The following is a 108,567-nucleotide window of genomic DNA, read 5'->3' on the forward strand; positions in this document are numbered from 1 at the left end:
GTTGATGCCCCTGCCGGTTGCCGTGCTGTCGCCGGTACCGGCACCGGTGCCGTTCGCGGGCCGCCGGAGCGTCTGCGCGACGGGCCCGGCGTGCTCGTCCGCCCGGAGGCAGGCGGCGTCCAGCCGTTCGAAGAACAGGGCGCGGTTGGGCAGCCGGGTCAGCGGGTCGTGCAGGGCCTGGTACTTGAGCCGGTCCCAGAGCCGGCGCTGCTCGGTGATGTCCTCGACCATGGCGAGGGTGTACATCGGCCGGCCGGCGCCGTCCCGGATCAGTGAGAGGGTGACCTTGCTCAGCACCGTCCGCCCCTCGCGGTGCTTGAGCCGCTTCTCCATCCGGAGCCGGTCGCGCTCGCCGCGGACCAGCTCGCGGTACAGCCGGCGCGGGGTGTCCTCGGCCTCGATGATGTCGTGGATGTGAGTGCGCACCAGTTCCGAGACCTCGCGCCCGATCATCGCGGCCAGGGCCGGGTTGGCCTCGATGACCCGGTCGGTGGAGTCGATCAGCGCCATCCCGATGCCGGCGTCGGCGAACGCGGCCCGGAACCGGGACTCGCTGGCCCGCAGGGCGTCGAGCAGTTGGTCGGTCCCGTCGGCCGGTGGCGCCGAGCAGGTGGGACAGGCGGTCATCAGGGGGCTGCCGGTGGTGTCGGGCGCCGTTGCGCCGTCCGTCGTGATGCCGTTCATGGCGGTGCCGTTCCCGCCCGGTGCGTCGCCGTGATGCGGCCACCGGCGCCGTTCGTCGATGTGTCGAAGTCCCTCGTGCCGCGCGCTCTTGGGGTGAGCGTCGGCCCCCTCGGTCTGGCCCGGCACGGCATGCTCCCGTCCGCTGCTGACGCTGGTCCGGCCGACTGTCAGTACCGCGGGGGCCGGAAAACCCGCACACCTGTCGTGGCCGCCGGAGCCTGGTGCCGGGTGCTCGCTGCGGAGCACCCGGCGGGGAACGGGGGTGCTGCGGCCGATCATAAAGCGCGCACGGATCGGGCGGTGACCGCCGCTCGGGTGAGTCGCCCTGGTTTTGGAGCAGTTGTGCCGGTACGTCAGCACACGCGAACGCCCCCGACACGCGTCGCAGGAGGCGCGTCAGGGGCGTGTGCGCAGGTCGCGCGCTCCCCGGTCGAGCCGGGTGCCCCGGTCGGGGCCCGTCGGCGCGACGGCCGGGGAGCGCGCGGGCCGTCAGGCCAGCTTGGCGGTCAGGGTGATGGTGGTCCCCGTCAGGGCCTGGCTGACCGGGCAGTTCGCCTTGGCGTCCTCCGCGGCCTTGATGAAGCCGGCCTCGTCCAGGCCCGGTACGTCACCGGTGACGGTGAGGTGGATGCCGGTGATGCCGGTACCCGGCTGGAAGGTCACGTCGGCCTGGGTGTCCAGCTTGGCGGGCGGGTTGCCCGCGCCGGCCAGGCCGTGCGAGAGCGCCATCGAGAAGCACGCGGAGTGCGCGGCCGCGATGAGCTCCTCCGGGCTGGTCTTGCCGTTCGGCTCCTCGGAACGGGCCGGCCAGGACACGGGGTACGTGCCGATGCCGGACGAGGCGAGGGTCACCTCGCCCTTGCCGTCGAGCAGGTTGCCTTCCCAAGCGGTGCGGGCGGTGCGAGTGGTTGCCACGATCGGTACCTCCAGTGCTGAGCGACTGCTGATCGGTTACGTCCGGTCATGCCGCGTACAGCCTAAGGGCACGCCCGGCGGCGGTTGCGGGCGGCACTCTGAGCGCTTACACAGCGTCATATCCGCCAGGGCCGGTGGTTTTCGGCCGGTCCGGCGGCGGGCCTGCCGGTGCTCCGGCCCGGGAGCGGGGGCCGGAGCGGGCGAAGGGCGGCTGCCGGAGCAGGTGCCGGGGCAGGTGACGGGCCCGGCGGCACGGTCCGGGGCCCGGGGCGGGACCGGTGGTCGCGCGGGTGCGGCGGGTGGGGGCCGGCGGGTGCGGCGGGGGCCGGCGCCGCGCCTGCCGGGGCGACCCGGTGGTGGTCCCGCGCCCGGCCGCCGCCGCCCGTCGCCCCGGGCGGCCCGCGTCCCACCCGTCCGTCCGCATCGCGGACAACCAGCGCACATGATGGAAGCCCGTGCGGGCCGCCCTGTTAGATTTGCCCGGGCCCGAGCCCGACCACCGGTCCGGCCGGGTGCCACCCCGCCCGCCCGCACAGCCCCGGAGCCGCCCCGATGACGGACCACGCCACGACCCCCGACGCCGGAACGCCCGAGGGGATCGACGATGCCGTCCGGGCCGAGCTGACCAGCCTGCGGGAGAGCATCGACAACATCGACGCCGCCGTGGTCCACATGCTGGCCGAGCGTTTCAAGGCCACCCAGCGGGTCGGCCGCCTCAAGGCCGAGCACAAGCTCCCGCCGGCCGATCCGGCCAGGGAGCGGGACCAGATCAAGCGGCTGCGCGAGCTGGCGGCCGGGGCCCACCTGGACCCGGTCTTCGCCGAGAAGTTCCTGAACTTCATCATCGCCGAGGTGATCCGCCACCACGAGGCCATCGCCCGGGCCTGAGCTGCGACGCGCGCCCGGGCGGCCCAGCCCGCGCCCGCCGGCCGGGCCGCCCGGGCCCGCCCGGCGGCCGTTCGTGTCGGCTGCGGCTAAATGTTTGATTTCGTGGCACCTGAGGGTTGGCGTTAGCGTGCTGTTTCCCTGGATCGGCTGATCCGGTGGATCGCGGTACCCCGCGCAGTCAGGGTGCGGGGGGACCGGCCGCGGTCCGGAGAGGCGGTTCGCGATGGCTTCGGCGATGGCACAGCGGTGGCGGGAGCCCCGGCGGCGTGATGGGGCCGGACCGGTGTCGCACCGGGCCGCGCGCCCCTGCGGTCCGGCGTCCCGCCCGGCGCGGACGGCCGCGGCCCGGGGGTGTACCCGATGACGACCGAGCTGACCGGCCCGCGCCGGGCCGACCGCCGCCGCAGAGCCGCCCCGGACGGCCGCCCGCGCCGGGCCCGCCGCGCCGCCGGGCGGACCGGGCGCCGCCGCCGCTGGCCCTGGTGGGCCGAGATCCCCGCGATGGTGGTGGTCGGCCTGCTCGTCGCGCTGCTGATCAAGACCTGCCTCTTCCAGGTGTTCACCATCCCCTCGGGGTCGATGGAGAACACCCTGCGGATCGGCGACCGGGTCGGGGTCAACAAGCTCTCCCCGCTCTTCGGCTGGGAGCCGAAGCCGGGTGAGCCGGTGGTCTTCAAGGACCCGGGGGACTGGCTGCCCGCCCAGGCCACCAGTGGCGGCAACCCCGTCACCGACGCGGTCGGCGACGTCCTGTCCTTCGTCGGCCTGGTGCCGCCGAAGGACGACAACTACCTGGTCAAGCGGGTGATCGCGACCGGCGGCCAGACCGTGCAGTGCTCCGGCACCACCCTGAAGGTCGACGGCGCCCCGGTCTCCGAGCCGTACCTCTTCCGCGGGGACGACTCCTGCGCGGGGATGAACTTCGGGCCGGTCACCGTCCCGGAGGGCTACGTCTGGGTGGAGGGCGACCACCGCAGCGACTCCGCGGACTCCCGCTACCACCAGCAGGAGAAGGGCGGCGGCGCGGTGCCGGTCGAGAACGTGGTCGGCCCGGTCTCGGCCGTGGTGTGGCCGCTCGGGCACATCGACTGGTTCGGCTGGTCCGGCCACTGAGCTACGGCGTGACGGCCTTTCGGCCGTACTCCGGCGCGGGCCCGGTGGCGGCCGTGAGGCCGGCCGGGCCGGCCGGGCCGCCCGTGAGGTCCGCCGGTACCGGCCCGGCCGCCGGCGCCGCGCCCGGGGCGCCCGTGGCCCCGGTGCCGGTGTCCCCCTCCGGTTCCCCGGTCACGGCCCCGGCGGCCACCACCCCCGCGGCCACCACGGCCGCGGCCGCGGCGCCCGCCTCCCCGGCCGGTTCGCCCGCCCCGCCGGAGGCCTTGCCGCCGGACGCCTTGCCGGTCTGCGCCGCGAAGGCCCCGGCCAGCACCAGCAGGCCGCCGGCCAGCTGCGGGGCACCCAGGTGCTCGCCGAGCAGCACCCAGGCCAGCACGGTGGCGACCACGGCCTCCAGGTTGGCCACCACACCGGCGACCGGCGGCGAGAGGTGCCGGACGGCGACCACGCCGGTCAGGTACGCCAGGACGGTCGCCACCAGGACCATCCAGGCGGCCGGGAGCAGCGCGGGCAGCACCTGCCCGTTCATCCGGACGTCCCCGCCGAGGATGCCCCAGTCGGCCTGCCAGGGCCGGGTGACGACGGTCAGCACCAGTGCGCCGATCAGCAGCCCGTACGCGCTGACCGCGATCGGGTCGACCGGGCGCTCGCCCCGGCTGCCCGCGTCGGCCAGCACGAAGTAGCCGACCTGGCAGCAGGCGGCGCCGAGCGCGAAGAGGACGCCGAGCGCGTCGAAGCTCAGCCCGTTCCAGACCTCGACCACGCAGGCCAGCCCGGTGACCGCGACGCCGGCGCCGATCGCCGCGCCCCGGCCGACCGGCCGGCGCTGGACGAACTTGACGTAGGCGAGCAGCAGCGGCGGCCCGAGGTACTCGATCAGCAGCGCGACCCCGACCGGGATCCGGGATATCGCGGCGAAGTAGCAGGCCTGCACGCCGGCCACGGCGAGCAGGCCGAAGCCGAGCAGCAGTCCGGGCCGGCGCAGCACCGCGGCGCGGTGCCGGTAGGCCAGCGGGAGCAGCACGAGGGCCGCTCCGGTCACCCGCAGCCAGACCACGTGCAGCGGCGAGAGCCCGGCCTCGATCAGGGGTTTGGCCGCTGTGCCGGAGCCGCCGAAGGCGCAGGCCGAGACCAGTGCGAGGGTCAGGCCGAGCGACCGGCCGGACGCGCTGCGGGGGAGGGGCTGAGAGCTGTGCATCGGGGCATTCTGCCAGCCGAGGGGCCATTTCGGTAAGGTGCTACTCGGACTTTTGCTCCTCACCCGTCGGTGGCCGGCGGACCGGGCCGGGGCCGCCGGCGCCGGGCCGGTCGTACCCGTCCCGCCCGTGCCCCGCCCGGCTGGTCCCCCCGGTCGGTCAACCCCCGTCGCCCGCTGCCGCGTTGGCGGCCGCCCCGGCGGCGGCGCCGCCCTGCTGCGCCGGGTCGGGCGCCGGGGGCGAGGGCTGGGCGGGGGCCGTCGACGGCGTCCGGCCCGGCCGCTGGGTGGCGGCCGGGGCGCTGCCGGCCGGACCGGCCGGCGTGCTGGAGGCGCCGCCGGGGCGGCCGGTGGAGCCGCTGCCCTGGCCGCCCGGTTGGCCGGAGCCGGTCCCGGAGCCCTGCTCCGAGGGGTCGGACGGGCCCGTCCCGCCGGTCCCCGCGGTCGGGGCGCCGCTCCCGGCGGCCGGCGTCGAGGGGGCCGGCGAGGGTGAGGCGCTCGCCGAGGGGGTGCTGCCCGCCCCGCGGCCGGAGCCGCCGTCGGCCTGGCCGGCCACGACGGGGAAGCCCGTCACCGGCGTCCCCTTGAGGGCGGCCTTCATGTAGGCCGTCCAGATCTGGGCGGGGTACTGCCCGCCGGCCGCGCCGTCCGTCCCGCCGGTGCCGCTGAGGCTGACCTGCGCGCCGGTGGCCGGGTCCTGGCCGAACAGCGCGACCGCGGTCACCAGCTCCGGGGTGTAGCCGACGAACCAGACGGACTTCTGGTCGTCGGTGGTCCCGGTCTTGCCGGCCGCCGGGCGGCCGAGCGCCTGGGCCCGGAACCCGGTGCCGCCCGGGTCGTCGACGACGCCCCGCAGCATCGCGGTGACCCGGTTCGCGGTCTGCTCGCTGACCGCCTGGTTGACCTGCGGCGCCGGCAGCGCCACCGGCCGGCCCTCGTGCTCCAGCGACTGCACCAGCCACGGGGTGATCTGCCGTCCGCCGTTGTCCAGCGTGGCGTACACCCCGGCCATGTCCAGCACGCTGGGCGTGGCCACGCCCAGCGGCAGGGACGGCTGGGCGCCGAGGCTCGGGGTGCCGGCGGGCAGCCCCAGCGCGACCCCGGTGTCCCGGACCTTCTCCAGCCCGGTGTCCTGGGCGAGCTGGGTGAAGACGCTGTTCACGGACCAGTCGGTGGCCTGCTGCAGGGTGATCTGGCCGTAGTCCTTGCCGCCCTCGTTGGGCGCCGCGTACGGCGTTCCGGTGCCGCCGCGGACCTTGCGCCCGCTGGTGCCGTCGTAGACCGTGCGCGGGCCGATCGTCTGTCCGGACTGCGTCCGCGCGTTGCTGTCCAGGGCGGCGGCCAGCGCGATCGCCTTGAAGGTCGAACCGGCCTGGTAGTCGCGCCGGGTCGCGTTGTCGACGAAGTGCTTCGTGTAGTCGGTGCCGCCGTACAGGGCGAGCACCGCGCCGGTCTTCGGGTCCACCGAGACGGCGCCCGCCTGGGCGGCGGCGTCCTTGGGGCGGGACCCGGGCTTCAGGTCGGCGGTGAGCCGGCTCTGCACGGCGTCGGAGAGGTCCTGCTCGCGGGCCGGGTCGATGCTCAGCTTGACGGTGTAGCCGCCCTTGGCCAGGGCGGCCTCGCTGAGGATCTGGTGCGAGACCAGGTAGTCGGTGGCCGCGTTCACCAGGTACCCGGCCTGGCCGGAGAGCCCGGGCGCCGCCTGCGGCTCCTTGACCTCGGGGAAGGCCACGGCGGCCCGCTCGTCGGCGGAGAGCCAGTTCTCCTTGACCATCCCGTCGAGCACGTAGTTCCAGCGGTTCATCGCGTTCTGCTTGCCGGTGGCCGTCGCGGTGGCGACGTCGTAGGCGCTGGGGGCGTTGAGCAGCGTCGCGAGGTAGGCGCCCTGCGCCGGGTCCAGCGCGGCGGCGTCGACGCCGAAGTAGGCCTGGGCGCCGGCCTGGATGCCGTAGGCGCCGCGGCCGTAGTACGAGGTGTTGAGGTAGCCCGCGAGGACGTCGTCCTTGGTCTCGGTGGCGTCCACCTTCAGCGCGATGAACAGTTCCTTCACCTTGCGGCCGACGCTCTGCTGCTGGCTGAGGTAGGTGTTCTTCACGTACTGCTGGGTGATGGTGGAGCCGCCCTGGGTGCCCTCGCCCTTGGCCGTCTTGACCGCGGCCCGCAGCAGACCTGGCACGTTGACCGCGCCCTCGTGGTAGAAATCGCGGTCCTCGGCGGCCAGCGCGGCGTGCTGCGCGGCGGGGGAGACCTTGTCCAGGGCGACGTTCTGCCGGTTGGTCTGCCCGGTCCTGGCGATCACCGAGCCGTCCTGGTAGAGCCAGGTGTTGCTCTGCGCGGTCGCCGCCGCGTGCGCGTCGGGGACCTGCACCAGGGAGACGGCGAGGACGAAGCCGCCGGTCCCCAGCAGCAGCGAGGTGACCAGGCCGGCCACCGTGACCCGCCAGCCGGGGATCAGCCGCCGCGGGCCGGTGCGCCGGGGGCGCTTGCCGGACGGGCTCTTGCTGGACGGCGCGCTGCGCTCACTCCGGGAGGTACGTGGCAAAGCAGCGGGCCTTTCCTGCGGGCGGATCGTGCCAGCCTGCACAGGCGGTCGCATAAAAGGTTAGGGACCTTTGTCCCATTTTTGCCCGATGTGGCGGCTCTCACGTCCGCCGCCCGCCCGACACGGTCGTCGTCGGGGCAACGCGAAGAGGCCCCCCGCTCTCGCGAAGGGCCTCTCGGCTGTCTGTGCGCCGCCAGGGACTCGAACCCCGGACCCGCTGATTAAGAGTCAGCTGCTCTAACCAACTGAGCTAGCGGCGCCTGCTGACCTGGAGAACAATACACGCTCCGCCCGGCCGCGACGAAACGCCCGCCCGCGCGCGGCGGGAGCCGCCCGTTCCGTGCCGGTCCCGGGGCGGGCGCCCCGCGCCGTGCGGGCGCCGGGGCTCAGCCCGAGTTGGCGGCGGCCGCGTCCGAGCTGGTCACCCGCTGCACGGCCCGGGCGATCGGCAGCTCCCGGCCGAGCGGCCTCAGGGCGCGCCGGACGTCCGCCCCGGCCGGCCCGGGGAAGACCTGCCGGGCCAGCCCGCCCGCCGCCAGCAGCCCGGCCAGTTGCCGGTCGCGCTCCGCGGCGGTGGCCGGGGAGAGGGCGGCGGCCCGGAGCCGGGCGGCGATCTCCTGGCCCGCCGCCGGCGGCACCACCCGATGGCGCCGGTACGGGACGAGCCCGAGGAAGCGCCGCCGTTCGGTGCTCAGCAGGCCGCGGGCGGTCAGCGAGGCCAGGACGGGCCCCACGGCGTCGCGGCCGATCCGCCGCACCGCCAGGTCGAGGGAGGGCGGGCGCCGCCGCTTGCCGGCCTCGCCCAGCCGGGCCAGCACCCCGGCGGCCACCGGGTCCTGACCGGCGAACGGCTGGTACTGCGTGATGTGCCTGCCCTCCACCGCGATCGCGCCGCCGACCAGCATCTCGGCGAGCACCGCACCGGCCAGGACCCGGTGGAATCCGCCGCGCATCCGGACCACTCCGCCGGCCGGCTCGGCGCACACCAGCACCAGCTCCTCGGGGATCGTTCGGGCGTACGGCTGGGTCACGGGCGTCTCCTGTCCGGTGCCGGGCACGGTCCTGCCGCCGGCCCTTGCCCGGTGCGGAGGGCGGGGAAACGCCGAGAGGCCCTCCGCTCTCGCGAAGGGCCTCTCGGCTGTCTGTGCGCCGCCAGGGACTCGAACCCCGGACCCGCTGATTAAGAGTCAGCTGCTCTAACCAACTGAGCTAGCGGCGCCTGCTGACCCGGAAGACATTACACGCCGGTGAGCGGATCCGCCGAATCGCCACCGTCCGGTCACACCGGGTAGCCGTTAGGGCGGGGCCGGACGGGCGGGGCGCCCGGGTGTCCCGCCCGCGGTCAGCGGTCGCGCGGGCCGATCCGCCAGGCGGCCAGGACGACCAGGAAGGAGGCCGCCGAGAACCCGGTGCACCACCAGGCGGTGGCGGTGCTGCCCGCCATCCAGGCGTTGGTGGCCACCGTCAGCGCCCACAGCTGGCCGATCACCACGGTGATGGCGACGGCCACCCTGGCGGTGAGCATCGCGGAGCGTTCGGGCTCCTGCTCGGTGCCGGCGCCGGGGCCGGGCCCGGTACGGCGCACCCGGGGGTCGGCGTAGCCGCTGGTGGCGCGGATCTGCGGGTACCGCTCGGGCACCGGCCGGTTGAGGCGGGGCTCGGCGCTGCTCGGGGTGTACTCGGGCGGGTAGCTCATGACCGCCTCCCGCAGCCGGCCCGCTCGGCCAGCGCCGGGTCGCGTTCCCGCAGGCCGCGGCAGAGGCCGGCCTCCTCGCTCTCGCCCGAACGCGCCGTGCCGATCGCCCAGACCGCGCCCTGTTCGTCCTCCACCACCAGCACCTTGGGCAGCGGGCGGGGCGGTGGTCCGGAGGTGACCTCGCCGGTCCGGGCGTTGAACACGCCCTCGTGGCACGGGCAGTAGAGCCCGTCCTGCTCGGCGTGGTTGTCCCGCCAGAGCACGCCGCAGGCCAGGTGGGTGCAGACGGTGGACCAGCCGACCAGGCTGCCGTCGGCCAGCCGGATCGCCATCGCGCGGTCGTCCTCGCCCGGGTAGTCGAAGGTGACGGCCTCGCCCGGCGCCAGCCGGTCGGCGACCTTCAGCGGGGCGGCCGTGCCGTCCCCGTGCCGGTGCAGGACGCCGGCCGAGACCAGCGTCGAGCCGACGGCCAGGCCGCCGGAGACGGTGGCGACGATCCGCAGGTAGTCCCGGCGGGTGGTCAGGGAGTCGGCACTGATCCGGTCGACCAGGGCCCGCTCCTCCGGTGTCGGTCCGCTCACGCCGGTGCTCCGTTCCCGGGCGTGGGCCGCCCGTTGACCTCGATCACCCTGAGCAGGCCGCCGGCCGGCGGCCCGCCGTCCGCCGGTCCGCCGTCCGGCCGCCCCCGGTCGGCCTGTCCGCCCGCGGGCCGCCCGTCCGAGCGGGAGCCGTCGCCCACCGTGCCGGCCAGCACGTCCGCGACCAGCAGCCCGCCCGCGGGCAGCCCGCCCGGCAGCGGCGCGGCCCGCTGCTCGGCGGGCACCACCATGGCGACGCCGGTGCTCACCGTGACGTCCCCGAAGGCGAACATGGTGGAGACGTCGACCCCGGGCCGCTCGGCCTGCAACTCCTCCAGGGACCCGTAGAACAGGGCGCCGGTCGGGCAGACCGTGGCGCACATCGGCGCCAGCCCGTACGAGGTGCGGTCGTAGCAGAGGTTGCACTTCATCTGCAGCTTGGATTCCAGGTCGATCTTCGGGACGCCGAACGGGCAGGCGTTGACGCAGTTGGCGCAGCCGATGCAGCGGGTCGGGTCGGCCTCCTGGACGACGCCGTCCGCGGTGATCAGGATCGCGTCGGCCGGGCAGACCTCGGCGCAGGGGGCGACCGGGTCCTCGCAGTGCATGCAGACGGTCGGCAGCGAGGCCACCGAGCGGCCCTCGTCCGGGTAGTCCAGGTGGATCATCGACTTGCCGCGGTGCGAGTCGCACTCCCGGCAGGCCGAGACGCAGGCCTGGCAGCCGATGCAGCGGCCGGGGTCGATGAAGATGGTGCGTCCGAGCATGCCGGTCAGCCCCTCTCGGCGGTGCCGCGGCCCTGCGGGGCGGTCGGCGGCAGCGGGTCGCTGCGGGAGTGCTGCGCCTCGGGGTAGGCCTCGCGGCCCGGCGGCATCGGCGGCGCGGGGACGGGGTCGAGCTGTTCCGCGCGCTCGATCCGCACCGCGCAGACCTTGTACTCGGGGATCTTGGAGCGCGGGTCCAGGGCGTCGTTGGTCAGCGCGTTCGCCGCCACCGGGTGGGGCCAGTGGTACGGCACGAAGACGTGGTCGGCCCGGATCGCCTCGGTCACCAGGGCCGGCAGCACGGACGCGCCGCGCCGGGTCACCACCCGGACCGCCTCGCCGTTGCGGAACCCGTGCGAGGGGTGGACCTCCACCCAGGGCCGCGGGGTCTGCTCGACCAGCGCGCCGAGCCGCCGGGTCTGGTTGCCGGACAGGAAGTGCGCGACCGTCCGGCCGGTGGTCAGCGTCATCGGGTACTCGTCGTCGTACGGGTCGGCCGGCGGGTGCCACTCGACCACCTGGAGGTGCACCTTGCCGTCCGGGTGGTACGTCCGCCCGTCCTCGAACAGCCGGGGGGTGCCGGGGTGCGCGGTGTCCGGGCAGGGCCAGGCGATGCCGCCGGTCTCCTCCAGCCGCTCGTAGGTGATGCCGTAGTAGTCGATCACCGTGCCGGCCGAGGCCCGGCGCAGCTCGTCGAAGACCTCCCGGGAGCCGGCGAAGTCGAACTTGTCGCCGACGCCCAGCCGGCGGGCCAGCTCGCACATCACCCAGGTGTCGGTGCGCACCCCGCTCGGCGGCTCCTGGGCCTTGTTGTGCTTGACCACCCGGGCCTCGGCGTTGGCCATCACGCCCTCGTCCTCGGCCCAGGTGGTCACCGGGAAGACCACATGGGCGTTGGCGGAGGTCTCGGAGAGGAAGAAGTCGAACTGGGCGTGGAACTCCAGCTTGTCGTACCCGTCCTTGACCACCGCGTAGTTGGGCAGCGAGACGAAGGGGTTGTTGCAGATGCCGATCAGCCCGCGGATCTCACGGCGCTGCATCTGCCAGACCATCTCCATCATCGAGGTGCCGGCCTGCGGGAGTTCGGTCTCCTCGATGCCCCAGATCCCGGCGATCTGCCGGCGGTGCTCCGGGTCGTTGATGGAGCGGCCGCCGGGCAGCAGGTCGGACTTCTGGCCGTGTTCGCGGCCGCCCTGCCCGTTGCCCTGCCCGGTGATGGTCCCGTAGCCCGCGCCCGGCCGGCCGAGGTTCCCGGTCGCCGCGCAGAGGTTGATGACGGACAGGCAGTTCTCCACGCCCTGGGTGTGGTGCTCGATGCCGCGCGCGTGCCAGGCCATCGCCCGCCCGGCCGTCCCGAACAGCCGGGCGACCTGGACGATCTGTTCGGCGGGGACGCCGCAGATCGCGGCGGACCGCTCCGGCGGGTACTCGGCGACCTTGGCCTTCAGTTCGGGCCAGCCGGTGGCGTGCGCGGCGAGGAAGGCCTCGTCGGTGAGCCCGTCCTGGACGATCACGTGCAGCACCGCGTTGAAGAACGCCGAGTCGGTGCCGGACTTCAGCGCGACGTGGACGTCGGCGGTGCGGGCGACCGCGGTCTCCCGCGGGTCCACCACGATCAGCTTGGCGCCGCGGTCCCGGGCGCCCCAGACGTACTGGGTCATCACCGGGAAGCACTCGCCGACGTTGGAGCCGGCGATCAGCAGGCAGTCGGTCCGCAGGATGTCCGAGAAGGGGTTGGCCGCGCGGTCGATGCCGAAGGCCAGCTTGTTGGCCCCGGCGGCGCTCACCATGCACAGCCGCCCGTTGTAGTCCACGTGCCGGGTCTTCAGCGCCACCCGGGCGAACTTGCCCACCAGGTACGTCTTCTCGGAGAACAGGCTGGCGCCGCCGAGCAGCCCGAAGGCGTCCACCCCGTGCTCGCGCTGGATCCGCCGGACCTCCTCGACGGTGTACGTCAGCGCCTCCTCCCAGCCGACCTCCCGGAACGGCTCCTCGCGGGAGCGGCGCAGCAGCGGCGCGGTCAGCCGGTCGGGGTGGTTGACCTGCTGGTACGCGTTGATTCCCTTGGGGCAGAGCCGCATCCGGTTGATGTCGTGGTTGCGCGGCTCCACGCCGAAGACCTTGCCGGCGGCGTTCACCCGCAGGTACATCCCGCACTGCACGCCGCAGAAGCAGCAGTGGGTGGGGACGAGGGTCTGCTCGGCCTGGTCGGCCCGCCAGCCGGAGGCGGGCAGGCCGCCCGCGTCGCGGAAGTCGCGGGTGCCGGGCGGGGCGACCGCCGGGTCGAGCGGGACGGCGGCGCCGAGCAGGACGGGCGGGTCGAGCGGGACGGGCCGGTCGGTCATCTGAATCCCCGCTTCACCTGGGAGAGGTACGCGGTGCCGCGCAGCACCCGCTTGCAGCGCGGGCAGTACTCGGCCCAGTCGTCGAAGCCGAGCCTGAGGTCCCGCATGGTGGCGCGCAGGTTCTCCACGTAGGGGGCGGTGTCGACCGGCTCGCCGCACCTGCGGCAGGCGAGCAGCTCCCCGCCGGGGTGCCGGCGGGCGGTGTACTTGAACAGCTGCATCCCGACGGCGGCCGGGCGCTGCACGATGTGGAAGAACTTGCCGAACGGCAGGTAGACCAGGGTCAGCACCACCGAGGCCATGTGCAGGACCGACAGGAACTCGTACCCGCCGCCGTCCAGGGCCACTTCGGAGAAGGTCAGCAGCAGACCGGTCACCGAGACGGTGAGCAGGGCGATCAGCGGCACGAAGTCGTAGCCGAAACGCTGGCCGGTGATCGCCCCGCGGTCGCGGAAGCGCCGGTGGAGGAAGTACCCGGCGCCGGCGATCACCAGGACGGCCGCGAGGTCCAGGCCGTGGTACATCGCCCAGCCGAGGAGGCTCGCGGAGTCGAAGCCCAGCACCGTGAAGCCCCAGAGCCGCATCTCGTAGCCGGGCCCGGCGGCGCTGGACGCGGTGAAGGTGAACCAGCCCCAGGTCAGCGGGAAGGTGATCGCGGCGGCCAGCAGGCAGCCCCAGAACATCAGCTGGTGGGCCGCCCAGCGGGCGTGCGAGCGGGCGCCGAGGAACTTCTGGAAGCCCAGGTAGGTGGCGATCATGCGGGGCAGCGCGGTCGGTGCGTCGCGCAGGTTCCGCCAGGACAGGGCGGCCTGCCGGCCCTTCCGGAAGAGGCGGCGGGAGGCCGGCGCGGACACCCAGACGGTGTACCGGTAGGCGACGCCGAAGGCCAGGAACAGGGTGGCGACCGTGTAGGGGACGAGCGCGGAGTCGAAGTCCCGCAGGCCCCGGCTGCCCAGCACGATGGCCACCAGCAGGAGCCCGGTCACCCCGCCGGCCACCAGGGAGGCCCGGAGGGCCACCGGCCGCCCCGGCTCCGGGGCGGGCGGATGCTCGTGCGGCGGGGCGTCCGCCGGCTCGGTCACTGCCACCGGGGCTCCTCCGTGCAGGCGTGGGGGCGACTGCTCCGGACGCTACTGACGGACCGTCGGGTCCGCGCGCCGGGCGGGGCGAACGGGTGACCCGGGGCCACGCACCGCGCGGCGGGACGTCCCCGGCGGTCCCGCCGGGCGGTGCGTCAGCGGACGTCCGGGTGGTGGCAGGCGGCCGTGTGGTCCACGCCCGGCGCGGCCTCGGCCGGCACCGGCGACCGCTGCTCGCAGACGGTGCGGCGGCCGTCGGCCAGTGCCGCGTACACCGGGCAGCGGGTGCGGAACCGGCAGCCGGTGTGCCGCTCGGTGGGCGAGGGCGGGTCGCCCGGCAGCAGGACGCGCTCGCGGGCGCGTTCGGCGGCCGGGTCCGGCAGCGGGACGGCGGAGAGCAGGGCGCGGGTGTAGGGGTGCCGCGGGCGGTCGAAGACGGCGGAGACCTCGCCCTGCTCGACCGTCCGGCCGAGGTACATCACGCTGACCCGGTCGGCGAGGTGGCGCACCACCGACAGGTCGTGCGAGACGAACAGGTACGCGATGCCGAGGTCGGCCTTCAGCCGCTGCAGCAGGTTGAGCACGCCCGCCTGGACCGAGACGTCCAGGGCGGACACCGGCTCGTCCAGCACGAGCAGCCGGGGCCGGACGGCCAGGGCCCGGGCGATCGAGACGCGCTGGAGCTGGCCGCCGGAGAACTGGTGCGGGTAGCGGGCGGCGTGCGCCGGGTCGAGCCCGACCTGGCGGAGCAGCTCCGGCACCCGCCGGGCGACCAGCTCGCGGGGGGCCCGCCGGGCGCGCAGCGGTTCGGCCACGATGTCGCCGACCGGCAGCCGCGGGTCGAGGGCGGCCGTCGGGTCCTGGAAGACGATCTGCAGTTCGGCGCGGAGCCGGTGCGCGGCGGCCCGCGAGAGCGCCGCGGTGTCCTGGCCGAGGAACTCGATCCGGCCGGACTCGGGCTTCGCCAGGTTCAGCAGTTCGAACAGGGTGGTCGACTTGCCCGAGCCGGACTCGCCGACCAGGCCGAGGGTCTCGCCCGCCCGGATGTCCAGGTCCACGCCGTCGACGGCGTACACCTCGCCCGTCCGGCGCCGGAACACGCTGCCGCTCAGCACCGGGAAGGTCTTGGTGAGCCCGGTGACCCGGAGCACCGGCGCGCGCTCCTCCCGGGGCGGCGCGGGGGGTGCGGCGGGCACCGGCGGCATCGGGTAGATCTCGGCCGGGGCGGGCCCGCGGGCGGCCAGTTCGTCCGCCCGGACACAGGCGGAGAGGTGGCCGCCGGTGCCGGCCGGCGGCGGTTCGGCGGTGCGGCAGCGGTCCTGCACCAGCGGGCAGCGTCCGGCGAACGGGCAGCCGGCGGGCAGCGCGGCCATCGGGGCCGGGGCCCCGGGGATCGGCACCAGCGGCCCGCCCCGGGCGTCCACCCGGGGGACGGCGCCGATCAGCCCGAGGGTGTACGGGTGCCGGGGCCGGGCGAACAGCTCGTCCACGCCGGCGCTCTCCACCACCCGCCCGGCGTACATCACGGCGACCCGGTCGGCCATCCCCGCGATCACCCCCAGGTCGTGGCTGACCAGCACCAGCGCGGCGCCGGTCTCCCGCCGGGCGGTGCGCAGCACGTCCAGCACCTGGGCCTGGATGGTGACGTCCAGGGCGGTGGTGGGCTCGTCGGCGAGCAGCAGGTCCGGGTCGTTGGCGACGGCCATCGCGATCATCGCGCGCTGGCGCATGCCGCCGGAGAACTCGTGCGGGAAGCTCTCCAGGGCCCGGCCGGGGTCGGGGATGCCGACCAGGTCGAGGAGTTCGGCGGCGCGCTTGCGGGCGGCGCCGCGGTCGGTCCGCCGGTGGATCCGGAGCGCCTCGACGATCTGGTCGCCGATCCGGTGCACGGGGGTGAAGGCGGACAGCGGGTCCTGGAAGACCATCGCCATCCGGCGGCCGCGGATCGGGGCCAGCGCGTCCCGGGGGAGGCCGACCAGCTCCTGGCCGTCCAGGCGCACCGAGCCGCGGACGGCCGCGGTGCCCGGCAGCAGCCCGAGCACCGCCAGCGCGGTGACCGACTTGCCCGAGCCGGACTCGCCGACGATGCCGAGGGTCTCGCCGCGCCGCACGGTGAGGTCGACGCCGCGGACGGCGGGCACCGGGCCCCGGCCGCGCGGGCCGGCGAAGTCGACCCGCAGGTCGCGGACGGTCAGGAGGTCGGTGCCGACGGCGGTGCTCAACTGCTGCTCCGGTTGCTGCGGGGGGTGGTGGGGCCGGGGCGTCGAGGCCCGCTCGCCTCCGGGGCGCCCGCGGGGAGGGCGGGGCGGGCGGCCGGCCGGGCCCGCCGGGGCCGGCGGGCGGGGCGGGCGGCCTCGGCGGTGGGGTCGAGCGCGTCGCGCAGCCCGTCCCCGATCAGGTTGACGGCCAGGACGAACAGCACCAGCAGGCCGGCCGCGAAGTAGAACAGCCAGGGGAACACCGGGGCCTCGGACGTCCCGGCGGCGAGCAGCGTGCCGAGCGAGACGTCCGGGGCGCGGACGCCGAAGCCGAAGTAGGACAGGGCGGTCTCGCTCATCACCGCGCCGCCGACGGCGATCGTGGCGTCGGTGATCAGGAAGGAGGCGGTGTTCGGCAGGATGTGCCGCAGGATGATCCGCAGCGGCCGCACCCCCATGAACTGCGCGGCGCGGACGAATTCGCGCGAGGCCAGCGAGATGGTCATCGAGCGGACCACCCGTGCCGTGATCATCCAGTTGAACAGGGCGAGCAGCGCGACGAAGGCGATCCAGCCGGAGCCCTTCAGCTGCGGCGAGACCATGGTGATCACCAGGAAGCTCGGCAGTACCAGCATCAGGTCGACCAGGAACATCAGCAGCCGGTCCGTCCAGCCGCCGAAGTACCCGGCGCAGGCGCCGACCAGGGCGGCCAGGGCGGTCGAGAAGAGCGCCACCAGCAGGCCGATCACCAGGGACTTCTGCAGGCCCCGCAGGGTCTGCGCGAAGACGTCCTGGCCGATCCCGTTCGTCCCGAACCAGTGTGCGGCGGACGGCGGTTGCCGCAGCGCGGTGTAGTCCGGCGCGGCGTAGTCCCACGGGGTCAGGTAGGGGCCGCCGAAGGCGAGCACGAACAGCAGCAGGACGGTCACCGCGCCGGCCACCGCCCAGCGGGCGCCGAGCAGCCGGCCGAGCACCAGCCGCCCGCGTCCGGGCGGGCCGGGCGGGCGGCGTGCCGCTACGGGCGCCGGGGCCGGGGCCGTCAGGCTCTCCGGGACGTCGGTCATCAGCGGCGCACCCTCGGGTCGAGGGCGGCGTGCAGGGTGTCGGCGAGGAAGCCGGAGGCGAGCACCACCACCGCCGCGAAGAGGTTGACGGCGACCACCGCGTTGACGTCCTGTTCGTTGATGGACTGGATGAACCACTCGCCCATGCCGTGCCAGCCGAAGATCGTCTCGGTGAAGGCGGCGCCGGTGAAGATGCCGAGGAAGCTGTAGGCGAACATCGTCGACATCGGGATCACGGCGGTCCGCAGGCCGTGCCTGAGCAGCGCCCGGTTGCGGGTCAGGCCCTTGGCCTCGGCGGTGCGCAGGTAGTCGGAGCCCAGCACGTCGAGCATGGTGCCGCGCTGGTAGCGGCTGTACGTGGCGAGGCCGCCGAGGGCGAGCGAGAGGGTCGGCAGCAGCAGGTGCAGGCCCCAGTCGGCGAGGTGGGTGCCGAGCCCGCCGGTCAGCCCGGGCGTCTCGTAGCCGGTGAACGGCACCACCTCGTGGCCGGCCACGTCCTTGGCGGCGATGGCGCCGTTCTTCAGGAGGAGCGCCAGCAGGAAGACCGGGGTGGAGAGCAGCACGAAGGAGACCACGGTCAGCGCGCGGTCGGTGATCCGGTACTGCTTGACGGCGCTCCAGGCGCCGCCGGCCACCCCGAGCAGCATGCCCAGCAGGCTGCCGATCAGCAGCAGCCGCAGCGAGACCCAGACCCGGCGGCGGAAGTCGTCGTTCACCGGGGTGTCGTGGATGGTGCGGCCGAGGTCGCCGTGCAGCAGGACGCCGTCGGCCCAGTGCCCGAAGCGGACCGCCACGGGGGTGCGGTCGTTGATGTTGAGCGCGGTGAGCTGGCGGTCGACCGAGGCGGCGGCCGGCCGGGGCACCTTGGACTCGAAGTAGGTGCGGGGCTGCAGGGCCCCGGAGGCGAGTGCGTAGGAGAGGAAGACGGCGGCGACCAGCAGCACCGCGTAGTAGGCCAGCCGCTGCGCCAGGTAGCGGAGCATCAGCCACCGCCGGGGGCGGTGGCGTCGTTCGTGCACCTGGTGGACATGGTGATTTGCCTTCGCTCAAGGGGTGGTTGCAGCAGCTTCGTGCATCGCCGGATCGGCACGGCCGGTGGGCCGCGCCTCGGGCGCGGGGCGCGCCGCTTCGCCCGGGTCGGGGAAGCGGCAGGTCAGAGTGTTGCACCGGTCCGCAGCCGGGGTGTTGCGGCAGTGTTGCGGCCCGTTTCATTCCGATCAGATCTGAACATCCCCCTCTGGTCGCGGAACTGATCGGCTGTTACGTTCGGCTGGTCGGCACCGACTTGGCTGCCCACGCTCAAGTGCCGCCACACCTGGTGGTGCCGAAATCGTCGAAACTCCCGGGGAGACCCCTCATGGACGCAACCGCCACCACCCGCCGGATCAGCCGGGCGGCCGCCCTCGCCGCCGCCCTGGCGCTGGCCGTCACCGGGTGCGGCTCGGGCGGCGGCGGCTCGGCCGACGGTGCGGCCAGGAGCGAGCCGCCGCGCCAGGGCGCCAACGACATCAACCCCAGGCCGGCGGCCCAGGTGAAGGACGGCGGCGAGGTCCGCTACCCGCTGTACCAGTGGATCACCCAGTGGAACCCGTACCAGGTCGACGGCACCTACGGGGGCGCCGTCGAGATCATGCGGGCCCTGGAGCCCAGCCTGTTCCGGGTGGACGCGAGCGGCACCTTCCAGCCGGTGGCCGACTACCTGGTCGACGCGAAGGTGACCTCCACCTCCCCGCAGGTGGTCACCTACAAGCTCAACCCGAAGGCCAAGTGGTCCGACGGCAAGCCGCTGAGCCACCTGGACTTCAAGGCGGTCTGGCAGGCCAGCAGCGGCAAGGACCCGGCGTACAACATCGCCAACCCGGCCGGCTACGAGCTGATCTCCGGCGTCGAGCAGGGCGCGGACCCGGGCGAGGTCAAGGTCACCTTCGCCGAGCCGTACGCGGACTGGCAGAACCTGTTCCGGCCGCTGGTCCCGGCGGCCGGCATCGCCACCCCGGACGACTTCAACAAGGGCTGGGTCGAGAAGGTGCCGATCACCGCCGGCCCGTTCCGGATCGGCGTCGCGGACAAGACGGCGCAGACCCTCCAGCTCGTCCCGGACCCCGACTGGTGGGGCGAGAAGCCCAAGCTGGACAAGGTCACCTACCGGGTGATGACCCAGTCGGCCACCACCCAGGCCTTCCTCAACAACGAGATCGACCTCGCGGCCGCGGGCACCGCGACGGCCTACGGCCAGCTGAAGGACGCCAAGGACGCGGTCGTCCGCTCCGCCAGCCCCTGGGACGAGGTGCACATCTCCTTCGGCGGCGGCGGTGCGCTGGCGGACCAGAAGGTGCGCCAGGGCCTGGGGCGGGCGCTGGACCGGCAGTCGCTGATCAAGATTGCCAACAACGGCGTGCCGGTGGACTTCAAGCTGCTCGGCAACCACATCTTCATGCCCAACCAGACCGGCTACCAGGACAACTCCGGCGACTGGGGCAAGTTCGACCTGGCGGCGGCGAAGAAGCTGCTCGACGAGGCGGGCTGGAAGGAGGACGGCCCCGGCCGGCCGCGCACCAAGGACGGCCAGGCGCTGGAACTCCACTGGATCCTCAACGACGGCACCACCCAGGCCCAGGTCGACCTGGCCACCGCCGCCCAGAACATGTGGCTGGCGGTCGGCGCCAAGGTCGACATCGACAAGGTGCCGAGCAACGACTTCTTCGCCAAGTACGTCAACCAGGGCAAGTTCGACATCGCCAGCTGGCGCAACACCGACTCGTTCCCGCTCTCCACCAGCCTGTCCAACTTCCGTCTGCCGCAGGGCGACAACGTGTTCGGCAACTTCTCCAAGCTGGGGTCGCCGGAGATCGACGCGCTGCTGAAGAAGGCCGCCGGCACGGTCGACCCGGCCGGGGCCGCCAAGCTGTACAACGAGGCCGACGCCAAGATCTGGGAGCTCGGGCACACCGTCGAGCTGTACCAGCGGCCCTCCGTGGTGGCCGTCCGCAAGGGCCTGGCCAACGACGGCGCGTTCGGCCTGGCGAGCTCGGATCTCGCGCTGACCGGCTGGGAGAAGTAGGCCGGCCCCGCCCCGGGGGTCGCCCTGGCCCGGTGGTCCCCGGCCCGGAAGTCCCCGGCCGACGGCGGGCGCTGACGAGCAGCGCGGTGATCACGGGGCCGGTGGCGGGGGCGCGGGTGGTACGGCATCGCCGCCCCCGCGTCCCACCACCGGCCTTGACCTTCCGCGTTGCCCGCAGGGCGCCCGGGTCGTCCTTCCAGGTGATTCCGATCGGGGACGAATCTAGCCGTGAGCCGGAGAGGGACAGGACATGCCGCACGGGGCGCGCCCGGAACCGGCCGAGCTGTCACCCGGATCGCGCACCGCACCGTCAACTATGGCTGACGACAGGGCAAAACGGGTGAAACCGGCCCGTCCGGCGTGCCGCACGGGGGCGTGCGGGGCGCCTCCGGCCGCTGGCCCGCCACACGGGCGGGCGGCCGGTGAGATGCGTGCGCGCGGGCCGGCCCGTGTCAGGATCACCGGGACAGCACCCTCCCGGAGGCCGAGCCATGACCAGCGGACCCGCCGCACCCCGCCCGCAGCACCCGTACCCCCGGCCGGTCCAGCGGATGGTCCCGCGCAGCCGGGACGAGCCGCACCGCGCCGCGACCCCGCTGGAACTCTTCTTCGACCTCTGCTTCGTGGTGGCCGTCGCGCAGGCCGGGCGCGAACTCGCCCACGACCTCGCGGAGGGGCACCTGCACGTGGCGCTGGTCGGCTACCTGTTCGCCTTCTTCGCGATCTGGTGGGCCTGGATGAACTTCACCTGGTTCGCCTCCGCCTACGACTGCGACGACGTCCCGTACCGGATCACCACGCTGGTCCAGATCACCGGCGTGCTGATCCTCGCGGCCGGCGTGCCCCGGATGTTCGCCGACCAGGACCTCACCCTGGCCGTCACCGGGTACGTGGTGATGCGGCTCGCGATGGTCACCCAGTGGCTGCGGGCGGCGGCCGGGGAGGAGGGCGCCGCCCGGACGGTCGCCCTGCGGTACGCGGCCGGGATCACCCTCGTCCAGGCCGGCTGGGTGCTGGTGCTCCTGGTGCCCGCCGACGTCCGACCGTACGTCGTCCCGCTGGGCATCCTCGCCGAGCTGGCCGTCCCGGTGGTCGCCGAGCTGGCCACCCGGACCAGCTGGCACCCGCACCACATCGCCGAACGGTACGGGCTCTTCACCCTGATCGTGCTCGGCGAGACGGTGGCCGCCGCGACCGTCGCCGTGCAGTCCGCCGTGGACGAGCACGAGGCGCTGGGGGAGCTGATCCCGATCGCGGTCGGCGGCATCCTGCTCTGCTTCTCGGCCTGGTGGATCTACTTCGCCCGTCCGGTCGAGGACATCCTCACCTCCAGCCGGCAGGCCTTCCTCTGGGGCTACGGCCACTACCTGGTGTTCGGGGCCGCCGCCGCGATCGGTGCCGGGCTGGAGGTGGCGGTCGAGCAGGCCGTCGGCAAGGCCCACATCTCGGCCGCCGCCGCGACCGCCGCCGTCACCGTCCCCGGCGCCGTCTACCTGTTCACCGTCTGGCTGCTGCACGCCCGCCACGGCAAGTCCGGCGCCGCCCAGGTGGTGCTGCCGGTCGCCGCGGTCGCCGTGCTGGCCTGCACCTTCCTCGGTGGGTCGGGCGTGCTCGCGGCCGGTCTGGTGGCGGCGGCGACGGTGGCGGTGGGGGTGGCCCTGCACGCCCGGGAGGGGTGAGAGGCGGCTGCTCCGCCCCGCCCGGCCCGCTCGGGGGCCGGGTGCCACCCGGCCCCGGCCCCGGCCCCGGCCCCGGCCCCGGGCCCGGACCGGCTGCTGCCCGGGTCGCTCCGGCGGCATTGTCGGTGCCCCGTGCGACGATGCCGGGGCCAGCACCAGCACCAGCACCCGATCGTGAGGCCGCGCCATGCCCTCGTCCGTACCCGACCAGCTCGCCGACCTGCCGTACGGCCACCTGCTCCGGCGGCACGACGGGCCGCTGCGGCGTGACGAGCGGTACGACACGGTGCACTTCGACGGCGGGGAGTACACCGACCAGGCCGCCACCGGTGCGAGCTTCCTGGAGTGCGCGTTCACCACGGTCGCGATGAGCGGGGTGAAGCTGCGGCAGGCCCGGTTCAACGAGGTGTGGGTGCAGGGCAGCCGGTGGGTGGCCTGCGACCTGTCGGACAGCGAGTGGCAGGACGTCTCCGTGCTCGGCGGGGTGCTGGCCGGGGTGGCGGCGCACGGGTCGGCGCTCCGCCGGGTGGTGCTGCGCCAGTGCAAGCTGGAGGCGGTCAACCTGCGCGCGGCGGTGCTGCGCGACGTGGTGTTCGAGGACTGCGTGCTGCGGGACGTCGACTTCGGCGACGCCAGGCTGACCGGCGTGACCTTCCCCGGCTCCACCCTGGAGGAGGTCCGGCTGCGCGGCGCCACGTTGAGCAGGACCGATCTGCGCGGCGCCGTCCGGCTGGGGCTGTCCGACGGGCACGAGGGGCTGCGCGGGGCGCTGATCAGCAGCACCCAGCTGTTCGAGCTGGCACCGCAGTTCGCCCAGGCGCTGGGCATCACCGTCAAGGACCGCTGAGCCCGCCCGGGCGTTGTGCCCGGGGCAGCACGCGCATTGCCCCGGCCGTTCATCTCCAGGCCGTTCACCGACAGTTGGACGAACAGTCCGACAATCATGCGGCACGAGTCTGGCCTCCCCGGCCTGCCCTGCGTGAGGATGCTCCGCGACCGACGTTGTCCACAACCTGTGTGTACAACATCGCTAGCGAAGGGACGGGCCGGGCAGATGTCCGAGCTGAGCCGTAGGAAGTTCATGGCACTGTCGGCGAGCGCGGCGGCCGGTGCGGCGGTGGCGGGCGGCGCCGCCGTCGGCGCCGCCGCACCCGCCTCGGCGGCGGCGCCGGCGAGCACCGGCACCATCACCGACGCCCAGCACATCGTGGTGCTGATGCAGGAGAACCGCAGCTTCGACCACTACTTCGGGACGCTGCGCGGCGTGCGCGGGTTCGCCGACCGCAGCGCGATCCAGATCGCCGGCGGCTACAGCGTCTTCAACCAGCCCAACGGCCTCGGCCGGCAGTACCCGTGGGCCTTCAGCGCCACCAAGCCGGCCGGTGGCGCCGACCCCGAGCGCCTGGCCCAGTGCAACGGCGACCTGGCGCACTCCTGGAACGACCAGCACACCGCCTGGAACGGCGGCAAGCTGGACTCCTGGGTGCTCGCCAAGGGCAACGTCCGCACCCTCGGCCACCTGCAGCGCGCCGACATCCCGTTCCACTTCGCGCTGGCCGAGAACTGGACCATCTGCGACGCCTACTTCTGTTCGACGCTGAGCGCCACCGGCCCCAACCGGACCTTCCACTGGAGCGGCACCATCGACCCGGCGGGCACCGCCGGCGGCCCCGCCTACAACGGCGGCGACGAGTCCGGGCTGCGCTGGCAGACCTACGCCGAGGCGCTGGAGAGCGCCGGGGTCAGCTGGAAGGTCTACCAGAACGCCGCGGACAACTACGGCGACAACGCCCTCGCCTACTTCAAGCAGTTCACCGACGCCCCGGCCGGCAGCGCCCTGGCCGTCAAGGGCATGGGCTCGGTCCCGAAGGTGACCGGCCGGACGCCGGACGACATCGCCGCCGCGATCCGCGCGGACGTCCTGAACGGCACCCTCCCGCAGGTCTCCTGGGTGGTCGCCGACGAGGCCTCCTCCGAGCACCCGTACGCCACGCCCAACGACGGCGCGCACTTCGTGCACATGGTGATGGACGCGCTCAACGCGGACCCGAACGTCTTCAACTCCACCATCATGTTCCTCAACTACGACGAGAACGACGGGTTCTTCGACCACGTCCCGCCGCCCTCGCCGCCGGCCGGCACCCCCGGCGAGTTCTACAGCAACACCGCGATCGGCCTCGGCTTCCGCGTCCCGATGATCGCCATCTCGCCGTGGAGCCGCGGCGGCTGGGTCAACTCGGAGACCTTCGACCACACCTCGGTGCTGCGCTTCCTGGAGCGCTGGACGGCCGCCATCGGCAAGCCGGCCGCCTGCCCGAACATCAGCGCCTGGCGGCGCAAGGTCACCGGCGACCTCACCGGCGTCTTCGACTTCGCCCACCCGGTGTACGGGATGCCCGCGCTGCCCAACACCGACGCGGTGATCGGCCTCTCCGCCTGCGGCCCGCTGCCCAACCCGGCGCCGGTCACCAACGCGCTGCCCGCCCAGGAGAGCGGCACCCGCCCGGCCCGTGCGCTGCCGTACCAGCCGAACGCCAACCTGGACCACCTGGAGTTCGGCTCCGGCGGCGTGACGAAGGTCTGGCTCAAGATGTCCAACACGGGTACCGCGGCGGTGAACGCCTCGCACTTCGCCGCCTACGCCAACGCCTACCGCAGCGGCGGGCCCTGGCAGTACACGGTGGACGCCGGCGCCGAGCAGAGCGACTTCTTCAACTGCGGCCCGGGCTACGGCAACGGCCCGTACGACCTGAGCGTCACCGGCCCCAACCGGTTCCTGCGCCGCTTCAAGGGCGACGCCACCAAGGCGGGCAAGACCGCGGCGGTCACCGCCTCGTACGCGATCGAGCCGGGCAGCGGCAAGCTGGCGATCTGGTTCAAGCTCGCCAACGCCGGTGCCTCGGCGGTGACCTTCACCATCACCTCGAACAACTACCGCACCGGCACCTGGACGTACCAGGTGCCGGCCGGCGGCAACGTCAGCGACTTCTTCAACGCCGTGGCGGGCCAGAACGGCTGGTACGACTTCACCGTCACGGTGAACTCGGACAGCAGCTGGTCGCAGCGCTTCTCCGGTCACCTGGAGACCGGCGCGGCGAGCGTCACCGGCTGACCGGCCGCTCCGGGTTCCGGCCACCCCGGGTGGCCGGAACCCGGAGCGGTGCGGGTCGGCGCCCGGCCGGCCGGGCGCGCCGGGGAGGGGCTCAGCGCAGCCGGTACCAGCGGGCCTGGCAGAACGAGAAGCACCCGTACAGCGCCAGCCCGGCGCCCACCGCGACCAGCAGGGCCGGGCCCGCGGCCGTGCCGGCGAAGGAGCGCAGCGTCTCGTCCAGGCCCTTCGCCCGGGCCGGGTCGAAGGCCACCGCCGCCAGCAGGACGAACACGCCCGCGCCGGCGAAGACCAGCCCGCGCACCCCGCCGCCGACCACCCCGAGGGTGCGGACGGCCGTCCGCACCCGGCGGCCCATCGCGCCGGTGTCCAGCTTCTTCTCGAACTTCCGCAGTACGGCGCGCACGCCCAGCACCACACCGGTGACGATCACTACGAGGCCGGCCGCGCCGACCAGCCACCGCCCGCCGGGCCAGGCCAGCACCGTCGCCGTGTACTCCTTGGACGACTCGTCGCCGGAGCGCGTCCCGCCGGAGCCCGTCAGCAGGGTCTGCAGCACGCCGGAGCAGAGGAAGGCGTTGAAGACCGCCCGGCCCAGGTCGGCGGCCCGCTTGGTCCAGCCGTCCTCACCGGTGCCCCGGCCGAGCACGGCGACCGACAGCCGCCACAGCGCCATCCCGGCGAGACCGGCCGCCAGCGCCCACAGCATCACCTGGCCGAACGGCTGCTCGCCGATGGCGGCCACCGCCCCGGAGCGGTCCGCCTCCTTCCCGTCCGACCCGCCGAGGGCGATCCGCACCGCCAGCACCCCGACCAGGACGTAGATCACCCCGCGGGCCGTGAACCCGGCCCGCCCGGCGGCCCGGACGACCGGGCCGCGCCCGAGCCGTCGTCCCCAGGAGGGGAGGGAGCCGCGTCTACCGCTGTTGATGGCCATGGGCCTCGCCTGCCCCGGCCCGGTGGGGGGAAACGGCCCGGGAGGACGCCGGGAGGACCCGGGGCGGCCCCGGGCGCCGGCCGGGCGCGCCGGCGGGGGTCGGCGGCGGGGTCGGCGGCCGCGGGAACCCGGACCGGGACGGTGGGACATCGTGACGATCCCATGATCCGTTCGTTTGGCAGTGGGTCAGGCGGGTCCCGACCGGAATCCGGACGGGCGCCGGCGCGGCGCACAGCAGGGGAGTCTCCGCATGAACGGCCGGGAAGCCGCCACCTCCGTGGCACCGATAGCGCTCGAACCGACCGGCCCGGAGCAGCCCCCGGAGCCGCCCCCGCGGCAGGCCGCGCGGGAGCCCCGGCGGCCCGCCCCGGACGCGCCCGCGCGCACCCCGGCCGCCCGCCGGCTCCCCGGCGCAGCCCGGCGCGCCCGGCTCAAGGAGCACGAGGCCGCCCTGGTCGGCGGCTACCGCGAACTGGCCAGGCTCGCCTACCTGGTGCTGCCCGGCGGCACCGACCGGCACCACCGGGTCCTCGCCGCCCACGCCGTCGTCCAGCAGGCCCTGCGCGGAAGGGGCCAGGACGGCCCGCCCGTCGACCCCTCCACCGGTCCGTACGAGGGCCGCGCCCAGGAGGCCGTCCGGCTCCAGGTGCTGCGCGGCGCGCTGGCCCGCCCGCTGCGCCGCCGGCTGCTGCCGCTGCCCCGGCTCTGGGGGCTGCGCCTGTTCACCGCCGCCGGCAGCCCGGAGGACCTCGCCCTCGACCAGGAGCTGGCCTGGGCCACGCCGCACACCCGGGCCGGATACGCCCTGCGGGTCCTGGAGGGACTGCCCTCCGACCGGGTCGTCGCGCTGCTCGACCGGGCCGGCGTGCCCGACCCCGGCGGGGCCCTGGCCGAGGCCGAGCGGATCCACGCCGGGCACCGCGCGGCCGGGCGCGACCTCGACCGTTCGCCCGAGTTCGACCCCTGCGCCGTCCGGGCCCAGCCCACCGACCTGCTCCGGCGCCGGGCCAAGGGCCGCCTGCTGGCGGCGGCGGCCGCCGCCGTGCTGGCCGCCGCGGTGGGCCTGGCACCGGCGCAGGGCCCCGCGCCGTCGGCGCAGCGGGCCGGCTCCGCCGCCGACCCGGCCGGGCGGGCCCTCCCGCCGCCGCGCCGGGCGGCCGACGACGCCTGGCGGCAGATCGCGCGGCTGGACTTCGGCGTCTGGCCCGCCCGCGGCGACCTCACCACCGACCAGGCCCTGCTCGGCCGGGCGGCGGCCGCCTGGTCCGGCCCCGCCCCGCAGGTCCGCCGGACCGTCGAACCGGGCACCCCCGACGGCCCGCCGGGCGCCGCCCAGCTGCTCTACGCCGGGCGGCCGGACGGCGCGGCCGTCGTCGTCCTGTACGGCGAGGGCCGGCTGGCCCGCTACACCGAGGGCCCGCAGCCGGAGCTGACCCTCGCCCGGGCCGACGACGCCGACGTCACCACGGCCGCCGCGCTCGCCCTCACCCGCACCCCCGAGGGCGCCCGCTACCTGCTCGCCCCCTGGGTCGACGCGGCCGACACCCGCGACCTGCGCACCCCGGACGCCGCCGCCCGCCCGGTGCCGCACCCCGACGGCCTCACCCCGCCGCTGGCCCTGACCGCCGACGCCTCCTGCGCCCGGCGGCCCGTCCTGCAACTGCGCTCCTCGCCGGTGGTGGCCGAGCAGCACGCCTTCCTGCTGGCCGACGTCGGCGGCCTGCTGCCCGCCCACCTGACCTGGACCCCGCCCCCGGACGGCACCCCGGCCCGCCCGCCGCGCGAGGCGACCGGCCCGGAAGCGCTGGCCGCCTGGGCCCGGACCTCCTGCGGCCTGCCCGGGGCCGGTCCGGCCGACGCCGGCCCGGGCACCCGGGCGCTGAACACCTGGGCCTTCGCCACCCAGCAGCTCCCGGAGGGGGAGGGGGCCGCGACCTGGGTCTGCGTCCGGCGGGACCGCTGGGACGGCGGCGGCTCGGCGGCCACCGCGCTGCTGCTGCCCGACCCGCGCCGCACCGCCCCGGAGCCGCTGCGCACGGCCGGTGCCCCGGAGACCCGGGCCTGCAGCCGCTTCGACCAGAACGTGCTGGCTGCCACCTGGTGGCGCGGCAGGTCCGGCAAGTCGTACCTGCTGATGGCGGGCAGCCGGCGGCTGGTGAGCGTGTCCGCCACCGGCGCGCTCACCCTGCCGGAGACCAGGACGCCGGCCCGTGCGCTGGCCGTGCCCGGGGCGGGCCAGGGCGAGGTGCGGCTGACCGGCCTGCTGGACACCGGCGCCCGGATCGGCACGCTCCGGTGACGGGGAGTGCGGGCCGGGCGGCCGGGCCGGAGCCGGTGGCCGGGGCGGGCGCCGGTGACGGGGGCGGCTGGTGCGGGTGGGCCTGCTCCGGCCTGCGGATGCGGCCGGTGCGGCGCGGTGTGAGAGTGAGGACAGCCCGGTAACCACCCGGAGGAGGAGACATGGGCATCTTCGACAGGTTCCGCCACAAGGCGCACGATGCCGGCGAGGAGGCCAGGTCCTCCCTCGGCGGGACGCAGGAACAGGATTCCACCGCCATGACGGACCAGGCCCGGCGCGCGGCCCTCGCCCATGACGAGGCGGCCGACGCCTTCCCCGACCGGACGGAGCGGGCGCGCGAGCCGGAGCAGCCGCCGTCCGCGATGTCCGCCCAGGAGGAAGAGGAACGGGCCCGGGAGAACATGACGGCCGAGGGCGATCCCTGGGACTGACCGGTCCCGGCCGGACCGGATGAGCCTTCCGGCGGCCGGGCCGGGCCGGGCGACCGGCACGGACCGCCGGAACGAGTACCACCCGAATGGATGAGGGGCGCGCCTGCCGGGGCGCGCCCCTCCCGCGCGTCCGTCCGCCCCTCGCGCTCCGGCCCCTCGCGCTCCGGCCCCTCGCGCTCCGGCCCCTCGCACACCCGCCGGCCGCCCCTGGTGAACCCGCCGGCCGGCTCCCGCCGCCGGTCAGCGCGGCGGCAGCGGCGGCCGGCGCAGGTCCGGGCGCGGGATGTCCTCCGGCGGCGGCACCGCGGCCGGGCTGTCCTCCAGCAGCTCCAGCGCCAGCCCGACGGCGCAGGACAGCTCCGGATGCCGGCCCCGCGCCCAGTCGTTCGGGGTGCGCAGCACGTGCACGTCCGGCTCCGCGCCGTGGTTCTCCACCGACCAGCCGAGGCCGCCGGTGAACCAGGAGGCGTTCTTGGGCACCGAGATCTGGGTGCCGTCGCCGAGCTGGTGCCGTCCGGTCATGCCCACCACCCCGCCCCAGGTGCGGGCGCCGATCACCGGCCCGAGGCCGAGCAGCTTGATGGCGGTGATGATCACGTCGCCGTCCGAGCTGGTGGCCTCGTCGGCGAGGGCGACCACCGGGCCGCGCGGGGCGTCCCTGGGGTAGCGGACCGGCTGCCGTCCGCGGCTGAAGTCCCAGCCGAGGACGCGGCGGGTGAGCTTCTCCAGCACCAGCTCCGAGACGTTGCCGCCGGCGTTGCCCCGGACGTCCAGCACCAGCGCCGGCTTGTCGAGCTCGCGGCGCACGTCCCGGTTGAACTGCGCCCAGCCGGAGCCGCCGAGGTCGGGGATGTGCAGGTAGCCGCACCGCCCGTCGCTGAACTCCCGGACCAGCTCCCGCCGCCGGCCCACCCAGGCCTGGTAGCGGATCGGCCGCTCGTCGGTGAGCGGGGTGACGGCGATCCGGCGCACCCGCCCCTGCGGGCCGCTGCGCAACGAGAGTTCGACGCTGGTGCCGCCGGTGCCCGCCAGCAGCGGCGCGGGGCCGCGCACCGGGTCCGGCGGGCGTCCGGCGACGGCCAGCAGCTCGTCGCCGTCCCGGACGCCGTGCGCCGCGAGCGGGGCGCGGGCCCGCGGGTCCGAGGATTCGCCGGGCAGGACCCGGTCCACCAGCCAGTGGCCGTCGGGGGAGCGCCGGGCGTTGGCCCCGAGCAGCCCGAGCGGCTGCTGGACGGGGGTGGGGCCCTCGCCGCGCCGGGCCGGGGTGACGTAGGCGTGCGAGGTGCCGAGTTCGCCGAGGAGTTCGCGCAGCAGGTCGGCGAAGTCGTCGGGGCCGGCGATCCGGTCCAGCAGCGGCTCGTACTGCGCGGTCAGGGCCGGCCAGTCCAGGCCGCACATGCCCTCGTCCCAGAACTGGTCGCGGACGATCCGGGCGGCCTCGTGGTACGCCTGGCGCCACTCCTCGGCCGGGTGGACGGTGTGGGTGATCCGCCGCAGGTCGACGCTGAGCCCGCCGCCCGGGCCCGGCACCGGGACGATCCGCAGGGTGCCGCCGGAGTACACGGAGACCGAGCCGCCGTCGCCGGAGACGGCGTAGCCGTCCAGCTTGTCGACCAGGGTGCTGCGGGTGCCGCGGGCCAGGTCGAAGTACTCCAGGGAGGGGCGGCCCGAGGTGTCGTCCGGATTGGCGAAGGTCTGGCCGAGGGCGCCGGAGATCGGCCAGCGCAGCCAGACCAGGCCGCCGCGCACGGCGTCGGTGGCCGAGTACTTGGAGGCGATCACCGGGAACTGCACCAGCCGCTCCGAGATGCCCTGCGGCTCGACCGTGACGGTGCCGTCGCCGGGCGCGGCGCCGGCCGCCGGCACCGCCCCGCCGGGCCGCCCCTCGGCCGGGGCGGCGAAGGGGGACGGCGTGTCGGCGGCCAGCGGGACGAGGTAGGGGCGGCAGCCGAGCGGGAAGGACATGTCCCCGGTGTGCACGTCGTGCACCGGGTCGAAGCCGCGCCAGGAGAGGAACACCAGGTAGCGGCCGTCCCGGGTGAAGACCGGCTGCTCGTCCTCGAACCGGCCGTCGGTGACGTCGGTGACCGGCGCGAGGGTGTCGGCCCGGGTCATCCGGATCTTGCGCAGCGAGCGGCCGGCCACCGGCTGGGACCACGCGACCCAGAGCGAGTCGGGGGAGAAGACGGCGCTGCTCACCGGCCCGTAGGTGGAGGCGGCCAGTTCGCGCACCTCGCCGTCGGCGGTGCCCACCAGCAGCAGCCGGCCGTCCGAGGTGGCGGCCGCCAGGGTCCGGCCGTCCGGGGCGGCGGACAGCTCCAGCACCCGGCCGATCAGGCCGCCGGCGATCCGCCGGACCCCGGGGTGCTGCCCGGACCGGTGCTCGTGGTGGTGCTCGCTGCCGGGCAGCGGGGCGATCTCGACGGCGTCCTCGCCCTCGGCGTCGGTGATCCAGCAGACCTCGTCGGTGTGGCCGAGCACCACCGGCAGCCTGGTCCGCACGCCGGGCGTGTCGGCGAGCGCCCGGGCCGGCCCGTCCCGGTGGGTCAGCCAGTACTGGCTGCCGCGGACGGTGATCACACCGGTCCGGCCGGTGGCGTCGCAGGCGAGGTCCTTGACGTGCGAGGCGGCGTTCACCTGGTACGGGCGGCGGCCGGCCCGGGCGCCGCCCAGCGGCACCCGCAGCCGGCGCGGGGCGGGGGCGCCGAGGCCGTCCAGCAACCAGATGTCCCCGGCGTGCTGGTAGACGATCCGGGTGCCGTCGGTGGCGGCCTCCCGGGCGTAGTAGGAGGCGTGGTCGGTGTGCCGGCGCAGGCCGGAGCCGTCCGGGCGGCAGGAGTAGAGGTTGCCGATGCCCTCGTGGTCGGACAGGAAGGCGATCCGGGGCCCGTCGGGGCCGTCCACCGGCATCGGGGAGGCGAGGTGGCCCTCGTGCCCGGGCAGCAGGCGCTGCCCGTCGATCCAGAGCCGTCCGGTGGCGCCGCCCCGGTAGCGCTTCCAGGCGGCGGGCTCGTGCGGGGCCGAGCCGGTCAGCAGGACGGTGTGCTCGCGGCCCACCTGGGCGTCGCCGACCGGCCCCCAGGGCATCTTCCGCCCCGGTGAGCCGTCCAGCGGCAGCGCGTGCGCCCAGGTGTAGTGGGCGAACGGCTCGTGGTACGAGGTGACGGCGAGCACCTCGCCGTCGGGGAGCCAGCCCCGGACCCGGGTGTCCTGGCTGCCCCAGTAGGACAGCCGGACGGCCTCGCCGCCGTCCGAGGGAGCGGTCCAGACCTCGGGGGTGAGGGTCAGCCAGCTGGTCCAGGCGAGGGTGCGGCCGTCGGGGGAGAGCCGTGGGTGGCTGACCCGGGTGCGGTCGCAGCTGACCCGCCAGGCGCGGCCGGTGCCGTCGCCGTCGGCCAGCGGGGCCACCCAGACGTCGTCCTCGGCGGTGAAGGCGATCAGGCCACCGCGCAGGTGGGGGTGTCTGAGGTAGCCGGGCGCCGTCACCTCTTCATGGTTCGGCGGTGGCCTACCGGTCGCAACCCGGGCCGTGCCCGGCCGGCGGGCCGTCGTGCGGCTGCCGGGGCCCGCCGGCCGGCCGTGCCGGGGGCGCACGGCAGGCCCGCCGGGGACCGCCGGCCGTGCCGGGGAGGGGCGCGGGGAAGCGGGGCGGGGCCGGGCGGGCGGGCCGGCGGGGGCGGCGCCGACGGGCCGTCCGGGGGCGTCCGGACACCGGCGGCCGGGCCGCGGAGGCAACTCTCGGTCGCCTCGGGGGCATTGACACAGAACCGGCGGATCCACTTCAGTGGTCTAGTCCAACTGGTTGACGGAACGGCCGCACCCCCCACCTGGCCGCAGCTTCCCCATGCCCTCGGACACCCCCCACATCCCGCGCCCCAGCAGGAGTCCCCCGCATGCGCAGAACAGCATCCCCCACGAAGCACCGGGGCAGGCCCGGCCGCCTCGCCGCCATCGGCACCGCCTGGGCCGTCGCGGCCGCCGGCGCCGTCGGCCTGGCCCTCGGCACCGCGCCCGCCGCCTCGGCCGGAGAATTCCTCACCAACGGCGGCTTCGAGAGCAACGCGCTGGCCCCCTGGAGCTGCGCCGCCGGCACCGGCAGCGTCGTCACCGGCCAGGCCCGCACCGGCAGTTACGCCCTGGCGGGCGCCGCCTCGGCCAGCTCCTCGGCCCAGTGCTCGCAGACCGTCACCGTCGCGCCCAACACCACGTACACGCTCAGCGCGTACGTCAAGGGCAGCTACGTCTACCTCGGCGTGGACGGCGGCACCAGCACCTGGACGCCCGGCACCGGCGGTGCGTACCAGAAGCTCTCGGTCAGCTTCACCACCGGCGCGGCCCAGACCAGCGCCACCGTGTACACCCACGGCTGGTACGGACAGGGCACCTACTACGCGGACGACGTCTCGCTGGACGGTCCCGGCGCCCCGAGCCCGTCCCCGTCGGCCACCGCCACCGTGAGCCCGACCGCCACCGCCTCGCCGACGGCCACCCCGACCGGCACGGCCACCCCGACGGCCACGGCCACGCCGACCAGCACCGGCACGCCGACCCTGCCGCCGCCCGGCAACCACGCCCTGGTCGGCTACCTGCACGCCAGCTTCGCCAACGGCGCCGGCTACACCAAGGTCGCCGACATCCCCGACTCCTGGGACTTCATCAACCTGTCGTTCGGCGAGCCGACCTCGGTCACCTCCGGCGACATCCGCTTCAACCGCTGCCCGGTCGCCGAGTGCCCCTCGGTGGAGTCGGACGCCGACTTCAAGGCGGCCATCGCCGCCAAGCGGGCCAAGGGCAAGAAGGTGCTGATCTCGATCGGCGGCCAGAACGGCCAGGTCCAGCTCACCACCACCGCCGCCCGGGACACCTTCGTCTCCTCGGTCTCCGCGATCATCGACAAGTGGGGCCTGGACGGGCTCGACATCGACTTCGAGGGCCACTCGCTGTCGCTGGCCACCGGCGACACCGACTTCAAGAACCCGACCACCCCGGTCGTGGTCAACCTGATCTCCGCGCTGAAGACCCTGAAGGCCAAGTACGGCGCCGGCTTCGTGCTGACGATGGCCCCGGAGACCTTCTTCGTCCAGCTCGGCTACCAGTACTACGGCTCGGGCCCGTGGGGCGGACAGGACCCGCGCGCCGGGGCCTACCTGCCGGTCATCTACGCGATGCGCGGCGACCTCACCCTGCTGCACGTCCAGGACTACAACTCGGGCTCGATCATGGGCCTGGACAACCAGTACCACTCGATGGGCGGCGCCGACTTCCACGTCGCGATGACCGACATGCTGCTCAAGGGGTTCCCGGTGGCGGGCAACACCGCCAACATGTTCCCTGCGCTCAACCCGTCGCAGCTGGCCATCGGCATGCCGGCCACCACCAACGCGGGCAACGGCTACGTCAGCCCCGCCGAGGTGAACAAGGCGCTGGACTGCCTGACCAAGCTGACCAACTGCGGCACCTACGTGCCGAGGGCCGGCGCCCAGCCGAACCTGCGCGGCCTGATGACCTGGTCGATCAACTGGGACCAGTTCGGCGGCCGGGAGTTCTCGAAGAACTTCGACAGCTACTTCGGCTGATCCCGCCCGCTGCGGCCGGCCCCGCGAGGGCCGGCCGCAGCGCACGGCCCGACCGCGGCACCCGAATCGCGGCCGCACCTGAAATGCGGCAGCGCCTGGTCCGTGGCAGCACCTGATCCACCGCTCCACCCGCCGGCCGGCGGGCACGTGTCCCGGGCCCGCCGGCCGGCGGCGTTCCCGGGCCGCTCAGGCGTCCGGGGCGGGGAGCTTGGCCGCGAGGCCGGTCAGGATGAGGTCCAGCCCGAACTCGAACCGGTCGTCGCCGCCGCCGGACGTCAGGATGTCGGCGTTGGCGCTGGTACAGGGGAAGGTCTCGCTCGGCAGCGAGGCGTAGAACGTCCGGACCTGCTCGCGGAAGGCCGGGCCGAACTCGCGCATCGGCAGGCCGCTCTCGCGCTGACGGGCCATGAACTGGGAGCCCTCGTAGGCGTCGGCGCTGATGTAGAGCAGTATCCGGTCGACCGACCAGGCGGCCTGCTGGATCGGCACGCCGCCGGCCACCAGGACGGCCAGCAGTCCCTCGGTGACCCGGAGCATGTTCGGGCCGGTCGGGATGGTGGCGAGCGCGATCCTGGCCACGTCCGCGTTGGCGGAGAAGACCCGGTAGATGGCGCGGGCGACGTCCCTGGCCTGCTCCTGCCAGTCGTCCGGGTCCGCCTTGGGCACGTCGATGCCGGCGGCCACCCGGTCGAGCATCAGGTCGAGCAGCTCGTCCTTGTTGATCACGTGCGCGTAGATGCTCGACGGCCCGGTGTCGAACTCCTGGGCGATCCGGCGCATGGTCAGCGCGTCGATCCCCTCCGCTCCGGCGATCCGGAGGGCGGCGTCCACGATCAGGTCGGCGGACAGCGGCACGCGCTGGGGCGCGGGCTGCTTGCTCGCGCGCCCCTTTCGCCATGGTGCGGCAGGGATCCCCGGGGTGTCGTGGGACCGGGAAACGTCCATGGTTCGTGAGCTCCTTCCTGGCGGCGACTCCCCGGAGGGGCTCGTTCCGGACCAGTGTACCAACAGACGAACACTGTACTTGACGAGAACGGTGTTCGGGTGCTCGAATGGCGTTCTCCACTCAGCGATCACTGTTCGTCGGGGGCCTGGCCGTTCGTCGGACGTCACTCCGCACACACCTGATGGGTTCAGCCAATGACGACATGGCAGCAATCACCGACGGAGGCCGACGAGGCCCCGTACAAGTGGCGCTGGCTCGCCTTCTCCGCGATCCTGGCCGCCTCGATCATGAATCTGCTCGACGCGATGATCACCAACATCGCGGCCCCCTCGATCCGCGCCGACATCGGCGGCGGCCTGGTCCTGATCCAGTGGCTCGGAGCGGGCTACACCCTCGCCCTGGCCGCCGGCCTGATCACCGGCGGGCGGCTCGGTGACATCTACGGGCGCAAGCCGGTCTTCCTGATCGGCGCCGTCGGCTTCACGGTCAGCTCCGTGCTCTGCGCGGTCTCGGTCTCGCCCGGCACGCTGATCGCCGCCCGCATCGCCCAGGGCCTGTTCGGCGCCCTGCTGCTCCCGCAGGGCCTGGGCACCATCCGCTCGATCTTCCCGCCCCGGGAGCTGGCCACCGCCTTCGGTGCGTACGGCCCCGCGATGGGCCTGGCCACCGTGGCCGCCCCGGTCGTGGCCGGCGCGCTGATCAGCGGCGACCTGTTCGGCACCGGCTGGCGGATGGTCTTCCTGATCAACGTCCCGATCGGGCTCTTCGTCATCATCGCCGGGTTCAAGTACATCCCCAGCAAGCAGGCGCCGAGCGCGGCCAAACTGGACGTCCCCGGAGCCCTGCTGGCCGGTGTGGCCGCGCTGCTGATGATCTACCCGGTGGTCCAGGGGCGCTCGCTCGACTGGCCGGCCTGGTGCTTCGTCCTGATGGCGCTCTCGCTGGTGCTGTTCGTGGTCTTCGCCAAGGCGGAGAACCGGATCCAGGCCCGCGGCGGCGACCCGCTGATCGTGCCGACGCTGTTCCGCAAGCGGGCCTTCTCCGGCGGCCTGGTCACCGGCCTGGCGGTCTACACCGCGCTGACCGGGTTCGGCCTGATCTTCACCCTCTTCCTCCAGCTCGGCCTCGGCTTCTCGCCGCTCAAGGCCGGCCTGTCCGTCCTGCCGCAGGCCCTCGGCAGCGTCTCCGGCTTCGTCGCCTCGGGCGCCGGGCTGACCCAGAAGCTCGGCCGCAGGTCGCTGCACCTGGGCACCACGCTGATGGCGGCCGGCGCGATCGGCATCTTCCTGATCGTCCGCGGCGTCGGCACCGACGTCTCGCCGTGGCACACCGCGCCGGCCCTGGCGGTCTACGGCGCCGGGCTCGGCCTCTTCCTCGCGCCGTTCTTCGACATCGTGCTGGCCGGCGTGGAGTCCCACGAGTACGGCTCGGCCTCGGGCACGCTCACCGCGATCCAGCAGTTCGGCAGCGCGCTGGGGGTGGCCATCATCGGCACCGTCTTCTTCGGCATCCTCGGCGCCCAGGTCACCCAGGCCACCGACACCCCGGACCTGCGCGCCAGGCTGACCGCCGTCCAGGTCACCGGGGCCGCCCAGGACAAGATCATCACCGGCCTCGGCGACTGCGGCCACGACCGCGCCACCGCCACCAACCCCGACGCGGTCCAGGCCAGCTGCGTGCAGCTGGAGACCGACATCAAGGCCGCCGCGAGCTCGTCCGGCAACCCGCTGGGCGTGGCCGCGGCCGTGCAGAGCGGAGCCACCGACTCCTTCAAGCAGGGCTTCAACCAGACCCTCCAGCGCACCATCTGGGTCGTGGTGGGCCTGCTCGCCCTGGGCTTCGCGCTCGCCTTCCTGCTGCCCAAGCACGCCCGGGGCCACAAGCCGCCGTCGGGCGGCGGCGGCGACGGCAAGGACGAGCAGCCGCAGGAGGAAGCAGCCCTGCTCTGAACCAGCCGGCCGGAGCGGGGTGCGCCCCGCGGCGCACCCCGCCACCCCGCCCGATCGTTTCCACCCCCGACGAGCCAGTTGTCATTCCACGAGAGGTAACGACATGTCCACCGCGATCGTCTTCAACGAGTACGGCAAGCCCGAGGTCCTCGTCCCGGTCGAGATCCAGGACCCGGAGGCCGGCGCCGGCCAGGTGCGGGTGCAGGTGCGCGCCGCCGGCGTGCAGCCCTTCGACACCGCCTGGCGCCGGGGCGACTTCGCCCAGTGGAACCCGGACACCTTCCCGGTGCGGCTGGGCAACGAGGTGGCCGGCGTGGTCGACCAGGTCGGCCCCGGCGTCACCGGCGTGGCCGTCGGCGACGAGGTGATCGGCTTCCTGGACGGTACCGGGTACTCCAGCGTCGTCCTGCTGCAGGCCGACCAGCTGGTGCAGAAGCCGGCCGGGATGCCCTGGGAGGAGGCCGGCGTGCTGTCCGCCTCCGGCCAGACCGCGCACACCGCGCTGGACGAGCTGCGGGTCGGCGCCGGCGACGTGGTGCTGATCCACGCCGCCGCCGGTGGTGTCGGCTCCAACGCCGTGCAGATCGCCAAGGCCCGCGGCGCGGTCGTCATCGGCACCGCCAGCGAGCGCAACCACGACTACCTGCGCTCGCTCGGCGCCATCCCGGTCACCTACGGCGCCGGCCTGGTCGAGCGGGTCCGCGCCGCCGCGCCCGACGGCGTGGACGCGGTCTTCGACGCCATCGGCGGCGAGGCGCTGGACGCCTCGGTCGAGATCCTCGACGGCAACACCGAGCGCGCCGTGACCATCGCCGACTCCTGGGGCGGCCCGCGGCTCGGCGTGCGCCGGATCGGCACCCAGCGCTCCGCCGAGCGGCTGGCCGAGCTGGTCCGCCTCTACACCGAGGGCCTGCTGAAGGTCACCGTCGCCAAGGCCGTCCCGCTGGAGAAGGCGCCCGAGGCGCACCAGGAGGTCGAGACCGGCCACGTGCGCGGCAAGGTCGTGCTCACCGTCGGCTGACGCCCGCCCGCACCCCGCTCGTCCGCTCGCCGCTCGCCCGGTCGAGTCCGAATCGAGCGCACCGGTATTCCCTGGGAGGCCGGTCGCCCCGCCGCATCCGCGGTGGGCGCGGCCGGCCTCCGGCCGTACCCGCGGCCGCGGGCCCACCCACACTGCGGAGGAAAAGATGTCCGATCTCGCGTCGTCCGGTGCCGGCTTCATCGCGATCGTCACCCTGGGCACCGAAGGGCCGGAGGTCCAGCGGGAGCTGGTCGAGCTGCTGGTGAAGGACGTCGAGGAGTGGGTCCGGCACTGCCCGGGCTTCATCGCGGCGAACTACCACGCGAGCGTCGACGGCCGGCACGTCGTCAACTACGCCCAGTGGCGCGACGAGGCGGCCTACCGGGACTCGTTCCGGGACAACCCGCGCGCGGGGGAGCTGCGGGCGACCATCACCGCCATGCCGGGGGTCACCGCGCCCTCCATGGTCGGGTACACGCTGGTCCGGACGGTGCCGGCGGCCTGACCCGGCCGTCCTTGAGCTGTCGTCAAGCGAGTCTCGACGGCCCGCCGAAATGCTGACGGTGTCGCGGGGTGGACAGTCACCCCGCGCTCACCACTCGCACTTCGCGGAAGGACTGGCATGTCGACAGTTAAGAGCTGGGCCAAGAGAATCGCAGCCGTCGGAGCCGTCGCGGCGGTGGCGATCCCCGTCTCCGTGGGGTCCGCCGGCGCCGAGACCACGGCCGAGGCCCAGGCTCAGACGGCGGCCACCGCCTCCGTCCCGGTGGGGTACAACTGCTACGTCGAGTTCCCGGGCGGCCACAACGTGCTGCCCTACAGCCTGACCTTCGCCACCAAGGCCCCGGCCAAGGTCGCGCCGCACAAGAAGTTCACGGTCGAGCTCGACCCGCCGGTGATCACGCCCAACCCGCAGTACAACAGCGGCGTCAAGGACGTCCAGGTGCAGTACCAGCTGCCGGCCAACGCCTCGCTGGTGAAGTACGAGCTGGTCGGGGGCAGCGGCCTGGCCGGCACCCACGCGGTCGTCACGGTCGACTACGGCACCAACACGCTGACCTACAAGCAGGCCGGCACCCTGGCCGCGGGCCAGCCCTTCGACCTGCCGACGCTGAAGCTCAAGCTGGAGTCGGGCGCCTCCGGTGTGATCAACACCGGCACCGCCGGCACCTCCTTCGACGACCCGGCGTTCACCTGGGTCCGCCTGGACCTCCAGGGCGCGCCGGCCCCGTTCAAGTGCGTGGCGAACCCGCAGACCACGTTCACCACCACCACCGTCCGCTGACCCGGTCCGGTCCGGGGCCCTCGCCGGGCCCCGGACCGGAATCCCTTCCCGGACCGGACCGCAATCCCGCCGTCCGCGTGGAACACCGAATCCGACCGGCGTTTGGGCGAATGGCGAAAGGAACGACATCCATGTTCCCCGTGATAGGAGGCAGCCGGTGAACCGGCGCGTCGTGATTACCGGAATCGGAGTGCGCGCACCCGGCGGCTCAGGGGTGAAGGCATTCTGGGACCTGCTGACGGCCGGGCGCACGGCGACCCGGCGGATTTCCCACTTCGACGCCTCGCCGTTCCGGTCCCGGATCGCCGGCGAGGTCGACTTCGACGCCCCCGCCGAGGGATTCTCGCCCCGCGAGATCCGCCGGATGGACCGGGCCACCCAGTTCGCCGTCGCCTGCACCAGGGACGCCGTCGCGGACAGCGGCCTGGACATGTCCGCGCTGGACCCGCACCGCATCGGCGTCAGCCTGGGCAGCGCGGTGGCCTCGGCGACCAGCCTGGAGAACGAGTACCTGGTCATGTCCGACGCGGGCAAGGACTGGCTGGTCGACCCCGGCTACCTCTCCCCGCACATGGCCGACTACCTCAGCCCCGGCATCATGCCCGCCGAGGTCGCCTGGACGGTCGGTGCCCAGGGCCCGGTCACCATGGTGTCGGACGGCTGCACCTCGGGCCTCGACTCGGTGGGCTACGCCGTCCAGCTGATCCGCGAGGGCACCGTCGACACCGTCGTCGCGGGCGCCTCCGACACCCCGATCTCGCCGATCGTCGTGGCCTGCTTCGACGCCATCAAGGCGACCACGCCCCGCAACGACGACCCCGAGCACGCCTCCCGGCCCTTCGACGGCTCGCGCACCGGGTTCGTGCTGGCCGAGGGCGCGGCGATGTTCGTGCTGGAGGAGTACGGGGCGGCCGTCGCGCGCGGCGCCGAGATCTACGCCGAGGTCACCGGCTACGCGACCCGCTGCAACGCCTACCACATGACCGGCCTGAAGAAGGACGGCCGGGAGATGGCGGAGGCGATCCGGGTGGCGCTCGACGAAGCCCGGCTCGACCCGACCGGCATCGACTACGTCAACGCGCACGGCTCCGGCACCAAGCAGAACGACCGGCACGAGACCGCCGCCTTCAAGCGCAGCCTCGGCGACCACGCGTACCGGGTGCCGGTCAGCTCGATCAAGTCCATGGTCGGCCACTCGCTGGGCGCCATCGGCTCGATCGAGATCGCCGCCTCGCTGCTGGCCATCAAGCACAACGTGGTGCCCCCGACGGCCAACCTGCACACTCCGGACCCGGAGTGCGACCTCGACTACGTACCGCTGACCGCCCGCGAGCAGCGGGTGGACACCGTCCTGTCCGTCGGGAGCGGCTTCGGCGGCTTCCAGAGCGCCATCGTGCTCCGCCGCCCCGAGGGGGTCTCCGCATGACCGTCCGGACCGTCGTCACCGGGGTCGCCGTCGCGGCCCCCAACGGCCTTGGCACCGAGGACTACTGGAAGGCGGTGCTGGCCGGCCAGAACGGGATCTCCGAACTCGTCCGCTTCGACGCCACCGGCTACCCGTCCAGGCTGGCCGGGCAGATCCTCGACTTCGAGGCCAAGGACCACATCCCGAGCCGGCTGCTGCCGCAGACCGACGTCTCCACCCGCTACGCCATCGCGGCGGCCGGCTGGGCGCTGGAGGACGCGGCGGTCGGGCCGGACACGCTGCCCGACTACGACATGGGCGTCAGCCTGTCGACCGCCCAGGGCGGCTTCGAGTTCACCCACCAGGAGTTCCAGAAGCTCTGGAGCAAGGGGCCCGAGTACGTCAGCGTCTACGAGTCCTTCGCCTGGTTCTACGCCGTCAACACCGGCCAGGTGTCGATCCGCAACGCGATGCGCGGCCCGGGCATCGCCCTGGTCGGCGAGCAGGCCGGCGGGCTGGACGTGGTCGGCCACGCCCGCCGGGTGATCCGCCGGGGCACCCGGCTGGTGGTCAGCGGCGGCGTCGACTCCGCGCTCGACCCGTGGGGCTACACCTCGCAGCTCTCCGGCGGCCTGGTCAGCACGGTGGACGACCCGGCCCGCGCCTACCTGCCCTTCGACCGCGCGGCCTCCGGCCACGTGCCGGGCGAGGGCGGCGCCGTGCTCGTCCTGGAGGACGCCGGCTCGGCCCGCGACCGGGGCGCCCCGAAGGTCTGGGGCGAGATCGCCGGGTACGCCGCGACCTTCGACCCGCGGCCCGGCTCCGGCCTGCCGCCGGGCCTGCGCCGCGCCGCCGAACTGGCCCTGGCCGACGCCGGACTGGAGCCGGGCGACATCGACGTGGTGTTCGCCGACGCGGCCGGCAGCACGGCGGGCGACCGGGCGGAGGCCGACGCGATCCGGGAGGTCTTCGGGCCGCGCGGGGTCGCGGTGACCGCGCCCAAGGCGAGCATCGGCCGGCTCTGCGCGGGCGGCGGCCCGGTGGACCTGGCCACCGCGCTGCTCTCGATCCGGGACGGCGTCGTCCCGGCGACCGCGCACACCTCGGACGTGCCCGAGGAGTACGGCATCGACCTGGTCACCGGCGAGCCGCGGACGCTGGCCGTCCGCGCCGCGCTGGTGCTCGGCCGCGGCCGCTGGGGCTTCAACTCGGCGGTCGTGGTGACCGCCGGCTGACCACCCGGCAGGTCCGGCCGCCCGGGCACGGGCGGCCGGGCCCACCGTACGAACCACAACAGCGAGCAGGACGAGGGGACAGACATGGCAACGATGGAGATCGACGACCTGCGGCGGATTCTGGTCGCCTGCGCGGGCGAGGACGACGGCATCGACCTCACCGGGGAGATCGAGGACAGCACCTTCCAGGAGCTGGGCTACGACTCGCTGGCGCTGATGGAGAGCGCCGCCCGGATCACCCAGGAGTACGGCGTGGTGCTCCCGGACGAGGCGGTCAGCGACGCGGCCACCCCGCGCACGGTGCTCGCCGCGGTCAACAGCATGGTGACCGCCGCCGCCTGACCGTACGTCGCGCCGGCCGGGCCCAGGCCCCGGCCCAGGACCGCCGTTGGACACCCGCACCGAGGAGAGCGCACCGTCATGACCGAACCCCGGCAGCACCCGATCGAACACCGCACCGAACACACCCTGGTCGTGGCCGCGCCGGCGAAGGCGCTCTACGGCCTGGTCGCGGACGTCACCCTGTGGCCGGCCGTCTTCGGCCCGAGCGTCCACGTCCAGCACCTGGAGCGCGGGGAGGACACCGAGCGCTTCGAGATCTGGGCCCTGGTGAACGGCGAGGTGTCGCACTGGACCTCCCGCCGCACCCTCGACCCGGAGCGCCTGCACGTCACCTTCCGCCAGGAGCGCAGCCGGGGCCGGATCGGCTCGATGGGCGGTGAGTGGATCTTCAACGAACTCCCCGGCGGCCGGACCGAGATCGTGCTGGTGCACCTGTTCACCCCGGCCGACGACGACCCGGGGACGGTCGACTGGATCAACGCGGCGCTGGACCGCAACAGCCCGCTGGAGCTCGCCGCGCTCGGCCGGATCGCCGAGCTGGGGCACCCGGTGGAGGACGTGGTCTTCTCGTTCACCGACACCCTGCCGCTGCAGGGCTCGGCCAAGGGCGCCTACGAGTTCGTGAACCGCGCCGACCTCTGGGCCGAGCGGCTGCCGCACGTCGGGCGGGTCAGCCTGACCGAGACCGTGCCGGGCATCCAGGAACTGGAGATGGACACCGTCACCGCCGACGGCTCGGCGCACACCACCCGCTCGGTCCGGGTCTGCCGCGCGCCCGAGTGGATCGCCTACAAGCAGCAGCTCACGCCCCGGCTCCTGCTCGGCCACAGCGGCCTGTGGACCTTCACCGACGGGCCGGACGGGCCGGTGGCCCACGCCCGGCACACGGTGGCGATCGACCCGTCGGCCGTCACCGGGGTGCTCGGCGCCGACGCCACCCTGGCCGACGCGCGGGCCTACGTCCGGGACGCGCTGGGCCGCAACAGCCTCACCACGATGGAGCACGCCGCGCGCGCCGAGGCGCTCTGAGCGCGGCGCACAGCCGAGGGGCCCGACGGAAGCGCTGCCGTCGGGCCCCTCTCGCACGTCCGGCCCGCACGTCCGGCCCGCGCGGGCCCCGGCCGGCCGGCGGCCGGCCGGCGGCCGGCCGGGGCCCGGGTCGGTCAGCGCAGGGCGAAGACCTCGTCCGCGTAGGCCTTGGCCGCCGGGTCGAACTGCAGCACGATGTGGCTGGCCGCCGAGTTCGCGTCCCGCCAGTGCCGCTGCAGGGCCGAGGAGTCCTGCTGGGCCCGGGTGCCGCCGGCCCGGAACAGGCGGTTCACGGCGGCCAGCGCCAGGTCGGCCGCCAGGGCGCAGTCACGGGTGCTCCGGGCCACGTCCAGGGCGGTGACGCGCTCCTGGTCGGCCGCCCGGGCGGCGCGGTCCAGCAGCAGGCCGGCCGCCTCGATCTCGCCGGCGGCGCGGGCCAGCACGACGGCGGAGGCGGCCGGGATCCCGCCCGGCGCGCCGGCCGCCCGCAGGGCCGTCTCGTCGGTCCAGGCGTCCAGTGCGCCGCGGGCCGCGCCGAGCACCGGGGTGGCGAAGCAGAGCCCGTTCACGGCCTTGAGCGGCACCCGGTGGCAGGCGGCCTCCGCGCCCTCGGCCGCGCCGCCGGTGACGGTGTCCCGGCTGAACGAGCGGGCCGCGGGCACCGGCACGTCCTCGATCACCAGGGTGTTGCTGCCGGTGCCGCGCATGCCGACGCTCTCCCAGGTCTCGACGATCCGGTACGAGGCCCGCGGGACGGCGAAGAACCGGGCCTGGCGCGCCTCGTCGGTGGTGACGGCGCAGACCAGGGCCCAGTCCGAGTACTCGATCACGCTGACGTACGGCCAGCGGCCCGATATCCGCCAGCCGTCGGCGTCCGGCTCGGCCTTGCCGAGCGGCATCAGCGCACCCACGATCAGCGGGTCCGGTCCGTCCTGCCAGAGCTCCTCCTGACCCGCCGCGGGCAGGTAGGCGGCCATCCGGCCGAGGCTGGCGGTCAGGGAGGCGGCCCAGGCCGCCGAGGTGCAGCCCTGGCCGACCGTGGCGACCGCCTCGGTCACGGCCGTGAAGGTGCCCGCCGTGCCGCCCCACCGGGCCGGCACGAAGTGGCGGGCGAATCCCGCGTCCAGCACCGCGCGCACCACCCGGGCGTCGAGCCGGCGGTCGCGCTCCGCCTCGGCGGCGAGTCCCGCCGCGGCCTTCGCCACGTCGGCGGCCGCCTCGACGAGGTCCGGGCCGCTCGTCACGCTGTTCGCCATCCTGTCCAACTCCTTGAATCCGGGGTGCCCCTACGCTGACGAACCAGGCTCCCCGGCGCCGCTCGACCGGCGCTGGAGGCCCGCCGGACCCGCCGCGCGGGCGGCCGCCCGGCGGGATTCGAGTGAGGCTAGAGCCTCCCCTGCGACCGTGGGCCGCAACGACCAGCAGGCGTGAGATTGGGGAGCAGACCGTGTCAGTACCGACCACGGAAACCGACGAGGGCCGGTGGGTCCTCGTCCTGGGCGCGACCGGCAACCAGGGCGGTACCACCGCACGCCACCTGCTGGCCCGGGGGACGGCCGTGCACGCCTTCGTCCGGGACCCGCAGGCCCCGCGCGCCCGGGAGCTGAGCGCGGCCGGCGCCACCCTGGTCCGGGGCGACCTGGAGGACGCGGACTCGGTGCGCGCGGCGATGCGCGGCGCGCACGGCGTCTTCAGCGTGCAGACCCCGCTCGGCCCGGGCGGCGTGCCGGCCGAGGAGCGGCACGGCCTGCTGCTCGCCGACATCGCGGCCGAGACGGGTGTGGCGCACTACGTGCACAGCTCGGTGGGCGGCGCGGAGGAGCCGGCCGGGGTGTTCTGGCGGGAGGCCAAGCTCCGGATCGAGGAGCGGGTGCGCGAGCGCGGACTGCCCGCGACCTTCCTGCGCCCGACCTACTTCATGGACAACCTCAACCAGTACCCGCCGCTGCTGGAGGACGGCGAGCTGGTCTACCGCCGCGGCCTGGAGCCCGGCAAGTCGCTCCAGATGATCGCCAGCGAGGACATCGGCTTCTTCGCCGCCGAGGTGTTCGCCGACCCGGAGCGCTTCATCGGCGCCAAGCTGGAGATCGCCGGCGACGAGCTGACGGGCGACCAGATCGCGGCCGCCTTCGAGAAGCACACCGGCATCACCACCCGCTACGACGCCGTCCCGATGGCGGAGCTGCGGGCCACCAGCGAGTGGCAGGCCACCGCCTACGACTGGCTGAACCGGATCGGCTACCACGCCGACATCGCCGACCTGCGCCGCCGTCACCCGGGCCTGCTCACCCTGGAGGGCTGGCTGGCCAGGACGGGCTGGGCCCCCGCCGAGCACCACGTCGCACCGGCCGCCGCGGGCGTGCCGAAGGCCGCCGGCTAGCCCGCCGGGCGGGCTCGGACCCGGGCCCCCGCTGTGGCGTGTGCCGCCACAGCGGGGGCCCGCGCTCGTTAGTCTGCTGGGGGCGGCTCCACGCCCTGCGTCGTTGCGGCACAAGCATCTTGAGGAGCAGGACATGGTATTCACCGAGGTCGAGCTCGCCTATCTGGCGGGCCAGCGGCTGGGCCGGCTGGCCACCGTCGCGCCCGACGGGGCACCGCAGAACAGCCCGGTGGCGTTCCGCTGGAACCCGGAGACCGGCACCATCGACATCGGCGGCCGCGCACTCGGCGACAGCCGCAAGTTCCACAACGTCGAGGCGAACCCCAAGGTGTCGTTCATCGTCGACGACATCGCCTCGTTCCAGCCGTGGCGGGTCCGCGCGGTGGAGATCCGGGGCCGTGCCGAGGCGCTGCGCGGGGCCGAGTCCACCGGGTACTTCAGCGGCGAGATGATCCGCATCCACCCCCGCCGGGTGCTCTCCTGGGGCCTGGACCCGGAGCTGTCCGGCATCCAGGCCCGGACGGTCGGGCAGAGCGGCCGGGTCTGAGCGGCCGGGTCCGGGCGGGCCGGTCCGGGGCGTCCGGTCCCGGGCGGCCGGGGCCGAAGTGCCGGCCCGGGACGGCGGCGGGGGAGGAGCCGGGCGCCCGGTTCCTCCCCCGCCGCCGTCACCGGCCCGTTCCTGCGGCTCAGTCGGCGGCCGAGACCCGCACGGCCGCCCGCCGGACCCGCAGCCGGACGCCCTGGCCCCACACCGGATCGGCGAACATGCCGAAGCCGAAGGAGAACTGACGCGGTTCCACGTCCTCGTCGGGCCCCTCGGTGGAGCGGGCGAGGTAGGTGTCGTCGGCCAGCCGGCGGCCGATCCGGTCGACGGTGAAGGCCTCGGTGCCGTCCACCGACCAGGTGGTGCGGCCCGCGCCGGCGTCCACCGAGATGGCGAAGCGGTGCTGCTGCCCGGGCGTCCGCTCGGCCACCGGTACGGCGTACGAGAAGACGCCGTGCGCGGCGCCCGGCCGGGGCAGCCGCTCGTACAGGGCCCAGACGACCTTGTTGGTGAGCGCGAAGTCGAAGACGATGCCGCTCTCCAGGTCCACGCAGACCATCGCGCCCATCCCGCAGCGCAGGGTGGCGTCCGGGTCCTGGACCTCGTCCCCGTACAGGTGCAGGGCGGTGTTGAACAGCTCGGCGGAGAGCTGCAGTTCGGCGGTCAGCCGGCCCTTCTCGGGGACGTCGAAACCGAGCGTGCCGCCGAGCGAGGTGCGGTTGGCGAAGGAGACCCAGCGCAGGTGGCCGGGGCCGCCGTCCAGGGCGAAGGCCGGCAGGCCGGTGGTGGGCTCGGTGGAGGTGGGGGTCACCACCAGGCCGGCCGGCGAGGAGGAGACGACGCCGTCCCCCTCGGGGCGGCCCGCGCCGGGTCGCAGTTGCCAGCGGGCCTGCGGCCCCTCGTGGTCGAGGCCGGCGGTGAAGTCGTCCTCGAAGATGAGCCGTTCGGTCCCGGCGGCTCCCGCGGGTGTGTCCTGGGCCGTCATGAGTGTGCTGCCTTTCGGTAGGTGGCGTGGGTGGGGGTGGGCGGGGCCGGCCCGCGGTCAGCTCGCGACGCCCGCGAGGTCCAGGGCCTCGGCGGCCCGGCGCAGGATGGCCAGCCGGCCCTCGTGGTCGGTGGCCGCGGCGGAGACCATCACGCCCAGGGTGGTGACGCCGGCCTCGGCGAAGGCCCGCATCCGGTCGGCGATCCGGGGGACGGGGCCGGCCAGCGAGGTCCGGTCGATGAAGTCGGCCGGGATCGCGGCGCCCGCGCCGGCCCGGTCGCCAGCGGCCAGCCGCTCGTGGAACAGGGCGATCTCCTTCTCGTGGCCCATCTCGCGGGCCATCGCGCAGTAGAAGTTCTGCGCCGGGTCGCCGATCCCGAGCATGTAGACGTAGTGCGGGCGCAGCTGGTCGAGGGCGCCGCCCAGGTCGTCGGCCACCGCGGTGGGCAGGCTCGGCAGGACGTCGAAGCCGGCCATGCCGAGCCCGGCCAGCTCCCGTCCGGCCCGGATCTCGCCGACCGACTTGGCGACCGCCTCCGGGGAGGTGAACACCCCGATCCAGCCGTCCGCGATCTCCCCGGCCAGCCGCAGGCTGCGCGGGCCGACGGCGGCCAGGTAGACCGGGATCCGGGGGCGCGGCAGCTCGGTGAACAGGTGCAGCGGGGCCCCCTCGCCGCCCGGGCCCGGCAGGGTGAAGTGCTCGCCCCGGTGGTCGACCGGCCCGCCGGCCACCGCCTTGCGGACGATCTCCACGTACTCCCGGGTGCGGCTCAGCGGGCGGGCGAAGTCCACCCCGTACCAGCCCTGCGAGACGCCGGGGTTGGAGACGCCGAGGCCGAGCCGGAACCGGCCGCCGCTCAGCGAGTCCAGGGTCGCCGCGGTGAGGGCGGCCAGGCCCGGCGGGCGGGCCGGGATCTGCATCACGCCGGAGGCGAGGCCGATCCGCTCGGTCTGCCCGGCGACCAGGCCGAGCACGCTGGCGGCGTCCGAGCGGTAGCCCTCCGGGGCGAGCACCACGTCGTAGTCGAGGCCTTCGGCGGCCCGGGCCAGCGCGCCGGCGCCCTGGTAGACGAGATTTGCGCCAAGTCGCACGGTTTCTCCAGAGGTGACGAATGGTCAGATGAGGTGGGCGCCGCCGTCGACCAGCAGGACCTGGCCGGTCGAGTAGGTGGCGCCCACCATGGCGAGCACCGCCTGGGCGACGTCCTCGGGCCGCCCCACCCGGCGCAGCGGGGTGCTCTCCCTGACCCGCTCGGCGATGGTGGCGAAGAAGTCGCTGCCGGCCGTCCAGGGCGTCTCGACCAGGCCGGGGGCCACCGCGTTCACCCGGATCTCCGGCCCGAGGGTGTTCGCCAGCAGCCGCGTCATGTGCTCGATCGCGGCCTTGGACACGGCGTACGGGACGGAGCTGCCGGCGGGCCGGCTGCCGGCCACCGAGGAGATGTTGACGACGGCCCCGGAGCCGGTCGCCCGCAGGTGCGGGACGGCCGCGACGGTGGTCTGCCAGGTGCCGAGGACGTTCAGGTCGAAGATCTCCCGCCACACCTCGGGGCCGGCCGCCTCTAGGTCGGCGTGCGGGACGGGCCTGGTCCGCCCGGCGTTGTTCACCAGGATGTCGAGCCGCCCGTAGTGCTCCACGGTGGTGGCGACGAGCCGCCGGGCCTGCTCCTCGTCGGAGACGTCGGCCTGGACGTACAGGGCGTCGGGGAGCGAGGCGGCGAGCTTCTCGCCGGCCTCCACGGAGTGCGCCGAGTTCACCACCGTCCGGATCCCCTCGGCGGCGAACCGCTCCACGACGGCCCGGCCGATCCCGGAGGAGGAGCCGGTGACGACGGCGACGCGCGGGGTGCCCATCAGTAGTTCCCCAGGCCGCCGCAGACGTTGAGCGCCTGCGCGGTGACCGCGGCGGCGTCGTCGCTCACCAGGTACTCGACCATCGCGGCGACCTCACGGACCTCCACGTAGCGGCCCAGCGGCACCCGGGTGGTGATCCGGTCGTGGGTCTCCTCCTCGGTCACGCCCCAGATCGCCGCGTAGTGCTCGCGTACCCGCTCGGCCATCGGCGTCTCCACGAAGCCCGGGCAGACCGCGTTCACGGTGATGCCGGTGCGGGCGAGCTCCAGGCCCAGGGCCTTGGTGAAGCCGACCACGCCGTGCTTGGAGGCGGAGTAGGGGGCGGCGTGCACCACGCCCTGCTTGCCGCCGGTGGAGGCGATGCTGATGATCCGGCCGCGCTCCTTGGCCAGCATGCCGCCGGCGTTGAGCACCTCCTTCGTCATCAGGAAGACGCTGTTCAGGTTGGTGTTGATGACGTCCAGCCAGAGTTCGTCGGGGATCTCGGCGGTGGCGCCGCCCCCGCTGCGGCCGGCGTTGTTCACCAGGATGTCGACCGGCCCGAAGCGCTCCACCGCGGCCGCCACGTAGCTCTTGATCTGCGCGTGGTCCGCCACGTCGCAGGCCGACCCGTCGACCTCGAGGCCCTGCTCGGTGAGCTGCTTCACCGTCGCGGCGAGCTCCTCCTCGCGGCGCGCGCAGATGTACACGCGGGCGCCGAGCCCGGCGAGCCGGGTCGCGATCTCCAGGCCGATGCCGCTGGTCGCGCCGGTCACCAGTGCCACCGGCTTCGCTGCCACAGTCATGCTTCCTCCAGTGCTGTCGTCCGCACGTCGTCGTCGGGCCCGCGGCGAGCATGGCCGCGGCGGCTAGAGCCGGGGTGGAAACCTGATGGAGCGCAGGCCGGAGGGTGCCAGGACCCGTTCTCAAGCCTCGTTCGAGCGGCCCCGGTCACCGTGAACGTGACCACCCGTCTTCCCTGGAGGCCCGATGACCACCGCGCCCGTCCGTACCGACCTGTACGCGCAGGTCCAGCACTTCTACGCCCACCAGATGCAGGCCCTGGACGGAGGCCGGTTCGAGGAGTACGCCGCGACCTTCACCCCCGACGGCAGCTTCCAGCACTCGCCGGGGGCCGAGCCGGCGGTCGGGCGGGCCGGGATCGTCCACGAGCTGGTGGAGTTCCACAAGCGCTTCGAGGGCGACCCGGTGCAGCGCCGGCACTGGTTCAACCACATCGCCCTGGAGCCGCAGCCCGACGGTTCGGTCCGGTCCACGGTCTACGCCCTGGTGGTGACCGTCCGGCCGGGCGGCAAGCCGGAGATCGCTCCCAGCTGTGTCGTGCACGACGTCCTGGAGGTGGACGGCGAGGGGGTGCTGCTGCGTTCGCGGCTGGTCACCCACGACCAGATGTTCTGAGGCCGGCGGCGCCCGGCGGTCCGGCGGTCGGCCCGGTTGTGCGTGTGCGGCGGTCCGGCCGTGCCGCCGTCGGGCCGGCGCCGGACCGACCGTGCGGCGCCTGTGTGACCGGACCGCCGTCCGACCGGTCCGGCCGACCGGGCGGTGCGCCCGGGCCGTACAAGGGGCGGGACGGCGGGGCGGTGCGCCCGGGCCGGCCGGCGGGCCCGGAGAACAGGGCGGGGCGACGGCCCTTCGGCCGTCGCCCCGGTTCCTTCCCGTCGCGTTTCGGTGCGGTGTCCGCCGCAGGTCCGGCCGGCTCCCCGGTGCCCGGGCCACGCTGCCCTGGGGCTCCGGGGAGCCGGCGAAAGGTCAGCTGGCCAGCTGCCGGAGCAGGCTCTGGCCGGGCAGGTCGAGCGCGGGGTCGTTGGCCAGTACGGCCCGGTGCAGGCGCTGCAGCCGGGGGGAGGGCTCGACGCCGAGTTCCTCCCGGAGGGTGGCCCGCAGCTGGCGGAACACCTCCAGTGCGCGCCAGGGACTGCCCGAGCGGTAGAGCGCCAGCATCAGCTGGGCGCACAGGTTCTCGTGCATGGGGTGCTGGGCGACCAGCATCCGCAGCTCGCCGAGCAGGACGGTGTGCATGCCGAGGCGCAGGTCCGCCTCGATCCGGTGTTCCAGGACCTGCATCCTCGCCTCGTCCATCCCCAGCACCTCCATGCTGAGGATGCGTCCGACCGGGACGTCCACCAGGGCCGGACCGCGCCACAGGGCGAGTGCCCGGCGCAGCTGGTCCGAGGCCTGCTGGTCGTTGCCGGCCTCCAGGGCGGCGGCGCCCTGGGTGGCCAGCCGCCCGAACTCGGCGAGGTCGCTCCGGTCCCGGCTCGCCCGCAGCTGGTAGCCGCCGAGCGAGGTCGCCAGTACGTCCTTCGCCGACTCCCCCGAGTCGGCGCCGAGCACACTGGTGATCTTCTTGCGAAGTTGAAGAATGTACGTCTGCAGGGTGGTGGCCGCACTCCGCGGGATGTCGTCGCCCCAGGCTTCCTCCATGAGGGTGGCCACCGGGACGATGCGTCCCGCGCGCAGGGCGAGGAGTGCCAGAATCTGGCGGGGTTTGCCGGCGCTCGGTACCACCGAGACGCCGTTATTTCTGATGGAGAGTGGCCCCAGAACTGCAATTTCCACAGTGGATCCCCCGGTTTGTGGTCGGTTGCTACTCTGCTTCGAGGATGGCAGCAAGGCTCCTTTCCTGACAAGTGAGGATTTCACGAGAAAGGGCTCGAAGGTTTGACGCGTGAACGGTCGTGTGGTTCACGTCACGCGATATCCGGAATCAATGGTTCCGGATATCCGGATCAGATCAGCCAGCCGGCCTCGCGGGCAATCCTGACGGCGTCCAGCCGGTTCCGCGCGTTGAGTTTGGTCACCGTGGAGGTCAGGTAGTTGCGTATGGTACCCACGGACAGGTGGACCCGGGCGGCGATCTCGGCGATCTCGGCGCCGTCCGCGGCGAGCCGCAGCACGTCGATCTCCCGCGGGGTCAGCACGGGGCACCGCCGGTCCCGCGCGACGCGCACCAGGTGGGGGTCGACCACGCGGTGGCCGGCCGCCACCCGGCGGACCGCGCGGGCCAGTTCCACCGGTGGCGCGTCCTTGAGCAGATAGCCCCCCACCTGTGCCGCGAGTGCCTCGCGGGCCACCGCGGGGTGGTAGAGGTTGGTGAGGATCAGGGTCTTGCAGGAGGGCAGTTCCTCCTTGAGCCGGACCGCGGTGCTGATGCCCTGGGACCTCGGTTCGCCGACCGCGATCACCGCCACCTCCGGGTGGTGTTCGAGCGCTGCGGCCATCGCGCCGTCGCACCCGACGTCGGCGACGACCCGCAGGTCCTGTTCGAGCTCCAGCAGGGCCACCAGGGCGCCCCGGATCATGTGGAGGTCTTCGGCCACCACGACACGTATCACGATTTCCCCCCGTTGCGTGGCAGCATGATCTTGCTCGTGCCGCACCCCTGGGTCGATACTACTGAGCCCGGGCTTTGCCGGCATGCACGATTGTGTTGCGGCCACGTAATCAACAGTCGTCGGGTAATCGTCCTGGGGCACCCTTCGAGCAAGTCTCCAGTGGGATCACCGATCATCAGGGATAAGTGATCGGAAAACCACAGGGAGCGACCATGTCCGGGTCAAAGCAATCCGCCGCCGGCCGTACCGAGGAGATCGCCGACGGAATTTATGCCTATGTACAGCCGGATGGCGGATGGTGCCTGAACAACGCAGGTGTTATAACGTCGGACGGGCAGAGCGCGCTGGTGGACACCGCCGCGACCGAGGCCCGGGCGCGCCGGCTGCGCGAGGCCGCGCTGTCCGTCGCGCCGGCCGCCCCCCGGGCGGTGGTCAACACCCACTTCCACGGCGACCACACCTTCGGGAACTTCGTCTTCCCTGAGGCCGTGGTGATCGGCCACGAGCGGCTGCGCACCGAGATGGCCCAGGCGGACCTGCACCTGACCACCCTCTGGCCCGACGTCTGCTGGGGCGACCTCGAACTGGTCCTGCCCACCGTCACCTTCGCCGACCGGATGACCCTGCACGTCGGCAGCGTGCGCGCGGAGCTGATCCACCTGGGCCCGGCGCACACCACCAACGACACCGTGGTCTGGCTCCCCGAGCAGAGCGTGCTCTTCACCGGCGACCTGGTGATGTCCGGCGTCACACCGTTCTGCCCGATGGGCTCGCTCGCGGGATCGCTGGACGCGATAGGGCGGTTGCGCGCACTGGGCGCCCGCACCGTCGTCACCGGTCACGGGCCGGTCGCCGGCCCGGAGGTGCTCGACACCGCGGAGCGGTACCTGCGCTGGGTGCGCGACCTGGCCCGGGAGGGGATCGCGGCCGGCCTCAAGCCGGTCGAGACGGCCCGCGGCTGCGAACTCGGCGAGTTCGCCGGACTCCTCGACTCCGAGCGGCTGGTGCCCAACCTGCACCGGGCGTACGCCGAGGAGCTCGGCGCCGCACCCGGCGACCCGCTCGACATCGGTGCCCTGTTCGCCGAGATGATCGAGTTCCACGGCCGGCTGCCGGCCTGCCACGCCTGACCCGGGCCGGCGCCGCCACCCGCGAGGGTGCCGGCGCCGGCATGCGGTCGGCGCGCGGTCGGCGCCCGGTCAGCGCGCGGGCGCGGCGAACGCGCCGGAGCCCTCCCAGGCGGAGAAGGCGCCCCGGTGGTAGAGCATGGGCGGGCGCCGGAGCACCTCGACCCCGTCCACCCGCGCGAAGAAGACCACGTGGTCGCCCGCCTCCACGGTCTGCACCACGTTGCACTCCGCGTACGCCAGCGCGAGCGAGCGCAGCACGGGGGCGCCGCCCGCCACCTTCGAGGGCTGCCAGTCGACCTCGGCGAACTTGCCGTCGGAACGGCTCGCGAACACCAGCGCCGCGTCCTGCCCGCCGTCCGCCAGCACGTTCACCACGAAGGACTTCGAGGTGCTCATCGCCTCCAGCGTCTGCGAGCGCAGGTCCACGCAGACCAGCAGCAGGGGCGGGTCGGCCGAGACGGCGGACATCGCGTTGCAGGTGAAGCCGCGTGGCTCCCCGTCGGGGCCCAAGGCCGTGACGATCGAGACGGCCGTCGGGAAAGAGCCGAACAGTTCACGAAAGCTGCCCGAGTCCACTGCCATTCCGCTTCACCGCCACCGTTCCGGTACTGGTTCCTGGGTTCACCAGGAGGCTGCCGGAGCCGGCTGGAACCCCGGTGGACCGATGCTGGAGGCCCCGTGTCCAGGGGGTTTCGAGCCCGGCTTGAGCCGGGTCGCGGACGCTCGCCCGGTACGGCCGAGCACTCTCCGAGGAAGGGCAGCCATGAGCATCGTCGAGGAACGGCCCCTGCGCGAAGACGTCCTGCCGCCCGTCGAGCCGGCCCCCGACGAACTGCGGGACCGGACGGCCGCGCTGGCCGGCCTGCACCGCCTCGTGCAGGAGGGGCCGGGCGAGCGGGCCACCGCGGCCCAGCACGCCAAGGGCAAGCTGACGGTCCGGGAGCGGATCGGCCTGCTCTTCGACGAGGGGTCGTTCACCGAGGTGGAGGCGCTGCGCCGGCACCGGGCCACCGGCTTCGGCCTGGAGCACAAGCGGGTGCACACCGACGGCGTGGTCACCGGCTGGGGCACCGTGCACGGGCGGACGGTCTTCGTCTACGCGCACGACTTCCGGATCTTCGGCGGCGCGCTGGGCGAGGCCCACGCCGAGAAGATCCACAAGATCATGGACCTCGCGGCGGCGGCGGGCGCGCCGCTGGTCGGGCTCTGCGACGGGGCCGGCGCCCGGATCCAGGAGGGCGTCACCGCGCTGGCCGGCTACGGCGGCATCTTCCGGCGCAACGTCCGGAACTCCGGCGTCATCCCGCAGATCTCGGTGATGCTCGGGCCCTGCGCCGGCGGCGCCGCGTACTCCCCGGCGCTGACCGACTTCGTCTTCATGGTCCGCGGCACCTCGCAGATGTTCATCACCGGCCCGGACGTGGTGCAGGCGGTGACCGGGGAGGTGATCACCCAGGACGCGCTCGGCGGCGCGGACGCCCACGCCGCCGCCTCCGGGGTGGCCGCGTTCGCCTACGACGACGAGCGGACCTGCCTGGAGGAGGTCCGCTACCTGCTGTCGATGCTGCCGTCCAACAACCGGGAGCTGCCGCCCGCCGCGCCCACGGGCGACCCGGCGGGGCGGCGGGCCGACGCGCTACTGGACATCGTCCCGGCCGACCCGAGCCGCTCCTACGACATCCGCCGGGTGATCGAGGAGATCGTCGACGACGGCGAGTACCTCCAGGTGCACGAGGCCTGGGCGCAGAACGTGGTCTGCGCGCTGGCCCGGCTCGACGGCCGGGTGGTCGGGATCGTCGCCAACCAGCCCGCCGTGCTGGCCGGCGTGCTGGACATCCACGCCTCCGAGAAGGCCGCCCGGTTCGTCCAGTTGTGCGACGCCTTCAACATCCCGCTGGTCACCCTGGTCGACGTCCCCGGCTTCCTGCCCGGCGTCGACCAGGAGCACGGCGGGATCATCCGGCACGGCGCCAAGCTGCTGTACGCGTACTGCAACGCCACCGTGCCGCGGATCCAGGTCATCCTGCGCAAGGCCTACGGCGGCGCCTACATCGTGATGGACTCCCGCTCGATCGGCGCCGACCTGTCGCTGGCCTGGCCGGCCAACGAGATCGCGGTGATGGGCGCGGAGGGTGCGGCCAACGTGGTGTTCCGGCGCGAGATCGCCGCTGCGGACGACCCGGCCGCCACCCGCGAGCGGCTGGTCAAGGAGTACCGGAGCGAGCTGATGCACCCGTACTACGCCGCCGAGCGCGGCCTGGTCGACGACGTGATCGACCCGGCCGAGACCAGGTCCCGGCTGATCGGCGCGCTGGCCATGCTCCGGGCCAAGGACGCCCCGCTGCCGAGCCGCAAGCACGGCAACCAGCCGCAGTGACGGCGGACTTGACCTCAAGTCCGCTTCAAGGTGAATAGTCGGACCAGGTGTCTCACAGCGAAGGGGAATTCAAGTGAAGGTCGAGATCTGGTCCGACGTGGTCTGCCCGTGGTGCTACCTCGGGTCCCGCAGGTGGGCCGCCGCGCTGGAGCGGTTCCCGCACGCGGACCAGGTGGAAACCGTGTGGCGCGCCTTCGAGCTGCGCACCGACGCGCCCAAGGTGCAGGGCGTCACCCTCACCGACCTGATGGGCCGGCGCGGGCTGCCGCCCGAGCAGGTGACCACGATCTTCGCCCGGATCCGCGGCCTCGGCCAGGAGGCGGGCATCGACCTGCGGCCGGGCGAGGTCCGCCCGGTGAACTCCTTCGACGCGCACCGGCTGCTGGGGCTGGCCTCCGGCCTCGGGGCCGGGCAGGCGATGGCCGACCGGCTGTTCCGCGCGTACCACTCGGAGCTGCTCAACATCGCCGACCACACGGTGCTGGCCGGGCTGGCGGCCGACGCCGGGCTGCCGGCCGGCCCGGTGGCGGAGCTGCTCGCCGGGGACGACCGGACCGCGGAGGTCAGGGCGGAGGAGGCGCGGGCCGCCGTGGTGGGGGTGACCGCGGTGCCGTCCTTCGTGCTCGACGGCCGGCCGGCGGTCTCCGGCGCGCTGGACACCGACGAACTGCTGGCGCTGCTCACCGACGCCTGGGAGGCGGACACCGCGCGGGTCTGACCGGCGGGCCTGCGGCGTCCGTCCGGGCGCCCGGACGGACGTCGCGGTGACGACCCCGCGGAACGGCCTCGCGGAACGGCCTCGCGGGAGGACCTCCCAAAACGGCCTCGCGGAAACGACCGAGGGCCTCCCGCCGTCGCGGAAGGCCCTCGGTCTGTCTGTGCGCCGCCAGGGACTCGAACCCCGGACCCGCTGATTAAGAGTCAGCTGCTCTAACCAACTGAGCTAGCGGCGCCTGCTGACGCGGAGAACATTACCTGGTCAGCAGGCGAATCCGCCAATCGGTTCGGAGCGGGCCCGCGGCTCAGGGGGTGAGCACGACCTTGCCCCGGACGTGGCCGCCGGCGACCAGCCGGTGGGCCTCGGCGGCGCGCTCCAGCGGGAAGGCCTCGGCGATCTCCAGGCGCAGGCCGCCGGCCGTCCAGAGGTCGGTCAGCTCGGCCAGCCGGGCCGCCGAGCGGGGGCCCCGCAGGAACTGGACGCCCAGCCGCTGGGCGCCCTGGAAGTCCGTGATGGTGCCGATCCGGGCCCGGTCGGCGACCAGCTCGACCGAGGCGTCCAGGGCGCCGTGCCCGGCCGCGTCCAGGGCCGCGTCCACCCCCTGCGGGGCGAGCGCCCGGACCCGGTCGGCGAGCCCCGGGCCGTACGTCACCGGGACGGCCCCCAGCTCGCGCAGGTAGTCGTGGTTGCGCTCGCTGGCGGTGCCGATCACGGTGGCCCCCCAGGCGCGGGCCAGCTGGACGGCGACGGTGCCGACCCCGCCGGCCGCGCCGTGCACCAGGACGGTGTCGCCGGCGCCGACCTTCAGCCCGCCGAGGGCGACGTGCGCGGTCTGGCCGGAGGCGGAGAGCGATCCGGCGTGCTCCCAGGGCATCCCGGCCGGCTTGGCGACCAGCTGGGAGGCGTCCACGGTGACGTAACCGGCGTGGCTGCCGAGCAGCCGGAAGCCGAGCACCTCGTCGCCGACCTCCCAGCCGGAGCTGCCCGCCCCGAGCCGGTCGACCACGCCGGCGAACTCGTTGCCGAGGATGACCGGCAGCTCGACCTGGGCGCCGGGCGGGGTCCAGCCGCCGCGCACGGCGAGGTCGGCCGGCTGCAGGCCGGCCGCGTAGACCTGGACCCGCACTTCGCCCGGTCCGGGCACCGGGTCCGGCACCTCGGCGACCCGCAGCACCTCGGGGCCGCCGAACTCGGGGACGGTCACTGCCTTCATGGGGTGCTTCTCCTGTCGTCAGGTCTCCGCACCATCATGGAAGTTGAAGCGCCCTTGAGGTCAAGTGCCCGGCGGCGTGTCGGGCAAGGATTGAACGCATTGTCGGATTTATCCTGACGCGGGGCCGGGGGTCACCCCGCCGGGGCGACGGCCCCCGGCGACCGGACGCCGAGAGGACACCTCCCCGTGGGCCAGCTGCCCCTGTTCTTCCTGGTGCTGCTCGCCTCGGTGGTCACCATCCCGCTGGCCCGCCGCACCGGGGTCCCGCAACCCGTCCTGATGACCCTGCTCGGCCTGGGCATGGCGCTGGTGCCGCAGATCCCCGACATCGCCATCGACCCCGAGCTGATCCTGCCGCTGGTCCTGCCGCCGCTGATCTTCGCGGTCGCCCGGCGCTCCTCGGTCCGCTACTTCCGGGCCAACGTCCGCTCGATCCTGCTGCTCGCCGTCGCCCTGGTGGTGGTCACCACCGTCGCTGTCGCCGGCACCGTCCACTGGCTGCTGCCCGCCCTGCCGCTGGGCGCCGCCATCGCGGTCGGCGCACTGGTCAGCCCGCCCGACCCGGTGGCCGCCGTCGCCGTGGCCGGCGCGGTCGGCCTCCCGCGCCGGCTGGTCTCGGTGCTGGAGAGCGAGGGCCTGTTCAACGACGTCACCGCCATCGTGATCTACTCGCTCGCCATCGAGGCGGTGGTCAGCGGCGACTTCTCGGTCGAGCACGCGGTGCTGCGCTTCGTGCTGTCCGCGGTGGTCGCCGTCGTCGTCGGCATCGGCCTCGGCTGGGTCAACAGCAAGCTCGCCGGGATCCTGGAGGACCCGACCCAGCAGGTCGCCCTCAACCTGCTGGTGCCCTTCGCCGCGTACGCCCTGGCCGAGGAGATCCACGGCTCGGGCGTGCTCGCCGTCGTGATCTGCGCCCTCTACCTGGCCGAACGCGCCGCCGACGCCGACGAGGTCGCCTACCGGCTGGTCGGCAACGCCTTCTGGGAGATCGTCGAGATCCTGATCACCGGCTTCGCCTTCGGCCTGATCGGGCTGGAGCTGGCCACCGTCATGAAGGAGGCCGGCACCGGCTGGACCAGCATGCTCGGCGACGCCGCCACCGTGATCGCGGTGGTCGTCCTGGTCCGGCTGCTCTGGCTGCTCCCGGCCGGCTGGCTCTCCAAGCGGCTGGGCGCCGACGACGGCGAGGACACCCCGATCAGCTGGCAGGAGAGCGTGGTGCTCTGGTGGTCCGGGATGCGGGGCGTGGCGACCGTCGCGCTGGCGCTGGCCGTCCCGCTCACCGTGCACTCCGGAGCGGCCTTCCCCCAGCGCGGCCGGCTGGTCTTCATCGCCTTCGGCGTGGTGCTCTTCACCCTGCTGGTCCAGGGCCTCTCGCTGCCGATGCTGGTCCGGCTGCTGCACCTGGACGCCGACCACGACGCCCACGAGCAGGCCGTCCGCGAACTCTGGTGGCGGGCCGCCAAGGCCGGCCTGGACCGGCTCGTCGAGCTGGAGGAGCAGGAGGACCTCTCGGTCGAACTGGTCGACCGGCTGCGCGACCGCCAGCACTCCCGGCTGGCCCGGCTCTGCCCCGAGAAGTACGCGGCCGAGGAGGCCGCCGAGGCCCGCCAGCGGGCCTCCCAGTGGCGCGAGGCGCACACCGTGGAACAGGAGATGATCGCCGCCTCCCGCCGGGAGATGATCACCGCCCGCAGCGAGCCGGGCGCCGACCCCGAACTCGTCGACCAGGTGCTGCGCGGGCTGGACCTGCGCTCCGAACGCACCTGACGGCCGGCGCCGGCCACCACCCGGCGGCCGGGCGGCGACCACGCGGTGACGCCCCGGCGACGACCCGGTGCCCGGCGGCGACTCGGCGTCCGGGAACGAGGCAATGTACGCGGCGCCCCGTGACGTTGCATAGGCTGTCGCCCGGGCAGCCCGTCAACGGAGTCGGCGCACCACTCGTACCGCCGGACCTCGCGCAACCACCCTCCCGCTGGGCTCTGCCGGTATCTGCACCCAGATCAATCGAGGAGCATTCCGATGTCGGAACTGGACGCCCGCCCGGGGGCCAACGGCCGCACCCCGCTGGACCGCACCCCCGAGTGGGCCGCGCTCGGCAAGCACCGGTCGGAGCTCGGCGAGCTGCACCTGCGCGAACTGTTCGCCGCCGACCCCGAGCGGGGCCGCCGCTACACCCTGCAGGTCGGCGACCTGCATGTCGACTACGCCAAGCACCTGGTGACGGACCGCACGCTCGACCTGCTGCGCGCCCTTGCCGAGGCCACCGACGTGGCCGGCCTGCGCGACGCGATGTTCCGCGGCGAGAAGATCAACACCACCGAGGACCGCGCCGTCCTGCACACCGCGCTGCGCGCCCCGCGCGACGCCGTGATCGAGGTGGACGGCGAGAACGTGGTGCCCGCCGTGCACGCCGTCCTCGACAAGATGGGCGTCTTCGCCGAGAAGGTCCGCTCCGGCGAGTGGACCGGCCACACCGGCAAGCGGATCCGCACCGTCGTCAACATCGGCATCGGCGGCTCCGACCTCGGCCCGGCGATGGCGTACGAGGTGCTGCGCTCCTACACCGCCCGCGACCTGGACGTCCGCTTCGTCTCCAACGTGGACGGCGCCGACCTGCACGAGGCGGTCCGCGACCTGGACGCCGCCGAGACGCTGTTCATCGTCGCCTCCAAGACCTTCACCACCATCGAGACCATCACCAACGCCACCTCCGCGCGGGACTGGCTGCTCACCGGGCTGCGGGCCGGCACCGACGCGGTGGCCAAGCACTTCGTCGCGCTCTCCACCAACGCCGAGGGCGTGGCGGACTTCGGCATCGACGTGGCCAACATGTTCGAGTTCTGGGACTGGGTCGGCGGCCGCTACTCCTACGATTCCGCGATCGGCCTCTCGCTGATGATCGCGATCGGGCCGGAGCAGTTCCGCGAGATGCTGGACGGCTTCCACCTGGTCGACGAGCACTTCCGCACCGCCCCGCCGGAGCAGAACGTCCCGCTGCTGCTCGGCCTCCTCGGGGTCTGGTACGGCGCCTTCTTCGACGCCCAGGCGCACGCGGTGCTGCCGTACTCGCACTACCTGTCGAAGTTCACCGCCTACCTGCAGCAGCTGGACATGGAGTCCAACGGCAAGTCGGTGGACCGGGACGGCAACCCCGTCGGCTGGCAGACCGGCCCGGTGGTCTGGGGCACCCCCGGCACCAACGGCCAGCACGCCTACTACCAGCTGCTGCACCAGGGCACCAAGGTGATCCCGGCCGACTTCATCGGCTTCGCCGAGCCGGTCGCCGACCTGCTGCCGGGCCTGGTCGCCCAGCACGACCTGCTGCTCGCCAACTTCTTCGCGCAGACCCAGGCGCTGGCCTTCGGCAAGACGCCGGAGGAGGTCGCGGCCGAGGGCGTGCCGGCCGAGCTGGTGCCGCACAAGACCTTCAAGGGCAACCACCCGACCACCACCGTGCTGGCCGGCTCGCTGACGCCGTCGGTGCTCGGCCAGCTGGTCGCGCTGTACGAGCACAAGGTGTTCGTGCAGGGCGCGATCTGGAACATCGACTCCTTCGACCAGTGGGGCGTCGAGCTGGGCAAGGTGCTCGCCAAGCGGATCGAGCCGGTGCTGCTGACCGGCGAGGGCACCGAGGCGCTGGACAGCTCCACCGCCGAGCTGGTCGCGCGCTACCGGGCGCTGCGCGGCCGCTGACCCGGAGGGGCGCGCGCCGGCCGGCCAGGGGCCGCGCGGCCACCGGCCCGGAGGGGCGCGACCGGAGGTGCACGAGGAGGGCTCCCGCTTCGGCGGGGGCCCTTTTCGCTGCCCGGGTCCGGGGCCGGGTCCGGACCCGGTGCCGGCGTCGGTGCCCGCTTCAGGGTTGACGGTGCCGGTGTCCTGTTCAGGGCTGCCGGGGGCGGTGCCGGAGGGGCGGCCGGGGCGAGAAGGGGCGACTGGGGGAGCAGTGCCGAAAAAGTATGGATACCGGATAGCATCAGTGTCTATTATGAAGACAGGTTCCGGCCCCTGCCGGTGAAAGGCTGTGATGACCGTGCCCACCCTTCCCTGGGTCACCCCGAACCCGCCCCGGCCCGGCACCCAGGTGCTGGTGATGGCCTCCCGCCTGGAGGTCCGCACCCTGCGCGACGTGCCCCGGTTCTTCCTGAAGGCGATGTCCGCCTGGCGGCAGGTCCGCCGGGCCCCCGGCGTCGTCGGGGCCTCGCTGGTCGCCGAGCCGTTCCGGAGGACCTTCTGGACCCTCTCGGCCTGGGAGGACCGGGCCACCCTGAACGCCTACGTCCGGGCCGAGCCGCACTACTCGATCATGACCTCGCTGCGGCCGGTCATGAAGGACTCGTCCTTCGTCTTCTGGGAGGGCCCGGCCGAGGAGCTCCCGGTGAGCTGGGCCGAGGCCAGGCGCCGTCTCGCGGAGCAGGCCTGACGGGCCGACGGGGCCCGCCCGTGGCGGAGCCCGGAACGACGAGAGGCCCTCCGCTCTCGCGAAGGGCCTCTCGGCTGTCTGTGCGCCGCCAGGGACTCGAACCCCGGACCCGCTGATTAAGAGTCAGCTGCTCTAACCAACTGAGCTAGCGGCGCCTGCTGACAGGGAAGACTGTAGCAGCGGCCCCGGGCCGGGCCAAAATCGATAAACCGGCCGACCTGACGAGCCGGGCGGCCGGCCGATTCGACCGCACGGTCCGAGGTCCGAGGTCCGAGGTCCGAGGTCCGAGGGCGGGGGCGGGCACGGGTCGGGCGCCGTCGCCAGCCGCCGGAGCCGATCGTCAGGCCGACGGAATCGGCTGGAGGTGGGCGTCCGGCCGCCGTCCGGCCGGACGGGGCTCGCGCCGGCGTGCCTGCGGGGGCGCCCCGGCCGGGCCCGCCGTCCCGGTTCGCGGCGGCGGGCCGCCGACGCCGGGCCCCCGCGACACCCGGACGCAGGCCCAGAGCAGCACGGCGGCGCCCGGCAGCCACGGCTCCCTGGTGTCCGGGGCGACGATCCACCGGCCCGCCCCCAGTCCGGGGGAGTCGGGGGTGTTCACCATCCGCTGCACGGGCGGCACCGTCACCGCGTCGCCCTGCCCGTGGCAGAGCAGCGGCGGCACGTCCCCGGCCCATTCCTCCCAGGCCAGCAGGGAGCGCAGGCGCGGGGCGGCGCCCGGCTGTGCGAACAGCAGGATCCGGCCGCGGTGGCTCGCCACCGGGCCGCAGCCCGGGCCGGAGGTCCAGAGCTCGTCCAGCACCCTGCGGCCGAACAGCGACGGCATGCTGATCACGTCGAAGGCCCGGCCGCAGGGCAGGACCGAGGGCGCCCACGGGCGCGACTGCCACAGGGCGCGCATGCTGCGCGGGTACTCACTGGCGGAGGCCAGCCAGGCCTCGCCGGCCACGGTGACGTACTCCACCGATTCATACGTCCAGATGTCCACGGGGAGCAGCCTGCGGTGTCGCGAGCGTGGCACGGAGGGAAAGCGCGGTTTGCCGGACAGGGTGCGCCGGGTCGGCGTACCCTGTCCTGCGCATATGCCACAGGCGATCGAATCCCGCTCCACCGTTCGGTCGGACGGGTGCGACCGGTGCTCCGGGACGGGTGCCCGCTGCCGCCGGTGTGCTGCGGCCGGGCCGCCGGCGGCCGCCGGGCGGGCCGACGGGCTCAGTCGCCCTGGCGCTGCGGACGCAACAGGCCGCGACCGTACTCGACCATCTTCTCCGCGTAGTCCGGGGTCCAGTCCGCGCGGGCCGCTATCTCCACGAAGGAGAGCGCGTCGAACCTGCGGGTGTCGGCCAGCTGGGCGGCCGCGACGGCCTGGAAGTCGGTGGCCCGCTCGGCGGCGGCCCGGAACGCCAGGGCCAGCTCGGTGGAGCGGCGCAGCAGTTCGGCCGGGTCCTCGATCGACTCCAGGTCGAAGAAACGCTCCGGCTCCGGCTCGCCGGCCGGCGGCTCGAACAGCAGCTGGGCCGGGCGCAGCCGGCGGGCGGGCTGTTCGGGTGTGCCGGGCCGGCCCGGACCGGCCGGTGCGGGGGAGCCGCTCTGGTCGGACGGCCTCGGGTGGGAGTCGGGCATGGGTGGACACCTCCGGGAGGGTGGGCGGTGGGCGCCGGCGGCCGCCGGGGCCGGGGTGCCGGGCCCGGCCGTCGTCCATTGTCGCAAGGCGGCAGCCGGTAACGGAACGGTGCGATCACGGGCGCTATTCCCGGGCCGCGCGCCGGGGTGGTGCCTCGGCCGCCCCGGCCGCTCCCGCCGCCACTGCCGTCCTGACCTGCCCGGGCCCAGGACGGCGGTGCGGTGGGGACCGGCACGTTCCCGGGCTTCGGCTCGGCCGTGGGGCGGTGCGGGGGTGGGGGCGGCGCGGCGGTGGGGGCGGTGCGGCGGTGGAGTCAGCGCAGCGCCACCCGATGGCCGGCCAGGTGGGCGAGGACGGCGTGGTGCGCCTCCCAGCCGTCCGGGAACTTCACCGTGACGCCGAGTTGTACGGGTTCGGTCGCCGGATGCTCGTCCAGCAGTTCGGCGATCCCCGCCCGGGCGACCACGATGCAGGCGTGCCGGTGCCGGGAGGCCAGCACGCACAGCCGGCCGGTCTCCAGGTGGAAGGCGGTCGCGTCGGGCCGCCCGGAGAGCGGGTGCAGCACCACGGTGACGTCGTACTCACGGCCCTGCAGCCGGTTGGCGGTGTCCACCGAGACGGCCGGCCCCGCCGTCGGGTCGACCGGCACGCCCAGCCCCACCAGCGCGGCCCGGACGGCGGCGGCCTGGTCCCGGTGGGCGGTGCCGACCGCGATCCGGTCGGCGGACAGCGGCGTCGAGCCCTGCTCGGAGTGCGCCGTCAGGCCGCGGTCCAGCAGCCGGCGCACGGTGGCCGCGACCACCGACACCGCCTGCGGGTCCGTCCGGACGGTGTGCCGGGCCGGCAGCTCCAGCAGGGCCCAGCCGTGCTCCGCCGCCTCGTCGACGGCGGCGTCCACCGCGGAGCCGTCCGGCCGCACCGCGGCGGTCAGGGTGCGGTCGCCCGGCCCGGTGCCCGACCGGAACGGCGTGTACGGGTAGAAGGCGGCCGACACCAGGGGCGCGGCACTGGCCGGGAGCCGCCAGGAGACCGGCAGCCGGTGCGGCTCGATCTGCGGGTTGTGCGCGAGCAGGGTCACCACCGCGCTGTTCGAAGGGTCGTACGACAGTCCGGCCCACTGGTCGGTGCCGACCACCGTGAACGGGTCGAGCTGGCCCGGGTCCCCCACGAACAGGGCTCGCTCGAACAGCCGGGCGACCGCCAGCAGCGCGTCCGAGCGCATCTGGTAGGCCTCGTCGACGATCGCGTGCCGCCACGGCGCCTCGGTCTTCACCCACTGCCACTTGGCGGAGGTCGAGATCACCACGTCCTGCTCGGCGAGGTCGGCCACCTTGGTGGCCGCGGTGACGTTGGGGTGCCGCAGCGCCTCGGCGGCGGGCCGCCCGTCCGAGGCGTGCAGGCGGCCGACGGTGAGGTCCGGAGCCTTCGAGGCCAGCCGGTCGACCAGGTCGTCGACCTGGTTGTTGGTCTGCGCGACGATCATCAGCCGCTCGCCCGCGGCGACCAGCTCCCGGGCGGCCCGCACCACCAGGGTCGACTTGCCGGCGCCCGGCGGGGAGTCCACCACCACCCCGCGCGGGGCGCCCACGGCGGGTCGGACGGTCGCGTCGAGGATCCGGTCCACCACCGCGTCGGCGGCGGCGCCCGGGGACGGCTCGGGCTCGGGGTGCGGCGCGGTCACGGGGTCGGTCACTCCCATTCCTCGGAGGCGTCGGGTGACTGCGGTACGGCGGACGGCCGGGGCGCGCCGGCCACCAGGGGGGCGGCCGGCGGGGCGCCCGCGCCGCCGAGGGCCCGGGCGTGGTCGGGCGGGCCGGGCGGCCCGCCGTGCGTCCACGGGGTGTCGTCCGGCTCGGGCAGCGGCGCGGACTGGCGGGCCGTCAGCTCGAAGAGGGTGAACGTCACCCGCTCGCCCGGCTCGGGGAGGCTGCCCGGCTCCGGCTCCTTCTTGCGCCCCATGCCCGACATCACCCGCAGGGTGATCGTCCCGGCCTCCTGGTCCACCGCGGCGATCACCGCCTTCTGCGGTGTGGCGGTGTGGGTGCGGTGCGCCTCGCGGCCGAGGTCGGCGTGCGGGTGGTCGGCCGTCCGTACGGTCACCAGCGGCCGTGGCTTGGGCGTCCGGCCCGAGGTGTCGTGGTCCGGCACGACCTCGACCACCTCACCCGTGAACGCCTCCCCGGCCAGCCGGCGCTCGGCCATCGCCAGCGGGTCGTCCAGCGCCTCCTGGACGTCCAGCCGGACCTGCTCGCGCTCGCGCTGGGCGAGCTTGCGGGCCGCCGTCACGGCGTCGTCCTGGCGGGGCTGCGGCGGCTCGCCGGCCGCCAGCCTGTCCCGGTGGCCGGTGTACGACCAGCGGTCGCCCTCCCAGCGCTCCGCCAGATGGGCGGCGGGCGGCAGCGCGCGCAGCAGGTCCAGCCCGTGCCAGACGTCCCGCCAGGTGGGCAGCAGGACGTTCTCCAGGGCCTCGGTCAGCCTTTCGACGGTCCGGTCGACGTACCGCTGGGCCCGCTCGCGCTCCTGCGGCCCGGCGTCCCGCAGGGCGGTGACGGCGGCGTCGTAGCGGCCGATCGCCGGGGCGAGCACCAGTTCGTCGAAGCGCGGGTCGGTGGCCGGGCCGGCCGGCGGGTGCAGCAGCTGGCCGTGGCCGTCGCGGGCGGTCTCGGCCAGTTCGGCGGCGGCCGCGCCGGCCGGACCGCCGTCCGCCCGTCCGTCCCGGAGGGCCTCCGGCCGCGGGTGCCAGGCCAGCAGGGCCGCCAGGTGCTGGTCCTCCAACTGGCTCTGGCCGGTCGCCCAGTGCCGGGCGAGCAGGCCGGTCATCGGCAGCAGCAGGCTGGAGCCGGGCACCTGCGCCCGGTCGGTGAGGTGCGTCAGCCAGCGGCCCAGCAGCGGGACCCGGGCCGGCGCCGGGTAGGGCCCCGGGTCGGCGTCCTCCGCCGTGCGGCGGAACCGGGTCGAGCGGCCGAGCAGCGCCAGGTGGTGCACCCCCGCGCCGTTCGGCACGATCACCTGCGGCGCGTCCGCGCAGAGCTCCCGGAGGACCTGGGTCTTCTCGCCGGTCTCCGGGTCCTTCTCGGACCCCTCGACCTGCTCCACGTCCGCGCCGAAGGACTCCAGGTACGGCAGCAGGTCGGCGGCGAAGCCGGCCAGGTGGTCGAAGCGCAGCGTGCGGTTCAGCGGCTGCGGGACGATGTGCAGCCGCGGCGCCGCCCGGTCGGTGCCGAGCATCACCGCCAGCGGCGCGCCCGACTCGCCGGCGGCCGTGAGCGGCACCACCACCATCGGCCGGTCCGAGAGGTGCCGGTGCCGCACCGTGGCCAGCGGCTCGGCCCGGCCGCTGCGGACCGCCTCCAGCCGGGCGAGCGTCCCGAGCAGGCTCATCCGGCGCACCCGCCCAGCGCCTCGGCGCGCAGCGCCGCCGCGTACGACAGCCGGGCGGCCGCCTCGTCCGACTCCCGGTCGCCGGCAGCTGCGGCCGGGCCGGCGGCAGCCAGGGCCCCGGCGACGGTGCGGATGCTGCCCAGCTCACCCCGGACGCCCCGGCCGAGCTGCTCGACCCGGTCGTCGCAGCGGGCCTGCGCCCGGCAGTGGAAACCCAGCTCGCAGGAGGAGAGGCACTCCGGGCCGTAGGCGGCCGGGACGCTCTCGACCGCGTCCGCCAGCTCCGCCACCGGCCTGGTGGGCAGGCCCGCCTGATCGGGCGCCAGGTCGAAGCTGGTGCCCGGCGCCAGGGTGTCCAGGAGTTCGTCGACGGCGGTCATCCGGGCCAGCTGGCGGCGCGTGGTGGCCAGCTCCCGGCGGATGTCGACGGAGACGGCGGTCGGCCGGTTGCTGAAGTCCTTGGGGCAGACCAGCAGCACACTCAGCTCCGGACTGCCCGGCAGCGCCTGCACCGCGTACGGGCCCGGTGCCACCGTGGTGCCGGCCAGCGCGGCCGCGGTCTCCTGCAGCGCCAGCACGTACACCGCCGCCTGCCGGGCCGCCGCGCCGACCTTGGCCGGATCGGCGCTGCCGTCCAGCACCGGGAAGGACTTGATCTCCACCACCGTGCACCGCCCGCCGTGCACCACCACCGCGTCCGGCTCCAGGTAGGCCGGGGAGCCGGCCACCGTCAGCCGCAGCAGCGGGTGGTCCAGCAGCGTCCAGGCCGAGGGATCGGCGGCGGCCTCGGCGAGCGCGGCCGCCGTGCGCTCGGCCCGGACCGCCGGGCCGGAGCGGCGCAGCAGGTCGGGCACGGCGAGCGGGGCCGCGCCGTCGGAGGGCAGCCCGAGGTGGCGGCGCAGCGGCTCCAGCAGCACGGCGTAGTCGTCGGCCTTCAGCCGGGACTCGAACATGGTGCCGCGCGCGATCGCGAACGGGGACTGGCCGAACGGCGCCGGGCGGCCCAACCGCTGGGCGACGGCGCCCTTGTCGATGCCGGCGGCGTCGAGCACGGCGCGTCGGCGGCATCCGGGGTTGGCGGCGAGCGCGGCGAGGGCACGGGCGTTCAGGCTGCGCTGCGGCGCCGGGCCGCGCAGCTCGGCGAGGCGCTGCGCGAGCGGCTCGGGGGGCCCGATGTGCGAGACGTTCATGGTGCGGCCCAGTGTTGCATCCGGGTCCGACAACCGGGTGCGGACGGTGGCCGCGGCGCACCCCGCCGTGGCGGCCGGTGAGGCTCGCCGGGCCCGCCGCGCCCCGCCCCGGACCGTCCCCGCGGGCCCCGGCGGGAGGACGACCGGCCAGGCCGAGAGAGCCGGAGCGGGATGGGGGATCATGGAGACCGGTGCTCGATGGTGAGACCGGCCGCTGTCACCGCCCGCTGCGAGGAGTTCCCCCATGCCCGCCCGAATCGTTCTCGTCCGGCACGGCGAGACCGCCTGGTCGGCCACCGGCCGCCACACCGGCCGCACCGACATCCCGCTCACGGACGAGGGACGGGCGATGGCCCGGGCCCTCGGCGCTCGGCTCGCCCAGGCGCCGTGGAACGGGCTGCCGGAGGCCCTCGTCTACACCAGCCCGCTGAGCCGTGCCAAGGAGACCGGTGCGCTGGCCGGGTTCGGCGACCGCGCCGTCGACCGTCCCGAGCTGCTGGAGTGGGACTACGGCAGCTACGAGGGCCGGACCGGCCCGGACATCCGGGAGACCGACCACCCCGGCTGGCTGATCTGGCGGGACGGCGTGCCCGGCGGCGAGAAGCTCTCCGACGTCGCGGCCCGGGTGGACTCCTTCATCGCGGAGCTCAACAGCCACCACGGTGTGCCGCACCCGGAGACCACGACCATGCACTGCGCCGACCGCGACGTGGTGCTGTTCGCGCACGGGCACCTGCTGCGCATCCTCACCGCCCGCTGGCTCGGCCTGCCCCCCGAGTTCGCGCAGCGCTTCAAGCTGGGCACGGCCGCGCTCTCGGTGCTCTCCTGGGAGTACGGCCTGCCCGCCGTGGAGGTCTGGAACGACGTCAGCCACCTCGAAGGCCTCGGGCACTGACCCGCCGGGACCCGCCGGTGACGGCGGGTCCCGCCACCCCCGGCCCGGCCCTCGTCCGGCCGGGCCCGGCGGGCCGGACGTGCGGGGCCGGACCGGGCGGGCCGGTCAGGAGGCGCTGGCGCGGTCGTACACCGCGAGGAACCCGCCGACCTCGGGCACCGCGGAGCACCCGCGCAGCCGGGCGGCCGTGTCCGCGAGCATCGCCGTGATCCGGGCCGAGCGGACCCCGCCGAGCAGGGTCACCGCGGCGGACCCGTGGTTGCCCGCCCCGGCCAGGTCGCCCCTTCCCAGCCGGTCGTGGGCCAGCTCCGCGGTGTAGAGCGCCCGGTTCCGCACGAAGTGCGGCTCCTGGAGGGCCACGGCCCGGCCCGCCCGGTCACTGGCCCGGTCCCACTCGCCCAGGGCGGACCAGCACTGCGCCTCCAGGCCGGCGATCTCCGCCTCCCCGTAGAAGGACATCCACTCCGGATCGGCCTCCGACTCGCCCCGGTCGAAGAGGGTGTACGCGCGGCCGAGGGCGCGCTCGCAGGCCGCCCGGTCCCGCATCAGCGCCCAGCCGCCGGCCTCGCGCATCGCGAGCAGCGAGAGCAGCCGGTCCGAGTCCAGCTGCCGGGCGGCGCTCTGCCCGGCCTGGGCGGCCCGCAGGGCCTCGCGGGGCCGGCCGCCGTCCCGCGCCAGGAAGGCGCTGTTGCAGAAGACGTGGGCCTCCAGCGCGCTGTCGTCGGCCATCCGCGCGGTGGCCAGCGCCTCGGCGTAGAAGGAGCGCGCCTCGGCGAGCCGGTTGGAGTCGTGGGCCAGCCAGCCGACCGAGATCGCCAGCTCGCCCGCCCCGGCCTGCAGCCGGCGCTCGGTGGCGGTGCTGTACTCGCCGTCGTTCAGCAGCACGTACGCGGTGCGCAGGGACTGCCCGGCCCGCTCGAAGAGCGTCTCGGCGCCGTGCACGTCGTCGAGCAGCCGGATGTCGCGCACCGCCTGCTCGACCTGCTGCAGCTCGGCGGCGCCGACCCGGCGGGGCGGTGGCGGGACGGGCCCGGCCTGCCGGGGCAGTGGCCAGGTGGGGGCCGCGGCCGGATCCGGCCGGTCAAGGCCGATCACGGTCGCCAGGGCGGTCGGGCCGCCGCTCAGGAACGTACGGCGACGCACGTCGTCGTTCTCCTCGTCCAGATGGTGCGAATCGTCGGGCCACCAGGGCACCACCGGTGCCGGCGCCCGGTCGGCGAGGTCAGCGTAGCCGTCGTCAACTCTCGTGCTGCGTGCGGCTGTTCCGTTGGCCCGGCGGCGAACGGTGCGGCGCGGCGCGAAGCCGAGATCCTGCAGGCCGCGGTCCGGCCACATGTGGCGGAAGACGCGCTCGTAGGCGTAGTTGGGGCAGCGGATCTCGCCGGCCTCGACCCGTCCGACGTAGCGCGCGTCGCAGGACACGTGCTCGCCGATCTCCCGGGCGGCCCGGCGTACGGCGGTGGCGAACTCACCGGGGGAGAGCGCGCCGCGCAGCTCGCGCATCGCGCGGTTGGGCGTGGGGAGGTCCGGCGCGGCCGGTGTGGTGGCTGCCATGCTGCACTCCGTGGTCGTGCGTGGCCGTACTCGTCGGTGTCGGTGCCCGGCGTGGCTGCCCGGCGCTGGTGGTCGGTCTTCGGGGTCGGTGGTGGGGGCCGGCGACGGGGGGTGGGGGTGGGGGTGGGGCCGGTGGGGGCTGGTGAGGGGTGGGGGTGGCTTTGTGGTGGGGGTCCCGGCGGCCGTGGAGCGGCCGGGGGTGCGGGTAGGGGGGTTGCCGCGGTTGCGGACGGGACCCCGGTGGGCCCGGCGGGCTGCCGCGGCGCTGCGAAGACAGTACCGGGAGTCACCACTCGAACACGGCTGGTTTCAGGATGATGTGCTGTCAATTCATGTCATTTCGGGCACTGTTGCTGAGATCTGCCATGAAATGCCATGGCTTGCTGTAAGCCGCCCCGTGGCCTGGAGCACCCTCGTCGCGTTGTCCTGATACGCGGAAGCCAGGCCGACGCCCGACCCGCCGCCGACTCGCCCCCGAGCCGGTCGCGGCCCCCCACCCGCCGGGCGTCGAGGCTTCCGATCTGGACGAGGTGACAGGAGGGCCCGAGATGGCCACCGGAGTACCGCAGTACCACCGCCTGGCCGCCCGAGGAGTCCTGCCGGGCGTGGCCCCGGCGCTGCTGCCCGAAACCACCGACGGCCGCTCCTCCTGGGCGGGCGGCGGCCCGCTGCCCACCCGTCGGCCGCAGGCCGAGCAGTCCACCACCGCGGCCGGGTACGACACCGTCACCGTCTCGATGCGGCACGGCCTGGAGGCGGTGGACATCCTGCGGCTGCGCCGGGCCTGCGGCGCGGTGCTGCAGAGCGTCACGGGGACGACCGTCTCCTTCCTGGTTCCGGCCGGGACGGTGAGCGGTTGGCACCTGCCCGGCAGTTCGTGTTCGGCCGGCGCCGTGGTCCTGCCCGTGACCGACCCGCGCTGGGTGATGCCGCCGGCCGGGGCCGGGGCCACCGCCCGGCCCACCGACCCCTGGGTGCTGCGTTCCGCGCTCTGCGAGGCCGCCTGCACGCTGACCGCGGGCGGCCTCGGCCCGTTCTGAGTTCGCGCACCCCGCGGCGGACCGTGTCCCGTCCGGTCCCGCCGCCGTCACCGGCCCGTCCCCGCGTCCTCCGTCCCCGGCCGCGTTCCGCCCCCGCCCTCCTCCGGTCCCGGCCTGCTCCGTCCCCGGCCGCGTTCCCCTCCCGCCCTCCTCCGGTCCCGGCCGCCCTTCGCCCCGGCCTCCGGCCGCCTTCCGCTCCGGCCGCGCCCGCCGGCCGGGCGCCGGCGCCCGACCCGGGGACGGCTCCCGAGCTGCGGCGATAATGGCCCGCATGGGACGAAGCAGCAGGGCCGGCAAGAGCTCCGACCGGGGCCGCGGCGCGGCGGACGCCACCGCGGTCACCGACCAGGGCGGCCGGACCCACGCGCAGGGCCCGTTGGCCCGCCCGGTCGACTCCGGGCTCGCCGAACTCGTCCCGGACCGGGACCGCGCCCGGGCCTGGTCCCTGCTGATCGACGGTGCGCCGCAGTCCATGGTCGACCTCGCCGACCCGGCCCACCTGGGCTTCGAGTACCAGCGCCGGCTGGGCCACCTGATCGACCTGGTGGCCCCCGCCGGCCGGCCGCTCACCGTGCTGCACCTCGGCGGCGGCGCCCTCACCCTCGCCCGCTACGTCGCGGCGACCCGCCCCCGCTCCCGGCAGCAGGTCGCCGAGATCGACACCGCGCTCACCGAACTCGTCCGGGCGGAGCTGCCCCTGGAACGCGGTTGGCAGGTGAAGGTGCGGGGCGCCGACGCCCGCGCCGTCCTGGAGCGCACCCCGGAGGCCGCGGTGGACCTGGTCATCGCCGACGTCTTCTCCGGCGCCCGGGTGCCCGCCCACTGCGCCACCGTCGAGTTCGTCACGCTGGCCGCCCGGGCGCTGGCGCCGGGCGGCTGGTACGCCGCGAACATCGCCGACGGCGCGGCCCTCGCCTTCGCCCGCGCCCAGGTCGCCACCCTGGGCGCGGTCTTCCCGGAGACCTGTCTGGTCGCGGACCCGGCGGTGCTGCGCGGCAAGCGCTTCGGCAACCTGATCCTGGCTGGCGCCCACACCCCGCTGCCGATCGCCGACCTGACCCGCAAGGTCGCCGGCGACGCGGCCCTCGGCCGGGTCGAGCACGGCCGGAGCCTGACCGACTTCACCGCCGGGGCGGTCCCGGCCACCGACGCCACCGGCGGCCCGTCACCGGAACCCCCGCCGGGCGTGTTCCGGTAGGGCCCGCCCGAGGCGCCCACCGGCGGTTCCCGGCGTTCCACGACGGCTGCCCGGCCCGGGGAGGACGGCGTTCAGTGCCCCTTGGGCAGCCCGCGGTGCTTGTACATGGCGGCGCCGGTGAGCAGCAGCCCGGCCGTGATCGGGACCAGCACGGCGGCGCTGGTCCCGGCGCTGCCGGCGCCGACCGGGCTGCCCGCGACGGAGTCCGGGCCGCCGTCCGGATCGCGGGCCGGGTCAGCGTCCCCCGCCGGGCGGGGCCGGGCCTGTCCGGGCGGCGGCCCGGCGCCCGGCTCCTGGGCGGAGGCCGGCCGCCGTTCCGCGGCGGGTACGGCCTTGGTGCCGGCGGGCGGGCTGCCGGGGCGGGTGGGCGTCGGCTCCGCGCCGGCCTCCTCGCCGGCCGCCGCCCCGGACTCGTCGGCGGGTGCGGTCCCGTCCTCCACCACCTCGGCGGGGGCGTCCCGGGAGGCACGGGGCTCGTCCTCCGCGCGGGGCTCCGGCGACGCCGCCGGCAGCAGGACGGCGGCGATCGCGAAGGCGTCCGGGACGGCCTTGCCCTGGCCGGGCAGCGGCAGGTCGCCGGCCCGGATCCGTTCCTGGAGCAACCGGTCGACCGGGGCGGCCTGGTCCTCCAGGGCCGGCACCCCGTCGGTCAGCTGCCCGACCGGATCGCCGGAGTGCCCCTCCCCGGACCGGTCGCCCGGGGTGGCCGCGCCGCCCCCGCGTTCCGGCGCGGGACCGGGCGCAGGGGAGGCGCCCTGGTCGGCGGGCCGGTCCGGCGCCGTCGGCGGACGGCGCTGCGCCGGGACCTGGACGGAGGCCGGCCCGGTCGACCGGTGGGCACCGGTGGGCGCCGGACCCGGGGTCACGGTGGTGGCCCCGGCGCAGCCCGCGCCGAGGCCGACGCCCCAGAGCTGGACGAGCAGCGCCCCGCCCGCCGCGACGGCGCGGGGGCGGGGCAGCCACCCACGTCCGGGTCGGCCGCCGTCGCGACAGGCGGTGGCCGGGGCCTGGGGGTGGGTGGGTTGTTTGGCTCGCACGTGAGGGCCCAACGAGCGGACGGGGTGTCAGGTCACGCGGGCCGTCACGGACAGTCATCGCCACCGGCGGGCCGCGGGGTGTCCGCGGGCGGCGGCGACCCCGGCCGGGGCGTCAGCCCAGGCCGCCGCGCCGGATCACCTCGGAGTACCAGGTGGCGCTGGCCTTCGGGGTGCGGGCCAGCGTGGTGTAGTCGACGTGCACGGCCCCGAACCGCTTGGCGTACCCGTAGGCCCACTCGAAGTTGTCCATCAGCGACCACAGGTAGTAGCCGCGGACGTCGGCGCCCGCCTCGATGGCGCGGGCCACCGCGACCAGGTGGTCGTGCAGGTAGGCGATCCGGTCGGCGTCGTGCACGATGCCGTCCGGGCCGGGTACGTCGTCGAAGGCGGCGCCGTTCTCGGTGATCAGCATCGGCAGGCCGGGGTGCGCCCGGTGGACGTCGAGCAGCAGGTCGGTCAGGCCGGTGGCGTCGATCGGCCAGCCCATGGCGGTGACCTCGCCGGGTGCGAGGTGGAAGGCGACGTCGTCCGCGCCGGGCCACGGGGAGTGGGCGCTGGCGCCGTGGATCTCGCTGTCGGCGGCCGGCTTCGCGTTCTCGGCGGCGGAGACCAGGGTGGGCGTGTAGTAGTTGATGCCCAGCAGGTCGATGGGGCGGGAGATCTCGTCCAGGTCGCCGGGGCGGACCAGGGTCTCCCAGTCGACGATCCGGCCGGTGTCGGCGATCAGGTCGGCCGGGTAGGCACCGTGCAGCACGGGGCCGGTGAAGATGCGGTTGCCGACGGCGTCGATCCGGCGGGCGGCCTCGGCGTCGGCCGGGTGGTCGCTGAGCGGCCGCACCTGGTGGAGGTTGAGCGAGAGCGCGATCTGCGCGCTCGCCGGGAGCGCGGCGCGCAGGGCGCCGACGGCCAGGCCGTGGCCGAGGTTCAGGTGGTGGGCGGCCTTGAGCGCCTCGGCGGGGGAGGTGCGCCCGGGGGCGTGCACGCCGGAGCCGTACCCGAGGAAGGCGCTGCACCAGGGCTCGTTGAGGGTCGTCCAGGTGCTGACGCGGTCGCCGAGGGCCTCGGCGGCGAGTGCGGTGTAGTCGGCGAACCGGGCCGAGGTGTCGCGGACGGTCCAGCCGCCGAGGTCCTCCAGGTGCTGCGGCAGGTCCCAGTGGTAGAGGGTGGCGACGGGCGTGATGCCGTACGAGAGCAGCTCGTCGGTCAGCGCGCGGTAGAAGTCGAGGCCGCGCTCGACCGCGGGGCCCCGGCCGGTGGGCTGGATCCGGGGCCAGGAGAGCGAGAAGCGGTAGGAGGTGAGCCCGAGGTCGGCCATCATCCGGACGTCCTCGCGGAACCGGTGGAAGTGGTCGACCGCGATGTCGCCGGTGTCGCCGTTGGCGGTCCGCCCGGGGGTGTGGCTGAAGACGTCCCAGATGGACGGGGTCCGCCCGCCCTCGGCGGCCGCGCCCTCGATCTGGTAGGCGGCGGTGGCGGCGCCCCAGGCGAAGCCCGCCGGGAAGGTGTGGCCCGGCAGGGCGCCCCGGGGCGCCGGGACGACGTCCTGGGTGGTCTGTTCCGATACGGCTGTCATGCGGGAGCGCTCCCATGAGAGATTCGAGAGGACGGTACGGAAGGTGGTGCGGGCGCTCGGGCGAGGGCACCTGGACCGCCGCCCGGCAGAGCCCAGGAGGCATGCCGTTCAACGCACCGGCAAGGACTGCGCAGCCGGCGCGCTTGGTGCTGTTCCTTGGCGGGATTGCCCACTAGAGTGTGGGAGCGCTCCCATCGTGCATGCCGAAAGGTTCCTTTGTCCCGGGGGCGAGTGTCAAGACACGGGATCGGATCGGCCGTCCGGAGCCCGGGACGCCGCCCGTTCCCGCCCCGCGGGCCCGGCCGGTGCCCGCCCGTCCCCGCGCCATCCGGACGGCGACCGCCGCCCGGATGGCTCTCCGGGCGCGGGAACCGGCCACAATGAACAGCACCACAATGAAGAGCAGTGAATGAACAGCAGCGGATGAACAGCTGTGAATGAAGAGCAGGGCAATCCGCAGTGCACCGAGCACTGCAACCAACAGCACCGACCAGCGACCGGGCGACAGCCCGGCCGAGGATGATCTCTCCACGAGGTGAGCGATGAGCCAGACCGCACAGCGCCCCACCGGGCCGAGCGACTCCGGGGCGAATGCGCGGGGCTCGGCACGCCCGACCCTGGAGGAGGTGGCCGCGCTCGCCGGCGTCGGCCGCGGCACCGTCTCGCGCGTGATCAACGGCTCGCCCCGGGTCAGCGACCGGGCCCGCGAGGCCGTCCAGGCCGCCATCGCCGAACTCGGCTACGTGCCCAACCGGGCCGCCCGCACCCTCGTCACATCGAGGACGGACTCCATCGCGCTGATCGTCCCCGAGGCCGAGACCCGGCTCTTCTCCGAGCCCTACTTCTCCGACATCATCAGCGGCGTCGCGGCGGAACTCTCCGAGACCGACATGCAGCTGCTGCTCATCCTGGTCCGCAACCGGCGTGAGCGGGATCGACTTTCGGCCTATCTGACGGCCGGCCGGGTCGACGGCGTCCTGCTCGTCGCCGTGCACCAGGACGATCCGCTGCCGGCGCTGCTGGAGAGCCTGGAGATCCCCTCGGTGCTGGCCGGGCGGCGCGGCGACCAGGAACCGCTCAGCTACGTCCACGCGGACAACGCCGGCGGGGCCCGGATGGCCGTCCGGCACCTGCTGCGCCGCGGCTGCGAGCAGGTCGCCACCATCACCGGCCCGCTCGACATGGAGGTCGCCCGGGCCCGGCTCGGCGGCTACCGGACCGCGCTGGAGGAGGCCGGGCGCCCCTACGACGAGGAACTGGTGATGCTCGCCGACTTCACCGAGGAGGGCGGACGGCTGGCGATGCGCGGACTCCTCGAACGCCGGCCGGACCTGGACGCCGTGTTCTGCGCCTCCGACGTGATGGCGGCCGGCGCCATGCAGGAACTCCGGGCCGCCGGTCGGCGGGTCCCCGACCAGGTGGCGGTGATCGGCTTCGACGACTCGATCGTGGCCCGGCACACCGACCCGCCGATGACCAGCGTGCGCCAGCCCATCGAGGAGATGGGCCGGACCCTGGCCCGGGTGCTGCTGGACGAGATCACCGAGCGGGGGCGGGCCCGCCGCCAGGTGGTACTGGCCACCGAACTGGTGGTGCGGGACTCGGCCTGACCGGCGGGACCCCCGGTTCGGGCCGGTGGGATGCCCGGTTCGGACCGGTCGGATGCCCGACTCGGACCGTCGGGATCCCCGGCTCGGCGGGGCTCGTCGCGCGGGCCGCTGAGCCTCGTTCAGGAGGCGGTTCGGCGAATCGTGCGACTGGCTCGTGCGACGAGTTCGTGCGACTAGCCGGGTACGACCGGCCCGTGCGACCGCTGGTGCGACCGCGTGTGTGACCGGCCGTCCGAGCGGCCCGGCCGACCGGGTCGGTCAGCGCGACGGACCACCGATCCGCCGGGCCGGCGTGGGCCCCGCCGACCCGGGCCGCCGTGCGGCGGCCCCGAGGCCGGTGGACCCGAGGCCGGTGGGCTGGCGGGTCTTGCGAAGTCAGGCTTGAGGGCAGGGCCTGAGGGCGGACCGGCGCCCGGACGGGTGGCCGGCCCTGTGGCGGGCGTGTGGCCGGACTACGGGTCGGCTTGCGGGTCGGCTTGCGGGTCGGCCTGGGCGGCCGCGGGCCCGGGCGTCCGGTGTTGCCGTCGTGCCATGGTGGCGTCCGTCGGGCGGCCCTCCGGCCGGTGAGGCCCGGGGAGCGGCGTACGCAGGACACCGTCCGGCGGGGGCCGTGAGCGCCGGGGCGCGGGGCGCGCCGAGTGCCCGGGTAGCCCCAGTCCGCTACCGTTCTCGCCCCCGTCCCCACCCCGGGCCCAGGCCGTCCGTCAGGAGTTGGGGCGCAGCGTCCAGATGACGGTCATGACACCGGTGACGGCGCCGTCCGCGCGGGTGATCTCGATGGTGACCGGGAACTCCGGGCGCTCGCCCTTGTCCAGCTCGGCCACGATGTCCGCGGCCGGGCGGCCGAGCACGGCGGTGGCGGTGACCGCGCCCATCGCCAGCTTCTTGTAGGAGATCTCGGCGCTCACGGCGAGCGGCACGGCGCGCGAGAGCTGGTCGGCGAAGGCGCCCAGCACGATGCAGCCGCTGGCCGACTCGGCGAGGGTGAACATCGCGCCGGCGTGCGGGCCGCCGAGGTGGTTGTGGTACTCGGGCTGGTCGGGGAGCCGCAGGACGGCGCGTTCCGGGGTGGTCTCCAGGTATTCGAGCTTCAGGGTGCGCGCCATGGGCACGGTCGAGTCGAGCAGCTGGCCGATCGAGGCAGTGGTCATGGGGTCATGTTACTAGTCGGTAGCTTTCGGGGGCAGGGGTGGCCTGCCGAAATCTCCAGCTCGCTCGGACGCAGTGCGCGGGGGGCGGGAGAGGGCCGGGGTGCTGCCGCGAAGGGGGCCGGAGTGGCTGCGCCGCTGTCCGTCCCCGTCCCCGTTTCGCTGTCCGGACGCGCGCCTGCGATCGGGTCGCCCGCGCTGCTGCCTGCGCCAGGGGTGCCCGGGTCCTCGGAGGGACGGCGCCCGGTGTCCGTCCGGTGCCGGAACGACAAAAACGCCTGAGGGCCTGATCTCCAGAAGAGATCAGGCCCTCAGGCTCTGGGGTGAGTGACGGGACTCGAACCCGCGGCCACCTGGACCACAACCAGGTGCTCTACCAACTGAGCTACACCCACCATCTGTCCGGTGCGTTCCCGCTCCGACAGGAAGAACTCTACAGGATCCGGGAGGGTGCTCGCGCCAGGGTTTCCGGCAGGCGAGGGCCGCCCCCCGGGTGGCTGCCCCGAACCCGGGGACGGCGTTCCGTCCGGCTCGGGAGGGCCTGCCCCGGGATTCCCCGGCGGGCAGGGCCGGCCGGGGAATCCGAGGGTCAGTCGGAGGGCAGCTGGTACTTCGCCGCGATGGCGCGCGCGGTGTCCGTGTCGGGGCCGGGCTGCTCGACGAACACCGCCTCGCGGTAGTACCGCAGTTCGGCGATGCTCTCGCGGATGTCGGCCAGTGCCCGGTGGTTGCCGCCCTTCTGCGGGCTGTTGTAGTAGGCCCGGGGGAACCAGCGGCGGGACAGCTCCTTGATCGAGGAGACGTCCACGATCCGGTAGTGGAGGTGTCCCTCCAGCGCGGGCATGTCGCGGGCGAGGAAGCCCCGGTCGGTGGCCACCGAATTCCCGCAGAGCGGGGTCTTGCCGGCCTCCGGCACGTGCTCGCGGATGTACGCCAGCACGAGGGCCTCGGCCTCCGCCAGCGTCAGACCGTTCTCCAGTTCGTCGAGCAGGCCGGAGGAGGTGTGCATGGTGCGCACCACCTCGGGCATGTTCGCCACGGCCTCGGCGGGCGGGCGGATGATGACGTCCACGCCGTCGCCGAGGATGTTCAGCTCGGAGTCGGTCACCAGCGCGGCGACCTCGACCAGCGCGTCCCGGTCGAGGTCCAGCCCCGTCATTTCACAGTCGATCCATACCAAACGGTCATTCACGTCACTCACCCTACGGCGCGATCCCGCGCCGCGGGCACCGCAAGGCCCTCGCGGGACGCGGAGCCGCCGATCCCGTCGTCCGCGGGCGGGGCGGGCGCGGGAACGCGGTCCGCCGCCGGGGCGTGGGTCGACGCCCCGTTCGGAGCCCCGCGGTCCGTGGCCGTCCGGCCCTCGGCCACGCCGTCCTCCGGAGCGTGCCCGGCCGGCGTGTGGCCCGCCGCGTGGTCCGGTACGTGCTCCGCCGCGGCGTACCCGGGCCCGGCCGGCCCGTGGCCGTCCTGGTCCGCGCTGGTGTGCTCGGCGGTGCCGCGGCCGGTGGCGGAGCGGTCCGCGGCGGCCCGGTCCGGGGTGCCCCGGTCGGGTCCGGACCGGTCCATGGCGGCCCGGTCGGTCGGCACCCGCTCCGCGGACGCCCGGCCGGCCCGGTGGCCCTGCCCCTGACCGCGTGCGCCCGGCTGCGGCTGGCCGTCCTCGGCCGGGGCGTGCTCCACCGTGCGCGGAGGCCGGGGAGAGGCCGGACCGGCCTGCGCCGGGACGAGCGCCCGGCCGCCGTTCCGGCCGCCCGCCGGCTGGCCGGCGTGGTTCTGGTACGGCTGACGGGCGGGCTGGCCCTGGTGCGGGACGCCACCCTGGGCGGCCTGGCCGGACGGGACGGCGGTGCCGTGCCCGGAGTGCCCCGGAGCACCCGTCCCGGAGGCGTGGCCGGTCCCGGCCGCGCCGGCTCCCGGGGCCGGATGGGCATGACCGGGGTGGCCGTACGGCCCGGGCTGGCCGACGGCCTGCCCGGCGTGGCCCGCCTGGCCCGGCTGCGGGCCGCCCGACCCGCCGGCGAAGCGCTCGGACGTGCCAGGGGCCGGGCCCGACGCCTGCGGACCGGGCCGCCGGGCCCGGTAGCTCGTCCGGTAGGCGGCCGGCGAGACTCCCAGCTGACGGCGGAAATGCCCGCGCAGCGCCACCGGCGAGCGGAACCCGCAACGGCGCGCGACGTCGTCCACCGACAGTTCCGAGGTCTCCAGCAGGCGTTGGGCCTGCAGCACCCGCTGGGTGATCAGCCACTGCAGCGGCGCGCTGCCGGTGAGCGTGCGGAACCGGCGGTCGAAGGTACGGCGGCTCATGTAGGCGCGGGCGGCCAGCACCTCGACGTCGAACTGCTGGTTGAGGTTCTCCAGCGCCCAGGTCACGACCTCGGCCAGCGGGTCGTTGCCGATCTCTTCAGGTAAAGACTGATCGATGTACTGGGCCTGTCCGCCGCCGCTCCGGCGGCTGGGCACCACGAGTCGGCGGGCCAGCGCGTTGGCCGCCTCGGCACCGTGGTCGCTGCGCACCACGTGCAGGCAGAGGTCGATCCCGGCCGCGGTACCGGCCGAGGTGAGCACATCGCCGTCGTCGACGAAGAGTTCGCGCGGGTCGACGTGGACCCGCGGGTAGCGCTTGGCCAGCGTCGGCGCGTACATCCAGTGCGTGGTGGCGGGGCGCCCGTCGAGCAGCCCGGCGGCCGCGAGGACGAAGGCGCCCGTGCACAGGCCGATGATCCGCGCGCCCTCGTGGTGCGCCTTCCGCAGGGCCGCGATGGCCTCCACCGGCGGGGGCTGCGAGATCGAGCGCCAGGCGGGCACGACGATGGTGCCGGCGCGGGCGAGCGCCTCCAGGCCGTACGGGGCGGTGAGGGTCAGTCCGCCGGTGGTGGCGAGCGGGCCTTCCTCCCCGGCGCAGACGAGCAGGCGGTAGCGGGGCACGCCGGCGTCCTGGCGGTCGACGCCGAAGACCGAGAGCGGGATCGAGCTCTCGAAGATCGGCGCGCCGCCGAAGATCAGCACGGCCACGGTCTCGCGGCGCCGCCGGCCGGAGAGCTTGCGGGGCGGCGACGAGGTCAGCGGTCCGGCCGTGGCCGGCCCGCCTGTCGCCTGGCCCACCGGCGGTACACCGGACGGACCGCCGAGGACGGCGGAGCCGGACGCCGAGGGTGCCCCGTGAGCGGATACGGTGGCGTGGGCGAGAGCCTGGAAGGGCTGGCCCGCCGATCCGGTCGCGGCCTGTCCTGCCGTCAGGAACTGTCCGGTCGTCAGGGCCGGTCCGCCGGGGCCGGGCTGGCCGGGCAGGCCGTACGAGGCGCCGTACGAGGGGCGGCCGAGCGGGGCCCGGGTGACGGTGCGTCCGACGGCGTCCGGGGTGGCGGAGGCGGCGGCCGAGGTGTCGGATTCTCTCGACACCTGGTCCGTGAGACCGGCCACGGCCTGGCCGTTGTCAGGACCCGCGTCGCTCCTGCTCACCCTGCTCAAGGCGCTCAAGCCCCCTCGGTGGTGTGGTGTGGTGGTGCGGCACTGCTAGCCAAGATCGAATCTACTGGGTGGACCGTTGCTGTTGTGACAAGTTCACCATCCGACGCTATGTCGACATGGCAATTTGGCGTGAAGCATTCGATCACGAAGCGTGGCACCCGTCGAGCCTTCTGGGAAGGGGGCGGGCGCAGCGGTGGCTTGTTGTCGCACGACCTTTCCAGGGGCGGTGGACCCTGCCGGGCCCGGCCGGCTGCCGTGGGCTGCGACTTTGCCCAAGAGGGTTCGACGGGCACGAGATTGACCGAAAATAGGCGGTGCACACGAGGGGCGCGCACAGTAGAAGTGTGCGCCCGTCCGACCCCCTGGGGACAGTGCCGAAGGGGGTGGGACGCCTGTTGGGCCCGCCCGGTTATGGTCCAGCGGTGGAGACGTACAGCCGCCTCGAACAGGCCAACGACAACGCCGCCGACTTCTGGCTCGCCCAGGCCCGGGTGCACGACTGGCAACACCTCGACCGGCCTGGCTTCACCGCCGTCCGGTGTGCCCGGACCACCACCGACGCCCACCGCGTGGTGGTGACCCGGCCGTACGGCGAACCGGCCGATTTGGAGAAGGAGTTGGCCGAGCTGCTCCGGACCTGGGGCACGACCCGGCTCTGCCTGGAGGATCCGTACGGGGCCCTGGACCTTGCCCGCCTCGGGTGCGTGCACGGCCTCGGCATGGCGGTGATGGTCCGCGAGCCGGGCACCCTTTCTAGTGGGGTCGGTGGTGCTCGTGGTGCTGGCGGTGCTCGTGCTACTGGTGGTGCGGAACCTGGTGCGACGCCGAGCCTCGGCGGCCGGTGGCGGTACGGAAACGAACTGACGGTTGATGAGGCATGCGACGGCGACTTGCTGGCATCGGTGGAACGGACGGTCGTCGAGGGATTTCCCGTCCCCGCGCACCAACCGGTGACCCGGGGCGGGATGCTGCCGGAGAGCCTGCTCGGTGAACCGGGCATCCGGGCCTGGCTGGCCCGGGTGGAGGGGCAGGACGCCGGTGCCTGCCTGACGTACGACAACGGTGGGACGGTGGGGGTGTATTGGGTGGCAACCCTCCCCGCCCACCGCTCCCGCGGGGTGGCTCGGGCGCTCCTGGAGACGGCGTTGGCGGCGCACCCGGACAGGCCGGCCACGCTGGTCTCCACCCTGCTCGCCGAGCCCCTCTACCGGAAGCTCGGCTTCGTGGAGCACGGTGTCACTCGCTGGTGGGGCTACCCGGCGGCCTCCGAGGCGTAGTCCGCGGACGGCTCGAAGGGAAGCGGGCCCGCGTCGGCACGACCGGCCCTCGGTCGGGCGGCCCTGGGCGCCCGGGCCCCGGGAGCTACGGCCTGGAGGACGGCAGGGGCGGCGGCGGGGCTGGGGGCGGGGGTAGGCGTCGGGCCGGCCGGGGCGACCGCACCGGCCGGGGGCGCTGAGGTCGCTGAGGCTGCGAGGCCGGCCCGGACAGGTGCCGCGCCGCCCGGTGAGGGTGCACCGCCGGAGGGCAGGGCCGAAGCCGTCGGGACGAGCCCGCCATGGGCCGGCAGCAGGGCCGCCGCGGGCGCGCCGACGGTACCGAGAACGGCGGCACTGGACGCCGGTACGGCAAATCGGGTCCGGGGCCTCGGCCCTGCCGTGGCCGACGATCCGGCCTCCGGGGTACGGCTGGTCCCGGCCGCGACACCCACGGCGGTAGCCGGCCGGTTTCGGACAGCCGCGGGCCCGGGGGCGCTCGACGTGGTGATTGCCTCCACTTCCTCGGCGATTTCCTCGGTGAACGGGGTGAGCGGTGCGTCCACAGCCGTTCGGGCGGCCGCAGCGGACGCTCGCCGGGCGACGGGCCGGCCGGCCGGACGGCTGCCCACCCGGGGACCGGGGGCGTTGGCGGCGCTCAGGACGAGCCCGACGGCCTCCGGGAGCCCACGGGCGCTGAGCGTCGGACGGTAACCGGGCTCCGACCAGGGACGGTCGTGGTGCAGCCACACACTGCGCAGGCCGGCCAGCTCCGCTCCCGCGATGTCGGCGGGGGCGTGGTCGCCGATCATCCAGGTGTCCGAGGCCCAGTCCCCGGTGGGCGCCACGCCGCATCGATGGGCGGCGATCTCGAAGATCAGCGGATCCGGTTTGAGGCACTGGGCCTCTTCGGAGATGACCCAGCCGTCCACCAGCGGGCCGAGTCCGGTGTTGCGGATCTTCTCCAGCTGGGGGCGGGTGCCGCCGTTGCTGACGATCCCCAGGGTCCAGCCCGCGGCACGGGCCGCGCGCAGGGCATCCATGTGCCGGGTGGGGCAGTGGATGTGGGAGTTGATGCCGCGTCGGTAGTGGGCGAGCAGGGAGTCGATGGAGTGGTCCAGCCCGTAGCGACGCCGGGCCGCTGACAGTACGGTGCTCCGCGGCACGTACCCGCCGCCGTCGATGGTCGCGAGCCAGTCGAGCTCGGCGGGGGGCAGCCCCAATTCGGTCAGGAAGTCGTGGGCCCAGGCCCTGAAGGCCGCGTCCCGCGGCAGCAGGGTGTTGTCGAGGTCGAACAGGAGCAGCGGCATGTCCTGCATGCTGCCAGTGCGACTGGGTATGCACCTGGCAATTGCCAACTGCCGTCGCGAACTGGTGCGAATTGGCTGAAACAGGCACATTTGCCCGGGTCGGGCGGGACCCGGGCGGCCGGGACTGCCCGAACCCGAGGCGGATACCCGTGCAGGCGGGCGCGTGCGGGCGCGCCTGCTGAGGCGGGGCACGGGTGGGGGCGGGCGAGGTGGGCCCGCAAAGGGCGAGGAGCGGACGGGGGAGTGGGACGTCCGGCGGGAGTGCTCCGTGGGTGCCGTGTCGCCGCGAAGGCGGGGGTGACGGCCGCCGGGTGCCGAGTGCCGGGCGCCGACTGCCGGGCGTTCGGCGCCGGCGAGGAGGCATGGGTCGCCGAGTGTCGGACGTGTCGGACGTGTTGGACGTTGGCCTGTTCGGCCTGTTCGGCCTGTTCGGCCTGTTCGGGCACGTCGGAAGGCGGGGCAGTGGGCGTGGGTGCAAGGGGCCCGAACTCGCCGGCGGGCGGTCGGAGGGGCGGCCGAAGCCTCCGCTCTATGACAGTCCGGTCACGGTGTGTGCCCGGCCTGTTGCGTAGCCGCGACTCCTCAGTCAAGCTCCAGGGAACCTCTTTCCGTACGAGGGTGCGAACGCCTGCGCAAAGGGGCGCTGGGCGGTGCTGGTGCGCCCCCCTCCATTAGCGGGAACGTTGTCGTTCAGGAGCTCTGCCGGTGGGCCGGACTCCTTGGCCGTCGTACTCTGAAAGGAACAGGTCACATACGGTGGTGCTCGGCACAGTCCGATGTCGTGCCGTGGGCGGGCCTGCTGCCTGGGCAGCGTTGTCCTCCCTTGTCGGCCCATCTCATGCGAAGAGCTTTGAGCCATGGCTGGTTATGACACTTCCCGACCCGTCGACGCGGATGACGCCGCGCGCCTGGTCGGCGGCTCCAGCAGCTCCGGCGGGCCCGGTGGCCCGGAAGGCGGACAGCTCCCCCTTGCCCGGCCGCGGGACATCGTGCGCCGTGGCTGGCCGCGGCCCCGCCAGCGGCGCGAGGACAACCGGGACCGTACGGAGCGAGCGGTGACCGAACGCATCGGGCCGGACGCCGATCGTTCGGGCATCTCCGACACGGCCGGCAGCCCTGGCCTGCCGCTGTCCCAGGACGAGTCCGTACGACCCTGCGACCCCGTCTTCCAGCACGGTGTGGTGGTGGGCTTCGACGGGTCGCTGTCGAGCGAGCGCGCGCTCGCCTACGCGGTCGGGATGGCCCGCCGTTCGCAGTGCGGCCTGGTGATCGTCCACGTGGCGAACCGGTTGCCGGCCACGGTCTGGGCCGGGTGCGAGCCTCCCGTCTTCGTCGACCTGCCGGACCACCGGACGGAGGTCATCGGCCTGGAGCTGGCGTGCGCGGACTTCCTTTCGGGGGTGCCGTGGATCCTGGTGGAGCGCGGAGGCGACATCTGTCACGAGATCGAGGAGGTCGGCCGGGAGTACGCGGCTGACGCGATCGTCGTCGGCAGCACGCACGGTCTGCTGGGGAAGATCTTCGGTTCGGTTTCGGGCAGGCTGGCACGCCGGGCCAACCGTCCGGTGATTGTCATTCCTTGACGTGACTTCAGTGCCCGGGCGGTGGCCGACCTGAGGGGGTCGGCCACCGGCCTGTGGCCTTTGGGCGCTCGGGCGGCCGGAGTTGAAGCCGCCGGCCGGCCGGGAATGCTCCGGCCTGACGCGAGGTCGCTTCGGCGGAGCGGATGGTGGGGCTGTGTCAGGGCGTCATGCCGAGCTCACGGGCGATGAGCATGCGCTGGACCTCCGAGGTGCCTTCGCCGATTTCGAGGATCTTGCAGTCGCGCCAGAACCGGGCGACCGGGAATTCGTTCATGAAGCCGTAGCCGCCGTGGATCTGGGTGGCTTCCCGGGCGTTGTCGACGGCGGCCTCCGAGGAGTACAGCTTCGCGATGGCCGCCTCCTTCTTGAACGGTTCGGAGTGCAGCAGCCGGGAGGCGGCGTCCCGCCAGGCCAGGCGGGAGGTGTGGGCGCGCATCTCCATGTCGGCGAGCTTGAACTGGATGACCTGGTTGGCACCGATCGGGCGGCCGAAGGCCCGGCGGGTGGCGGCGTAGGTGAGTGACTGGTCGACGCATCCCTGGGCCAGGCCGGTGGCCAGGGCGGCGATCGCGATGCGGCCCTCGTCGAGGATCCGCAGGAACTGGGCGTAGCCGCGGCCGCGCTCGCCCAGCAGGTTGGCCGCGGGGACGCGGCAGTCGGTGAAGGACAGTTCGCGGGTGTCGGACGCGTTCCATCCGACCTTGGAGTACTTCTTCGACACCTGGAAGCCCGGCGTTCCAGTGGGCACGATGATGGAGGAGATCTCCCGCTGTGGCGAGAGCTTTCCAGCCTCTTCACTCGAACGAGTGATCGGTTCGGTGAGTGCCGTGACCGTGACCAGACCGGTGATCTCGGTGCCGGAGTTGGTGATGAAGCACTTGGTTCCGTTGATCACCCACTCGTCGGTGGCCTCGTCGTAGCGCGCCGTGGTGCGGGTGGCGCCGGCGTCGGAGCCACCCTCGGGCTCGGTCAGGCCGAAGGCGCCGAGGAGTTCACCGGAGGTCAGCCGGGGCAGCCACTCGCGCTTCTGCTCCTCGGTGCCGTACCGGTAGATCGGCATCGCGCCCAGGGACACGGCCGCCTCCAGCGTGATCGCCACCGAGGAGTCGACCCTGGCGAGCTCCTCCAGGGCGAGGCCGAGGGCGAAGTAGTCGCCGCCCATGCCGCCGTACTCCTCGGGGAAGGGCAGGCCGAACAGGCCGAGCCGCCCCATCTCCTTGACGATCTCGTACGGGAACTCACCCTGCTCGTAGAACTCCCCGATCTTCGGGGCGACCACGTCCTGGGCGAATTCGGCGACGGTGCGGCGCAGTTCCTCGTACTCGGAATCCAGCCGGTGATCGAGCATGGTGATCCTCCTGGGGCCCGGCCGGGGTGGCCGCGGGCGTGAGTGGATGGCCGGCGCCGGTCCGATGGTGTGACCGGCGTACCGGGTCGGGCGGAGAGCCGGCCCGGCCGTGCGGCCGGTCCGGCTCCGGGGCGGCGGAGGCCGGGGCCTGGGTCAGGCCCGGCCCCCGGCGAGTGCTTGGACGGTGCGGGACGGGCTGGGGCGGCCGAGCCGGTCGGCCATCCAGGCACTGGCCCCGACCAGTGCGCGGAGGTCGACGCCGGTCCGGATGCCGAGGCCGTGCAGCATCCAGACCAGGTCCTCGGTGGCGAGGTTGCCGGTGGCGCTCTTCGCGTAGGGGCAGCCGCCCAGGCCGCCGGCCGAGGCGTCCACCGTGGTGATCCCGGCGCGCAGGGCGGCCAGCGTGTTGCTGAGCGCCTGGCCGTAGGTGTCGTGGAAGTGCACGGCGAGCCGGCCGGCCGGTACCCCGGCCCGGGCGAAGCCCTCCAGCAGGGCGCCGACCTGGCCCGGGGTGGCGACGCCGATGGTGTCGCCGAGGCTCAGCTCCTCGCAGCCCATCTCCAGCAGGCGGACTCCGAAGCCGATCACCTGCTCGGGCGGGACCGGCCCCTCCCACGGGTCGCCGAAGCACATCGAGAGGTAACCGCGCACCCGCAGCCCGGCCCCGGTGGCCCGTCGGACCACCGGTTCGAACATTGCCATCGCCTCGTCGGCGGACCGGTTGAGGTTGCGCCGGGCGAAGGTCTCGGTGGCGCTGGCGAACACCGCGATGTCGCCGACGCCGTGGACCAGCGCGCGGTCGAGACCGCGCTCGTTGGGGACCAGGACGGGCAGCCGCAGGCCGGGGTGACGGGCCGGCAGGCCGGCCAGCCGGGGCACCAGGTCCTCCGCGTCCGCGAGCTGCGGAACCCATTTCGGGTGGACGAAACTGGTGGCTTCGACGGTCCGCAGGCCGGCCGCGGCCAGCCGGGCGATGAACTCGGCCTTCACCTCGACCGGGACGAGCGAACTCTCGTTCTGCAGGCCGTCGCGCGGGCCCACTTCGTGGATGCGCACCTCGACGGGCAGGTCCGGGTCCGGCACGGGGGCGGGCAGGCCGAGATCCAGGGCGTCGGGCTCGTGCCCGGGGGCGGTCACGAGGTCACCCCGACGGGGGCGGGCGCCGGCTCGTCGTCCGGCGTGACGACGACCAGCAGCTCCTCCATCGCCACCGTCGCGCCCGCGACGGCGCGCAGTTCGCTCACCGTGCCGTCGTGCGGTGCGGCGATCACGTGCTCCATCTTCATCGCCTCCAGCACGAGCAGCGGCTGGCCCCGGCGGACCTGCTCGCCGGCCGAGGTCTTGACCACCGTGACGGTGCCGGGCATCGGGGCGGTCAGCGCGCCGTGGTGCGCCCCGCCGGCCGCGGCCCGGTCCCCGACCGGGTCGTACGGGTGCAGGGCCCAGGCGTCGCCGTCGATCCCCAGCCAGGTGACCGGTCCGGCGGCGGGCTGGCCCGCCGGATTGTCAGTGGCGTGTGCGAACGTCGTCTGCAGGCCGTCGACCGTGAGGTGCAGTCGCCGGCCGGACTGTGCGGCCCGGGCCCGGTGGACAGGCCCGTCACCGATACGAATGTGCAGGTCAGGCGTACCGCCTGAAGGATTGTCAGTGGCCTCGGCTACGTTGCCGGCAGTGACGGGGCGCACGCTCACCGACACGGGATCCTGGCCGGGGGCCCGCAGCCGGTGGGTGGTCCAGGCGGGTTCGCCGCCGAGGCGCCAGCCGGACGGAAGGGAGAAGGGGTCGGTCCAGCCGTCCTGGGCCGGCGGCGGGGTGAGTTCCAGCTGCCGGGTCAGAGCGGCCGCGTAGTAGAGGAGGTACGTCGGCGGCACGGAGGGAGTGGCACCCGGCGGGGTGACCGCCCCGAGGTCCGCGCCGGCCACGGTGCCGGCCGCGTCGGTCGAGGAGGCAGTGCCGGAGGGGGGCACTGCACCTGGGGCGGCGGCCGGGCCGGCGGCACCGGCGGGCTCGGCCGCGGCACCGGCCGGGGAGTACGGCGAGGCCAGCAGCACGGGGTTCTGCTGGGCCGTCTGTTCGACCAGGCCGGTGTCGAGGCGGCCCGCGACGACGTCGGGGTGTGCGAGCAGCCGGCGCAGGAAGCCGGTGTTGGTGGTGACCCCGAGGATCCGGGTGTCCGCGAGCGCGCTGCGCAGCCGGCGCAGGGCGGTCGGGCGGTCGGGCCCGTACGCGATCACCTTGGCCAGCATGGGGTCGTAGGCGCTGGCGATCTCACTGCCCGGGGCGATGCCCGAGTCGACCCGGATGCCCTCGCCCTGCGGCTCCTCCAGGAGCAGGATGCGGCCGCCGGTCGGCAGGAAGTCCCGCTCCGGGTCCTCCGCGCAGATCCGGGCCTCGATGGCGTGTCCCAGGAAGGAGATGTCCGGCTGGTCGAACGGGAGCGGCTCGCCGGCGGCGATCCGCAGCTGCCACTCGACCAGGTCCAGCCGTCGCGGGTCCGCGGTGTCGCGGCCCACGACGATCGCGAGTTCCGTGACGGGGTGTTCCACCTGGAGCCGGGTGTTCATCTCCATGAAGAAGAAGTCCAGAACGCCGGCGGGCGGCTCGTCGGCCGTCGGGTCGAGCCCGGGGACGATGAATTCGACGGTGCCGGCCCCGGTGTAGCCGCAGGCCTCGGCGGCCCGGACGGCTGCCGCGCCCATGGCCGCGCGGGTCTCGGGATTCAACAGGACGGAGGGTGCCTCTTCGATCAGCTTCTGGTGGCGGCGCTGCAGGCTGCACTCGCGCTCGCCGAGGTGGACGGTGCGGCCGTGGGCGTCGGCCAGCACCTGCACCTCGATGTGCCGCGGCCGGTCGATCCAGCGTTCCAGCAGCAGGGTGTCGTCGCCGAAGGCGGTGCGGGCGACCCGGCGGGCGGCCTCGATCTCGGCCGGGAGGTCGGCCGGGTCCCGGACCAGCCGCATGCCCTTGCCGCCACCGCCGGCGGAGGGCTTGAGCAGCACGGGGTAGCCGATCGCCTCCGCGGCCGCGGTGAGCTCGGCGTCACCGGGAGCGGCGTCCTGGCTGCCCGGTACCACCGGCACGCCGGCGGCGCGGACCGCCTCCTTGGCGTTGATCTTGTCGCCCATCAGCTCGACGGCCGTGGGAGGAGGTCCGATGAAGGCCAGGCCGGCGTCGGCGCAGGCCCGCGCGAAGGCGGCGTTCTCGGCGAGGAAGCCGTAGCCGGGGTGGACGGCCTGCGCACCGGTACGGCGGGCGGCCGCCAGGATCTGGTCCGTCCGCAGGTAGGTTTCGGCGGCCGAGCTGTCGCTGTGGTCGGGCGGCCCGAGCCGCACGGCGACATCGGCCTCGCGGACGTGCGGTGCGTCGGCGTCCGCGTCGCTGAACACGGCGACGGAGCGTACGCCGAGCCGCCTGAGGGTGCGGATCACCCGGACGGCGATCTCGCCACGGTTGGCGACCAGAACTGTGTCGAACATGGGAGGGGTTCCTCCGGGTCGAAGGGGCCGTACGAGGGGGAGGGGCGGGACGGGGCGGCCGGCCAGCGGGCCAGGTCGCCGGCCGGCCGGGTGGACCCGGCCGGCTCACATCCGGCTCACATCCGGAAGACGCCGTACGGTCCGGGGGCGGGCAGCGGCGCGTTGGAGCAGGCGGTCAGCGCGAGGCCGAGCACGGTCCGGGTGTCCATCGGGTCGATGACCCCGTCGTCCCAGAGCCGGGCCGTGGCGTAGTACGCGTTGCCCTGCCGCTCGTACTGTTCGCGGACGGGCCGCTTGAACTCCTCCTCGGCCTCGGCCGCCCAGGGCTCGCCGCCCTGCGCCTCCATCTGGTCGCGGCGCACCGTGGCCAGCACCGAGGCGGCCTGCTCGCCGCCCATCACCGAGATCTTGGCCCCGGGCCACATCCAGAGGAAGCGGGGTGAGTACGCCCGGCCGCACATCGAGTAGTTGCCGGCTCCGTACGAGCCGCCGATCACCACTGTCAGCTTGGGCACCCGGGTGCAGGCGACGGCGTTGACCATCTTGGCGCCGTGCTTGGCGATCCCGCCGGCCTCGTACTGCCGGCCGACCATGAAGCCGGTGATGTTCTGCAGGAAGAGGAGGGGGATGCCGCGCTGGTCGCACAGTTCGATGAAGTGGGCGCCCTTGAGGGCCGACTCGGCGAACAGCACGCCGTTGTTGGCGACGATGCCGACCGGGTGGCCGTGGATCCGGGCGAAGCCGGTCACCAGGGTGGCACCGTACTCGGCCTTGAACTCGGCGAAGCGGCTCCCGTCCACCAGCCGGGCGATCACCTCGCGCACGTCGTACGGCGTGCGCGGGTCCACCGGTACGGCTCCGTAGAGTCCGGCCGGGTCCACCGCGGGCGGTTCGGCGGGGGAGAGCGGCCAGGGCCTGGCCGCCCGCGGGCCGAGACCGGCCACGATGGTCCGGACGATGGACAGCGCGTGGGTGTCGTCCTCGGCCAGGTGGTCCGTCACGCCCGAGACGCGGGAGTGCAGGTCGCCGCCGCCCAGTTCCTCGGCGGTGACCACCTCGCCGGTCGCCGCCTTCACCAGCGGCGGACCGCCCAGGAAGATGGTGCCCTGTTCGCGGACGATCACCGCCTGGTCGCTCATCGCCGGGACGTACGCGCCGCCCGCGGTGCACGAGCCGAGCACGGCCGCGATCTGCGGGATCCCGGCGGCGGAGAGCCGCGCCTGGTTGTAGAAGATCCGGCCGAAGTGGTCCCGGTCCGGGAAGACCTCGTCCTGCATCGGGAGGAACGCGCCACCGGAGTCCACCAGGTAGATGCAGGGCAGCCGGTTCTCCAGCGCCACCTCCTGGGCCCGCAGGTGCTTCTTCACCGTCATCGGGTAGTAGGTGCCGCCCTTGACGGTGGCGTCGTTGGCCACCACGACGACCTCGCGCCCGGCGACCCGGCCGATGCCCGCGATGACGCCGGCGGCCGGCGCGGCCCCGTCGTACATCCCGTCGGCGGCCAGGGGGGCCAGCTCCAGGAAAGGCGAGCCCGGGTCGAGCAGGGTGTCCACCCGGTCGCGGGGGAGCAGCTTGCCGCGCGCGGTGTGGCGGGCACGGGCCTTGGCCCCGCCGCCGAGCGCCGCCGTGGCAAGCTTGTCGCGCAGCTCCGTGACCAGCGCCCGGTGGGCCGCGGTGTTGGACCGGTAGGCGTCCGAGCCGGGGTCGGCGGCGCTGGCGAGCCGGGGGGCCGGAGCCGAGGCTGCGCCTGCTCCACCGGTACCTCCGGAGGCACCGGTACCTCCCGGTCCGCCAACGCCGCCAGGTCCGCCCGGCGGCGCCGTGGATGGGCGCGACGCCGGGCCGACGTTCGGGCTGCCGAATGCGCCGGTCGATGCACCGACGGTTGAGAAGACCATCCCAAGAGCTCCCTTGCCCCCGGAACCAGGTGGGCGGCGGGCCGGGTGGGCCGCGCAACCCCCAAGTTAATGAGCGTTAACTCCAGCAGTCAGGTTAACGCTCGATAACCCGACTGTCTACGATGGGCAGCATGTCGAACGTCCCAGCCACTGCCGCGCTCCCACGCCGTGACCAGATCCGCAAGGAAGCCGCGCGGCTGTTCGCCGCCCGGGGATTCCTCGGGGTGGGCGTGGACGAGATCGGCAAGGCGGTCGGGATCAGCGGCCCCGGCCTCTACCGACACTTCGCCGGCAAGGACGCGATGCTCGCCGACCTGTTGGTCGGCATCAGCGAGCGACTCCTGGAGGAGGGCCGCCGCCGGGCGGGCGACCGCACGGGCGACGACGCCGGCGCCCAGGGCGTCCTGGACGCCCTGATCAGCGGACACGTCGACTTCGCACTCGACGACCGTGACCTGATCACCCTCCACGACCGTGAACTGCTGCACCTCAAGGAAGAGGACCGCCGCCGGGTCCGGCGGCTGCAGCGCGGCTACCTCGAACTCTGGGTGGAGGTCGTCCGGCAGGCCCTCCCGGCGCTGGCCGGCCCCGACGAGGAGCCGGTCGCCAGGGCGGCCGTGCACGCCGTCTTCGGGCTGCTCAACTCCACCCCCCACAGCCTCGGTCCGAACGTGGCCCAGGGCGAGTGGGCGGGGCTGCCCCGCGACAGCATGGCGGCGCTGCTGCACAGCCTGGCCCAGGGGGCCTTCGCGGCCGCCGCCCGATCGGCGGGCAAGCCCGGCGCGGCCTGACGCTCTGGTCGGTCCGCCGGGAAGCTGGATCGGTCCGCCGGTCCGCCGGTCCGCCGGTCCGCCGGTCCGCTGGTCCGCTGGTCCGCCGGGTCGGTTCGGCGGGGGCGGGCCGGTTCGCCCGCGGCCCGGGTCGGTCCGGCGGATCTGCCGGAATCGGATGCATGAGCCGTTCGAGGTGCTGGGCCATCCGCGCCCCGCTGCCCTGGTGCCCTGCTGCCCCGCCGCCCCGCCGCCCCCCTGCCCCGGCGTCTCCGGTTCCCGCCGCGCTCGGACCGCCGGGCCGCGTAAGGCTGGGCCGCGGGCCCCGCCCGCCCTGCCTCCGGATGCCCGCATCGGCCGTCGGCATTCTCACCACCTGGCAGCGTTCTGCGTACTGTGGGATGCGCGATCGCCCCTGGCGCCGCAGGGTGACATGGGGGCGCGGTGCCGCTCGGGACGGCCCGGTCCGGACGGGAGTCCTAGGACCATGGGCGGCCGGGCCGGGGCCGCCGGGCCGGTGCGCGTCCGGGTGCGCATCGTTCAGGCTGGTGGGAAAGCCGCTGAAGGAATCAGCGGCGCCCGGTGACTGTTGGTGCGTCCGTCGGCCCGACGGGCCTGGTCGGGCTGCCGGGACTCCGGACCGGCCGAATCTGCTTGGACGGCCACGCGACGGAATGGTTAGTATCCCTAAATATGTCTGACACTCACGGATCTACGGCGGAGCTACCCCGGGGCGGCAGCATGCGAGGCGGTCGTTCCGCCGATTCGGCGGCCCGGACATCGGCCGCCCCCGCTCCGGTGGCCCCGTCGACGGACCCGGCGTCGACCGGCCCGGCACCCGACGGCGCGGGCCCGACCGGGCCCGCACCGGCTGAGCCGACCTCCACCCGACCGGCCTCCACCGGACCCGGCCAGGCCTCCACCGGACCCGGGCCGAGTTCCGCCCGACCCGGCTCGGCGGCCTCCGAGGAGGCCGGCCAGGGCTGGCTGCGGCGGCTCGTCGGCTACTGCTGGCGGTTCCGCCGCAGCGTGCTGCTGTCCTTCGGCGCCTCACTCGTCGGCATGGCCGTGACGGCCCTCGTCCCGCTGATCACCAAGCTGATCATCGACGATGTGATCACCGCTCACACCCGCTCGCTGACCCCGTGGGCCGTGGCGCTGCTGGGCGCGGCGGCGCTGGTCTTCGTGTGCACCCAGATCCGTCGCTACTACGGCGGCCAGCTCGCCCTCGACGTGCAGCACGACCTGCGCAGCGACCTGTTCCGCTCGCTCGGCCGGCTCGACGGCCACCGGCAGGACCGCCTGGACACCGGCCAGGTGGTCGGCCGGGCCACCTCCGACCTGCAGTTGATCAACGGCCTGCTCTCGATGCTGCCGATGATGACCGGCTACGTCGTCATGTTCCTGATGTCCCTCGCGGTGATGCTCTGGCTCTCGCTCCCGCTCACCCTGATCGCCCTGGTGATGGGCCCCGCCCTGTGGTGGGTGTCGGTGCTGAGCCGCAAGCGCCTGTTCCCGGCGACCTGGGCCGCTCAGCAGGAGGCCGCGGCTGTCGCGGGCGTGGTCGACGAGGCCGTCGGCGGGGTCCGGGTGGTGAAGGGCTTCGGCCAGGAGGCCCAGGAGCTCGGCAAGCTGGAGGCGGCCTCGCGCGACCTGTTCGCGGCCCGGCTGCGCTCGATCCGGCTGACCAGCCGCTACAACCCCGCGATGCAGGCGATTCCGGCGCTCGCGCAGGTCGCCGTGCTGGCCCTCGGCGGCTGGCTGGCGGTCGAGGGCAAGGTCTCGCTGGGCACCTTCGTGGCCTTCTCCACCTACGTCGCGCAGATGACCGGCCCGGTCCGGATGCTCACCATGGTCATCACCGTCGGCCAGCAGGCGCGGGCCGGCGTCGAGCGGGTGCTGCAGCTGATCGACGAGCGTCCGCTGGTCCAGGAGCGGCCCGGCGCCGTCACGCTGGACCTCACCCACCGGTCCGTGGCGGCCACCGGCTCCCCGGACGGCCCCGCCACCCCGGCCGGCCGGGACACCGACGACGGCCGGGACACCGAAGGCCGCCCTGGCCCGGACGGCGACCCGGCCAACGGCGCGGCCCCGACCGTGGCGGCCGGGCAGTCCGCCGTGCTCGCCCTGGAGTTCGACCAGGTCGAATTCCGCTACGACCCGGAGCATCCGACCCCGGTCCTGCACCGCCTCAGCCTGCGGCTCGCCCCCGGTGAGACCCTGGCGCTGGTCGGTTCCTCCGGGTCCGGCAAGTCCACCGTGGCGCAGCTCGTCCCCCGGTTCTACGACCCGTCGGCGGGCTCGGTGCGCCTGTACGGGCACGACCTGCGCGACCTCACCCTCGATTCCGTGCGCGCGGCCGTCGGCATCGTGCCGGAGGAGAGCTTCCTGTTCTCCGAGAGCGTCCGGACCAACATCGCGTACGGGCGGCCGGAGGCGACCGACGAGCAGGTCGAGGCCGCCGCGCGGATCGCCCAGGCGGACGAGTTCGTCCGGGCGCTTCCCGCCGGCTACGAGACCAAGGTCGGCGAGCAGGGCCTGACCCTCTCCGGCGGTCAGCGTCAGCGCATCGCGCTGGCCCGGGCGATCCTGACCGACCCGCGCATCCTGCTGCTCGACGACGCCACCTCGGCCGTCGACCCGCAGATCGAGGCGGAGATCCACGACGCGCTGCGCTCGGTGATGGCCGGCCGGACGACGCTGCTGATCGCCCACCGCCGCTCCACGCTGCAGCTGGCCGACCGGATCGCCGTCCTCGACCAGGGCCGGCTGGTCGACATCGGTACGCACCAGGAACTCGACCGGCGATGTCCCCAGTACCGGGCCCTGATCTCCGACCCGGAGGCCGGCCGGTCCCCGGCGCCCGCCGCCGACGGCGTGGTCGGGCCGGACGGCGCGGACACCATGACTCCTGCCACCGCGTCCACCGCCACCACCCCGCCCGTCGCGCCGGCGCCTGCCGGTACCCCGCTTGCCGGGCTGCCGGCAGCCGGGTCCACGGCCGGGCCGTCACCCGCCGGACTGTCCACGGCCGGACTGTCCACGGCCGGGCCAACGGCCGGGACAGCGGCCGAGGCGTCACCGTTCACCCGGACGCCGCCCACGAAGGCCCTCGCCAAGGCCGCCCGGACGGCGAGCCCCGAGCTGCTCGGCAAGGTGGCCGAGCTGCCGCCCGCCACCGACACACCGGCCGTCGCACTCGCCGACGCCGAGGCCGGCGACCCGGACTTCAGCCTCCGCCGGATGCTGGCCCCCTTCCGCCGTCCGCTCACCCTGGCCCTGCTGCTGGTGGCCCTGGACGCCGGCGCCGGCCTGGTGCTGCCGATCCTGATCCGGCACGGCATCGACGACGGTGTCAGCAAGGCCGCGATGACGGGTGTCGCGGTCGCCTCGCTGGCCGCGCTGCTGGTGGTCCTCCTGGACTGGCTGGTCCAGGCCGGCGAGAGCCGGGTCAGCGGGCGCACCGGCGAGCGGGTGCTCTACACCCTGCGGATCAAGATCTTCGCGCACCTCAACCGGCTCGGCCTGGACTACTACGAGCGCGAGCTGTCCGGACGCATCCTGACCCGGATGACCACCGACCTGGACTCGCTGACCAGCTTCCTGCAGACCGGCGTCGTCACCGCCGTGGTCAGCCTGCTCACCTTCTTCGGGATCTTCGCCGCACTCCTGATCATCGATGCCGGGCTGGCCCTGGTGGTCTTCGCCGTGCTGCCGTTCCTGATCGTGGCGACCCTGGTCTTCCGCCGGAAGTCGAAGGCCCAGTACGAGATCTCCCGCGACCTGATCAGCACCGTCAACGCCGATCTGCAGGAGAACGTCGCGGGCATGCGGATCGTCCAGGCGTTCCGCCGCCAGGACACCAACACCACCCGCTTCGTCGCCCGGGGCATCGCCTACCGGGACGCCCGGGTGCGGGCCCAGTTCTACATCTCGCTCTACTTCCCCTTCGTGCAGTTCCTCTCCAGCGTGGCGGCCGCCCTGGTGCTGATCGCCGGCGCCTCGCGGGTCGAGGCCGGCACGCTCACGGTCGGTGCGCTGGTCGCCTACCTGCTCTACATCGACCTGTTCTTCGCGCCGGTCAACCAGCTCTCGCAGGTCTTCGACGGGTACCAGCAGGCGGCGGTCGGCCTGGGCCGGATCCGCGAACTGCTGCGGACCCCCACCAACACCGCGACCGCCGAGCACCCGGTGCCGGTCACCGAGCTGCGCGGCGAGATCGACTTCGACGGGGTGGGCTTCGCCTACAACGGGGGCGGCGCGGGCAACCCGGAGGTGCTCTCCGACGTCACCCTGCACATCCCGGCCGGGCAGACGGTGGCCCTGGTCGGCGAGACCGGTGCCGGCAAGTCGACGCTGGTCAAGCTGGTCGCCCGGTTCTACGACGCGACCGGCGGCACCGTCCGGGTCGACGGCGTCGACATCACCCGGTACGACCTCGCCGGATACCGGCACCGGCTGGGCGTCGTGCCCCAGGAGGCGTACCTCTTCGCGGGGACGGTGCGCGAGGCCATCGCGTACGGGCGTCCGTCCGCGAGCGACGCCGAGGTGCGGGCGGCGGCCCGGGCGGTCGGCGCGCACGACATGATCACCGGACTGCGCGGCGGCTACGACCACGAGGTCTCCGGCCGCGGCCGCAACCTCTCGGCCGGGCAGCGCCAACTGATCGCCCTGGCCCGGGCCGAGCTGGTCGACCCGGACGTGCTGCTCCTCGACGAGGCCACGGCCGCCCTCGACCTGGCCACCGAGGCCGCCGTCAACCACGCCGCCGACCGGCTGAGCGGCGGCCGGACCACCCTGGTCATCGCCCACCGCCTGACCACGGCCGAGCGGGCCGACCGGGTGATCGTCCTCGACCACGGCCGGATCGTCGAGGACGGCACGCACGCGGAGCTGCTGGCCAAGGGCGGTACCTACACGGCGCTCTGGCAGGCGTTCGTCGCGGACGCACACGCCGCCCCGGAGCCGGTCGGCCGAGGCTGACGGCAGGCTGCGGCCGGTCGGGCCCCGGCGCTGCCGGGCGCACCGGCACCCCCGCTCCGGGCGGCGCGGCGGGGGAGCCGGCGGGCGGTGACCGGCGGTCGGCGGTCGCTCAGGCCGCGATCAGCGAGGACAGCAGGGCGGCGGCGTCCACGCCCGGCGGCAGGTCGCTGACCTGGCCGTCGCCGACCTCCACCACCCGCCATGCGGAGCCGTCCGCCCGCTGGGCCAGATCGGTGGTGACGAAGCGGCAGCCCAGGGCGCGGACCAGTGGGCGGACGTCCGTGAGGTCCGGGGCCGGGCTGTGCCCGGGAGTGTCCGGGTGCGGGCCGACCAGCACCGGATCGCCGTCCAGCCACCAGACCCGGGCCTCCGCCGCCCGGCCGTCGGCCGTCCGGGCGAAGTCCTCGAAGCGTCGCAGCACCACGCCGCCGGCCAGGAAGTCGTCCTGCAGTTCCACGAACCGGGAGACCACCCGCTCCAGCGCGGCCAGATCGGCCAGCTCCGGGACGTAACAGGCCTCCGCCCACTCGTGCTTGCGGGACTTCACGTAGTCCTTGACGATCGCCGCGCCCGTCCCGCCGAGCCGCCCGGCGGCGGCCGCCAGCTGCTCGGTCCGTGGTGCTCGGCCCGGCGCTGCCAGCGGGATCCACGCGCTGGCCGGCGTCGCACCCTCGAAGACCCGGTACCAGCCGGGGAGTTCATGGGCGGAGGTGTAGCCGGCCGGGCTGGTGAGCAGGGTGCCGCCGCGGGCGTCGAGTGCGGCCGCGAACCGGGCGTACGTGTCACCGGGGATCATCCAGCCGCGGTACCAGAGCGGGCCGATCCCGGCCGGCACCCGGCGGACGGCCGCCTCCGGGTCCCCGGCGAGCAGCGCGTCATGGTCCACCAGCGCGTGGTCGCCGCCCAACTCCCGGAGCAGTCGGGCCTCCCAGGCGTAGTGCGGGTCCGGCCGCCGCGGCGCGAGCGGATCGGCGGGGAAAAGGATCACGGGTACGGCCATGGGGCTCAGCGTACGGACCGGGCCCGCGTCCGGCTGTGATTTCCACCGGGCGGCCGGAGCGGACCGGCCGGGCCCTTGTCGCGCCGCTGCACCGGCGGCCGGGGTCGAACCGGCTCGACGGCATCGGCCGCCTCTGCGAGGGTGACCCGATGCGAAACCCGATGCGAATCCTGAGGCGTGGGCGGGAGCGGACTCCCCGGCAGGCAGCTCGAACGGTGGTGCTGGACCAGGACGGTTCGGTGTTCCTGCTCCGTTCCGACAACGTCGAGGTCGGCGTGCACTGGACGTCGCCCGGCGGCGGCATCGAGCCCGGCGAGAGCCCGGTCGACGGCGCGCGGCGGGAGCTGTGGGAGGAGACCGGCTGGACGGACCTCGTGCCCGGGCCGCTGCTCTGCACCTGGGAGCACGACTTCACCTGGCACGGCATTCCGGTCCGCCAGCACGAGCACATCTTCCTGACGGTGGGTCCGCGACGCGGCCCGCTGGGCGACGTCAGCGACGTCCACGCCACCGACGGCATTCTCGGCTGGCGCTGGTGGACCGCGGCGGACCTCGCGGACGAGCGGGCCGACGCCGTCTGGCCGCCCCAACTGCCCGCCCTGCTGGCCGGAGTGCGGGCGAAGGGATGGCCCGGGGACGGGTCGCCCGGTTCGCTCCCGCCGGTCGAGCCGGTCGACCTGGGCTACGTTCCCAACGGGACCGGCAACAGCACGGACGCGGCGAGGAGTACGGCGGCCGGCCAGGCCCGGGAGGGCACCGACGTCTGAGGTGGCGGGCGCCGGCACCGGCCCGGGCGCCAACCCGGCCCAAGCCCCCGTCCGGCCGCCGCCGGATCTCCCGGGCCGCGCCGGCCGGGTGCCGCCGGGGCGCCGCCGGGGTGTCGCCGTGGTGTCGGTGGGCGGGCGGCTCAGTCCGGCCGGTTCCGGGCGCCGCCGCGTTTGGCGGGCCGCACGCGCCAGCCGTGCAGACCCAGCTCGCGGTCGTGCAGGGCCTCCGGATTGATGAACACCGACAGTACGGCGCACGGCAGTTGGCCGTGGTCGAGGCCGGTCGCGGCGAGCAGCTGTTCGGTCGGCACGGAGACGGCGATGGCGGGCCGCCAGGAGGGGAGGACGACCAGGCAGGTCCCGCGACCGGGCCGGATCATCCGGGCCTCGGCCAGCACGTACCGGCGCTCCTGCGGACGGTTCTCGGGCTCGGGCAGGTTGGGGGTCCCGCCGATCAGGATGCCGAGCGGGGCTTCGGAGACCGGCTCCGGCCCGACGGGCGTGAGCGGGCGTTCCGGTGGCGGCGGCGGGGTGCTGGTGTCCTGCTGCGGGCGCGGGTGGAGCCGGCTCAGCCGGCGGGCGGGCGAGGGACGCTTCGCGGGCGCCGGTCCCGGCGCGGGGGAGGCCGTCGCGGGCGGTACGGCGGGCGCCCGGCGGTTCGCCGACCGGGCTCCCCGCGCGGGGCGGCCGGCCGCCGGAGGCCGTTCGTCCCGTACGGCCGGCCGCTCCTCGGACCGGTCCGCCGGCCGGTCCGTCCGCTGCCCCGGCTGCTGGGCGGGCCGGGTGGCCGCCGCTCCCTCCGCCGGCAGCTGCGCCCGGCGGGAGAGGTCGGCCCCGGCGGCCAGCAGCAGGTTTCTGGTCTCGGCGGTGGTGCGGCGGCAGGCCACCGCCAGGTCGGCGAGGGTCGCGCCCTGCTCGTAGGCCGTCCGGAGCCTGGCGCCGAGCCCGGTCCGCAGGTTCTCCGCCGTGGTGTCGTTGTCCGCCGTGGTGTCGCGGGGCCCCGAGGTCTCGCCGCGGCCGGCCGCGCCGTCGTCCTGCGGGCCGCCGCTGCGGCGGGCGACCTGCTCGGTCCGGCGTCCCCGCGGGTGTGCGGCCTGGCTCCCACCGGCCGGCCGGGGTTGCGGCACCGTGTCGGCCGGGGCCGGCCCCGCGGGCCGGTGCCCGGCGGCCGGGTCGGTGGCTCCGGCGGTGACGGAGCACTCGGCGCCGGGTCCGTGACCGGCGGGCACGGACAGGGGACGGTCGGCTGCGGTCTGGTCGAGCGGGATCATCGGCGCGGGCCCTCCGAGGTGCGGTCCGGATGATCCTGCCGCACCCCGGGATCAAGCTCCAAGAGGACCGGCGGGCGGGGAGCCGGCGAAGCCGGGCCGGGACGGCCGTTCGTACCCCGGTCCGGCCCTCCGCCTCCCCGGCCCGCCGGGCGGGCCTTCCCAGGGAGCGCCGCCCGGGGGCGTCAGGCGCCGGGGGCGACGAAGCCCTTGAGGTCGGCCAGGACGGCGTGGGCGGCCAGCACGCCCAGGCCCAGGAACCAGGTCTCGTCCGAGACCGGCCTGGCCTGGCCCGACTTCACGGCGCCGAGGGTCTTCCACAGCGCGCCGCCCAGGACGGCGTCCTGGTTGGTGGAGCTGGGCGTGCCGTACACCCCGTAGAAGACCCAGTCCGCGTCGGCCTTGTCGATCTGCTCGGGGCTGATCTCGACCGCGAGCTCCTTGACCTGCTCGATCTTCGGCTGCGGGACCGGGATGTCGGCGAGGATGGTGCCGATGAAGGAGAGGCCGGCGTAGAGCCGGGTCTTGCCGGGCATGAAGCGCAGCGGGCTGACGGTGGGCTTCTTGTCGCCGAGCCGGGCGCCGACCGCGCCTGCCGCGGCCTGGTAGGCGGCGAGCTGTGCCTTGGCCTCCTCCTGGAGGCCGAACGGGCTGGCGTTCAGCAGGAAGTTCTCCTTCCAGGGGTAGCCGGGGCGGATCGAGAAGACGGTCGGCGCGATCTTCGACAGCGAGGCGTACTGGTCCTGGGCGCGCAGCTGGCTGCCGAGGATGAGGTCCGGCTTGAGCGCGGCGATGGCCTCCAGGTTGAGGCTGTTGATGGTGCCGACGTTGGCCGGGCTGCCGACCTTGTCCTTGAGGTAGGACGGCATGGTCTTGGAACCGTCGGTGTAGACCACGCCGACGGGCTGGATGCCGAGCGCGACCACGTTGTCGAGTTCGCCGGTGTCCAGGACGACCACCCGGACCGGCCTGGCCGGGACGACGGTCTCGCCGAGCGCGTGCTTGACGGTGCGGGGGTAGACGCCGGGGGCGGCGTCGGTGCCGAAGGCCTTCATCTGCTCGATCACGGTGGCGTAGTCGTCGCCGCCCTGCTTGACCGACTTCTGGTCCGGGGAGGCCCCGGTGGTGGCACCGCCGGCCGGGGCGGCCGCGTCCGTCGCGCCGGTGGAGCTGCCGCAGGCGGCGAGCAGCCCGCCGAGGCCGAGGACGGCCCCGCCGGTCAGCCCGGCGGCGAGGAAGCTCCGCCGGGAGGTGGGGGAGGTGGTCCGGTCGGCGGGGGTGGGGGCCACGCGAGCGCTCCTACGGCGACGGCCGGCGGCGAGCGGGCAGGGGGCGTCGCCCGGTTTCCGCCGGAGGTTGATTAGGTGAGGCAAACCTATCCGACGGCGGGGTGGCGGCCGACCGGCGGCCTCGCGCGCAGGGGAGAAATCGTCTCAAACCAGTACGTAACGGAAAAATCAAAGCCGCCAAATTCCTTCGAAACGAAGGGCTTGTCACTGATGATCCATGGATATGGCACTCAAAGTCCAATCCGTGCGCTTGAATCAAAGCCAGTGGCTCAGATCACGCAGGTCAGGCCTACCCAGAACCGGAACCCGTACTTAGGGTGCCGAGGTGGTTGATCAGCAGCTCTCGGAGCACGGAAGCAGCGGACGGGCAACGACGCCCGTCCTCCCGACAGGCGTCCCGGCCATCGGCACCACCGGCGACCTCCCCGGTCCGGGGCCGGCCCCCGGCGCCGCCGGGGACAAGGGCCTACGCGGCAACTCCGTCGGACTGCTCAGCAGCGTCGTCCTGGGCGTCTCCACGGTGGCCCCGGTCTACTGCCTCACCGCGACCCTCGGCCCCACCGTCACCGCCGTCGGCGTCCGGATGCCCGCGGTGTTCCTGGCCGGCTTCCTGCCGATGCTGCTCGTCGCCTTCGCGTACAAGGAGCTCAACAAGGCCTTCCCCGACTGCGGCACCTCCTTCACCTGGACGGTGAAGGCCTTCGGCCCGCGGATCGGCTGGATGGCCGGCTGGGGGCTGACCGTCGCGACCATCATCGTGCTGTCCAACCTGGCCGGGGTCGCGACCGACTTCCTCTACCTGATGCTCGGCGAGACGACCGGCAGCGACGCCGTCGCCCGGCTCGGCGACAACACCGCCGTCCACCTGCTCACCGTGGTCGCCCTGATCGCCGGCGCCACCGCGATGAGCTACCGGGGCATGACCGCCACCAAGTGGTTCCAGTACAGCCTGGTCGGCCTCCAGCTGGCCGTCCTGCTGCTGTTCGCGGGCATCGCCATCGTCAAGGCGGCGGCCGGCGACCTGCCGCACTCGGTGGGCTTCTCCCCGAGCTGGCTCAACCCGCTGGAGGTCGGCTCGTTCAGCGCCTTCACGGCCGGCCTGTCCCTGTCGATCTTCATGTACTGGGGCTGGGACACCTGCCTCACCATGAACGAGGAGACCCTCGGCAGCGCCAAGACCCCCGGCCGGGCCGCGATGATCTCGATGGTCACCCTGGTCACCTCGTACCTGCTGGTCGCCGTCGCCGCGCAGATGTTCGCCGGCGTCGGCAGCACCGGCACCGGGCTCGGCAACCCCGAGACCGCCGACAACGTCTTCGCCGCGCTGGCCCGGCCCGTCCTCGGCACCCCGTGGAGCATCCTGCTCTTCCTCGCCGTCGTCGCCAGCGCGGCCGCCAGCCTGCAGACCACCTTCATCCCGGTCGCCCGCACGCTGCTGGCGATGAGCGCCTACAAGGCCGTACCGCCGCGCTTCGGCAGCGTCCACCCCAAGCACCGCACCCCCGGCTACGCCACCGTCGCGGCCGGCGTCGCCACCGCCGGCTTCTACGTCGGCATGACGCTGATCAGCGACCACGTGGTCGAGGACACCATCAAGGCCCTCGGTCTGATGATCTGCTTCTACTACGCGCTGACGGCCTTCGCCTGCGTCTGGTACTTCCGCCGCGAACTCCGCCGCAGCCTGCGCGACCTGGTGCTCAAGGGCCTGGCCCCGCTCCTCGGCGGGCTGCTCCTCGCGGGCGTCTTCCTCAAGACCCTCACCGACGCCTGGGACACCGGGTACGGCGGCGGCGCGGTGCTCGGCATGGGCTCCGTCTTCGTCATAGGCGTCGGCATCCTGCTGCTCGGCGCCGTCCTGATGGTCTGGTACAGCGTCTACCGGCCCGAGTTCTTCCGCGGCGAGACGCTCCGCAAGGACACCCCCGCCCTCGTCGTGGAGGACTGACCGCGCCCGGTCCACCCCCGCCGCGCCCCGCCTTCCCCTATGCTCGACGCCATGAAGCGCTTCGCATGCCTGAGCTGGTGGCCGTCCTAGGACGGCCACCCCAGACATGACCAGGGCCGTCCGTTCCGGACGGCCCTGCCGCGTTTCCTCCCGTGTGCAACGCCCGCCCGGACGGCGGCGACCACCGGAGGAGACCCCCGTGACCATCACCACCGCCCGGCCCGCGACCGCCGCCGACCACGGCACCGACCCGGAGCACCCGGCCGGCCGCCGCGTCCTCACCGGCGACCGCCCCACCGGGCCCCTGCACCTGGGCCACTACTTCGGCACCCTGCGCAACCGCGTCCGGCTCCAGCGGCAGGGCGCCGAACTGTTCGTCGTCGTCGCGGACTACCAGGTCATCACCGACCGCGACATCGCCGACCGGCTCGCGGAGCACAGCGAGAACCTGGTGATCGACTACCTCGCCACCGGACTCGACCCCGAATCCGCCACGATCTTCGCCCACAGCGCCGTGCCCGCCCTCAACCAGTTGCTGCTGCCCTTCCTCAGCCTGGTCAGCATCGCCGAACTGGGCCGCAACCCCACCGTCAAGGACGAGATCGCGCACTCCCGGCAGTCCGCCGTCAGCGGCCTGATGTTCACCTATCCCGTGCACCAGGCCGCCGACATCCTCTTCTGCAAGGCCGACCTGGTCCCCGTCGGCCAGGACCAGCTGCCGCACCTGGAGGTCGCCCGCACCGTCGCCCGCCGCTTCAACGAGCGCTACGGCGCCGGCATCTTCCCCCGCCCACGGGCGCTGCTCTCCGCCGCGCCGCTGCTGCCCGGCACCGACGGCAGCAAGATGAGCAAGAGCCGCGGCAACGCCATCGCGCTCGCCGCCGACGAGGACGAGACCGCCCGCCTGGTCCGCGGGGCCACCACGGACGCCGACCGCCGGATCACCTACGACCCGGCCGGGCGGCCGGGGGTCGCCGGCCTGCTCCTGCTCGCCGCCCTCTGCCAGGACCGCGACCCCGGACAGCTGGCCGAGGAGATCGGCGACGGCGGCGCGGCCGCCCTCAAACGCACCGTCACCGAGGCGGTCAACGAACACCTCCGGCCGATCCGGGCCCGCCGCGCCGAACTCGCCGCCGACCGCGGCCACATCCGCCAGGTCCTGCGGGCCGGCGCCGAACGCGCCAACGCCGTCGCCGACGCGACCCTGGCCGAGGTACGGGCCGCGATGGGAGCCGTGGGATCGGCCTGAGCCAGGCCGGGCATACCTTGGTCAGTCGGACACACCAACCGGGGAGGACCAGGCGATGGCTCAGCACCCGCCCGAGCGGACGGCCGGACCGGTCCGGCCCGCAGCGCCGCAGTACCCGTCGGACCCGCCGGCCGGACCGCTGCGGGCACTCACCCGCCCCCCGCACCTCCGCCCCGGGGACCGCGTCGCGGTGGTCGCCCCCAGCAGCCCGGTCGACCCGGAGCGGCTCACCGCGGGCTGCGCCGTCCTGCGTTCCTGGGGGCTGGAGGTCGAGGTCGCACCCCACGTCCTCGACACCCACCCCACCCTCGGTCACCTGGCCGGCCGGGACGCGGACCGCGCGGCCGACCTCCAGGCCGCCTGGCTCGACCCCACGATCGCCGCCGTCGTCTGCGCCCGTGGCGGGTACGGCGTGCACCGCATGGTGGACCTGCTCGACTGGGACGCCCTGCGGACGGCACCCCCCAAGGTGCTCGTCGGCTACAGCGACGTGACCTCCCTGCAAGAGGCCTTCGCCCAGCGCCTCGGAGTGGCCACCCTCTACGGGCCGATGGCCTCCGCCGCCACCTTCCTGTCCGACGGGCCGACCGCCGAGCACCTCCGCCGCACGCTCTTCCGGCCGGCCGACGCGACCGTCCTGACCTCGGCCACCGCGGGCACCCTCGTCCCCGGGCGGGCCCGGGGGATCACGGCGGGGGGCTGCGCCTCCGTCCTGGCCGCCGAGCGCGGCACCCCCGGGGCCCGGCCGTCCTTCGCGGGCGCGGTGCTCGTCCTGGAGGACGTCAACGAGCAGCCCTACCAGCTCGACCGCATCCTCACCCAGCTCCTGCGCTCGGGAGCGCTGGACGGTGTGGCGGGCGTGGCCCTCGGCTCCTGGTCGGGCTGCGGTCGGCCCGAACGGGTGCGGGAGGTCATGCTCGACCGCCTCGGGCCGCTCGGCGTCCCGGTCCTCTGGGAGCTCGGCTTCGGCCACGGCTCCTCCAGCCTCACCGTCCCGCTGGGGGTGCCCGCCCTGCTCGACGCCGACGCCGGTGCGCTGACCCTCGAAGTGCCGGCCCTCGCGGAGCGCGGGCACTGACCGGCCCGCGCGCCGGCGCACCAGGAGCGGGAGGCGGCTCCACGACGCACCGCCGGGCCCACCGGCGGCCGCACCACCGGGTGCGCTGAGTAGGGTGCGCCCATGCACGACGACACGCTGAACACCGAAACGGCAGCGCCGCCGGCCGGTCCGGCGACGGACGGCCACCCGCAGGCCCACGACGATCCGCGCGATCTGACGGAGCTGGCCGCGGGCCTGCTGCGTGGGCGGGGCAGCGGCAGCCGGGTGATCCTCGGCCTCACCGGTCCGCCCGCGGCGGGCAAGTCCACGCTCGCCCGGCACCTGGTCGCCGAGGTGTGCCGCTCCGAGGGCCCCGACACCGCGGCCTACCTCCCGCTGGACGGCTTCCACCTCTCCAACGCCCAGCTGGACCGCCTCGGCCTGCGTTCCCGCAAGGGCGCCCCGAGCACCTTCGACGCCCACGGGTACGCCGCCCTGCTCCGCCGGGTCGCCGAGGACCGCTTCCACGACATCTACGTCCCCGACTTCGACCGCGAGCTGGACGAGCCGGTGGCGGCCCGCCACCTGATCACCCCGCGGACCCGGCTCGTCATCACCGAGGGCAACTACCTCTCCTCGGCCGACACCCCTTGGCCGGCGGCCCGTGCCCTGCTCCGCGAACTCTGGTACGTCGACGCCGAGGACACCGTCCGGGAAGAGCGGCTCGTCCGCCGGCACATGGCGGGCGGACAGCCCGAGACCGAGGCCCGACACCGGGTCAGCTCGAACGACCACCCGAACGGCGAGTACGTGAAGGCGGCCCGGGAGGGTTGCAGCAGGACCGTCCGGCCGGGGCGTTTGCCTCAGCCGCCCGCTGCGCGTAGTGTTGACTAGTCGCTCGGCAGGGAGCACCGGACACGCAGTCAGCGCGGACGGTCCCGGGGCGGCCACTCCACGAACCACCTTCCATCGCATCGTCATGGGTTTTTTCGCTTCGGCGTATTCCTGTGCGGTTAATTGGCGTGTGTGTGTTTAGCGGATTGGCTTGGATTCGCCTTTCGGGGCGGGGCTGGGCTAGAGTTTGAGGCGTCGGACGGACCGTCAGGTCGGGCCGGCGAAAGCCTCCTGAAGGCCGGGACACACGAAAGACTCTGATAGAGTCTGGGAGTGCCGAAAGGTCGAAGGAAAGCAAGGCAGGGAAGCGAAACTCCGGAAAACGGAGCGGAAAGCATCTGCTAAGCTGGAAACACGAAAGAACGAAGCGCCCGGAGAGTTCACAAGAGTGGCTCGAAGGAAGTGTCCGTTCCTTGAGAACTCAACAGCGTGCCAAAAGTCAACGCCAGA

General features: G+C 74.4%; 81 protein-coding genes, 5 tRNA genes and 2 pseudogenes (1 of these 88 running past the window's edge). 39 read left to right on the plus strand and 49 right to left on the minus strand.

The features are described 5' to 3' along the window. Together IE329_RS40605 and IE329_RS15065 are read right to left on the minus strand one after the other, a co-directional pair. Positions 1-684, minus strand: the 5' end (the start) of a protein-coding gene (locus IE329_RS40605; RefSeq protein ID WP_229927450.1) for a putative bifunctional diguanylate cyclase/phosphodiesterase. The gene continues 1,374 nt to the left of window position 1, outside the view; 684 of the gene's 2,058 nt are visible here — the first part of the coding sequence; its start codon is at positions 682-684; its stop codon lies beyond the left edge, outside the window. Positions 685-1,173: 489 nt separating this feature from the next. After that, positions 1,174-1,599, minus strand: a complete 426-nt coding sequence (locus IE329_RS15065; RefSeq protein ID WP_190211374.1) for an OsmC family protein — start codon at positions 1,597-1,599, stop codon at positions 1,174-1,176. 552 nt (positions 1,600-2,151) lie between these two features. Between IE329_RS15065 and IE329_RS15070 the strand changes: the two genes are divergently transcribed. Both IE329_RS15070 and lepB read left to right on the plus strand, forming a co-directional pair. Then, positions 2,152-2,487 (plus strand): chorismate mutase, encoded by a 336-nt coding sequence (locus tag IE329_RS15070; RefSeq protein ID WP_190211375.1) that lies wholly within the window; start codon positions 2,152-2,154, stop codon positions 2,485-2,487. A 360-nt stretch (positions 2,488-2,847) separates the two neighbouring features. Next, positions 2,848-3,600: a signal peptidase I gene (gene lepB / locus IE329_RS15075; protein ID WP_190211376.1), complete on the plus strand. Its 753-nt coding sequence runs from the start codon at positions 2,848-2,850 to the stop codon at positions 3,598-3,600. Position 3,601: 1 nt separating this feature from the next. Here lepB and IE329_RS15080 read toward each other — a convergent pair whose 3' ends face one another. From IE329_RS15080 to IE329_RS15140, 13 genes and pseudogenes are all read right to left on the minus strand, one after another. Further along, positions 3,602-4,798, minus strand: coding sequence for an EamA family transporter (locus IE329_RS15080; RefSeq protein WP_190211377.1), 1,197 nt, complete (start codon positions 4,796-4,798; stop codon positions 3,602-3,604). A gap of 157 nt (positions 4,799-4,955) precedes the next feature. Then, on the minus strand, positions 4,956-7,337 hold the full coding sequence (locus IE329_RS15085) for a transglycosylase domain-containing protein (RefSeq protein WP_229927451.1): 2,382 nt from the start codon (positions 7,335-7,337) through the stop codon (positions 4,956-4,958). 186 nt (positions 7,338-7,523) lie between these two features. Continuing rightward, positions 7,524-7,597, minus strand: a tRNA-Lys gene (locus IE329_RS15090). 126 nt (positions 7,598-7,723) lie between these two features. Beyond that, complete coding sequence (locus IE329_RS15095; protein WP_190211378.1) at positions 7,724-8,368, minus strand: GOLPH3/VPS74 family protein; 645 nt, start codon at positions 8,366-8,368, stop codon at positions 7,724-7,726. Between the two features lie 114 nt (positions 8,369-8,482). Continuing rightward, positions 8,483-8,556, minus strand: a tRNA-Lys gene (locus IE329_RS15100). Between the two features lie 123 nt (positions 8,557-8,679). Beyond that, on the minus strand, positions 8,680-9,033 hold the full coding sequence (locus tag IE329_RS15105; RefSeq protein WP_190211379.1) for a hypothetical protein: 354 nt from the start codon (positions 9,031-9,033) through the stop codon (positions 8,680-8,682). Continuing rightward, on the minus strand, positions 9,030-9,614 hold the full coding sequence (locus IE329_RS15110) for a QcrA and Rieske domain-containing protein (RefSeq protein WP_190211380.1): 585 nt from the start codon (positions 9,612-9,614) through the stop codon (positions 9,030-9,032). The genes IE329_RS15105 and IE329_RS15110 overlap by 4 nt, the downstream gene beginning before the upstream one ends. Before the next feature lie 197 nt (positions 9,615-9,811). Beyond that, positions 9,812-10,378: pseudogene (locus IE329_RS15115) on the minus strand (4Fe-4S dicluster domain-containing protein); the annotation flags it as partial. A gap of 5 nt (positions 10,379-10,383) precedes the next feature. After that, the gene (locus IE329_RS15120) at positions 10,384-12,720 is read right to left on the minus strand and encodes a molybdopterin oxidoreductase family protein (RefSeq protein ID WP_190211382.1); all 2,337 of its coding nucleotides are present in this window, start codon (positions 12,718-12,720) and stop codon (positions 10,384-10,386) included. After that, positions 12,717-13,802 (minus strand): MFS transporter, encoded by a 1,086-nt coding sequence (locus IE329_RS15125; protein WP_373311197.1) that lies wholly within the window; start codon positions 13,800-13,802, stop codon positions 12,717-12,719. Before IE329_RS15125 ends, IE329_RS15120 begins: the two co-directional genes overlap by 4 nt. A 152-nt stretch (positions 13,803-13,954) precedes the next feature. Then, positions 13,955-16,021, minus strand: coding sequence for a dipeptide ABC transporter ATP-binding protein (locus IE329_RS15130; RefSeq protein ID WP_190211383.1), 2,067 nt, complete (start codon positions 16,019-16,021; stop codon positions 13,955-13,957). Continuing rightward, a complete protein-coding gene (locus IE329_RS15135; RefSeq protein WP_190211384.1) occupies positions 16,018-17,061 on the minus strand; it encodes an ABC transporter permease in 1,044 nt (347 codons plus the stop codon). Before IE329_RS15135 ends, IE329_RS15130 begins: the two co-directional genes overlap by 4 nt. Beyond that, complete coding sequence (locus IE329_RS15140; RefSeq protein ID WP_190211446.1) at positions 17,061-18,044, minus strand: ABC transporter permease; 984 nt, start codon at positions 18,042-18,044, stop codon at positions 17,061-17,063. Before IE329_RS15140 ends, IE329_RS15135 begins: the two co-directional genes overlap by 1 nt. Positions 18,045-18,418: 374 nt before the next feature. On the opposite strand from IE329_RS15140, the gene IE329_RS15145 reads away from it, so the two are divergent. From IE329_RS15145 to IE329_RS15160, 4 genes are all read left to right on the plus strand, one after another. Next, a complete protein-coding gene (locus tag IE329_RS15145) occupies positions 18,419-20,122 on the plus strand; it encodes an ABC transporter family substrate-binding protein (RefSeq protein ID WP_190211385.1) in 1,704 nt (567 codons plus the stop codon). A 491-nt stretch (positions 20,123-20,613) separates the two neighbouring features. Further along, positions 20,614-21,801, plus strand: a complete 1,188-nt coding sequence (locus IE329_RS15150; RefSeq protein WP_229927452.1) for a low temperature requirement protein A — start codon at positions 20,614-20,616, stop codon at positions 21,799-21,801. 187 nt (positions 21,802-21,988) lie between these two features. Continuing rightward, positions 21,989-22,648 (plus strand): pentapeptide repeat-containing protein, encoded by a 660-nt coding sequence (locus IE329_RS15155; protein ID WP_190211386.1) that lies wholly within the window; start codon positions 21,989-21,991, stop codon positions 22,646-22,648. A 207-nt stretch (positions 22,649-22,855) separates the two neighbouring features. Beyond that, positions 22,856-24,913, plus strand: coding sequence for a phosphocholine-specific phospholipase C (locus IE329_RS15160; protein ID WP_190211387.1), 2,058 nt, complete (start codon positions 22,856-22,858; stop codon positions 24,911-24,913). 91 nt (positions 24,914-25,004) lie between these two features. Here the strand turns inward: IE329_RS15160 and IE329_RS15165 are convergent, their stop codons facing one another. Next, positions 25,005-25,847: a DUF1206 domain-containing protein gene (locus tag IE329_RS15165; protein WP_190211388.1), complete on the minus strand. Its 843-nt coding sequence runs from the start codon at positions 25,845-25,847 to the stop codon at positions 25,005-25,007. Positions 25,848-26,097: 250 nt separating this feature from the next. On the opposite strand from IE329_RS15165, the gene IE329_RS15170 reads away from it, so the two are divergent. Further along, on the plus strand, positions 26,098-28,146 hold the full coding sequence (locus IE329_RS15170) for a hypothetical protein (protein ID WP_190211389.1): 2,049 nt from the start codon (positions 26,098-26,100) through the stop codon (positions 28,144-28,146). Between the two features lie 161 nt (positions 28,147-28,307). Next, positions 28,308-28,577 carry a hypothetical protein gene (locus IE329_RS15175; RefSeq protein WP_190211390.1) on the plus strand — a complete coding sequence of 90 codons (270 nt, stop codon included), beginning with the start codon at positions 28,308-28,310 and terminating at the stop codon, positions 28,575-28,577. Positions 28,578-28,817: 240 nt separating this feature from the next. Here IE329_RS15175 and IE329_RS15180 read toward each other — a convergent pair whose 3' ends face one another. Continuing rightward, positions 28,818-32,063: a S41 family peptidase gene (locus tag IE329_RS15180; protein WP_229927453.1), complete on the minus strand. Its 3,246-nt coding sequence runs from the start codon at positions 32,061-32,063 to the stop codon at positions 28,818-28,820. Between the two features lie 407 nt (positions 32,064-32,470). Here IE329_RS15180 and IE329_RS15185 point away from each other — a divergent pair, with 407 nt between their 5' ends. Then, positions 32,471-34,153, plus strand: a complete 1,683-nt coding sequence (locus IE329_RS15185; RefSeq protein WP_190211391.1) for a chitinase — start codon at positions 32,471-32,473, stop codon at positions 34,151-34,153. A gap of 186 nt (positions 34,154-34,339) precedes the next feature. Here the strand turns inward: IE329_RS15185 and IE329_RS15190 are convergent, their stop codons facing one another. Next, on the minus strand, positions 34,340-35,098 hold the full coding sequence (locus tag IE329_RS15190; RefSeq protein WP_190211392.1) for a TetR/AcrR family transcriptional regulator: 759 nt from the start codon (positions 35,096-35,098) through the stop codon (positions 34,340-34,342). 195 nt (positions 35,099-35,293) lie between these two features. Here IE329_RS15190 and IE329_RS15195 point away from each other — a divergent pair, with 195 nt between their 5' ends. The 8 genes from IE329_RS15195 to IE329_RS15230 all read left to right on the plus strand — a co-directional run bounded on the left by IE329_RS15195 (position 35,294) and on the right by IE329_RS15230 (position 43,365). Beyond that, positions 35,294-37,048 (plus strand): MFS transporter, encoded by a 1,755-nt coding sequence (locus IE329_RS15195; protein ID WP_190211393.1) that lies wholly within the window; start codon positions 35,294-35,296, stop codon positions 37,046-37,048. 103 nt (positions 37,049-37,151) lie between these two features. Beyond that, positions 37,152-38,069, plus strand: coding sequence for an NADP-dependent oxidoreductase (locus IE329_RS15200; protein ID WP_190211394.1), 918 nt, complete (start codon positions 37,152-37,154; stop codon positions 38,067-38,069). A 166-nt stretch (positions 38,070-38,235) separates the two neighbouring features. After that, a complete protein-coding gene (locus IE329_RS15205; protein ID WP_190211395.1) occupies positions 38,236-38,574 on the plus strand; it encodes a putative quinol monooxygenase in 339 nt (112 codons plus the stop codon). A 117-nt stretch (positions 38,575-38,691) separates the two neighbouring features. Further along, positions 38,692-39,354, plus strand: coding sequence for a hypothetical protein (locus tag IE329_RS15210; RefSeq protein WP_190211396.1), 663 nt, complete (start codon positions 38,692-38,694; stop codon positions 39,352-39,354). 157 nt (positions 39,355-39,511) lie between these two features. Then, on the plus strand, positions 39,512-40,780 hold the full coding sequence (locus IE329_RS15215; protein ID WP_190211397.1) for a beta-ketoacyl-[acyl-carrier-protein] synthase family protein: 1,269 nt from the start codon (positions 39,512-39,514) through the stop codon (positions 40,778-40,780). Further along, positions 40,777-41,994, plus strand: coding sequence for a ketosynthase chain-length factor (locus tag IE329_RS15220; protein ID WP_190211398.1), 1,218 nt, complete (start codon positions 40,777-40,779; stop codon positions 41,992-41,994). The genes IE329_RS15215 and IE329_RS15220 overlap by 4 nt, the downstream gene beginning before the upstream one ends. A gap of 84 nt (positions 41,995-42,078) precedes the next feature. Further along, on the plus strand, positions 42,079-42,336 hold the full coding sequence (locus tag IE329_RS15225) for an acyl carrier protein (protein ID WP_190211399.1): 258 nt from the start codon (positions 42,079-42,081) through the stop codon (positions 42,334-42,336). Positions 42,337-42,414: 78 nt separating this feature from the next. After that, positions 42,415-43,365: an aromatase/cyclase gene (locus tag IE329_RS15230; protein WP_190211400.1), complete on the plus strand. Its 951-nt coding sequence runs from the start codon at positions 42,415-42,417 to the stop codon at positions 43,363-43,365. A gap of 134 nt (positions 43,366-43,499) precedes the next feature. Here IE329_RS15230 and IE329_RS15235 read toward each other — a convergent pair whose 3' ends face one another. After that, on the minus strand, positions 43,500-44,621 hold the full coding sequence (locus tag IE329_RS15235) for an acyl-CoA dehydrogenase family protein (RefSeq protein WP_190211401.1): 1,122 nt from the start codon (positions 44,619-44,621) through the stop codon (positions 43,500-43,502). Positions 44,622-44,812: 191 nt separating this feature from the next. Between IE329_RS15235 and IE329_RS15240 the strand changes: the two genes are divergently transcribed. Together IE329_RS15240 and IE329_RS15245 are read left to right on the plus strand one after the other, a co-directional pair. Beyond that, on the plus strand, positions 44,813-45,745 hold the full coding sequence (locus IE329_RS15240) for an NmrA/HSCARG family protein (protein WP_190211402.1): 933 nt from the start codon (positions 44,813-44,815) through the stop codon (positions 45,743-45,745). 133 nt (positions 45,746-45,878) lie between these two features. Continuing rightward, positions 45,879-46,292, plus strand: a complete 414-nt coding sequence (locus IE329_RS15245; RefSeq protein ID WP_190211403.1) for a PPOX class F420-dependent oxidoreductase — start codon at positions 45,879-45,881, stop codon at positions 46,290-46,292. 139 nt (positions 46,293-46,431) lie between these two features. Here IE329_RS15245 and IE329_RS15250 read toward each other — a convergent pair whose 3' ends face one another. From IE329_RS15250 to fabG, 4 genes are read right to left on the minus strand one after another with little or no spacing between them, the layout of a single operon-like run. After that, entirely contained in the window at positions 46,432-47,274 is an 843-nt protein-coding gene (locus IE329_RS15250) for a DUF6081 family protein (protein ID WP_190211404.1), read from the minus strand. A gap of 57 nt (positions 47,275-47,331) precedes the next feature. Next, the gene (locus IE329_RS15255) at positions 47,332-48,366 is read right to left on the minus strand and encodes an LLM class flavin-dependent oxidoreductase (RefSeq protein ID WP_190211405.1); all 1,035 of its coding nucleotides are present in this window, start codon (positions 48,364-48,366) and stop codon (positions 47,332-47,334) included. A 24-nt stretch (positions 48,367-48,390) separates the two neighbouring features. Next, positions 48,391-49,128 (minus strand): SDR family NAD(P)-dependent oxidoreductase, encoded by a 738-nt coding sequence (locus tag IE329_RS15260; RefSeq protein ID WP_190211406.1) that lies wholly within the window; start codon positions 49,126-49,128, stop codon positions 48,391-48,393. Further along, on the minus strand, positions 49,128-49,913 hold the full coding sequence (gene fabG, locus IE329_RS15265) for a 3-oxoacyl-ACP reductase FabG (protein WP_190211407.1): 786 nt from the start codon (positions 49,911-49,913) through the stop codon (positions 49,128-49,130). The genes IE329_RS15260 and fabG overlap by 1 nt, the downstream gene beginning before the upstream one ends. 184 nt (positions 49,914-50,097) lie before the next feature. Here fabG and IE329_RS15270 point away from each other — a divergent pair, with 184 nt between their 5' ends. Then, positions 50,098-50,526: a nuclear transport factor 2 family protein gene (locus IE329_RS15270; protein WP_190211408.1), complete on the plus strand. Its 429-nt coding sequence runs from the start codon at positions 50,098-50,100 to the stop codon at positions 50,524-50,526. 351 nt (positions 50,527-50,877) lie between these two features. On the opposite strand, the gene IE329_RS15275 is transcribed toward IE329_RS15270, so the two are convergent. Further along, positions 50,878-51,687, minus strand: a complete 810-nt coding sequence (locus IE329_RS15275; protein WP_190211409.1) for an AfsR/SARP family transcriptional regulator — start codon at positions 51,685-51,687, stop codon at positions 50,878-50,880. 170 nt (positions 51,688-51,857) lie between these two features. Then, positions 51,858-52,463 (minus strand): response regulator transcription factor, encoded by a 606-nt coding sequence (locus tag IE329_RS15280; protein WP_190211410.1) that lies wholly within the window; start codon positions 52,461-52,463, stop codon positions 51,858-51,860. A 212-nt stretch (positions 52,464-52,675) separates the two neighbouring features. On the opposite strand from IE329_RS15280, the gene IE329_RS15285 reads away from it, so the two are divergent. Further along, on the plus strand, positions 52,676-53,593 hold the full coding sequence (locus IE329_RS15285) for an MBL fold metallo-hydrolase (RefSeq protein ID WP_190211411.1): 918 nt from the start codon (positions 52,676-52,678) through the stop codon (positions 53,591-53,593). Between the two features lie 69 nt (positions 53,594-53,662). Here IE329_RS15285 and IE329_RS15290 read toward each other — a convergent pair whose 3' ends face one another. Beyond that, the gene (locus tag IE329_RS15290) at positions 53,663-54,175 is read right to left on the minus strand and encodes a flavin reductase family protein (RefSeq protein WP_190211412.1); all 513 of its coding nucleotides are present in this window, start codon (positions 54,173-54,175) and stop codon (positions 53,663-53,665) included. Between the two features lie 181 nt (positions 54,176-54,356). Between IE329_RS15290 and IE329_RS15295 the strand changes: the two genes are divergently transcribed. Then, positions 54,357-55,970, plus strand: a complete 1,614-nt coding sequence (locus tag IE329_RS15295) for an acyl-CoA carboxylase subunit beta (protein ID WP_190211413.1) — start codon at positions 54,357-54,359, stop codon at positions 55,968-55,970. A 73-nt stretch (positions 55,971-56,043) separates the two neighbouring features. After that, positions 56,044-56,688, plus strand: a complete 645-nt coding sequence (locus IE329_RS15300) for a DsbA family oxidoreductase (RefSeq protein ID WP_190211414.1) — start codon at positions 56,044-56,046, stop codon at positions 56,686-56,688. A gap of 161 nt (positions 56,689-56,849) precedes the next feature. On the opposite strand, the gene IE329_RS15305 is transcribed toward IE329_RS15300, so the two are convergent. Beyond that, a tRNA-Lys gene (locus IE329_RS15305) sits at positions 56,850-56,923 on the minus strand. A gap of 69 nt (positions 56,924-56,992) precedes the next feature. Further along, the gene (locus IE329_RS15310) at positions 56,993-57,901 is read right to left on the minus strand and encodes an NADP-dependent oxidoreductase (RefSeq protein ID WP_190211415.1); all 909 of its coding nucleotides are present in this window, start codon (positions 57,899-57,901) and stop codon (positions 56,993-56,995) included. Between the two features lie 186 nt (positions 57,902-58,087). Here IE329_RS15310 and IE329_RS15315 point away from each other — a divergent pair, with 186 nt between their 5' ends. The 3 genes from IE329_RS15315 to IE329_RS15325 all read left to right on the plus strand — a co-directional run bounded on the left by IE329_RS15315 (position 58,088) and on the right by IE329_RS15325 (position 62,327). Then, the gene (locus IE329_RS15315) at positions 58,088-59,671 is read left to right on the plus strand and encodes a Na+/H+ antiporter (RefSeq protein ID WP_190211416.1); all 1,584 of its coding nucleotides are present in this window, start codon (positions 58,088-58,090) and stop codon (positions 59,669-59,671) included. A 255-nt stretch (positions 59,672-59,926) separates the two neighbouring features. Next, complete coding sequence (gene pgi / locus IE329_RS15320; RefSeq protein WP_190211417.1) at positions 59,927-61,600, plus strand: glucose-6-phosphate isomerase; 1,674 nt, start codon at positions 59,927-59,929, stop codon at positions 61,598-61,600. A 337-nt stretch (positions 61,601-61,937) separates the two neighbouring features. After that, on the plus strand, positions 61,938-62,327 hold the full coding sequence (locus IE329_RS15325; RefSeq protein ID WP_190211449.1) for a DUF3291 domain-containing protein: 390 nt from the start codon (positions 61,938-61,940) through the stop codon (positions 62,325-62,327). An 81-nt stretch (positions 62,328-62,408) separates the two neighbouring features. On the opposite strand, the gene IE329_RS15330 is transcribed toward IE329_RS15325, so the two are convergent. From IE329_RS15330 to IE329_RS15355, 6 genes are all read right to left on the minus strand, one after another. Next, a tRNA-Lys gene (locus IE329_RS15330) sits at positions 62,409-62,482 on the minus strand. 185 nt (positions 62,483-62,667) lie between these two features. Next, the gene (locus tag IE329_RS15335; protein ID WP_229927454.1) at positions 62,668-63,312 is read right to left on the minus strand and encodes a bifunctional DNA primase/polymerase; all 645 of its coding nucleotides are present in this window, start codon (positions 63,310-63,312) and stop codon (positions 62,668-62,670) included. 224 nt (positions 63,313-63,536) lie between these two features. Then, positions 63,537-63,947 carry a hypothetical protein gene (locus IE329_RS15340; protein ID WP_229927455.1) on the minus strand — a complete coding sequence of 137 codons (411 nt, stop codon included), beginning with the start codon at positions 63,945-63,947 and terminating at the stop codon, positions 63,537-63,539. A 314-nt stretch (positions 63,948-64,261) separates the two neighbouring features. Next, positions 64,262-65,647: an AAA domain-containing protein gene (locus tag IE329_RS15345; RefSeq protein ID WP_190211418.1), complete on the minus strand. Its 1,386-nt coding sequence runs from the start codon at positions 65,645-65,647 to the stop codon at positions 64,262-64,264. Further along, positions 65,638-67,329, minus strand: coding sequence for a hypothetical protein (locus tag IE329_RS15350; protein WP_229927456.1), 1,692 nt, complete (start codon positions 67,327-67,329; stop codon positions 65,638-65,640). The genes IE329_RS15345 and IE329_RS15350 overlap by 10 nt, the downstream gene beginning before the upstream one ends. Beyond that, positions 67,326-68,519, minus strand: coding sequence for a hypothetical protein (locus tag IE329_RS15355; protein ID WP_190211419.1), 1,194 nt, complete (start codon positions 68,517-68,519; stop codon positions 67,326-67,328). The genes IE329_RS15350 and IE329_RS15355 overlap by 4 nt, the downstream gene beginning before the upstream one ends. A gap of 244 nt (positions 68,520-68,763) precedes the next feature. On the opposite strand from IE329_RS15355, the gene IE329_RS15360 reads away from it, so the two are divergent. After that, positions 68,764-69,414, plus strand: coding sequence for a histidine phosphatase family protein (locus IE329_RS15360; protein ID WP_190211420.1), 651 nt, complete (start codon positions 68,764-68,766; stop codon positions 69,412-69,414). Between the two features lie 105 nt (positions 69,415-69,519). Here IE329_RS15360 and IE329_RS15365 read toward each other — a convergent pair whose 3' ends face one another. Next, positions 69,520-70,968, minus strand: a complete 1,449-nt coding sequence (locus IE329_RS15365) for a tetratricopeptide repeat protein (protein ID WP_190211421.1) — start codon at positions 70,966-70,968, stop codon at positions 69,520-69,522. A gap of 548 nt (positions 70,969-71,516) precedes the next feature. Between IE329_RS15365 and IE329_RS15370 the strand changes: the two genes are divergently transcribed. Continuing rightward, the gene (locus IE329_RS15370) at positions 71,517-72,008 is read left to right on the plus strand and encodes a hypothetical protein (protein WP_229927457.1); all 492 of its coding nucleotides are present in this window, start codon (positions 71,517-71,519) and stop codon (positions 72,006-72,008) included. A 271-nt stretch (positions 72,009-72,279) separates the two neighbouring features. Continuing rightward, positions 72,280-73,206, plus strand: a complete 927-nt coding sequence (locus tag IE329_RS15375) for a spermidine synthase (protein WP_373311194.1) — start codon at positions 72,280-72,282, stop codon at positions 73,204-73,206. Positions 73,207-73,277: 71 nt separating this feature from the next. Here IE329_RS15375 and IE329_RS15380 read toward each other — a convergent pair whose 3' ends face one another. Next, positions 73,278-74,243, minus strand: coding sequence for a hypothetical protein (locus tag IE329_RS15380; RefSeq protein ID WP_190211423.1), 966 nt, complete (start codon positions 74,241-74,243; stop codon positions 73,278-73,280). Positions 74,244-74,355: 112 nt separating this feature from the next. Beyond that, positions 74,356-75,816: a GH1 family beta-glucosidase gene (locus IE329_RS15385; RefSeq protein ID WP_190211424.1), complete on the minus strand. Its 1,461-nt coding sequence runs from the start codon at positions 75,814-75,816 to the stop codon at positions 74,356-74,358. A gap of 542 nt (positions 75,817-76,358) precedes the next feature. On the opposite strand from IE329_RS15385, the gene IE329_RS15390 reads away from it, so the two are divergent. After that, positions 76,359-77,426 (plus strand): LacI family DNA-binding transcriptional regulator, encoded by a 1,068-nt coding sequence (locus IE329_RS15390; protein WP_229927458.1) that lies wholly within the window; start codon positions 76,359-76,361, stop codon positions 77,424-77,426. A 704-nt stretch (positions 77,427-78,130) separates the two neighbouring features. Here the strand turns inward: IE329_RS15390 and IE329_RS15395 are convergent. From IE329_RS15395 to IE329_RS15410, 4 genes and pseudogenes are all read right to left on the minus strand, one after another. After that, positions 78,131-78,577 carry a DUF4442 domain-containing protein gene (locus IE329_RS15395; protein WP_190211425.1) on the minus strand — a complete coding sequence of 149 codons (447 nt, stop codon included), beginning with the start codon at positions 78,575-78,577 and terminating at the stop codon, positions 78,131-78,133. A gap of 316 nt (positions 78,578-78,893) precedes the next feature. Further along, positions 78,894-78,969 (minus strand) — tRNA-His (locus IE329_RS15400). A 194-nt stretch (positions 78,970-79,163) separates the two neighbouring features. Continuing rightward, positions 79,164-79,766 carry an oligoribonuclease gene (gene orn, locus IE329_RS15405; protein ID WP_073923161.1) on the minus strand — a complete coding sequence of 201 codons (603 nt, stop codon included), beginning with the start codon at positions 79,764-79,766 and terminating at the stop codon, positions 79,164-79,166. An 871-nt stretch (positions 79,767-80,637) separates the two neighbouring features. After that, positions 80,638-81,640: pseudogene (locus IE329_RS15410) on the minus strand (helix-turn-helix domain-containing protein); the annotation flags it as partial. Positions 81,641-82,467: 827 nt separating this feature from the next. Here IE329_RS15410 and IE329_RS15415 point away from each other — a divergent pair. After that, entirely contained in the window at positions 82,468-83,322 is an 855-nt protein-coding gene (locus tag IE329_RS15415) for a GNAT family N-acetyltransferase (RefSeq protein WP_190211426.1), read from the plus strand. On the opposite strand, the gene IE329_RS15420 is transcribed toward IE329_RS15415, so the two are convergent. Continuing rightward, complete coding sequence (locus tag IE329_RS15420) at positions 83,298-84,608, minus strand: HAD family hydrolase (protein ID WP_190211427.1); 1,311 nt, start codon at positions 84,606-84,608, stop codon at positions 83,298-83,300. The two genes, IE329_RS15415 and IE329_RS15420, sit on opposite strands and share 25 nt — an antisense overlap. 1,094 nt (positions 84,609-85,702) lie before the next feature. Between IE329_RS15420 and IE329_RS15425 the strand changes: the two genes are divergently transcribed. Then, on the plus strand, positions 85,703-86,191 hold the full coding sequence (locus tag IE329_RS15425) for a universal stress protein (protein ID WP_229927465.1): 489 nt from the start codon (positions 85,703-85,705) through the stop codon (positions 86,189-86,191). A 157-nt stretch (positions 86,192-86,348) separates the two neighbouring features. On the opposite strand, the gene IE329_RS15430 is transcribed toward IE329_RS15425, so the two are convergent. The 4 genes from IE329_RS15430 to IE329_RS15445 form a co-directional block, all read right to left on the minus strand. Then, the gene (locus IE329_RS15430; RefSeq protein WP_190211429.1) at positions 86,349-87,539 is read right to left on the minus strand and encodes an acyl-CoA dehydrogenase family protein; all 1,191 of its coding nucleotides are present in this window, start codon (positions 87,537-87,539) and stop codon (positions 86,349-86,351) included. A 153-nt stretch (positions 87,540-87,692) separates the two neighbouring features. Then, positions 87,693-88,646, minus strand: a complete 954-nt coding sequence (locus tag IE329_RS15435; RefSeq protein WP_190211452.1) for a hydroxymethylglutaryl-CoA lyase — start codon at positions 88,644-88,646, stop codon at positions 87,693-87,695. 26 nt (positions 88,647-88,672) lie between these two features. Next, the gene (locus IE329_RS15440; RefSeq protein ID WP_190211430.1) at positions 88,673-91,015 is read right to left on the minus strand and encodes an acetyl/propionyl/methylcrotonyl-CoA carboxylase subunit alpha; all 2,343 of its coding nucleotides are present in this window, start codon (positions 91,013-91,015) and stop codon (positions 88,673-88,675) included. A 116-nt stretch (positions 91,016-91,131) separates the two neighbouring features. Continuing rightward, entirely contained in the window at positions 91,132-92,913 is a 1,782-nt protein-coding gene (locus tag IE329_RS15445) for a carboxyl transferase domain-containing protein (protein WP_229927459.1), read from the minus strand. A 131-nt stretch (positions 92,914-93,044) separates the two neighbouring features. Between IE329_RS15445 and IE329_RS15450 the strand changes: the two genes are divergently transcribed. Then, entirely contained in the window at positions 93,045-93,704 is a 660-nt protein-coding gene (locus IE329_RS15450; protein ID WP_190211431.1) for a TetR/AcrR family transcriptional regulator, read from the plus strand. Between the two features lie 966 nt (positions 93,705-94,670). After that, complete coding sequence (locus tag IE329_RS15455; protein ID WP_190211453.1) at positions 94,671-98,666, plus strand: ABC transporter transmembrane domain-containing protein; 3,996 nt, start codon at positions 94,671-94,673, stop codon at positions 98,664-98,666. Between the two features lie 109 nt (positions 98,667-98,775). Here IE329_RS15455 and IE329_RS15460 read toward each other — a convergent pair whose 3' ends face one another. Further along, entirely contained in the window at positions 98,776-99,666 is an 891-nt protein-coding gene (locus IE329_RS15460) for an ATP-grasp domain-containing protein (protein WP_190211432.1), read from the minus strand. A 161-nt stretch (positions 99,667-99,827) separates the two neighbouring features. Here IE329_RS15460 and IE329_RS15465 point away from each other — a divergent pair, with 161 nt between their 5' ends. Next, a complete protein-coding gene (locus IE329_RS15465; protein ID WP_190211433.1) occupies positions 99,828-100,433 on the plus strand; it encodes an NUDIX hydrolase in 606 nt (201 codons plus the stop codon). 140 nt (positions 100,434-100,573) lie between these two features. On the opposite strand, the gene IE329_RS15470 is transcribed toward IE329_RS15465, so the two are convergent. Beyond that, complete coding sequence (locus tag IE329_RS15470; protein WP_190211434.1) at positions 100,574-101,704, minus strand: hypothetical protein; 1,131 nt, start codon at positions 101,702-101,704, stop codon at positions 100,574-100,576. 182 nt (positions 101,705-101,886) lie between these two features. Next, positions 101,887-102,990: an ABC transporter substrate-binding protein gene (locus IE329_RS15475; protein ID WP_229927461.1), complete on the minus strand. Its 1,104-nt coding sequence runs from the start codon at positions 102,988-102,990 to the stop codon at positions 101,887-101,889. A gap of 403 nt (positions 102,991-103,393) precedes the next feature. Here IE329_RS15475 and IE329_RS15480 point away from each other — a divergent pair, with 403 nt between their 5' ends. The 4 genes from IE329_RS15480 to IE329_RS15495 all read left to right on the plus strand — a co-directional run bounded on the left by IE329_RS15480 (position 103,394) and on the right by IE329_RS15495 (position 108,117). After that, positions 103,394-104,935 (plus strand): APC family permease, encoded by a 1,542-nt coding sequence (locus tag IE329_RS15480; protein WP_190211455.1) that lies wholly within the window; start codon positions 103,394-103,396, stop codon positions 104,933-104,935. Positions 104,936-105,140: 205 nt separating this feature from the next. Next, on the plus strand, positions 105,141-106,184 hold the full coding sequence (trpS, locus tag IE329_RS15485) for a tryptophan--tRNA ligase (protein ID WP_373311198.1): 1,044 nt from the start codon (positions 105,141-105,143) through the stop codon (positions 106,182-106,184). A gap of 55 nt (positions 106,185-106,239) precedes the next feature. Beyond that, positions 106,240-107,262 (plus strand): S66 peptidase family protein, encoded by a 1,023-nt coding sequence (locus IE329_RS15490; RefSeq protein WP_190211436.1) that lies wholly within the window; start codon positions 106,240-106,242, stop codon positions 107,260-107,262. A gap of 102 nt (positions 107,263-107,364) precedes the next feature. Next, positions 107,365-108,117 (plus strand): nucleoside/nucleotide kinase family protein, encoded by a 753-nt coding sequence (locus IE329_RS15495; protein WP_190211437.1) that lies wholly within the window; start codon positions 107,365-107,367, stop codon positions 108,115-108,117. Positions 108,118-108,567: the final 450 nt, after the last annotated feature.

It is taken from the genome of Kitasatospora indigofera (assembly GCF_014655955.1).
In the GTDB taxonomy this organism is placed as follows: domain Bacteria; phylum Actinomycetota; class Actinomycetes; order Streptomycetales; family Streptomycetaceae; genus Kitasatospora; species Kitasatospora indigofera.

Bases quoted from the DNA above. Each gene is read 5' to 3' on its own strand.
- IE329_RS15070 (WP_190211375.1), top strand. From the start codon at position 2,152: ATGACGGACCACGCCACGACCCCCGACGCCGGAACGCCCGAGGGGATC.
- lepB (WP_190211376.1), top strand. From the start codon at position 2,848: ATGACGACCGAGCTGACCGGCCCGCGCCGGGCCGACCGCCGCCGCAGA.
- IE329_RS15080 (WP_190211377.1), bottom strand. From the start codon at position 4,798: ATGCACAGCTCTCAGCCCCTCCCCCGCAGCGCGTCCGGCCGGTCGCTC.
- IE329_RS15105 (WP_190211379.1), bottom strand. From the start codon at position 9,033: ATGAGCTACCCGCCCGAGTACACCCCGAGCAGCGCCGAGCCCCGCCTC.
- IE329_RS15120 (WP_190211382.1), bottom strand. From the start codon at position 12,720: ATGACCGACCGGCCCGTCCCGCTCGACCCGCCCGTCCTGCTCGGCGCC.
- IE329_RS15135 (WP_190211384.1), bottom strand. From the start codon at position 17,061: ATGACCGACGTCCCGGAGAGCCTGACGGCCCCGGCCCCGGCGCCCGTA.
- IE329_RS15140 (WP_190211446.1), bottom strand. From the start codon at position 18,044: ATGCTCCGCTACCTGGCGCAGCGGCTGGCCTACTACGCGGTGCTGCTG.
- IE329_RS15145 (WP_190211385.1), top strand. From the start codon at position 18,419: ATGGACGCAACCGCCACCACCCGCCGGATCAGCCGGGCGGCCGCCCTC.
- IE329_RS15150 (WP_229927452.1), top strand. From the start codon at position 20,614: ATGACCAGCGGACCCGCCGCACCCCGCCCGCAGCACCCGTACCCCCGG.
- IE329_RS15155 (WP_190211386.1), top strand. From the start codon at position 21,989: ATGCCCTCGTCCGTACCCGACCAGCTCGCCGACCTGCCGTACGGCCAC.
- IE329_RS15160 (WP_190211387.1), top strand. From the start codon at position 22,856: ATGTCCGAGCTGAGCCGTAGGAAGTTCATGGCACTGTCGGCGAGCGCG.
- IE329_RS15165 (WP_190211388.1), bottom strand. From the start codon at position 25,847: ATGGCCATCAACAGCGGTAGACGCGGCTCCCTCCCCTCCTGGGGACGA.
- IE329_RS15170 (WP_190211389.1), top strand. From the start codon at position 26,098: ATGAACGGCCGGGAAGCCGCCACCTCCGTGGCACCGATAGCGCTCGAA.
- IE329_RS15175 (WP_190211390.1), top strand. From the start codon at position 28,308: ATGGGCATCTTCGACAGGTTCCGCCACAAGGCGCACGATGCCGGCGAG.
- IE329_RS15185 (WP_190211391.1), top strand. From the start codon at position 32,471: ATGCGCAGAACAGCATCCCCCACGAAGCACCGGGGCAGGCCCGGCCGC.
- IE329_RS15190 (WP_190211392.1), bottom strand. From the start codon at position 35,098: ATGGACGTTTCCCGGTCCCACGACACCCCGGGGATCCCTGCCGCACCA.
- IE329_RS15195 (WP_190211393.1), top strand. From the start codon at position 35,294: ATGACGACATGGCAGCAATCACCGACGGAGGCCGACGAGGCCCCGTAC.
- IE329_RS15200 (WP_190211394.1), top strand. From the start codon at position 37,152: ATGTCCACCGCGATCGTCTTCAACGAGTACGGCAAGCCCGAGGTCCTC.
- IE329_RS15205 (WP_190211395.1), top strand. From the start codon at position 38,236: ATGTCCGATCTCGCGTCGTCCGGTGCCGGCTTCATCGCGATCGTCACC.
- IE329_RS15210 (WP_190211396.1), top strand. From the start codon at position 38,692: ATGTCGACAGTTAAGAGCTGGGCCAAGAGAATCGCAGCCGTCGGAGCC.
- IE329_RS15220 (WP_190211398.1), top strand. From the start codon at position 40,777: ATGACCGTCCGGACCGTCGTCACCGGGGTCGCCGTCGCGGCCCCCAAC.
- IE329_RS15225 (WP_190211399.1), top strand. From the start codon at position 42,079: ATGGCAACGATGGAGATCGACGACCTGCGGCGGATTCTGGTCGCCTGC.
- IE329_RS15230 (WP_190211400.1), top strand. From the start codon at position 42,415: ATGACCGAACCCCGGCAGCACCCGATCGAACACCGCACCGAACACACC.
- IE329_RS15235 (WP_190211401.1), bottom strand. From the start codon at position 44,621: ATGGCGAACAGCGTGACGAGCGGCCCGGACCTCGTCGAGGCGGCCGCC.
- IE329_RS15245 (WP_190211403.1), top strand. From the start codon at position 45,879: ATGGTATTCACCGAGGTCGAGCTCGCCTATCTGGCGGGCCAGCGGCTG.
- IE329_RS15250 (WP_190211404.1), bottom strand. From the start codon at position 47,274: ATGACGGCCCAGGACACACCCGCGGGAGCCGCCGGGACCGAACGGCTC.
- IE329_RS15260 (WP_190211406.1), bottom strand. From the start codon at position 49,128: ATGGGCACCCCGCGCGTCGCCGTCGTCACCGGCTCCTCCTCCGGGATC.
- fabG (WP_190211407.1), bottom strand. From the start codon at position 49,913: ATGACTGTGGCAGCGAAGCCGGTGGCACTGGTGACCGGCGCGACCAGC.
- IE329_RS15270 (WP_190211408.1), top strand. From the start codon at position 50,098: ATGACCACCGCGCCCGTCCGTACCGACCTGTACGCGCAGGTCCAGCAC.
- IE329_RS15285 (WP_190211411.1), top strand. From the start codon at position 52,676: ATGTCCGGGTCAAAGCAATCCGCCGCCGGCCGTACCGAGGAGATCGCC.
- IE329_RS15290 (WP_190211412.1), bottom strand. From the start codon at position 54,175: ATGGCAGTGGACTCGGGCAGCTTTCGTGAACTGTTCGGCTCTTTCCCG.
- IE329_RS15295 (WP_190211413.1), top strand. From the start codon at position 54,357: ATGAGCATCGTCGAGGAACGGCCCCTGCGCGAAGACGTCCTGCCGCCC.
- IE329_RS15310 (WP_190211415.1), bottom strand. From the start codon at position 57,901: ATGAAGGCAGTGACCGTCCCCGAGTTCGGCGGCCCCGAGGTGCTGCGG.
- pgi (WP_190211417.1), top strand. From the start codon at position 59,927: ATGTCGGAACTGGACGCCCGCCCGGGGGCCAACGGCCGCACCCCGCTG.
- IE329_RS15340 (WP_229927455.1), bottom strand. From the start codon at position 63,947: ATGCCCGACTCCCACCCGAGGCCGTCCGACCAGAGCGGCTCCCCCGCA.
- IE329_RS15345 (WP_190211418.1), bottom strand. From the start codon at position 65,647: ATGGGAGTGACCGACCCCGTGACCGCGCCGCACCCCGAGCCCGAGCCG.
- IE329_RS15350 (WP_229927456.1), bottom strand. From the start codon at position 67,329: ATGAGCCTGCTCGGGACGCTCGCCCGGCTGGAGGCGGTCCGCAGCGGC.
- IE329_RS15355 (WP_190211419.1), bottom strand. From the start codon at position 68,519: ATGAACGTCTCGCACATCGGGCCCCCCGAGCCGCTCGCGCAGCGCCTC.
- IE329_RS15360 (WP_190211420.1), top strand. From the start codon at position 68,764: ATGCCCGCCCGAATCGTTCTCGTCCGGCACGGCGAGACCGCCTGGTCG.
- IE329_RS15365 (WP_190211421.1), bottom strand. From the start codon at position 70,968: ATGGCAGCCACCACACCGGCCGCGCCGGACCTCCCCACGCCCAACCGC.
- IE329_RS15370 (WP_229927457.1), top strand. From the start codon at position 71,517: ATGGCCACCGGAGTACCGCAGTACCACCGCCTGGCCGCCCGAGGAGTC.
- IE329_RS15375 (WP_373311194.1), top strand. From the start codon at position 72,280: ATGGGACGAAGCAGCAGGGCCGGCAAGAGCTCCGACCGGGGCCGCGGC.
- IE329_RS15385 (WP_190211424.1), bottom strand. From the start codon at position 75,816: ATGACAGCCGTATCGGAACAGACCACCCAGGACGTCGTCCCGGCGCCC.
- IE329_RS15390 (WP_229927458.1), top strand. From the start codon at position 76,359: ATGAGCCAGACCGCACAGCGCCCCACCGGGCCGAGCGACTCCGGGGCG.
- IE329_RS15395 (WP_190211425.1), bottom strand. From the start codon at position 78,577: ATGACCACTGCCTCGATCGGCCAGCTGCTCGACTCGACCGTGCCCATG.
- IE329_RS15420 (WP_190211427.1), bottom strand. From the start codon at position 84,608: ATGCCGCTGCTCCTGTTCGACCTCGACAACACCCTGCTGCCGCGGGAC.
- IE329_RS15430 (WP_190211429.1), bottom strand. From the start codon at position 87,539: ATGCTCGATCACCGGCTGGATTCCGAGTACGAGGAACTGCGCCGCACC.
- IE329_RS15440 (WP_190211430.1), bottom strand. From the start codon at position 91,015: ATGTTCGACACAGTTCTGGTCGCCAACCGTGGCGAGATCGCCGTCCGG.
- IE329_RS15445 (WP_229927459.1), bottom strand. From the start codon at position 92,913: ATGGTCTTCTCAACCGTCGGTGCATCGACCGGCGCATTCGGCAGCCCG.
- IE329_RS15450 (WP_190211431.1), top strand. From the start codon at position 93,045: ATGTCGAACGTCCCAGCCACTGCCGCGCTCCCACGCCGTGACCAGATC.
- IE329_RS15460 (WP_190211432.1), bottom strand. From the start codon at position 99,666: ATGGCCGTACCCGTGATCCTTTTCCCCGCCGATCCGCTCGCGCCGCGG.
- IE329_RS15465 (WP_190211433.1), top strand. From the start codon at position 99,828: ATGCGAATCCTGAGGCGTGGGCGGGAGCGGACTCCCCGGCAGGCAGCT.
- IE329_RS15470 (WP_190211434.1), bottom strand. From the start codon at position 101,704: ATGATCCCGCTCGACCAGACCGCAGCCGACCGTCCCCTGTCCGTGCCC.
- IE329_RS15490 (WP_190211436.1), top strand. From the start codon at position 106,240: ATGGCTCAGCACCCGCCCGAGCGGACGGCCGGACCGGTCCGGCCCGCA.
- IE329_RS15495 (WP_190211437.1), top strand. From the start codon at position 107,365: ATGCACGACGACACGCTGAACACCGAAACGGCAGCGCCGCCGGCCGGT.